Origin of the sequence: Paenibacillus glycanilyticus NBRC 16618, from assembly GCF_004000805.1 — a bacterium.
Lineage (GTDB): Bacteria > Bacillota > Bacilli > Paenibacillales > Paenibacillaceae > Pristimantibacillus > Pristimantibacillus glycanilyticus.
Genome location: NZ_BILY01000005.1, coordinates 1 through 115343, shown reverse-complemented (window position 1 = coordinate 115343; position 115343 = coordinate 1). Strand labels below are relative to the sequence as shown.

At 49.5% G+C, this 115343-nt stretch carries 104 protein-coding genes, 1 pseudogene and 3 riboswitches (1 of these 108 running past the window's edge); of the genes and pseudogenes, 29 read left to right on the top strand and 76 right to left on the bottom strand.

Annotated elements, in window-relative coordinates; translation table 11 throughout:
- On the bottom strand, window positions 1–93 hold the 5' end (the start) of the coding sequence (locus tag PGL01S_RS05225) for a Gfo/Idh/MocA family protein (protein WP_127492139.1). It extends 1203 nt beyond the left edge of the window; the window shows 93 of its 1296 coding nt (coding positions 1–93); it begins with the start codon at window positions 91–93; its stop codon lies beyond the left edge, outside the window.
- A 137-nt stretch (window positions 94–230) separates the two neighbouring features.
- Here PGL01S_RS05225 and PGL01S_RS05220 point away from each other — a divergent pair, with 137 nt between their 5' ends.
- The 4 genes from PGL01S_RS05220 (at window position 231) to PGL01S_RS05205 (ending at window position 10995) form a co-directional block, all read left to right on the top strand.
- Window positions 231–1100: an AraC family transcriptional regulator gene (locus PGL01S_RS05220; RefSeq protein WP_127492137.1), complete on the top strand. Its 870-nt coding sequence runs from the start codon at window positions 231–233 to the stop codon at window positions 1098–1100.
- 98 nt (window positions 1101–1198) lie between these two features.
- Window positions 1199–2446 carry an MFS transporter gene (locus PGL01S_RS05215; protein ID WP_127492135.1) on the top strand — a complete coding sequence of 416 codons (1248 nt, stop codon included), beginning with the start codon at window positions 1199–1201 and terminating at the stop codon, window positions 2444–2446.
- A 165-nt stretch (window positions 2447–2611) separates the two neighbouring features.
- Window positions 2612–9325 (top strand): CLIPPER-2 domain-containing protein, encoded by a 6714-nt coding sequence (locus tag PGL01S_RS05210; RefSeq protein ID WP_127492132.1) that lies wholly within the window; start codon window positions 2612–2614, stop codon window positions 9323–9325.
- Window positions 9322–10995, top strand: coding sequence for a DUF11 domain-containing protein (locus PGL01S_RS05205; protein ID WP_127492131.1), 1674 nt, complete (start codon window positions 9322–9324; stop codon window positions 10993–10995). The genes PGL01S_RS05210 and PGL01S_RS05205 overlap by 4 nt, the downstream gene beginning before the upstream one ends.
- A gap of 39 nt (window positions 10996–11034) precedes the next feature.
- On the opposite strand, the gene PGL01S_RS05200 is transcribed toward PGL01S_RS05205, so the two are convergent.
- Both PGL01S_RS05200 and PGL01S_RS05195 read right to left on the bottom strand, forming a co-directional pair.
- Complete coding sequence (locus PGL01S_RS05200; RefSeq protein ID WP_244935520.1) at window positions 11035–12426, bottom strand: amino acid permease; 1392 nt, start codon at window positions 12424–12426, stop codon at window positions 11035–11037.
- Between the two features lie 168 nt (window positions 12427–12594).
- Window positions 12595–12785, bottom strand: a riboswitch (Lysine riboswitch).
- Window positions 12786–12998: 213 nt separating this feature from the next.
- The gene (locus PGL01S_RS05195) at window positions 12999–13982 is read right to left on the bottom strand and encodes an SLAC1 anion channel family protein (RefSeq protein ID WP_127492129.1); all 984 of its coding nucleotides are present in this window, start codon (window positions 13980–13982) and stop codon (window positions 12999–13001) included.
- A gap of 209 nt (window positions 13983–14191) precedes the next feature.
- On the opposite strand from PGL01S_RS05195, the gene PGL01S_RS05190 reads away from it, so the two are divergent.
- A complete protein-coding gene (locus tag PGL01S_RS05190; protein WP_127492128.1) occupies window positions 14192–15295 on the top strand; it encodes a GerAB/ArcD/ProY family transporter in 1104 nt (367 codons plus the stop codon).
- Here the strand turns inward: PGL01S_RS05190 and PGL01S_RS05185 are convergent.
- The 17 genes from PGL01S_RS05185 to PGL01S_RS05105 all read right to left on the bottom strand — a co-directional run bounded on the left by PGL01S_RS05185 (window position 15281) and on the right by PGL01S_RS05105 (window position 31092).
- Window positions 15281–15511 carry a hypothetical protein gene (locus PGL01S_RS05185; protein ID WP_127492127.1) on the bottom strand — a complete coding sequence of 77 codons (231 nt, stop codon included), beginning with the start codon at window positions 15509–15511 and terminating at the stop codon, window positions 15281–15283. The two genes, PGL01S_RS05190 and PGL01S_RS05185, sit on opposite strands and share 15 nt — an antisense overlap.
- Complete coding sequence (locus tag PGL01S_RS05180; protein WP_127492126.1) at window positions 15508–16674, bottom strand: Ger(x)C family spore germination protein; 1167 nt, start codon at window positions 16672–16674, stop codon at window positions 15508–15510. Before PGL01S_RS05180 ends, PGL01S_RS05185 begins: the two co-directional genes overlap by 4 nt.
- A gap of 37 nt (window positions 16675–16711) precedes the next feature.
- A complete protein-coding gene (locus PGL01S_RS05175; protein WP_127492125.1) occupies window positions 16712–18292 on the bottom strand; it encodes a spore germination protein in 1581 nt (526 codons plus the stop codon).
- Between the two features lie 174 nt (window positions 18293–18466).
- The gene (locus tag PGL01S_RS05170) at window positions 18467–19228 is read right to left on the bottom strand and encodes a glycerophosphodiester phosphodiesterase (RefSeq protein ID WP_127492123.1); all 762 of its coding nucleotides are present in this window, start codon (window positions 19226–19228) and stop codon (window positions 18467–18469) included.
- Window positions 19229–19270: 42 nt separating this feature from the next.
- Complete coding sequence (locus PGL01S_RS05165) at window positions 19271–20266, bottom strand: CehA/McbA family metallohydrolase (protein WP_127492121.1); 996 nt, start codon at window positions 20264–20266, stop codon at window positions 19271–19273.
- 4 nt (window positions 20267–20270) lie between these two features.
- On the bottom strand, window positions 20271–20735 hold the full coding sequence (locus PGL01S_RS05160) for a hypothetical protein (protein WP_127492119.1): 465 nt from the start codon (window positions 20733–20735) through the stop codon (window positions 20271–20273).
- Complete coding sequence (locus PGL01S_RS05155; RefSeq protein ID WP_127492389.1) at window positions 20735–21577, bottom strand: ABC transporter permease; 843 nt, start codon at window positions 21575–21577, stop codon at window positions 20735–20737. Before PGL01S_RS05155 ends, PGL01S_RS05160 begins: the two co-directional genes overlap by 1 nt.
- On the bottom strand, window positions 21577–22767 hold the full coding sequence (locus PGL01S_RS05150; RefSeq protein ID WP_127492117.1) for an extracellular solute-binding protein: 1191 nt from the start codon (window positions 22765–22767) through the stop codon (window positions 21577–21579). The genes PGL01S_RS05155 and PGL01S_RS05150 overlap by 1 nt, the downstream gene beginning before the upstream one ends.
- Before the next feature lie 57 nt (window positions 22768–22824).
- The gene (locus tag PGL01S_RS05145; protein ID WP_127492386.1) at window positions 22825–23850 is read right to left on the bottom strand and encodes an ABC transporter ATP-binding protein; all 1026 of its coding nucleotides are present in this window, start codon (window positions 23848–23850) and stop codon (window positions 22825–22827) included.
- Between the two features lie 132 nt (window positions 23851–23982).
- Window positions 23983–24807: an ABC transporter permease gene (locus PGL01S_RS05140; protein WP_127492115.1), complete on the bottom strand. Its 825-nt coding sequence runs from the start codon at window positions 24805–24807 to the stop codon at window positions 23983–23985.
- Between the two features lie 29 nt (window positions 24808–24836).
- Complete coding sequence (locus PGL01S_RS05135; RefSeq protein WP_127492113.1) at window positions 24837–25853, bottom strand: LacI family DNA-binding transcriptional regulator; 1017 nt, start codon at window positions 25851–25853, stop codon at window positions 24837–24839.
- A 233-nt stretch (window positions 25854–26086) separates the two neighbouring features.
- Window positions 26087–26866, bottom strand: a complete 780-nt coding sequence (locus PGL01S_RS05130; protein ID WP_127492111.1) for a class I SAM-dependent methyltransferase — start codon at window positions 26864–26866, stop codon at window positions 26087–26089.
- Between the two features lie 104 nt (window positions 26867–26970).
- Window positions 26971–27375: a DUF5071 domain-containing protein gene (locus PGL01S_RS05125; RefSeq protein ID WP_127492109.1), complete on the bottom strand. Its 405-nt coding sequence runs from the start codon at window positions 27373–27375 to the stop codon at window positions 26971–26973.
- A 63-nt stretch (window positions 27376–27438) separates the two neighbouring features.
- Window positions 27439–27879 (bottom strand): DUF5412 family protein, encoded by a 441-nt coding sequence (locus PGL01S_RS05120; protein WP_127492107.1) that lies wholly within the window; start codon window positions 27877–27879, stop codon window positions 27439–27441.
- A gap of 36 nt (window positions 27880–27915) precedes the next feature.
- Complete coding sequence (locus PGL01S_RS05115; RefSeq protein WP_164775384.1) at window positions 27916–28341, bottom strand: macro domain-containing protein; 426 nt, start codon at window positions 28339–28341, stop codon at window positions 27916–27918.
- Between the two features lie 177 nt (window positions 28342–28518).
- The gene (abc-f, locus tag PGL01S_RS05110) at window positions 28519–30270 is read right to left on the bottom strand and encodes a ribosomal protection-like ABC-F family protein (RefSeq protein WP_127492104.1); all 1752 of its coding nucleotides are present in this window, start codon (window positions 30268–30270) and stop codon (window positions 28519–28521) included.
- Window positions 30271–30681: 411 nt separating this feature from the next.
- Window positions 30682–31092, bottom strand: coding sequence for a MarR family winged helix-turn-helix transcriptional regulator (locus tag PGL01S_RS05105; protein ID WP_127492102.1), 411 nt, complete (start codon window positions 31090–31092; stop codon window positions 30682–30684).
- Between the two features lie 110 nt (window positions 31093–31202).
- On the opposite strand from PGL01S_RS05105, the gene PGL01S_RS05100 reads away from it, so the two are divergent.
- The 3 genes from PGL01S_RS05100 (at window position 31203) to PGL01S_RS05090 (ending at window position 34136) form a co-directional block, all read left to right on the top strand.
- Window positions 31203–31394, top strand: a complete 192-nt coding sequence (locus tag PGL01S_RS05100) for a hypothetical protein (protein ID WP_127492100.1) — start codon at window positions 31203–31205, stop codon at window positions 31392–31394.
- A 160-nt stretch (window positions 31395–31554) separates the two neighbouring features.
- Window positions 31555–32904: a hypothetical protein gene (locus tag PGL01S_RS05095; RefSeq protein ID WP_127492098.1), complete on the top strand. Its 1350-nt coding sequence runs from the start codon at window positions 31555–31557 to the stop codon at window positions 32902–32904.
- 140 nt (window positions 32905–33044) lie between these two features.
- A complete protein-coding gene (locus PGL01S_RS05090; protein WP_127492095.1) occupies window positions 33045–34136 on the top strand; it encodes a PRK06851 family protein in 1092 nt (363 codons plus the stop codon).
- 66 nt (window positions 34137–34202) lie between these two features.
- Here PGL01S_RS05090 and PGL01S_RS05085 read toward each other — a convergent pair whose 3' ends face one another.
- Window positions 34203–34580: an NUDIX domain-containing protein gene (locus tag PGL01S_RS05085; RefSeq protein ID WP_127492093.1), complete on the bottom strand. Its 378-nt coding sequence runs from the start codon at window positions 34578–34580 to the stop codon at window positions 34203–34205.
- 581 nt (window positions 34581–35161) lie between these two features.
- On the opposite strand from PGL01S_RS05085, the gene PGL01S_RS05080 reads away from it, so the two are divergent.
- Genes PGL01S_RS05080 through PGL01S_RS05070 form a run of 3 tightly spaced genes read left to right on the top strand, consistent with a single transcriptional unit; the run spans window position 35162 to window position 38259 of the window.
- Window positions 35162–36421 (top strand): ABC transporter substrate-binding protein, encoded by a 1260-nt coding sequence (locus PGL01S_RS05080; RefSeq protein ID WP_127492091.1) that lies wholly within the window; start codon window positions 35162–35164, stop codon window positions 36419–36421.
- A gap of 36 nt (window positions 36422–36457) precedes the next feature.
- Window positions 36458–37420 (top strand): carbohydrate ABC transporter permease, encoded by a 963-nt coding sequence (locus PGL01S_RS05075; RefSeq protein ID WP_373864147.1) that lies wholly within the window; start codon window positions 36458–36460, stop codon window positions 37418–37420.
- 14 nt (window positions 37421–37434) lie between these two features.
- Window positions 37435–38259 (top strand): carbohydrate ABC transporter permease, encoded by an 825-nt coding sequence (locus PGL01S_RS05070; RefSeq protein WP_127492089.1) that lies wholly within the window; start codon window positions 37435–37437, stop codon window positions 38257–38259.
- An 88-nt stretch (window positions 38260–38347) separates the two neighbouring features.
- Here the strand turns inward: PGL01S_RS05070 and PGL01S_RS05065 are convergent, their stop codons facing one another.
- The 10 genes from PGL01S_RS05065 to PGL01S_RS31060 form a co-directional block, all read right to left on the bottom strand.
- Window positions 38348–40387, bottom strand: coding sequence for a hypothetical protein (locus tag PGL01S_RS05065; RefSeq protein ID WP_127492087.1), 2040 nt, complete (start codon window positions 40385–40387; stop codon window positions 38348–38350).
- 323 nt (window positions 40388–40710) lie between these two features.
- Window positions 40711–41610: a response regulator gene (locus PGL01S_RS05060; RefSeq protein ID WP_127492085.1), complete on the bottom strand. Its 900-nt coding sequence runs from the start codon at window positions 41608–41610 to the stop codon at window positions 40711–40713.
- 5 nt (window positions 41611–41615) lie between these two features.
- The gene (locus PGL01S_RS05055; protein WP_244935513.1) at window positions 41616–42869 is read right to left on the bottom strand and encodes an ATP-binding protein; all 1254 of its coding nucleotides are present in this window, start codon (window positions 42867–42869) and stop codon (window positions 41616–41618) included.
- A gap of 77 nt (window positions 42870–42946) precedes the next feature.
- Window positions 42947–43597 (bottom strand): amino acid ABC transporter permease, encoded by a 651-nt coding sequence (locus tag PGL01S_RS05050; RefSeq protein ID WP_127492081.1) that lies wholly within the window; start codon window positions 43595–43597, stop codon window positions 42947–42949.
- Between the two features lie 69 nt (window positions 43598–43666).
- Window positions 43667–44320, bottom strand: coding sequence for an amino acid ABC transporter permease (locus tag PGL01S_RS05045; protein ID WP_127492079.1), 654 nt, complete (start codon window positions 44318–44320; stop codon window positions 43667–43669).
- A 75-nt stretch (window positions 44321–44395) separates the two neighbouring features.
- Entirely contained in the window at window positions 44396–45244 is an 849-nt protein-coding gene (locus tag PGL01S_RS05040; protein ID WP_127492077.1) for a transporter substrate-binding domain-containing protein, read from the bottom strand.
- Window positions 45245–45309: 65 nt separating this feature from the next.
- Window positions 45310–46038, bottom strand: coding sequence for an amino acid ABC transporter ATP-binding protein (locus PGL01S_RS05035; protein ID WP_127492074.1), 729 nt, complete (start codon window positions 46036–46038; stop codon window positions 45310–45312).
- Window positions 46039–46325: 287 nt separating this feature from the next.
- Window positions 46326–46721 carry a VOC family protein gene (locus PGL01S_RS05030; RefSeq protein ID WP_127492072.1) on the bottom strand — a complete coding sequence of 132 codons (396 nt, stop codon included), beginning with the start codon at window positions 46719–46721 and terminating at the stop codon, window positions 46326–46328.
- Window positions 46722–46905: 184 nt separating this feature from the next.
- Window positions 46906–47415 carry a hypothetical protein gene (locus PGL01S_RS05025; protein WP_127492070.1) on the bottom strand — a complete coding sequence of 170 codons (510 nt, stop codon included), beginning with the start codon at window positions 47413–47415 and terminating at the stop codon, window positions 46906–46908.
- Window positions 47416–47436: 21 nt separating this feature from the next.
- The gene (locus PGL01S_RS31060) at window positions 47437–47808 is read right to left on the bottom strand and encodes an LSm family protein (RefSeq protein ID WP_127492068.1); all 372 of its coding nucleotides are present in this window, start codon (window positions 47806–47808) and stop codon (window positions 47437–47439) included.
- 225 nt (window positions 47809–48033) lie between these two features.
- On the opposite strand from PGL01S_RS31060, the gene PGL01S_RS05015 reads away from it, so the two are divergent.
- On the top strand, window positions 48034–48744 hold the full coding sequence (locus PGL01S_RS05015; protein ID WP_127492066.1) for a class I SAM-dependent methyltransferase: 711 nt from the start codon (window positions 48034–48036) through the stop codon (window positions 48742–48744).
- A gap of 63 nt (window positions 48745–48807) precedes the next feature.
- Here the strand turns inward: PGL01S_RS05015 and PGL01S_RS05010 are convergent, their stop codons facing one another.
- The 13 genes from PGL01S_RS05010 to PGL01S_RS04955 all read right to left on the bottom strand — a co-directional run bounded on the left by PGL01S_RS05010 (window position 48808) and on the right by PGL01S_RS04955 (window position 60666).
- The gene (locus tag PGL01S_RS05010) at window positions 48808–49002 is read right to left on the bottom strand and encodes a hypothetical protein (protein ID WP_127492064.1); all 195 of its coding nucleotides are present in this window, start codon (window positions 49000–49002) and stop codon (window positions 48808–48810) included.
- Window positions 49003–49040: 38 nt separating this feature from the next.
- Entirely contained in the window at window positions 49041–49274 is a 234-nt protein-coding gene (locus PGL01S_RS05005; protein WP_127492062.1) for a hypothetical protein, read from the bottom strand.
- 195 nt (window positions 49275–49469) lie between these two features.
- Window positions 49470–49721 (bottom strand): DUF7667 family protein, encoded by a 252-nt coding sequence (locus PGL01S_RS05000; RefSeq protein WP_174806528.1) that lies wholly within the window; start codon window positions 49719–49721, stop codon window positions 49470–49472.
- A gap of 140 nt (window positions 49722–49861) precedes the next feature.
- Window positions 49862–51340 (bottom strand): CehA/McbA family metallohydrolase, encoded by a 1479-nt coding sequence (locus PGL01S_RS04995; protein WP_127492060.1) that lies wholly within the window; start codon window positions 51338–51340, stop codon window positions 49862–49864.
- A gap of 11 nt (window positions 51341–51351) precedes the next feature.
- Window positions 51352–52221 carry a carbohydrate ABC transporter permease gene (locus PGL01S_RS04990; RefSeq protein ID WP_127492058.1) on the bottom strand — a complete coding sequence of 290 codons (870 nt, stop codon included), beginning with the start codon at window positions 52219–52221 and terminating at the stop codon, window positions 51352–51354.
- A 5-nt stretch (window positions 52222–52226) separates the two neighbouring features.
- Window positions 52227–53102, bottom strand: a complete 876-nt coding sequence (locus PGL01S_RS04985) for an ABC transporter permease subunit (RefSeq protein WP_127492056.1) — start codon at window positions 53100–53102, stop codon at window positions 52227–52229.
- Between the two features lie 114 nt (window positions 53103–53216).
- A complete protein-coding gene (locus PGL01S_RS04980) occupies window positions 53217–54674 on the bottom strand; it encodes an extracellular solute-binding protein (protein ID WP_127492054.1) in 1458 nt (485 codons plus the stop codon).
- A 77-nt stretch (window positions 54675–54751) separates the two neighbouring features.
- Complete coding sequence (locus PGL01S_RS04975; RefSeq protein WP_127492052.1) at window positions 54752–55786, bottom strand: LacI family DNA-binding transcriptional regulator; 1035 nt, start codon at window positions 55784–55786, stop codon at window positions 54752–54754.
- 404 nt (window positions 55787–56190) lie between these two features.
- Complete coding sequence (locus PGL01S_RS04970; protein ID WP_127492050.1) at window positions 56191–56625, bottom strand: hypothetical protein; 435 nt, start codon at window positions 56623–56625, stop codon at window positions 56191–56193.
- A 274-nt stretch (window positions 56626–56899) separates the two neighbouring features.
- Window positions 56900–57022 carry a hypothetical protein gene (locus tag PGL01S_RS31430; RefSeq protein ID WP_280525701.1) on the bottom strand — a complete coding sequence of 41 codons (123 nt, stop codon included), beginning with the start codon at window positions 57020–57022 and terminating at the stop codon, window positions 56900–56902.
- Between the two features lie 89 nt (window positions 57023–57111).
- The gene (locus PGL01S_RS04965) at window positions 57112–59190 is read right to left on the bottom strand and encodes a serine hydrolase domain-containing protein (protein ID WP_127492048.1); all 2079 of its coding nucleotides are present in this window, start codon (window positions 59188–59190) and stop codon (window positions 57112–57114) included.
- 321 nt (window positions 59191–59511) lie between these two features.
- Entirely contained in the window at window positions 59512–59946 is a 435-nt protein-coding gene (locus PGL01S_RS04960) for a GNAT family N-acetyltransferase (protein ID WP_127492046.1), read from the bottom strand.
- Window positions 59947–60168: 222 nt separating this feature from the next.
- Complete coding sequence (locus PGL01S_RS04955) at window positions 60169–60666, bottom strand: arsinothricin resistance N-acetyltransferase ArsN1 family A (RefSeq protein WP_127492044.1); 498 nt, start codon at window positions 60664–60666, stop codon at window positions 60169–60171.
- A gap of 293 nt (window positions 60667–60959) precedes the next feature.
- Here PGL01S_RS04955 and PGL01S_RS04950 point away from each other — a divergent pair, with 293 nt between their 5' ends.
- The 8 genes from PGL01S_RS04950 to PGL01S_RS04915 all read left to right on the top strand — a co-directional run bounded on the left by PGL01S_RS04950 (window position 60960) and on the right by PGL01S_RS04915 (window position 67097).
- Window positions 60960–61409, top strand: a complete 450-nt coding sequence (locus PGL01S_RS04950) for a MarR family winged helix-turn-helix transcriptional regulator (RefSeq protein ID WP_127492042.1) — start codon at window positions 60960–60962, stop codon at window positions 61407–61409.
- Between the two features lie 65 nt (window positions 61410–61474).
- Window positions 61475–62875: an NAD(P)-binding domain-containing protein gene (locus PGL01S_RS04945; RefSeq protein WP_127492040.1), complete on the top strand. Its 1401-nt coding sequence runs from the start codon at window positions 61475–61477 to the stop codon at window positions 62873–62875.
- Between the two features lie 187 nt (window positions 62876–63062).
- Window positions 63063–63371, top strand: a complete 309-nt coding sequence (locus PGL01S_RS04940; RefSeq protein WP_127492038.1) for an ArsR/SmtB family transcription factor — start codon at window positions 63063–63065, stop codon at window positions 63369–63371.
- A 13-nt stretch (window positions 63372–63384) separates the two neighbouring features.
- Entirely contained in the window at window positions 63385–64677 is a 1293-nt protein-coding gene (locus tag PGL01S_RS04935) for an arsenic transporter (RefSeq protein WP_127492035.1), read from the top strand.
- A gap of 36 nt (window positions 64678–64713) precedes the next feature.
- A complete protein-coding gene (gene arsC, locus PGL01S_RS04930; protein WP_127492033.1) occupies window positions 64714–65139 on the top strand; it encodes an arsenate reductase (thioredoxin) in 426 nt (141 codons plus the stop codon).
- On the top strand, window positions 65140–65358 hold the full coding sequence (locus PGL01S_RS04925; protein WP_127492030.1) for a hypothetical protein: 219 nt from the start codon (window positions 65140–65142) through the stop codon (window positions 65356–65358).
- A gap of 173 nt (window positions 65359–65531) precedes the next feature.
- The gene (locus PGL01S_RS04920) at window positions 65532–65813 is read left to right on the top strand and encodes an ArsR/SmtB family transcription factor (RefSeq protein ID WP_127492028.1); all 282 of its coding nucleotides are present in this window, start codon (window positions 65532–65534) and stop codon (window positions 65811–65813) included.
- A gap of 81 nt (window positions 65814–65894) precedes the next feature.
- Window positions 65895–67097, top strand: a complete 1203-nt coding sequence (locus PGL01S_RS04915) for an MFS transporter (RefSeq protein ID WP_127492026.1) — start codon at window positions 65895–65897, stop codon at window positions 67095–67097.
- A 111-nt stretch (window positions 67098–67208) separates the two neighbouring features.
- Here PGL01S_RS04915 and PGL01S_RS04910 read toward each other — a convergent pair whose 3' ends face one another.
- Both PGL01S_RS04910 and PGL01S_RS04905 read right to left on the bottom strand, forming a co-directional pair.
- Window positions 67209–71348 (bottom strand): carbohydrate-binding protein, encoded by a 4140-nt coding sequence (locus PGL01S_RS04910; RefSeq protein ID WP_127492024.1) that lies wholly within the window; start codon window positions 71346–71348, stop codon window positions 67209–67211.
- 343 nt (window positions 71349–71691) lie between these two features.
- Window positions 71692–72237, bottom strand: coding sequence for a hypothetical protein (locus PGL01S_RS04905; protein WP_127492022.1), 546 nt, complete (start codon window positions 72235–72237; stop codon window positions 71692–71694).
- Window positions 72238–72615: 378 nt separating this feature from the next.
- On the opposite strand from PGL01S_RS04905, the gene PGL01S_RS04900 reads away from it, so the two are divergent.
- The 5 genes from PGL01S_RS04900 to PGL01S_RS04880 all read left to right on the top strand — a co-directional run bounded on the left by PGL01S_RS04900 (window position 72616) and on the right by PGL01S_RS04880 (window position 78402).
- On the top strand, window positions 72616–73818 hold the full coding sequence (locus PGL01S_RS04900; protein ID WP_164775383.1) for an RNA polymerase sigma factor: 1203 nt from the start codon (window positions 72616–72618) through the stop codon (window positions 73816–73818).
- 130 nt (window positions 73819–73948) lie between these two features.
- Window positions 73949–74506, top strand: a complete 558-nt coding sequence (locus PGL01S_RS04895; RefSeq protein ID WP_127492018.1) for a DUF420 domain-containing protein — start codon at window positions 73949–73951, stop codon at window positions 74504–74506.
- A gap of 265 nt (window positions 74507–74771) precedes the next feature.
- Window positions 74772–76205 carry a spore germination protein gene (locus tag PGL01S_RS04890; protein ID WP_127492016.1) on the top strand — a complete coding sequence of 478 codons (1434 nt, stop codon included), beginning with the start codon at window positions 74772–74774 and terminating at the stop codon, window positions 76203–76205.
- The gene (locus PGL01S_RS04885) at window positions 76202–77302 is read left to right on the top strand and encodes a GerAB/ArcD/ProY family transporter (RefSeq protein ID WP_127492014.1); all 1101 of its coding nucleotides are present in this window, start codon (window positions 76202–76204) and stop codon (window positions 77300–77302) included. The genes PGL01S_RS04890 and PGL01S_RS04885 overlap by 4 nt, the downstream gene beginning before the upstream one ends.
- Window positions 77299–78402 carry a Ger(x)C family spore germination protein gene (locus PGL01S_RS04880; protein WP_127492012.1) on the top strand — a complete coding sequence of 368 codons (1104 nt, stop codon included), beginning with the start codon at window positions 77299–77301 and terminating at the stop codon, window positions 78400–78402. Before PGL01S_RS04885 ends, PGL01S_RS04880 begins: the two co-directional genes overlap by 4 nt.
- 111 nt (window positions 78403–78513) lie before the next feature.
- Here the strand turns inward: PGL01S_RS04880 and PGL01S_RS04875 are convergent, their stop codons facing one another.
- From PGL01S_RS04875 to PGL01S_RS04825, 11 genes are all read right to left on the bottom strand, one after another.
- Window positions 78514–79398, bottom strand: a complete 885-nt coding sequence (locus PGL01S_RS04875) for an ABC transporter permease subunit (RefSeq protein WP_244935519.1) — start codon at window positions 79396–79398, stop codon at window positions 78514–78516.
- 5 nt (window positions 79399–79403) lie between these two features.
- The gene (locus PGL01S_RS04870) at window positions 79404–80366 is read right to left on the bottom strand and encodes an ABC transporter ATP-binding protein (RefSeq protein WP_127492008.1); all 963 of its coding nucleotides are present in this window, start codon (window positions 80364–80366) and stop codon (window positions 79404–79406) included.
- A complete protein-coding gene (locus PGL01S_RS04865; protein ID WP_127492006.1) occupies window positions 80363–81523 on the bottom strand; it encodes a hypothetical protein in 1161 nt (386 codons plus the stop codon). The genes PGL01S_RS04870 and PGL01S_RS04865 overlap by 4 nt, the downstream gene beginning before the upstream one ends.
- A gap of 13 nt (window positions 81524–81536) precedes the next feature.
- The gene (locus tag PGL01S_RS04860; protein WP_127492003.1) at window positions 81537–82070 is read right to left on the bottom strand and encodes a sigma-70 family RNA polymerase sigma factor; all 534 of its coding nucleotides are present in this window, start codon (window positions 82068–82070) and stop codon (window positions 81537–81539) included.
- 178 nt (window positions 82071–82248) lie between these two features.
- Window positions 82249–84537 (bottom strand): 5-methyltetrahydropteroyltriglutamate--homocysteine S-methyltransferase, encoded by a 2289-nt coding sequence (gene metE, locus PGL01S_RS04855; protein ID WP_127492001.1) that lies wholly within the window; start codon window positions 84535–84537, stop codon window positions 82249–82251.
- Window positions 84538–84638: 101 nt separating this feature from the next.
- The gene (locus tag PGL01S_RS04850; RefSeq protein WP_127491999.1) at window positions 84639–85547 is read right to left on the bottom strand and encodes a LysR family transcriptional regulator; all 909 of its coding nucleotides are present in this window, start codon (window positions 85545–85547) and stop codon (window positions 84639–84641) included.
- A gap of 13 nt (window positions 85548–85560) precedes the next feature.
- On the bottom strand, window positions 85561–86106 hold the full coding sequence (locus PGL01S_RS04845; protein ID WP_127491996.1) for a GrpB family protein: 546 nt from the start codon (window positions 86104–86106) through the stop codon (window positions 85561–85563).
- A gap of 25 nt (window positions 86107–86131) precedes the next feature.
- Window positions 86132–86845, bottom strand: coding sequence for an AAA family ATPase (locus PGL01S_RS04840; RefSeq protein WP_127491994.1), 714 nt, complete (start codon window positions 86843–86845; stop codon window positions 86132–86134).
- Between the two features lie 12 nt (window positions 86846–86857).
- On the bottom strand, window positions 86858–87445 hold the full coding sequence (locus PGL01S_RS04835) for a hypothetical protein (RefSeq protein ID WP_127491991.1): 588 nt from the start codon (window positions 87443–87445) through the stop codon (window positions 86858–86860).
- A gap of 120 nt (window positions 87446–87565) precedes the next feature.
- Complete coding sequence (locus PGL01S_RS04830; RefSeq protein ID WP_127491988.1) at window positions 87566–88363, bottom strand: DUF2935 domain-containing protein; 798 nt, start codon at window positions 88361–88363, stop codon at window positions 87566–87568.
- A 66-nt stretch (window positions 88364–88429) separates the two neighbouring features.
- Window positions 88430–89626, bottom strand: a complete 1197-nt coding sequence (locus tag PGL01S_RS04825) for an MFS transporter (RefSeq protein WP_127491986.1) — start codon at window positions 89624–89626, stop codon at window positions 88430–88432.
- Between the two features lie 156 nt (window positions 89627–89782).
- Between PGL01S_RS04825 and PGL01S_RS04820 the strand changes: the two genes are divergently transcribed.
- Entirely contained in the window at window positions 89783–90208 is a 426-nt protein-coding gene (locus tag PGL01S_RS04820; protein WP_127491984.1) for a hypothetical protein, read from the top strand.
- Between the two features lie 100 nt (window positions 90209–90308).
- On the opposite strand, the gene PGL01S_RS04815 is transcribed toward PGL01S_RS04820, so the two are convergent.
- The 5 genes from PGL01S_RS04815 to modA form a co-directional block, all read right to left on the bottom strand.
- On the bottom strand, window positions 90309–91415 hold the full coding sequence (locus tag PGL01S_RS04815) for a Ger(x)C family spore germination protein (RefSeq protein WP_127491982.1): 1107 nt from the start codon (window positions 91413–91415) through the stop codon (window positions 90309–90311).
- A complete protein-coding gene (locus PGL01S_RS04810) occupies window positions 91408–92505 on the bottom strand; it encodes a GerAB/ArcD/ProY family transporter (RefSeq protein ID WP_127491980.1) in 1098 nt (365 codons plus the stop codon). The genes PGL01S_RS04815 and PGL01S_RS04810 overlap by 8 nt, the downstream gene beginning before the upstream one ends.
- A 5-nt stretch (window positions 92506–92510) precedes the next feature.
- Window positions 92511–94007 (bottom strand): spore germination protein, encoded by a 1497-nt coding sequence (locus PGL01S_RS04805; protein WP_244935512.1) that lies wholly within the window; start codon window positions 94005–94007, stop codon window positions 92511–92513.
- A gap of 114 nt (window positions 94008–94121) precedes the next feature.
- Complete coding sequence (locus PGL01S_RS04800; RefSeq protein ID WP_127491978.1) at window positions 94122–94502, bottom strand: hypothetical protein; 381 nt, start codon at window positions 94500–94502, stop codon at window positions 94122–94124.
- A 106-nt stretch (window positions 94503–94608) separates the two neighbouring features.
- Complete coding sequence (gene modA / locus PGL01S_RS04795; protein WP_127491976.1) at window positions 94609–95400, bottom strand: molybdate ABC transporter substrate-binding protein; 792 nt, start codon at window positions 95398–95400, stop codon at window positions 94609–94611.
- Window positions 95401–95565: 165 nt separating this feature from the next.
- Here modA and PGL01S_RS04790 point away from each other — a divergent pair, with 165 nt between their 5' ends.
- The gene (locus PGL01S_RS04790) at window positions 95566–96519 is read left to right on the top strand and encodes a substrate-binding domain-containing protein (protein ID WP_127491974.1); all 954 of its coding nucleotides are present in this window, start codon (window positions 95566–95568) and stop codon (window positions 96517–96519) included.
- Window positions 96520–96632: 113 nt separating this feature from the next.
- Here the strand turns inward: PGL01S_RS04790 and PGL01S_RS04785 are convergent, their stop codons facing one another.
- The 4 genes and pseudogenes from PGL01S_RS04785 to PGL01S_RS04770 form a co-directional block, all read right to left on the bottom strand.
- On the bottom strand, window positions 96633–97172 hold the full coding sequence (locus PGL01S_RS04785; RefSeq protein ID WP_127491972.1) for a GNAT family N-acetyltransferase: 540 nt from the start codon (window positions 97170–97172) through the stop codon (window positions 96633–96635).
- 4 nt (window positions 97173–97176) lie between these two features.
- Window positions 97177–97734 (bottom strand): NADPH-dependent FMN reductase, encoded by a 558-nt coding sequence (locus tag PGL01S_RS04780; protein ID WP_127491970.1) that lies wholly within the window; start codon window positions 97732–97734, stop codon window positions 97177–97179.
- A 59-nt stretch (window positions 97735–97793) separates the two neighbouring features.
- Window positions 97794–99806 (bottom strand): Na+/H+ antiporter, encoded by a 2013-nt coding sequence (locus tag PGL01S_RS04775; RefSeq protein WP_127491968.1) that lies wholly within the window; start codon window positions 99804–99806, stop codon window positions 97794–97796.
- Window positions 99807–99880: 74 nt separating this feature from the next.
- A pseudogene (locus PGL01S_RS04770) lies at window positions 99881–100141 on the bottom strand (hypothetical protein); the annotation flags it as partial.
- 211 nt (window positions 100142–100352) lie between these two features.
- Here PGL01S_RS04770 and PGL01S_RS04765 point away from each other — a divergent pair.
- Window positions 100353–101186 (top strand): MBL fold metallo-hydrolase, encoded by an 834-nt coding sequence (locus PGL01S_RS04765; RefSeq protein ID WP_127492373.1) that lies wholly within the window; start codon window positions 100353–100355, stop codon window positions 101184–101186.
- A 50-nt stretch (window positions 101187–101236) separates the two neighbouring features.
- Here the strand turns inward: PGL01S_RS04765 and PGL01S_RS04760 are convergent, their stop codons facing one another.
- From PGL01S_RS04760 to PGL01S_RS04715, 10 genes are all read right to left on the bottom strand, one after another.
- Window positions 101237–101944 carry an MOSC domain-containing protein gene (locus PGL01S_RS04760; protein WP_127491966.1) on the bottom strand — a complete coding sequence of 236 codons (708 nt, stop codon included), beginning with the start codon at window positions 101942–101944 and terminating at the stop codon, window positions 101237–101239.
- A gap of 49 nt (window positions 101945–101993) precedes the next feature.
- Window positions 101994–102452: a putative immunity protein gene (locus tag PGL01S_RS04755; RefSeq protein ID WP_127491964.1), complete on the bottom strand. Its 459-nt coding sequence runs from the start codon at window positions 102450–102452 to the stop codon at window positions 101994–101996.
- Window positions 102453–102459: 7 nt separating this feature from the next.
- Window positions 102460–102975, bottom strand: coding sequence for a DinB family protein (locus PGL01S_RS04750; protein WP_127491962.1), 516 nt, complete (start codon window positions 102973–102975; stop codon window positions 102460–102462).
- 26 nt (window positions 102976–103001) lie between these two features.
- On the bottom strand, window positions 103002–103514 hold the full coding sequence (locus PGL01S_RS04745) for an AAA family ATPase (RefSeq protein WP_127491959.1): 513 nt from the start codon (window positions 103512–103514) through the stop codon (window positions 103002–103004).
- Between the two features lie 94 nt (window positions 103515–103608).
- Window positions 103609–105381, bottom strand: coding sequence for an allophanate hydrolase (gene atzF, locus PGL01S_RS04740; protein WP_174806527.1), 1773 nt, complete (start codon window positions 105379–105381; stop codon window positions 103609–103611).
- Window positions 105378–109025: an urea carboxylase gene (uca, locus tag PGL01S_RS04735; RefSeq protein WP_127491957.1), complete on the bottom strand. Its 3648-nt coding sequence runs from the start codon at window positions 109023–109025 to the stop codon at window positions 105378–105380. The genes atzF and uca overlap by 4 nt, the downstream gene beginning before the upstream one ends.
- A gap of 28 nt (window positions 109026–109053) precedes the next feature.
- Window positions 109054–109704: an urea amidolyase associated protein UAAP2 gene (locus PGL01S_RS04730; RefSeq protein WP_127491955.1), complete on the bottom strand. Its 651-nt coding sequence runs from the start codon at window positions 109702–109704 to the stop codon at window positions 109054–109056.
- Window positions 109705–109743: 39 nt separating this feature from the next.
- Window positions 109744–110463, bottom strand: a complete 720-nt coding sequence (locus PGL01S_RS04725) for an urea amidolyase associated protein UAAP1 (protein ID WP_127491953.1) — start codon at window positions 110461–110463, stop codon at window positions 109744–109746.
- A 40-nt stretch (window positions 110464–110503) separates the two neighbouring features.
- Window positions 110504–110625: riboswitch (guanidine-I (ykkC/yxkD leader) on the bottom strand.
- Between the two features lie 98 nt (window positions 110626–110723).
- Window positions 110724–112076, bottom strand: coding sequence for an APC family permease (locus tag PGL01S_RS04720; RefSeq protein WP_127491951.1), 1353 nt, complete (start codon window positions 112074–112076; stop codon window positions 110724–110726).
- Window positions 112077–112192: 116 nt separating this feature from the next.
- A riboswitch (guanidine-I (ykkC/yxkD leader) is annotated at window positions 112193–112298 on the bottom strand.
- A 208-nt stretch (window positions 112299–112506) separates the two neighbouring features.
- A complete protein-coding gene (locus PGL01S_RS04715; protein ID WP_127491949.1) occupies window positions 112507–114084 on the bottom strand; it encodes a bifunctional metallophosphatase/5'-nucleotidase in 1578 nt (525 codons plus the stop codon).
- Window positions 114085–114256: 172 nt separating this feature from the next.
- On the opposite strand from PGL01S_RS04715, the gene PGL01S_RS04710 reads away from it, so the two are divergent.
- Window positions 114257–115264, top strand: coding sequence for a phosphate/phosphite/phosphonate ABC transporter substrate-binding protein (locus PGL01S_RS04710; protein ID WP_127491947.1), 1008 nt, complete (start codon window positions 114257–114259; stop codon window positions 115262–115264).
- Window positions 115265–115343 lie beyond the last annotated feature (79 nt).

The following is a 115343-nucleotide window of genomic DNA, read 5'->3' as shown; positions in this document are numbered from 1 at the left end:
GGATGTTTCACGGTAGGTTGTGGCAATTGCCCCATAGAAAAATTCCGCGCGCCCCCCGGTTCCGACTTGCACGTACGTTTTCTTGTTAGACATTGGTTTGTACATCTCCTTACTGGCTGGTATTGGATTTCCTATATTCAAAATGTACAGCAATATCTGCTCAATCTCTCCGCAATCTATGCTAGAATTAATTCTATACCGCATATTTTGTCATTCGGGGGTCTTTGATCATGCATTTAAGCAATGAACTATTCTATGGGGATTCGGAAGATCTTTTCTTTCTGGAATATAACAAACGCAAGGGCCATTTCACGATGTCCGTCGAGCATATCCACGGGCAGTACGAGCTCTATTACTTGTTCAGCGGGGAACGGCAATATTTCATTAAAGACCGCAAATATCCGATTGCCGCAGGGGATCTGGTGCTTATTCCGGCCAATGAGCTGCACAAAACCTCGGATACCGGCGTTCCAAACCATGCGAGAGTCGTTCTCTATTACAACGAAAAATATTTCGAGCAATACGGCAAGGAAGAAGCCGCGCTGCTTCTCTCCCCCTTCCTTGGCTCGCGCCGGGTTTTCCGGCTTGCCCATCAGGAGCGCCTTCGCTTTGAGCAGCTGCTGTACGGTCTTCTCCAGGAGGTGCAGGAGCGTCCTCCTGGACATGAAATGCCGATTCGCCATGCCGTTGCCGAAGCCCTGCTGTTCGCTGCTCGCCACGCGATTCAGACCGAACCGGAGCCAAGCGACGGCTCCGTCCCTCCTTCCCCCGCGGCTGCCAAAGCGATGGAGATCGCAAGCTACGTGGCCGACCATTTCCGGGAACCGCTGACGCTTGACGGTTTAAGCAGGCAGTTCCATCTCAGCGCCAGTTATTTGAGCCGCACGTTCAAGAAGTACACCGGCTTCGGACTGACGGAATATATCGGCATTACCCGGGTGAAGGAAGCGCAGCAGCAGCTTCGCGAAACGGATGAACGAATTACCGAAATCGCGGCGGATGTCGGTTTTGAAAGCCTGTCTCAGTTCGAGCGCGTATTCAAGACCCATATCCGGCTCTCGCCCCGCGACTACCGGAACCAATACGGGCAAAAGGGATAATTGCTTTAGCACAAAAATATCCTTCGGCTTTTTGGCTTGCCTTAAGGTATAATAGAAGCCTTGCATCACGATTTAACATCCGGGAGTTTATAACATCGATGAAATCACTATCGCAATACCCGAAAGAAATTAAAGTGTTCCTGCTCGCCAGTCTTATTAATGCCATTGGCAGCGCGCTGATGTGGCCGCTTGTTACGATGTTCGTCTTCGACCAGCTTGGGCGATCCATGTCCGACGCCGGGCTCGTCATTCTCGTGCAGTCTATCGGCGGGATTGCGGGACAACTGCTCGGGGGCGCGCTTTACCACCGGGTTGGCGTAAAAAAGCTGATTATCGGCGCACTCGCCTTAAATGCCGCAGGACTGCTGCTTCTGCCGGCTTTAAGTCATGCCTGGACCGTATTTATCGTCATGATGGGCCTTATCGGGCTGTTTAATGCCTTATCGATGCCTGCTATCCAGGCCTTTATCGGCTTCCGATTTGCCAAGCAGCGCGGAGAGCTCTTCAATATCGTCTATATCGCCAACAATATCGGCGTGGCGGTAGGCACGGCGCTAAGCGGATTTTTGGCCGACGTCTCCTATTCGCTCAGCTTTGTGCTTAACGGCGTTACATCCGGCGTATTCGCCTTGTTCTTCCTCTTCTATCTGCAGCGGGTTGGGACAGGCGGCGGGGATCGTTCAGCGGAGCTGATGAGGAAAAAACGCGACGCCGGCGGCGCAACCTTATGGCGGCTTGTCACCGACGTCCGGCTCTATTTGTTTATGGCGCTCGGAGGAATGCTGATCAACCTCGGCAACAGCATCTGGAATACCGGCGTATCTCCGTTTATTATCGAGCACGGCATGTCGAAGCAAATGTTTGGCTATCTTTGGACGCTTAACGGCATTCTGATTTTCGTTGCCCAGCCGGTGACCAATCTGATTAAGCGAGTGGCTGCCAGCTCGGTCAAAGCCCAGCTGACGGCAAGCGCCGTTTTGTACATGAGCGGTTATGTCGTCATACTGATCATGCACAGCTTCCCCGGCATGGTGCTTGGCATGATTCTGACTACGCTAGGCGAGATGCTGATCGCGCCCGCCATACCGGCCTTTCTAACCGAGAATAGCGGCAAAAACGCCCCATTCTATTTAGGCTTGACCGGCGGAATCGGGTCGACTGGACGGGTTATCGGTCCTTATATGATGGGCGGGCTTTACGACGGCGGCGGATTAACGCCGGTCGCTTGGCTTGCCGTAATTACGGCCGCTGTCTCGGTAGGCTCCTTCCTGATTCATTCCTTGGTCAACAAGGAGAATCGGAAGCTTTTAAGTGCCGCGCAACCAGGAAGCATAAGCGCGTCCTGAGAAAAAGGCTTGAACCTGCAAAGGTTCAAGCCTTTTTAATTACTAATGTATATTTATGAAAGAAACGTGGTTAACCGGCAACATCGTTCATATGTATGATATGTGCAATAATAAAATCCGTTGTTTCTGCCCTCATTAAAACTATAATGATGCGATCTCGAGGGGGTGATACCAATTCCTCTTGTCACTCGTGCGACCTTTAACGCAACCGGAGCGATTACCTTTACCGGGAATACGCTTGGGTTAAGCCGTTCCGATACGGCTGGCGTTCCGGGAACGCTGGATAGCATAGGCGCTTTTTCAACGATAAATACCGCATCTGTTTTCGGTACATATCCTGCAGGTACAACAAGCGCTTTTGCCAGTAACAGCGCCTCTGCCGTTTTGACTTTGCCGGCGGGCAGTACCATCCTATATGCCGAGTTGATCTGGGGCGGCTCTTATATTAACGGCACGACGGATCTAAGCGCGTTCATTAATAACCCGGTTACCTTCACAACGCCGGCCGGAACGTTTACCGTCTCGCCGGATGCCGCAACAAGCAATCAGGTCAACCTGGGCAACGGCGCCTCTGCTTACGTCCGGTCAAATAATGTAACTTCGCTTATCTCGCAAGGCGGCTCGGGAACTTATACGACCGGCAATGTGGTTGGTACCATTGTGATTACTAACGATTCTACCGCCAATCATTGCGGCTGGACGTTAGGCGTTATTTATCAGAATCCGTCTCTGCCTTTCCGCAACATGTCGCTGCGCGCCGGCGCGGTGCTTGTGCAGGCCGATTCCGGGCCGGTGTCCACCACTTTGACGGGATTCGCAACCCCAATCTCCGGAACGCTGGGCGGAAGAGCTTTATTCAGCGCCCAGGAAGGAGACGCCAACCGGACCGGAGACCAGGCATTATTCGGCCCAACCTCTGCAACTACCGTCGCCTTATCCGGCCCGAACAACTTTGCGAACAACTTTTTTGCATCCCAGATCAACAACGATTCGGGCAACCTGAACACAACGGGCACCTTCGGCAGCCGCAACCAGACAAACGGCGCTCCGGGCACGAATATTATCGGCGGCCGGCAAGGGTGGGATATCACCAACGTCGACGTATCCGCGCGTCTCGTCAATAACCAATCATCCGCCGTCCTGACATTGACTACCTCCGGCGATGCTTATGTCGTTAATGCCAATGCCATCCAGATCAATATCAACTCGCCTACCATAAACGTTGTAAAAAGCGCAAGCGTCGCAGGCGCAGTGGTCGGCGATACCATTACGTACACCGTTACGGTCAGCAACACGGGGACCGCCAATGCGGCAAGCGTTGTTCTAACGGATGCCCTTCCGAGCGGGCTTACTTTCGTAAGCGGGAGCGTAACGGTCGGAGGGGTAGCGCGTCCTACCTACGATATCATTGCCGGCGCCCCGCTGGGAGCTTTGAACATCAACGGCTCCGTTGTCGTTACTTACCGGGCCGTCGTCAGCTCGCTGCCGAGCACCTTCTTGCTTCCGAACAGCGCGAAAGCAGCTTTTACATTCCAGATGGTGGCGGGCGGCGACAATATTACGGGAGTTATTCCTTCCAATACGGTATCCGTTCCCGTCTATTCGCCGATTATCGGCATTACCAAAAGCTCGAACCGGACGACCGCTACCGTGGGCAGTACGGTTACTTATACCTTGCTTGTTGCAAACACCGGCAATAGAGCCGCTACTGTAACGCTAACGGATAACATTCCGACGGGAAGCTCCTTTATCACCGGGACTTTCCGGGTTAACGGCGTGGTCGTTGTTGGCGCGAACCCTGCCGCCGGCGTCGCGATCGGATCCGTTGCCGCAGGCGCCACGTCTACCGTTACCTTTGACGTGCAGGTCAATTCCTTGCCGTCTCCGCCGCAATTCGTGGACCAAGGCACGGCGGCTTATACGTTTACGCCGCCGGACGGGCGGACCATTTCCGGCTCTGCCGCATCCAACACGCTAACGCTTCCCGTATCGCTTCCGAGCATAACTCTAACCAAATCCGTGAATGTAACGGATGTTGCCGTAGGAGAAACGCTCACTTATACTTCGGTCATTACGAATAACGGAACGGAAGCCGTTACGAATGTGACGCTGACGGATGTGCTCCCTGCGGGAGCAACCTTTGTTGCGGGCAGCGTAACGATCGGCGGCTCGCCGAATACAACGGCGAATCCGGCAACCGGCATTGCGGTCGGAACCGTGGCGGCCAACAGTTCAACCACGGTTACCCTGCAAGCATTAGTCAGCTCCTTGCCGGCAAGCGCGCAGCTGGTCAATCGTTCAAACGTTTCATACAGCGTCGGTACCTTCTCGGGGACTGCCGCTTCCAACAATACAACAACGCCGGTTTACCAGCCTGTTATTCCGCTGACCAAGTCAGCCGGTACCACTGCTGCTACGGTTGGCGATACCATTACGTACACCATCCTTGCCCGGAATACCGGAAATCTGGCCGCAACCGTAACCTTGTTTGACAATATCCCTGCCGGTTCAAGCTTTATCCCGGGCTCCGTGACGATTAACGGCGTTGCCAGCCCCGCATCCTCGCCGTTAACGGGCATCGCAATCGGCAGTCTGGCGCCTAATGCCCAGACGACCGTTACATTCCAGACGCTTCTGAACACTTTACCGTCACCGCCCGTTTTGAATGACCAGGCAACATCAACCTACTCCTATACCTTGCCAAGCGGCAGGACGTTAAATGGCAGCAGCAGCTCCAATACCGTGTCCATAACCGCTTCCTCGCCAAATGTCACCGTATCCAAATCGGTCAGCGATACCGCTGCGGCCGTTCAGGACGTACTCACTTATACCGTGCTTGTCACGAATAACGGGATTGCACCGGTAACGAGCGTTGTATTGTCCGACCCCATACCGCAAGGAGCAGCCTTTGTTTCAGGCAGCGTTACAATTAACGGAACGCCTTCGTCACTCGCTAATCCAAACGCCGGTATTTCGCTAGGCTCAATTAGTGCCGGGGCAACCGTTACGGTGGCCTTTCAGATTCGCGTCACATCGCTGCCTTCGTCCGGCAGTTTAAGCAATGCCGCAAGCGCAGCTTTTACTTCCGGCGCCTTTACCCGCAGCTCCACGTCGAATACCGTTACGACGCCGGTCTCGCAAGCCGTTGTTGCGGTAAGCAAATCGGCTAGTACCTCCAATGCAACCGTTGGAGATACGTTCTCTTACAACTTCACCTTAGCCAATACGGGAAATACTGCCGCAAACGCAACATTGACGGATACCGTTCCGAGTGGAGCCGTATTTATCGATAACAGCGTTCTTATTAACGGAGTACCTACTCCTAACGTCAGTCCGGCGACCGGCATTCCGGTTGGCCTTATCCCTGCCGGAGGATCAGCAACGGTAAGTTACGTCGTAAACATTGTTTCTTATCCTGCCAGCAGGCAGCTGGTCAATCAGGCAAGCGCGGCTTATTCGTTCACGCTAGCGAACGGACGCGTCATTAACCGCTCCGCCTTATCCAATACGGTTACAGTTCAAGTTGCGCTGCCGAATGTTGCCCTGGCGAAAAGCGCCAGCCGAACCGTTGTCGTAACCGGCGATACCATGCTCTTCACGTCCGTTCTGACCAATAACGGCATCGCTGCGGTGAACAACATTGTTTTGCGTGACCCGCTTCAATCAAATGCGGCTTTTGTACCCGGAAGCGTGTTGGTTCAAAATGTTTCCCAGCCGGCAGCCTCACCCGAAGCCGGCATATCACTCGGTAGCCTGGCGCCAGGAGCATCGGTTACCGTATCATTCGAGGTGATGATAACGATGGCAATTCCTTCACAGATTACGAACCAATCGACCGCCAGCTTTACTTCCGGCACCTTCTCGGCAACATCCGCATCCAACACGACGGTTACACCGGTCACACAGCCGCAAATCGCGGTCGTCAAAAGCGCCAGCACCAGCAATGCCACCCTGGGCGACTCCATTATTTATACTTTAGTCGTCTCCAATACGGGCAATCTGGCAGCGGCGACAATTGTAACGGACACCATTCCCACGGGCACTACCTTTACCGAGAACAGCGTTATCGTAAACGGAATGCCGATGCCGGGCATTTCCCCCGTTACCGGCATTGACATCGGTTCTCTGGCTCCGGGCACAACCGCTACCGTTACCTTTGGCGTAGTGGTTACCTCCCTTCCGTCGCCGCAAACGTTAAGCAATACGGGAACGGCTTCCTATTCGTATACGCCTGCGGATGGCCGGACATTAACGGGCTCCGTCAACTCCAATACGGTCACCTTCCCGGTATCGGCTCCGAATGTCGGAGTAGCCTTAAGCGCGAATTATACCGTCGTAACCGTCGGCGATACCATCACTTATACGGCCGTTATTACGAATAGCGGGATTGAAACGGTAAACAACGTTCAGTTTACCGATCCTCCCCCTGCGGGAACGTCATTTATACCCGGAACCGTTACGATTAATGGCACGCTGGCCCCTGGAGCAAGCCCTATAGGCGGTATTCCGGTTGCCTCTATACCGCCGGGAGGTACGGTCACGATTACGTTTAACAATAGCGTTAACAGTGTTCCAGATCCTGCAATCCTTAACAATACGGCTTCGGTTACCTTTACTTCGGGAGCGTTCTCCGGTACGGCCTTCTCGAATACGGTATCGACGCCGGTTGATCTGCCTGTTATTTCTCTTGCAAAAAGCTCCAGCACGTCGAATGCTTCCGTCGGCCAGACGGTCACTTATACGTTAATTGTAACGAATACGGGGAATTATCCGGCTAACGTAACCGTAACCGATAATATTCCCGCCGGTACCTCCTTTGTGCCAAACAGCGCCCTGGTGGGAGGCAATCCCGTGCCCGGTGCCGACCCGGTAACAGGAATTCCGGCTGGCTCCGTAGCGGCTGGAGCATCGGTCAACGTGATGTTCTCGGTCGTTATCAATTCCCTGCCGACGCCTCAACAACTATCCAATACCGGCTCGGCCGGCATTGCTTATACGCTTCCGGACGGCAGGGTCTTTAACCAGACAGCCGTGTCCAATACGGTTACTTTCCCGGTCTCCGCGCCGAATGCCACGGTTGTCAAAAGCACGCCGTCTACCGCCGTTTCGGTTGGAGATACGGTCACTTATACGACAACCGTCACGAACAGCGGCATCGCGACGATATCGAACGTCCTGTTCACCGACCCGATCCCAGCCGGCTCCAGTTTTGTTCCGAGCTCCCTTACCGTTGACGGCGTTACGAGACCGGCGGCTAATCCGGCAACGGGCGTCATAATCGATGCTATCAGTCCTGGAGCTACAACAACCATTGTATTCAACGTGCTTGTGACCTCTCTGCCTACGCCGGCTGTGCTGAACAATCAATCTTCCGTTACGTTCACATCCGGTACGTTCTCGGGAGTTACCTTCTCTAATATCGTGTCAACGCCCGTCTACCAGCCGATTCTTAGCGCGGTCAAATCGGGCAATACCTCCAATGCCACGGTTGGCGATACGGTTGCGTATACGGTAGCAATCGCCAATACCGGCAACTATGGCGCGAATATAGTTCTGACCGATACGATACCAGCCGGCACGGTCTTTGTTCCCAATAGCGTCATTGTAAACAATCAGCCAGTACCGGGCGCCGATCCGTCTACCGGCATTCCGCTCGGCAATGTAACGACTTCGTCAACCGTCACCTTCTCTGTTCTAATCCAGTCGTTACCGCCGGGACAACAGCTTACGAACCAAGCTTCCGCGACATACTCTTATACGCTGCCGGACGGCCGTACGTTAAATGGATCCTTCACTTCCAATACGCTGGTTATACAAGTATCCGCACCAAACGTTGCGGTAGTTAAATCGGTTCCGGTTACAACAGCCGTGGTAGGCGATACCGTTACCTATACAATCGGGGTAACTAATAACGGTATTGCACCAATCAATAACGTTATTGTTGTTGACGCGATCCCAGCAGGTGCGGTATTTGTAGCCAATAGCGTAACCGTAGACGGCCTTCCGCGTCCCGGCGCGTCGCCGGCCGCAGGTATTTCGCTTAACACCATTGCTCCGGGCGCAACGTCAACCGTCACGTTTAATCTGACGATCACATCGCTGCCTACGCCGGCTCAGCTTAGCAACCAAGCGAGCGCAACCTTCACTTCCGGCGCTTTCTCCGGCTCGGCGTTCTCCAATACCGTAGTTCTGCCGGTGTATCAAGCGATTATCGGAATTCAAAAAACAGCCAATACGTCCAACGCTACGGTTGGAGATACCGTTACCTATAGCCTGGTTGTAAGCAATACCGGAAATCTTCCGGCACAGGTTACGATTACGGACCCGTCTCCAACCGGCGGCGCTTTTGTGCCAAACAGCGTGCTTGTTAACGGCGTACCGCAGCCTGGCGCCAATCCTTCTTCCGGCTTCTCCATCGGTACCGTTAACCCCGGTCAGTCCGTTGTGGTAACCGTTTCGTATGAGGTGGTTATCCAGACGCTGCCGCCTTCCCAGCAGCTCGTCAATACGGCTAGCGGCGACTATTCGTATGCGGCGCCGGACGGCAGAACGATAACCGGTTCGGTCAATTCAAACACGCTGTCGATTCCGGTATCTTCACCGGATGTATCCGTCGTGAAGAGCACTAATGCAATCGATGCCGTTGTTGGCGACGTTATTACGTATACGATTCTCGTTTCTAACCTTGGCATAAGCCCTGTCAATAACGTCATTCTGGTTGACCCCGTTCCGACAGGCACCGTATTTGTACCGGGCAGCGTAACGGTGAATGGCAATCCGGTGCCTTCGGGCAACCCGAATACCGGCATCTCCATCGGAACGATTGCAAACGGCGCTACGGCAACCGTTACCTTTAATGTACAGGTGGTCACGATATGACCCCGCCCAATGACTTCAAGCTGCTGAACCAGACTCATGTCCGGTTCAGCAGCGGCATTTACGATGGAGTCGCCTATTCCAATACGGTGCAAACGCCGCTTGTCGGACCCATTATTACGGCGAGTAAGTCCGCTTTCCCGCAGAAGTTAAACCGGGATCAATCCGTCACCTTTACCATTCTTATTTCGAATACCGGTAACCGTCCTGCGTCCATGCAGCTGCAGGACTTGCTGCCTGCCGGGTTATCGTTTATTCCGAACAGCGTTCTGCTGGATGGCTCCCCTTTGCCGGGAGCCTCGCCGCAGACTGGCATTCCGCTTGGAACGATTCAGGTTGGCAGCACCATCCAGGTTAATTTTCAAGCTATTGTAATCTTCATACCCGATTCGCATGTATTCCACAATGAAGCGGCAGTACTCTACTCCTTCTCTACTCCTGATGGCAGAGTCGTATCGGATTCCGTATTATCCAATAAAGTTACACTTGAAGTAGTGCCGTTTCAACTGGATGCGCACGCCAGCTTGAGTACGCCGGTCACCTTCCTCGGCGATGTCGTCTTCTATGATTTGATCGTTCGAAACGACGGTTTGCTTCCGATGGAAAACGTAATCGTATATCTGCCGCTGCCCGAAGGATTTGAATTCGTACAGGGCAGCGTTGTTATCGATGGCGTGCTTGTACCTTGGATTGATCCGGCCTCCGGCATCTATATCGGATACCTGGCACCGGGCGCGGTTGTATCCATCCGGGTAGCTATCCGGCTTGCCGCAATGCCTGCCGAGACGCGTGTGCCGTTCCAAGCGACTATCGAGTATACCGTTAATGGAACGGTGTACCGCGGGCTGGCCAATCTGCTTATCTTGAATATTACAGACCCTTCCTTATCCGTTAGCTTAGCAGTAGATCCTGCAAAGGCGCCTGCTTGCTCCAGTCTGACTTATACGGTTACCGTTAACAACGAGAACAGCTTTGCCGTTGACGTCTTTCTGATCCGCCTTATTCCGCAAGGAACGGTTTTTCTTCCCGATAGCATAATGGTCGACGGCGTGCCCCGCAAAGGAACGAATCCGTCTTCGGGTCTCCCGTTAGGTACCTTATTAGCCGGATCAACCGCCGTCATTACTTATCAGGTCACCATCCGGACGGCAAATTCTCAAATTCCGAATCAAGTAGAGGCTATCTACACTTATAGACTGACCGACGGACGGTTAGTCAGGCAAAATGCCGTGTCCAACCCTGTAGTTACCGACATCTTTGCGGCGGTTATTTCCGTTCAGGCAAAAGCAGAGCCCTTGTATTACGAAGCGGAGCGCTCGGTCCATTTTACCGCCTACGTGCAAAATACAGGGAATCTCGCAGCGGGAGTCACCTTATATCGCACGGATTATCCGAAGGGCTTCTATCTGCTTGATCCTCAAATCAACGATAATCAGATTCCCTCCTTTACGGTTTCGGAAGGCGCGAGTCTAGGCTTAATCGTACCTGGTCAAACGGTTAAGGTCAGCTACTGGATTTACGTGTCCGACTCGGAGGAAATAGAGAACGAATCCCTTTCCCAAGTAGCTACGCGATACACCGCCCGTTTCAACTATACCTATGATGACAGTACCTGCAGCGGCGAAAGCCAATCCAATGAACTGATCTTGCCGGTTGATCATGATATCGAATAAAAAAAGCAGAGGCTGCGGCAGCCTCTGCTTTTCCTTTTGTTATTCCGCTGTAGGATCAATATTGCATTCTTCAAGCTTTAATACTTTGGTTTTGTACTTCCATTTGTATCCGAGCCAAATCGCAAGGAAGAACGGAATTCCGATATAAGAAGCAAGCATAAACGTCCAGTCCACCTTGCCGTCCGTAAAGGCGCTGAAGCTTTGACCGATAATGACGATCATGCACATGACGCCTGCCAGAATCGGACCAAACGGATACCAGAGCGAACGGTACGGCAGATCCTCCACTTTCCGGCCTTGCGCCACATAAGCTTTGCGGAACCGGTAATGGCTGATGGCAATGCCGAGCCATGCGATAAAGCCCGACATACCGGATGCGTTAAGCAGCCAGATATACACTTGTCCATCGCCGAAGAAGGAGGCCAGGAAGGCCAGCATGCCAATCGCTGCCGTAGCAAGCAGCGCATAAACCGGAATGCCGCGTTTGTTCAGCCTCGCGAAGATTTTCGGAGCTTTTCCTTCTTTCGCGAGTACCCATAACATACGGGTCGAAGCATACATACCCGAGTTGCCTGCCGACAATACCGAACTCAGAATGACCGCGTTCATGACGGAAGCGGCGATGCTGAGGCCGGCCTTTTCAAAAATGATAGTGAAAGGACTAGCCGCTACGCTGTCATCCGCAAGCGTGTCTGTCGAGTATGGAATCAACATGCCTACAATAAAGATAGCCAGGATGTAGAACAAGAGAATTCTCCAGAATACGCTGCGGATTGCGCGCGGAACGTTCTCGCGGGGATTCTCGGATTCCCCTGCCGCAATTCCTACAAGCTCCGTTCCTTGGAACGAGAAACCTGCAGCCATACAGATTCCCAGAACCGCAAGCCATCCTCCCGAGATCGGAGCGTCGCCCGCCGTAAAGTTGCTGAAGCCAACCGCGTCGCCTTTCCAGATCCCAACGATCATTAATAAGCCGATACCTATAAATACAATGACGGTAACGATCTTAATCATGGCGAACCAGTATTCGGATTCCCCGTAGCCTTTGACGGACAACAGGTTAAGACCAACCATTAAAGCTAGGAACAGCGCACTCCATAAGAAGGAAGGACTGTTCGGCAGCCAGAATTTGATAATCAAGGTTGCGGCGGACAGCTCTGCCGCAATCGTAATAGCCCAGTTATACCAGTAGTTCCAGCCAAGCGCAAAGCCAAGGGATGGATCTACGAATCTAGTTGCATACGTACTGAACGTACCGGATACCGGCATGTAGGTCGCCATTTCGCCAAGGCTGGTAACAAGGAAGTATACCATAATGCCAATGATGAAATAACCAAGCAATGCGCCGCCCGGACCCGCGTCATGAATCGCTCCGCCGCTCGCCAGGAATAACCCCGTCCCGATAGAACCTCCCAGGGAAATCATCGCCATATGCCTGGACTTTAGGCCTCTGCGTAATTTGTTCTCTTCTTTCACGAACTCATACTCCCCTTATCTACGTTTCCAATAATGTCCCATAAATAGCAGCGATATAAACGCAAAAAAAGCCGCCTCTCTTCGCAAAAACAAGAAAGACCGCTTCATCTTCCCCATTTCCAATATCAAGATAGCACAACATATTGCCGTTGATTACAAGCAATATGACAGTTCCGTTCCTCTTCGGAAACGGCCCCAGCCTGCCACGGTCAGTATACCGGACGGCTTCGGCGATGCTGCCTTTCAATCGGGATCGGCGGTCTTACTGGACCTCCCCTGATCTACTCATCAACTACGCGACCTCTACCTCATCGAATTGGATGAGGATTTACTATTTAGTTGGACTGACATTGTCTTATAATAATGACCTCCTTCCAAGAAAGCAATGGATAAACGAACCAATTTCCCGCTTTGAACAAACGTTTAAGGTTTACGTGAGAGGAGTTGGCAGACCGTTTACATAATTTCACTTTACGATACCCAAACCTGCGAAAAAGGCAGCCTGGATTGGCTGCCTTTCGTTTCCCTTATCCTTTAAGAAGTTTTCCGTTAAACAAAATATTCAACGTGCGAACAAAGAGCACCAGCAATACGATGCTCAGCAAAGCGAGTACGATTACGGCAATCACGGTTAACGGCCATGCATCCGTATATAGCGCGTATTTTAAAGCCGCATTGCTAAGCGCCGCCATCGGGAAGCTTACCCCCCACCAAGAAGCGCCAAACGGTATCGTTTTTTTGAACACTTTAAAGAACAACACAAGGAATAAAAACAGACCGAAGTAAAACAAGACGGACGCAAAGGAATCAATCCGCTGCTCGAAATTCGTGTAGCCTAGAAATCCGACTTCGAAAGGCGCAATCATAATAATCATGGAAGGCGTTAAACCGGCCGGCAGCGGGGCTTGAAAGATCAGCCTGGATAGTATCAAGGTGAAGTAGACCAATGCCACAAACCCACCGATGGCAAGGGATAACAAGTTAATCTCGTGTGCCCAAGGAAATGGCATCTGCCCGCCGGCAACTGAAATATCCAAGGTTCCCACCACGGGAACCAGCAAGGCTGGAACCATATTTTCTGGGTTATAATTTCCTTTCAGCAAGCGCGCAACGAAAACTAAACTTAGAACTAATGCCAATACCGCCCCTATCACCCAGATCACTTGCCCAGCGGCTTGGCTGTAGCTTCCAATAACCGAGGAAAGCAGCAGAATGGCAATCGAAATCGTACCGAAGAAATTTCCCATTACGGGATGGAGAAATTCATTTTTTACTTTCTGCGGATACAAGACCCACTTTACCAAGTAGCTTATACCTAACACGATAAACATTGCTATGGCCAGAATCCCGCAAACGTCAGCGATTACAGTGGAGGTACCCAGTAGCTTGTTGGCTTCTCTCCAGGCAAGAGACAAACCCGATATCCCCATAACCGATGCAAATAGGTTAACGGGCAAAAACTGTATGGAACCAATGCTTCTCTGTTTCTCAACGGCAGTCATGGATTGCATGAAACGGACACCACTTTCTGTTTATTTAATGCGGAGTGTAATCTGCTGCGCCGATCTACGATCTCCTATTGGCCCATTTTATGAAAATCGCAATGATTGATCAATATCGTTGTTTCTATCGTAACGATAGATAAATTAAATGATCGGTATAAATCCTTTATGCACCGTCAATACTTGGAACACCTTTGCCAGGAAACGGAGAACACAACATGCAAGCAACCGAAAAAATTACGGGAAATCAGCTGGGCTTCTTAATCTTTACGTTCATCATCTCCACGAACTTATTAACCGTTCCTTCCTTTATGGTTATGTTTGGCAAGCAAGACGCATGGTTGTCTGCCCTAATCGCGCCTATTACGGGAGTTGTTTGCATCCTCGTGATGATTGAGCTCGCGAAACGATATCCGGGACAGACCATCACTCAATACAGTTCGAAGATTCTAGGTAATGGCTTAGGAAAGTTGGTAGCGGCCAACTACGCTTATTATTGGTTTGTATCTATTACTACTGTTACGATGCAGCACACGGGATTTATCAGCACGTTACTGCTTCCGACAAGCCCTACCCTTATCATTAGTCTAACGTTTCTCGTCATGTGCGGACTGGCCGCTCGCCTTGGCATAGAAGTTATCGCCAGAAGCACCGAATTCCTCACCTTATTACTTCTCGTTTTTTTCATACCGCTTTTAATTCTAACGCTAAGAGAAGCTAATTTTAACGAAATTAAGCCGATTCTAAGCGGTGGCATCTATCCGGTCCTTCAAGGAGCAGTCAACCCGGCAGGAGGATTTATGAATCAGCTCTTTATAATGGGATGGCTCCTTCCCTATTTAAATCAGCCTAAGGCTGCCCGCAAGGTTTCCTTTATAGCGCTCTCCGGCATCACTCTGCTCTCCGTAAGCATCGTATCTCTTACGATTATGATCTTTGGTCCGCTTACGAGCAAACTGACCTATTCCTTTTTGAGCGTTGTCCAATATATCGGAGTCGAAGGCTCTTTCGAGCGGCTGGAGGCAATTGCGGTTTCCACGTGGGTAATTGGTTGTTTCGTAAAGGTTTCGGTATCCATGTTTATTTTAAGCCTCTGCGTGAGCCAGTTATTTGGGCTGCGTACTTACCGAAGCTTGATTTATCCGCTTACGCTGCTATCTTTGGTCGGATCCGTCTGGATTTTCAAAAATAGCGCCGAGCTTCTCAATTATCTCGCTTTCACTTTTCCTTTGTTGGCTTTCATTAATCAAAGTCTGATCCCTATATTGCTGCTGTTGATTGACTCGATACGAAAAAAAGGAGCGCGCTCAATGGTTCAATAAACGCATACCGATTGGTTCAAGCCAGATTTGAAAAGCGAGGATAAAGCTCGGCACCTTTACATGAGCCATCAGCAAGGAGCCGATCAGCATGGAGACGCCCAAAATCCCCCCGCAAACGATGACTTCCCTTGTCTCTTCCTTTGCCCGCAAGGACTTAAAATGATAAATAAAGCAAACGATCACAAAAAGCACATAGACAATGATATGGGCAGTCAATGTTTAATCTCCTTCTCGCTTAATTGCAACGGAGGTCCAGCCATTCCGGCTCCGCCAATCGAAAGCTTCACGTCAACGGTGATGTCTGCTTCGGAAAACTTGCTGTCCCATTGCGTTTGAATAGCTTTCCATTCCTTCGGCTTATTCCGGTAAAGCTCCCGCCCTAATCCTATGGCATCCGCGGAAAAGCGCTTCTGAAGCTTCATAACCGCATCCTGAATTTGTTTTTCCGCTGCCTTCTCCAATGTTTGTTGTACCAGAATTAGATTTTGCGGTCGTGTAACATCCAGAGTCGAATTATTCTCGACAAGAGAACCTTTCGCTTGCAATAGGATCTTGAATTTTATTTTATCTTCTGTAATTTCCGATTTGATGGAGCGGTTGGCATGAGAAACAATTATTCCCACATTCCCTTTGCCATCCGGCAGCTCCGAATTGATTCTGCCATCCTCCATATGATCTCTCGCCCAATTTAATCCATCCGTCTCGTAACTATTCAACAGACCGACTAATTTCATGTTTTTAAACACGGCAGTCCCCGACAGCTTGAACACGCTGGTTTTACTTTTTCCGGTGCCTTCCGTATCCGTCTCTATAACCCCCATGATCGGATGAATCCCCTGACTGGAAGAAGCCATGAAGAAATCCCGCAAGGTTACGGCGATTTCGCTTTGCTCGATTTCCATTTCTTTAACTGCTTCCATTGGCACTTGGTCAAAAGGATACTGCGCTTCCAGAACCTGTCTTGCTTCTCCTCCTTTTACAGCCATAATGTACGTTCTCAGACGTTGGCGCGGATCATGCGCGAATACGTCAAGGACATCGTTAATCCCTTGCCGACCCAGCGATTCGCCAATAAATATCACGCTGCGGTGAGAGGTGAACAGCCTTCGCGAGCTCTTCTTTTGTATCTTCACAAACGCATCGCTGACATTTTTTCCAGTGGCAGACAAGACAAAGAACTTTTTGGGCTGCTCGCCAATTCCCCCGGACTGTGAAGCGGAGGGGATCGCAAATTGCAGAGTCAGCAGACTTTCCCCGTTCTCCGTCAAATCAAACGCAGTCCCCGTTATAAAAGCAAGATCGTTGATTTCCGTACGGTCCCAACAACCGCTAGTTAGAAGGATGGGCAAGATCAAGCAAATTCGCAGCAATCGTTTCATGTCGGATCCTTTCTCTTTCTTCGCGACTTGCTAGCAGCTACTTGCGCTTATTACGCTCGGGACTTGGCTTTTGTCCGGCTGGTTCTCGAACCGGATTGCTCATTCCTGTCGCCTGAGGCCTGATTCTTCTCGCCCAGATCGGTGCTCGAGTAAGGATATCCTTCAGATTGGTCATCGTTATCGGACCAAGCGGCGTCATATACGGAACGCCAAACGAACGGAGCGAGGCGACATGCAATACGATGCATAGAAATCCGAGCACAATCCCGTAAAGACCAAGCGTTCCCGCTAAAAACAAGATCGGAAATCGCAGCAGCCGGATACCGCTCGAGAAATGAAAACGAGGGATGGCAAACGTGGCGATACCCGTAATGGACACGATAATAACGACAGGAGCGGATATAATCCCCGCCTGCACGGCAGCCTGTCCGATAACTAATGCTCCTACGATACTGAGCGCTTGTCCAATCTGCTTGGGCATACGAATGCCCGCTTCCAGCAGCGCTTCAAATACAATCTCCATGGAGAGCGCCTCGAACATGGCTGGGAAAGGCACGGCCTCCCTGGAGGACGCAATACTCAGCACCAAATTTGTCGGAATCATTTCTTGATGAAAGGTTGTTATCGCCACGTATAAGGAAGGAGCAAAGATAGCGATGAAAATGAACAAGAAGCGAATCCAGCGGACAAAGGTTGCAATTGGCCATCGAATGTAATAATCCTCGCTTGCTTGGAGTCCTGTCCAGAATGTCATGGGAACGATTAATACAAATGGGGTGTTATCCACAAGTATGGCTGCTTTTCCTTCCAGAAGCTCGGCAACAACGACGTCCGGGCGTTCCGTGCTATGGACTTGCGGGAAAGGCGAGTACGGCAAATCCTCGATAAATTCTTCAATGTAACCGGAATCGAGAACGCCGTCTATCTGAATTCGGGTTACCCTGCTGCGAACTTCTTCAATGAGCGAATCCTCGGCAATTCCAACGATATAGGTTATGACAACTTGCGTTTGCGTTAATTCACCGATTACGACGGACTCCATCTTTAGCCTTGCCGTTTTCAGTCTACCCCGTATCAAGCCGATGTTCGTTGCTATATTTTCAATAAATCCATCCCTAGGACCGCGGATAACCTGCTCCGAGGATGGCTCTTCGAGACTGCGATGTTTGACTCCGTTTGCCTTGACCAGCAAGGCCTGGCTGTCCGAATCCGTTAAAACGGCCGCGTAACCGTCCAATAGTTGACGAACAATCTCCTTCACATCAGAAGACAGCTTTGTCATTCCCGCGGAGATGATCGATTTTCCCAGAGCCTCAGCTCCGGAAGAATTACGACCTTGCTCTTGCTCAATATCGCTCTCGAACAAAGCTTTCAGGATATGATCGTCAATCAGCTGTTCGTCGGCAAGACTCGCGAGATAGATAACAAGAGATTCTTGTCCGGAGTAACATACTTTGCGGAAAACCATATCGGAGCAGTTCTTGAATATGGCTTGGAACATCGCCTCGTTTTGATCCAAAGCAGAGGACAGATCGACATACTCGATATCCTCCGGAGATCCTTCAGCTATGAATGGATGCTTTGGTCTAGCCTTCATCCATTTCTTGAACCGTTTCACTCCAATGCCCCCTTCGCAGAACCTTCGTTTCGTTTTATCTTTCCAATTATTGCCTCATTTTATTCGAAGAAAAAGACAAGAAACCATAAAGCACTACTTCCAGATAGAATTAATCATTATTTCGTTGAACAACAAAAAACCGCCCCTGAACAAGGACGGTTCGATATAAATAGATTAGAAGGAAGGCTGCTGATCCCGGAACGCCTGCTTCACTTGGATTAAGGACGCCACATTACGCGTGGTAATGGAGTGCACGCCCCATTCGGCGTATTGGCGCATGAGCGCTTCATCCTCAACGGTCCATGCGTATACCGGCATGCCAAGTCCCGCGGCATACTCCACAAACTCCTGCCGCAAGATTCCGTGATAAATATTCACTCCGGTGCAGGAAGCTTCGCGGGCATCCGCGCAGGTTTGAATCATTGCTTCCCGGTAAGGCAGGGTCTTAAACAATTCGACGTTGGTGTTAAGCAGCTTGCTCATTTCCGGCTGCAGCCGCTGCGCGAGAAGCGCCCGCTCCCGCTCGCAGCCGGAGAAGAAAGCTTGCTGCGACAGGCCGAATTTGCGGACCAGCGCCGCAACGGGCTCGATCGCCGCATCAACCTTCAAGTCCAAATTCACGATTTTACCGGAAGCTTGTACGAGGGGCAGAATATCTTCCAGCTTAAGGAGCGGCGGCACGGTACCTTTCTCCGACTCGGCATGCCATTCGGTCAGCTCCGCGTAACTTCTGTCCGCTATATTCACATTAAACCGTTCAACGGTAAGCCATTCTTCATCATGCGCCAGCACGGGAATCCCGTCCCTGGTCACCCGGATATCCTCTTCCACCACGTCGGCGCCAAGCTCAAGCCCGATTTGGACCGATCGAAGCGTATGCGCTTCCGTGTTCATGCTGCCTGCATGAGCCGTAATCAGCGGAAAGCTTTGCGTCATTCCCGTCACACTCCTAATAACCGTCTTTCGTTCATCATAAGCTTATTCGGATTCCGCGTAAATCGCATTCGTAAAAGCAATCATCGTACGCATACCCCGTACGTTTCCTTTTAGCTCTGCCCGAACCCATTTTAATCCCTTACCGGTAATGACGAAGCGATATTGCTCCTGCTCCGGACTCGCCGGCTGCTCGCCAATAACGCCGAGGTTGCTCATCAGCGTGATCGAATATCGAGCTTCGGGAAATGCCCAATGGCCTGCCCTAACCTGAAAATCAATGTTCACGAGAGCTTCGTAGCTAAGGCTTCGCTCCTGCACCGGTACGTTGTCGCCGATCGTATAAACGATCTTGCCGGAATGCAGCTCCAGCGTCACTAACGGTCCCATGGTCACCGAAGCTCTCCCTGCGGCAAGCGCGCGTACGGCTTGTTCCGTTAAGCTGCCTTCGGTTTCGTCGAGCTGCAAATACGTCACCGGCAAGGGTTCATCCGTCAGTTCCTGCGCATGCCAATCGCGTCCTGAAGTTGCCGCAATCCGGAATCCGTCGTTCAACCTCTCGGTCCATAGACGAAACGCGCGGGCATTGTCCGTCTTAATCGACGGGAACGTACCCGACCATACCTCGATATAATCCAGCTGGTTCCAGTCTCGAATTTCAAACTCCCAGAAGCAGCCCGTGCACATCGGATTACCGATGCGATAAGGATGCGCCATGCCGGCAATCCCGCCAAACGCATGAACCTGTTCGATCCCCTCGTGAATATCGCCAGGACCTGCGGGACGCCAGTCCACAAATTCCGTTAGACCAATCGTCACCATATGTCCGTAGAACGTCGTCCATTCCATGCCTGAAATAATGGTCAAGCCGGTCTCCTGCTCCACACTTTCCCTATCCTTCAAGCCCGTCATCGTATTATGGTCGGTCAGCGCCACTGAGTCAAAGCCAAGCGCCTTTGCTCCTTGCGCAAGCTCCAGCAAAGATTGCCTGCCGTCGCTGTGGTTCGTATGACTGTGCAGCTCGCATGCCATCCAGCGCATTCTATTAAGCCTCCTCATGATGAATTCGCAGGCGGTATCGGCAATGATCCGTTACAATTTCATGAAGACTTAACGTAACGCGCCACAGCCCTTCGCTCAATTCGCCGCTGACGAAACCCGGAGAAGCATCCTCGCCTGCGATTAACAGCAACTGCTCCGGATCATGCCGATGACCGGCTCCGCGGTGCCGCTTGGGGTCGTCGACCGAAACGGTAATCAGGTTTTTAAGAGGAAGAAACGATTCCCACTTTTCCAATAATCGAGCGCGCTGCGCCTGCTCCGTATACTTGTTGATGCCGGCCGCGATTAACGGATGAGCTTGCTCGCGGTCCTCGAGATTTTTAGGCTCGTAAGAGAAGCCGATCCAAAGCTTGCCTCCCTGCCGATCCAGATGAAAGCTGTAGGCAATATGCGTTTTGGAGCATACCGGAGTCACCTGTCCCTCCGCTTCCAGAACAAGACGTTTCATTATGAACGCGCCCCCTCTTCCTTAATCATGCTGCGAATGTAGAAGTAGCCCATAAACGAGCAGAGCAGGAAGGTGAAGAATGCGAGTGCGGAAGCCTGCTCTTTTTCCTGAAACACGCCGAATATTTGCTCCATGGACACGCCAAGCATTTGCGGTGCATTAGGTCCAAGCAGGAACGGCGCGGTGAACGAACCGATTACGCCCATAAAGACGAAGGTTACCGCCACAAGCAGCGTTTTGTAAGTGAGCGGCACGATAAAACGGATGAAAATGCGAAGCTTCCCCGCACCTACGTCTTTCGCGCTTTCCATCACCGAGTCCGGAATTCCCGCCAAGGCAGAGCCAAGCAGCATCGTTGTGAACGGAATGTTGAACCACAAATTAGCGATAATAATGCCTTTCATATCGAAAATAAGGAGCGGAATTCCGCTTCCGCCAAACAACAGCACCCACCGGGCTACCCAGCCGTGGTTGCCTAACAGCTGAATCAAGCCGTACGTCGCAATGACCGACGGAATAAACATCGGGATCATGTACATATTCCGAATCCACTTGACTAACTTGCCTTTGTTGAAACGCATGTAAGCTGCCAGCGCATAACTAACGATCAGCACGATGACGACCGATATAACCGTTACTTCCAGCGAAAATACGATATTGGAGCGCATCAGCTTGTCGGTGAACAAGAACTTGTAATTCGACAGGTCCATGCCGCCCTCTTTGTTGGTCAAGCTTTCTTTGAACGAGACCGCGATTGGGATGACGACCGTGAGGAACAGCAGCAGAAAAGAGGGGATGACCAGAAGCAATCCCAGTATCCCCATTTTCACTTGTTTGTTCATCATTGCGCCGCTACGTCGCTTTGCCAGCGTTTGTTGATTTCATTGCCCAAATCGCCGATGTTGAAGGTCCGGAAGCCTTCAGCCACGCCTTTGAAGGAATCCTGAATGTCCTGCGGCATGTTCGATAGCTGGATGCCAGGGAACCCGTGCATCTTGGTCACCACAACCGCTTGCGCTTCCGGCGACAAGACGAAGTTCAGAAACTCGTTAACCGCGTCTTTCTTTTCGGACAGCTTCGGTACCATCAAGTAGGTCGGGCCGCCGTTGAAGCCCGGGGTAATTTGCGCGATATTCGTCGAAGCCGGAAGCTGGCCGTTACCGATTTGCTCAAGCGCCATGTCCGACCATGCCGGGATCATGTCTACTTCGCCGCTGATGAGCAGATCCAGCGTGCCTTGGTTTTTCTTCGGATAAATGCCTTTACCGTAAACGTATTTGCCGAGGTCCTTCAGCGTATCGAATCCTTTGTCCCATTCCTTCTCAATGCTTGGGTCGGAATTATGAATCGCATCCTCTGGAAGCTTGTCGTACAGCGTTGTCGTCACAAACGAGCTGCCAGCTCCGCCCGTGGAAGGATCGTTGTAAGCGAAGCGTTCCGGATTCGCTTTAATCCAAGCGAACAACTCATCGAGCGTCTTCGGAGGCGTTGGCACCTTCTCGCTGTTGTATGCGAGCACCACGGCGGACGAACGATACGGAATTGCCAGGTTGGATACGTCCTTCATCGTATTCGCGTCAACGGAAGCAAGGTTGCCGATTTTAGCCGGATCAAGCGTTTCCCACAGATCGTCCTTTTGCCCTTGGGTTACGTTGCTTAGCCCGTCCTCGTACAGATCGATTCCGCCGGAGCCTTTGCCTGCCTGCTTCGCAGCAAGAATGCGGTCATACGTCGGCTGCGCGCCTGTGCCGGATGGAATATACACCTCTTTAACCTTAATGTTCGGATGATCCTTTTCGAACATCGGTATAATCGTATCCCATAGATTTTTTACGTTCTCGGAGCCTGTAAAGTAAAAGCTGAATTCGACTTGCTGGGCAGACGGATCCGCCGAGGCCGTATTCGTCGCTCCGGCGTTTGTTCCGCCGGCATTGGCAGTATCCGAATTATTGGAGTTCCCGCAACCCGCGAGAAGAGCAGCGGTAACGGTTGTTACAGTCAGTAAAGTAAGGGTGGATTTTTTGCTTAACATGCTTATTTGCCTCCTTGGCATTGAGGAATTTTTGTTCTCGTTCGAGATGCGATTTGCTTAAACTTCCGGATACGTAATGACTTTCTTGAAGCTGATGTAAACCTGGTCGCCTGAATTTAGCTCCTTCACGGCATCCCGCGGCTGAAACGCCCGAATGACGCCATATTCCGGTAATTGGATCGATACTTCGGCATAATGGCCTAGAACCATAATCTGCTTGACGATACCGGGCAAACCATCTTGGCCATGACTTGACAGCATGACATCTTCAGGCCGGATTGCCAGCCACACCGCGCCGGACAACGATTTCGAATTTGGAAACCTCAGCTTTCCTACCATTACTTGACCTTCCGAAACCACCCCTTTCAAAAAGTTCATTTTGCCGATAAATTGGGCGACATACAGCGTGTTCGGATGATCGTAAATTTCTTGCGGTGATGCGATTTGCTCAATGTTGCCGTGATTCATAACGACGATCCGGTCGGAAATCGACAGCGCTTCTTCCTGATCATGCGTAACGAATACCATCGTAAGGCCCGTCTCCGCCTGAATCTCCCGCAGCTCTTCACGCATCTCATGCCGAAGCTTCGCGTCCAGCGCCGAGAAAGGCTCATCTAGCAATAGAACGGCGGGTTTCAAAAGCAGCGATCTGGCAAGAGCAATACGCTGCTGCTGACCGCCCGAAAGCTGGCCCGGGAATTTGTTTTCGGCATCCGGCAAACGTACGAGCTTCAACACTTCCGTAACTTGTTTGCGGATATCGGCTTTTTTCACCTTGCGTATTTTAAGACCAAATGCCAGGTTATCGAACACGGTCATATGCGGCCATAGATTGTAGCCTTGGAATACCATTGAGGTCGGACGTTTCTCCGGCGGTGATTTAAGCACGCTCTCCCCTTCGATGAGAATATCGCCGGAATCCGGCTCTAGAAATCCGCCGATGCTGCGCAGCACCGTCGTTTTGCCGCAGCCGGAAGGACCAAGCAGCGTAACGAGCTCACCTTTATGCACATCAAGCGAGATCGAAGTAACCCCTTCGCCGGTGCGGTATCGTTTCGAAAGCTGCTGCACGGATAGCTGGATTTCCCGGCTGTCCCGAACCTGGTGATTTTCTTGCCTGCCCTGCTTACCTTGAATGCCTTGATTTTCTTGAACACCTTGAATGCCTTGAACCATACCCGTAATAGCCTCCCTTGTCTTGCGATAATTGCCTTGTTACTTCAATGTGAACCCGCTGGACATGACATCCGCGCTAACGAAACGTTTGGCTGCGAGCAGCAGAATAATCGTTGGTGCCGTCAAAATGATGGAAAACACCGCGCCAGCAAAAGCGGGATAATCGCTGATAATCGAATACATGACGATCGGCATCGTTTTGTAATTCGGGATGCCAACCAGGAACGTGCCCTGCGCTTCGTCAAGCGAGTTAAGGAAAGTGAAGATGGAAGCGACGATGATGCCTGGCAGTGCCATCGGCAAGGTGATTTTAAGAAATACGCGGAACGGACCCGCTCCCACGTCTCTAGCCGATTCCTCCTGTGCTTGATGCACATTCCGGAAAGCGGCCGTCGGAATCCAAGTCATAAACATAAGCACGTTGATCATATGGATCAAGACAACGCCAAGCAGCGTATTCATGAGTCCAAGCTTGTAGAAAAGCACCGCGATCGAGACATACAGCCCCATCTTAGGGAACGCATGGGTCAGCAGAAATGAGAACAGGAAGAATCGGCTGAACGGAAACCGGATGCGGGCGAACGCATAGGCTGCCGGGATGCACAATACAATTGACAACCCGGTTACAATCGCCGCGATCATAAAGGACAAGCCGATTGACTGTGGGATGTCCTCCTGCTTGAAGACGAAAGCCCACCATTTCATAGACCACTCCGTTGGCATAACGTCCGGATAACTCCATTTTCCGGTGAAAGCTAGAATAGCCAAGTTCAGAAGCGGTCCTAAAAAGAAGATGACAAAGATGACAAGCACGATAAATTCAATGATTTTCCTTGTTCCAAGTGCCTTGAAATACCAGCGCATGAAGAGTTATCGCTCCTTTCGGTATGGATCTATAGTGATCTGGTAGACTGTCTGACGATCAGCCGGGGCACCAGTTGGTTGGGATGCGCAACATTCTGTTCCTGACGGATCAATTGATCGAGGAGCCGAACGGATTGCGTGCCCATATCCCCGGTATCCACCTTGACCGTCGTCAAGGATGGCGAGAACATTGCCGCGAAATCAACGTCATCGAATCCTACCACCGACATTTGCTCGGGAATCCGGACCGATTGCTCCAGCAAAAATTTCATAACGCCCATGGCAAGCATGTCATTGGTGGCGAAGAGCGCCGTATACCCACCCTCCCGGAATTGCTCCCACTCCCGGCTCATAATCTCGTATCCTTCTGCAAAGGTCGAAGTAGCCGCTGATTGGATTGCCGCATCGGCTTCTTGGATACCAGCCTGCCTGATAGAAGTCATAAATCCCTTTAGGCGCAAATGATGACTACGATGACTTTGCGGCCCCGCGACAACAAATATTCGCTCATGCCCGGTCTGCGTCAAGAACTCGGCGACCATTCTGCCGCCTTCCTCATCCTGATTGACGATATGGATAACGCCATCCACATCCGTCGAACCGTTCACCATAACGAATGGGATGCCGAAGCTCGTTATGTGATCAATCACGTTCTGTTGTAGCCGGCTGATGAGAATAAGCCCGTCCACCCGCTTCTCGATCATGAAGTCGGCCGAACGATACGACATATCGTGATCCGTTGTAACGAATATCGAATAATTCAACCGTGCCGCTTCCAACAAGACGGCATCGACGATTTTCCCGTAGAAGGGATGCGAGGCAATCGGAAGTTCACTTCTATATAAGAGCACCCCGATGTTATGTGTTCTTTGCGATACCATAGCCCTAGCGACCGCATTGGGTTTATATTGCAATTCCTCGACTAACCCAAGAACCTTATCGCGCGCTTCCGGACTGGAATATCCATTCCCGGAAATAATCCGCGAAACGGTAGATTTGGATACCCCGGCGCGCCGGGCGATTTCTTTGATGGTCGGATTGTCCACGGTGCACTCCCTTTCATAGCTGTGAGACCGTTCCCATATGGGATCGTTCCCATACGTATAGATTAAAGAGCGGATGTTTCTTCTGCGTTAAACCGAGCCTAAGGAATTGTAAATCCAGCGCTAAAAAGTTCCAGAAAAATGGAAAACCACCGAATCATGTCATGATTTCGGTGGTTTTGTGTAAAATGTAAATTTATCAACAAGCCAAATGTCCATCCCTTGGACAAATCGTTTTAAATTTTCGTAGCTTGATAAACAAACTTCTGATTGCTGTTTGAAGGTTTTGTTCCATCCACAAAATCAGTGCAAACCGTTACGTCAGAGAAACCAATACCCTCTAGAATCAATTTGAACTCTTCTACCCCATACCAGCGCATGGCAAAACGTTGTAATTCCGTTTGGATCAATACCCCTTTTCGCCACTTTTCATATTTCAAATAGCTGACACGGTATTGATTGAAGAACAAATCAACTTCCACATTCTTGCCTTCCATCGTAATGAGATCACCATTTGGCAAGTGATAAGTTGCCGTACCGTCCCATCGCCCTAATTCCGAACTGTTGTAATTGTTGTCAGGCAAAAACAGATCAAGGATCAACCTTCCGCCGGGTTCCAAATGTTCATATAGCCGTTTTAATACCTGTATCGACTCCTCCCGTTGTTCAATCAACAAAAACGAGCCCCCAGGTATAATGATCGCTTCATATTTATGCGGCAAAGAAAGCTCCTGCAAATTTGCTTGATACAAGTCCGGAGCTAATCCACGTGCTTCGCAGCGATAACGGCAAGAAGCAAGCATTTGCGCGGAATAATCAACCCCGTCGACGATTAATCCTGATTCAAGGAGAGGAATGATCACTCGTCCAGAGCCTACCATGGCCTCTAGAATACGTCCTTTGCAGTGCTTAAGTTTTTCGCGATAATACTCTATATCTCCGCTGAAGGATTGCCCGACTTTTTTAGTAAGGTCATAGACCTCTGTGCAAAGTTCACCATAATAACTGAAAGACATATGTGCTTTTCCTCCGAAGATATGGATTTTTCAAAAACAAGTGCATCATCAATAACATATTAGTCGGGAGGAAAATTCTGGACAATGGATTTTTTTCTTTTAACTCAACTGTCCATATAACCTTCGTATATTTTTCTGGCCAACTCGTCAACTTCACAGAGTTTTTCGTTTTCAGTAGGGGCTATAGCTATTCTTAGTAAATCTGGAGCGATTGCTTTTTTTACTTCAGACGATAAATGCGGTATAAGAAATTGAATACATGCAAACTGCCAAGTATCATCACCACTGTTAAGTATCATTCTTATTGGAGGAATGATGTCCTCTGGTTTAAAACCAGCTAAAATGATGCAAAGTTCTTCTGCAATAGGCCAGTTAATGTCTTGTATCCACTCAAACAGCTCACCGATTATCGGCTTCAGATTGATTATTAACGGATCAATTGCTTTTAACTTTACTATGGCTTCCTCGTCGAATTTATCTTTTGGTACCAGTTCATTTATGGAGTACACGTTTCCACTCCTCTATCCGATTTCTCTATAGATGATTTCTACTGCTGTTTTATTATAAGGAACTTAAAAACCAAGCAGCTTAAAAATAAAAGGCTCCTTAATGTCCTCCGCTTTATAGCAGTTTTTAAAATTTTCTTTAAGCAAAAGACTTCGACATGCAGCTCCTGACTCTTCATATATATCCGTACTTACATTTAGATCAATATTCCTGTATTCATTATATTTAGGGCTTTCGTTTTTTATAGACAGGATGTCTGATGCTTTCCAAGACATCGAAAAATCATTCTTATGATTACTCGAATATACCTTTTTCTTCTCGCCGGTCTGGGTTTGTTCAACCTCAACGATATACATTACTCCGCCAGCTGCACCGCCATAATTTAAATAATACGAGCTAGCTTCATATTTACCATCCGGTGATTCTATTGGACCCAGAAATAATGTTGCGTATATCTTTTTTTCATGCAGTCCCTCCGTCAACAAACAGTTCGAAGTACGCGCCAAAGTGATTGGTTTCCTTCTTTACCCCTTACCACCTTGCTATCGATAGTGACATACTATAATTTCAACTTCCGTATCTTCAAAAACTTGCGTTATAATTTCTCTTACTTTTCCCCATTGAAGCTTATCAAGCCCGCATCCTATCTGCGGCATAGCAAGCTTGGTTATTCCTTCAGCTAAGCACAGCTCTTTCATTGATACAACAGCCTGGGTAAGAGATTCGTATGTGGGTTTATGCCAGTATTTCGATTTGGTAATTAGATTCAAAGCTCCTCCCACTCTATAGCATTTCCCTATTTCTAATGGACTCTTGTTTGCCATATCTAGAAGAAATTTAAGCTTAAACCGTTTTCTGAACTCAACTGCAATTCCTGCACCCATTTTTGCATCCGCAGAAATGCAATGCGCTAAGTAATAATCCTCCGTCATAGTGAACAGGTCTTTCTTTATTTCTTTAAAATCCACAATATGCCTTCTTCCTTAAAATGAATTCAACTCGGAAACTCAATCATAAACCTCTGGCTTATTTCCCAATCCATGTTACCACATATTGGAACAACACTTAGTTTGATTTCAATAAAAATGGCAGCTGATCCTCTGATGTGATGATTAACTGCCATTTCCACTCTATTTCCTAGCTTTTCAAGTACCTAGCTGCTTCTTTAATACGAGCAGTTGCTTATACTCTTCATCAAGCTGCGCATACCGGATGTCGGTTGGCTTCAGCATGCTTAATTCCGCAAGTACAAAAACGATTCGATTCGCAATAACCAGCTTTTCCTCTTCCAATTGCTGTTCGTTCTTGTCTCCTGAAGCAAGGATACTCAATGTCCGCTCGCGAAACGCTTCGTAGCCGGATTCAATCCGCTTTATATTGCCATCTTCAAAAACAAGCAGCTTCGTGCAGATTTTATCCATCAGATATCTGTCATGCGAGACTACGATAAGAGTTCCGCGATACTCCGATAATGTCTCTTCAAGCTGCTCGCGGCTTGCCAGATCGAGATGGTTCGTTGGCTCATCCAATATGAGCAAATCTTGCTCGCGCATCATTAGCAGCGACAGCTTGATCCGCGTGCGTTCACCAAGACTTAGCTGAGCGATCGGCTTTTCCAGCATTGACGCATCAAACCCCATATTGGCCAGCAAGGTCCGTGCTTTCCCAATATCGCTCCGGATTTCATGGCTCTCCTGCAAAAGCTCGAGAACGGTTTGCTGCTGATTAAGATCCGATACATCCTGCGTTAAATACGCGACCTTTGCAGTTGGACTAATCCATAGCTGACCGGAGTCTACCGATTTATTGCCTAACAGCATCTGAATAAGCGTCGTTTTCCCGCAGCCGTTAGGACCAAGCAAACCGATTTTCTCCCCGCGTTGCAAATAAAAGGAGCTATCTTTAAACAAGGAGCGCCTGCCATACGACTTGCTAATCTGCTGTGCTTCCACGATTCGCCGGCCGCGTTTGTCTGGGTGATCCCAGCCGAAGAATACCTTTGCTTCCTCATTAGGCTTCTTCACGCCTTCTATCTCAATCTTTTCCAGGCGATGAATGCGGGATTTGATTTGCTTATCCATGCTTTTGGCTTTACTGCGATAGAATTCCTTCACGCCTGCACGCATCTCAGCCATTTTCCCAACTTTACCGGCTTCGCGATGCGCTTTCTCGGACCAGCTTTTCAACCGCTTGATTTCCGCTTCAATCTTCTGCTCGTATTTCTGCTGTTCTTCATACTGATGCAGTTGACTCTGAAAACGGCGGGACTTTTCCTCCCGATAGAACGTGTAATTGCCAGGGAATGACGTAGAGACGCCATCTTGCAGCTCGATAATCCGGTCCACCGTTTGATCGAGAAAATAACGGTCATGCGATATTACAATTGTTGTGCCGTTATACCGTCGTAGCTCTTGAACGAGACAATCGACGCCTTCAAAATCCAAATGATTCGTCGGTTCGTCGAGCAGCAGAATATCCGGTTTGGAGGACAAAATATGGGCAATCGCCAATTTCGTCTTCTCTCCCCCGCTTAATCCCGCTAAACGCGCTCCGTCCCACTCTTTCACCTTTTGCAAGCCGAAATGGCTCGTAGTCTTTAGAAACTGCTCGGTTTCATGGGACTCATCGGAATGGTCCATCATGTTGCTGAAGGTATTAACGGTATACGAAGTCGATTGCAGCAAATAACCGATTCGAAGTTGATCCTTGTGGAAAGTGATCTTACCGTTGTCAGGTAGAATCGTACCAAATATCAGATTGGCGAGCGTTGTTTTGCCTGCCCCGTTCATCCCGACCAAGCCAATCCGCTCTCGGGATGCCAGATCGGCGTCTACGTTCACGAGCACATTCGTGTCGCCAAAGCTTTTTGTAATTCCACGTAAGGTTAATATTGTCATTCCAATCACCGCTTCTAGTTTAGTTGAACAACTGACAAGGGGTTATGATTGTCGAAGACAAAAAAACCGCAGGGCGCGCCTGCGGCTAAGGATATGCGGATATAGAAATAGCGTGAAAACACCCTAAATAGACGCCAATAAATGGCATTCACCAAGGTGGTAGGAGTCCTCTCCAATAGACACACGTATCCTAATCCGCTCCGCGCATAGGCTGAGCTCTTATCGCTTATCGTCATTTTCGAAAATCATGATCGACAGGAAATTAGGTCCACATGATGTCTAATTAGATACCTCCAATAACTTTCAAGTTAACCCATTATAGCATGATAACCTCTCACTCGCATGCCTTTATTTGGAAAATAAAAAAAAGGGTCCTGAATCCGACATGGGATTATGAAAAGCAATATGCAATTATGGAATGGTCGTTTCAAAAAATGCAAGGTCAATCTTTAGATCTTGAAGCTGTTTTAGGTGAACTTCGGATATATGCTCCAAGAGTTTGAGACCTTTGTCCGTTAGAGAAATTAGAGTACTTCTCGCATCATCCGGATTTCGCCGGCGCTTTATAAGTCCGGACTTCTGGCAGCGGGATACTAATCCGACGCAAGCATGATGCGTTATTTGCAATTTCTCTGCCGCCTCCGAAATAGTCGCATAATCACGACCTGGATAACCTTGTATGGCTAGAAGCAGTTGGTGTTGCTGAGGAGTTAAACCCACTTCCTTTGCAACGCTTTCACTAAACTGCATAAATACCCGTAACTTGTATCTGAAGCTAGCCAATCGCTCGTACAAGGATTTTGTAACAACCGGATTTGACATTAATACATGCTCCTCTACATATTTATATCGTAATACGATACATTTTCTAAAAGGATAAGCCTGTAGCCAATGAAGGCATTTGGATTCCATTTTAGATTGGGGATGAGTTTATGAAAGCAATGGAAATTATCAAATCCATTTCCATCGGAATATTGATTGCTGTATTTGCTCTTGGTCTTTTACCATTCTTAGTCGTATTTAGTTTAGCAGATATGTACGGTATCACGGAGAATTACGAATGGCTGGAGACATCGTCACTATTGTTCATGTTTCCGAGAAAGAAAAAAGAGGAGGAAGAATAGTTGTTAAGCCTTATTTAAAGAAAGCCTTCTCTCTATATATAATATGCCTGACGTTATTTCAGTAATATAGATTTATAAGGCGCATACGCCACCAGCCTTGGTATTGGTAGTTTTTACATCTTAATCTACATTCCCGTCTTTGTTAAAGTGGATAGGACATGTGAAGACGAAGACAGGAGCTTACTTAAATATGAACCTTCTTTCCAAAGCCATTATCGGTTTGCTTGGAGCAACAACGATTGCGGGCGCGATTTATGGCTATAAAGAACATCAGCACTCTAGGCAATGGGAACAGCAACAGTATCGTAACATCTTGTATTTGGTTCAAATGCAATCCATGTACTTGAACGGTTTTGACTATTCACTTGCGGAAGCACTTGCAGCCAACTCTCCTGGCAAGCGTCAAGAGGCAATCGATGAAGCCATTCAGGACTCAGACCTCATCAAAAGCGTACTTACCAACGGATCTGCAATGATCAACTTCCAAGGGTTATATTGGCCAGCCTACGAATCATTTGCAATCGATAGCAGTCGATACCTGCCCTATCCTGCCAGCGAGAAAGGACCGGCGCTCCTTTCGGATCAATTGGAACAAATTAGTCGGATGCGTAAATATGCCCGCACTGCGATGCCTTACATAGATCGAATGAAAGCAAATGGCATCTCTCTCGCCGAAATTCAACGTATCTCGTTAGAGATGGAGACGGCACTCAGCCAACTCAATGGGATTTCAATTTACGGCAATAAAGATTTCAATGACTTCCAGTACAATCTGAATCCTTACACGCCGTCGAAGAAAGGGACTGTGTTTGCAGGCGAGCCTATCTATAAAGCAACGGAACTGGCGGCTAAAGCCAAAATCTTCATGGGCGATAGCTGGAACAAGGGCCCCGGCAAACAATTCGTTCATATGATCTCAGGCGGTAGCAGCCCCGATTTAGGAGAGGTCATGGACTTTACATTATCGGATGCCAACGGAAAAAGGACTAGCCCGTATATCGTTACGCTAAGCAAAAGCGGACACGTCATTCGGGTGACGCGCAGCGACATGCAGAAAGAAATTTCTCAGCAGACGGTAGACATGAAACAAGCCGTTGCGCTCGCAGACGAATGGATGAAACGTTGGTCCGATGACCACCTGACCCTCATAACGAAAGAGAAATCGACTACCTCGATTCAACTCGTGTATATTCCAGTCCGAGAGCAAGTCCCTATTACGCAAATGAAGGTTGTATGGAAATTCGATGCGCAAACGGGCGATCTGATGAATTTTGATGCATCCAACTATTTTAAAGATTACAATAAAAGTTTTCCTCTTCATCCCAAGCTTACAGCGGAGCAAGCTGCCGCGGCAATCAGTCCGAACTTGCGAGTGACCGGCTCGCCTATACTCGAAATTCACGAGAGCAAGCTCGTGTATAAAATACCCGTGTCTGGCGTAGAGGGCATTGCGCTTGTATACATCAATTCACTTACTGGCGGCACGGAAAATATCGCTTATACTCCGTAAATCAATCATTCATAAAACTGTAGTCTATTCTCAATCAACATTATAAACACCTCTGTGCGCCAACCGGAATAAGCTTAACGATAGGCATCTATCCCATATGCGCTTATATCACAGGATAGGCGCACAAAGGAGTGTTCAGGTTGGTTGAAAAGGCATCTCACTATTTTGCCCGCGGCAATACGGCACACGGAGCTCATATTCTGTACAAATCAGCTTTCCAAGGGCTTGATCGAATTCTCGTCCTAATGGGTCCCCGTGGTACAGGTAAATCCACAATCATTCGTAAATTAGCCGATAGTCTGTTGGACAGCGGGCAGCAGGTGCAATGCTTTCATTCCCCGCTTCGACCTGATGAGCTGGACGGTATTATTGCAACCGAATTAAAGGTTGGCATTGTTGACGGGCAAGCTTGCGACTGGAACATAGAGGGCGGAGCAGGTGCAGTGATTGAGATCGATTTCGGCGTGGCACTCGATAGCAGAAATTTTTCCATGAATGCTATTGGTATAATCGAAGAGCTTAAAGAAAAGCTTAGCGCTGCTTATTCCAAAGCCTATGAATCTTTTGCAATCGCCCTGCGAATTCATGATGAATGGGAAAAATTTTATATCGAAAGCATGGAATTCGATAAGGCGGATGAAGTCACGCAGGAATTGATTGAGGAATTGTACGCTGGTCATGAAATCGGAACGCCAACCATTGGACGCCATTTGTTTTTCGGCGCAGCGACTCCGAAGGGTGCTTTTGATTTTATTCAAAGCTTGACGGCTCCATTAAACAGGAGAATCTTTATCAAGGGAAGACCGGGTTCCGGTAAATCCACGCTTCTGAAAAAACTTGCGGCAACGGCCGAGAAGAATGGCATCGAAGTTCAACTGTTTCATTGCGGTTTTGATCCAAACAGTCTGGATATGCTGATCTTCCCGAAACTTAGCACAGCTATATTCGACAGTACCGCTCCTCATGAATACTTTCCGGACCGGGACGGGGATGAGATCTTGGATATGTATGAACGTACGATGATCCCAGGAACGGATGAAACGTATGCAGTGGAAATAGCGGAAATTAAAGAACGTTATTCGGCGAAAATGAAGGAAGCCACCTCCCATTTGGCGGCAGCGGAATCCATAGATTCACAGATTAAACGCTTTTACACAGCTGCGACGAATTTTTCAATTATTGAGAAACTACGCCTTCAGCTGCAGTCGGAACTAATGAACCACAGCCTATAGCAACAGGTGAAAATCGTTTAGGCCATCCTTTCGGAATGGCCTATTGCGTCGTTATGCTGGCTTTCCTCAATCGTATACATTCAAATGCGCTTTTGCTAGCTCAAGCATCGGTGAGGTTATGGAATCAAATTTTTCACGTTCAATTAACGGAATCCATGCAATTTCTATGATATCAAGGTTATCTTGGTTATCATTATCGAGATACAATTCTCCCCCAACAACTTCTCCTATGAAGCTAAACTTCTCGTTTCCCTCGTGTAACAATGCCTTCAATTGAATATCGAATCCCGTCTCTTCATGAACTTCCCGTATACATGCTTGTTCGGGACTCTCTCCTTCTTCCATTCCGCCCCCAGGAAAATTCCAAACGATATCTCCCCGTTCAACGTATTGTTTAACCATAAGCACAGAGTCATTTTGTATAATAATGGCTTCGGCAATCAATAAAATAACACCCTCTTCTCGTTCAACTTCATAGTAGGCGTTCCTGTAGGCAAAAACTCATAGAGCTTAGGCTTATCGGCCATTCGAATGATATTGCCATATGTAAATTCACTCATATTTGCACCTCTCTTAACTGTTCGTCAATCCCAAACTTTAAGGCGCTTTACCCCGGCTGTTCTTAAATAGCTGCCTCCTTTCGAGTTAATATCGTTACATTATACCAGAACTTACGTTCGCAACACATCTAAAAATAGTAGAATTACATGGAATTTTCTTATCGTAACTAAAAACAGACAGACTATTTTCGAGCTTTTACTTGTGAAAGCCTGCTAATTCAAGACGGAATTAAGCCTATCGTCAGGATGCAATAACAGTCGAGACAATCCCTTAAGACTATAAACCCATGCCTCATAAAATGGCACCCGGGCGATGTCCTACCATCGCCTCAATTCATGAAAGCGTGTTCAAAATCGATTTGGATACGTCTATAATGTTTCGTAAGACGAACGCGTCTCAAGCATTCAAAGAGTGGTGGTGATGCTGCCGCAGTACCAAAATGCCGCAATGGGAGGCCGAAAACGATGGCTAAATACCGAGCATTAGTAACGTGTTTATTGCTTCTGGTTTTCATGATTAGCGGATGTTCGAGCGGGACCTCATCTAACAGCAGTACGAAAACGCTTACCCTTTGGTACTGGAACCGGAGTCTGGACGATAACCTGATCCACGAGGTCCAGAAGCAGTTTCCGGGAATTCGCATCAACGCCCAGAAAATCGGGGGCGACTTCAAATCCAAGCTGAAAACGACTCTCGCCGCCGGCAAAGGCGGCCCGGATATCGTCGCCTTTAACGACTGGGTCACCGAGCTGTTCCCAAGCGCCGACCGCTTCTACAATTTGTACGAGCTCGGAGCGAAGGACATCGAGGGGGACTATCTCGACTGGAAATGGCAGCTTGGGGTTACGCCGAAGGGCGAAATGATCGCCATGCCGATTGACACTGGTCCAACAGCTTTATTTTACCGAGAGGACTTGTTCGAACAAGCGGGGCTGCCAACCGACCCGGAAGAGGTTCATCGGATGATGGGCACTTGGGATGACTACTTCGCCGCAGGCGAAAAGCTTCAGAAGGCGCTTGGCGGCAAGGTGAAGCTGCTTGACAATATCGGACAGGTGTATAACCAAGTCAACGCGCAGTCGGATAAAATTTATTTTGATAAAAACGAAAACTTTATTGGCGAGGATCCCTCCTCTTCCATGAAAAAGGCGTGGGATCTCGCGGTAAAAGCCTCGCAGATGGACTTGCTTGCCAATACAGGCACCTTCTCCACCGAGTGGAACGCGGCGATGAACAACGGCAAGATTGCCTCCTTCGTGGGAGCCGTATGGAGTAAACAAATTCTGATGGACGCGGCTCCGGATACGGCGGGCAAGTGGCGCGTCGCGAGAGCTCCGGGCGGAGACGGCAATAACGGCGGCTCTTTCCTTGCCATTATGAAAACGAGCAAATACCCGAAGGAGTCCTTCGAGGTGATGAAATGGCTGCTGAATTCAGAGAATCAGGTGACAAGCTTCAAGGAGCTCAACCTGTTCCCTTCCGCCTCCAAGGCGCTCGATTCGGATGCCATGAAGATGAAAGAGGAGTTTTTCGGCGGTCAAGCTACGGGTGAGATTTTTACGGAGTCCGCCCGCAACGTGAAACCCTCGTATTTCGGAACGAAATACTCCAACCTAAACGGAATCGTTAACCGAGAGCTGTCATCGGTTGCCCTTGAAGGCAAAAGCCCGGATAAGGCTTGGAATGACGCGCTTTCCAGAGTAAAAAAGGAGCTGCTGCGTTAAAGAATCATACCATCCCGGCAATGGAGGTAGAATCTGATGGCTCAACCCTTACAGAACCGAACTCAATTCGATAGCGGAAGCTCCATGCAGCTCTCGGAGCGGAAGCGAGGTTTAGCGTCTGAAATATGGAAGCACCGGAAACAATATCTGGCCATTTCTCCCTTTTACATCTTGTTTGCCGTCTTTGGCTTATTCCCCATACTATTCTCGATGTATCTTTCTTTCCAGAGATGGGACGGCATCGGCGTGATGACCTATAACGGTCTCAACAATTATCAATTTATGGTCACCGATCCCGAGTTCTGGAAAGCGGTAGGCAATACGATCCTGATCTGGATCTATTCGTCCATTCCAATGCTGTTTTTCGCGCTTATTATCGCGTTTTTGCTGAATGCGTCGTTCACGAGGTTCCGCACCTTCTTCCGCATCGGTTATTTCTTGCCGAACGTCACATCGCTTGTAGCGGTTGCCATTGTGTTCAGCACGGTATTCTCCAATAATTACGGGCTGCTGAACTATTTCCTGTCCCTCTTCGGACTTTCCCCCGTGGAATGGCTGAACAAAACCTGGGGCATTCAGCTGGCCGTATCCGTCATGGTCATCTGGCGATGGGTCGGATACAATGCCATCATTTATTTGGCGGGACTCCAGAGCATTCCTACCGTTCTCTATGAGGCGGCCAAAATTGACGGAGCCACGGGCATCCAGTCCTTCTTCCGCATTACGATCCCGAACTTGCGGCCGATTATTCTTTTCACCGTCATTACTTCCACCATCGGAGGCATGCAGATCTTCACCGAATCGCAAGTGCTCGTCGGTAACGACGGCGGCGTCAGCGGCGGGGGGCTGACCATCGTTCTCTACCTGTACCGGGAGGCATTTGTGAACAATTACTTCGGCTACGGTTCCGCCGTAGGCTGGGGCATGTTCATATTGATAGCCCTCTTCTCGGTCTTCAACTGGCGGATCGTTCAGGGCGGCGGTGCCAAAGATGAATAAACGGGGTGATACGCATGGTTAAAAGGAAATCTGCCCTCCTGCTCTATCTCGGGCTTATTATTGGACTTGTCGTTTCCGTCTTTCCTTTTTACTGGCTGGCCGTGATGGCCACGCGTACGACAGCGGAAATATACAGCTTCCCTCCAAAGTTTTGGTTCGGGACGCATTTTATAAGCAACATAACGCGGGTGTTCGATAACGTTGATTTCTTTGGCGCGTTTCTCAACTCGCTTTTCGTGGCCTCCTGCAGCACCTTGCTGGTGTTGTTCTTCGATTCCTTGGCCGGCTTTACGTTCGCTAAATTCAGTTTCCCGGGCAAAAAGTGGCTGTTTGTCCTTCTGCTCGCAACGATGATGGCGCCGTCGCAGCTCTCGCTCGTTCCTTCCTTCGTCATTATGGCGAAGTTCGGGTGGGTAGGCTCCTTCAAGGCGCTGATTATTCCCGGTATGGCCAATGCGTTCGGCATTTTCTGGATTCGCCAATACGCGCAGGAAGCCGTTCCATCCGAGCTGCTGGATGCCGGACGGATCGACGGCTGCGGTTATTTTCGTCTCTACTGGAACGTCGCCATACCTATCCTTCGCCCGGCGTTGTCTTTCCTGGGGGCATTTACTTTCATCGGTTCCTGGAACGATTATCTCTGGCCGCTGATCATCCTTAATGATGAAAGCAAATTTACGCTGCAGGTGGCGCTCTCCTCTCTGAACGGAATTTACGTGACCGATTATGCGATGGTCGTCGCGGGCACGCTGCTGGCGGTAATCCCGCTCATCGTCTTGTTCCTGTTTGTCAGCAAGCAGTTTATTTCCGACATCGCTGCCGGCGCGATCAAAAGCTGAACATACCCGTCTGGAGAACACAAAGAGCTATCCAAGAAGCAGACGCTTCGAGGATAGCTCTTTTTCGTTCCTTCGCGTAAACCTGCTGCTACCGGTGAATAATCGAAGTCCGGTGGCTTCCGCCCGCGATTTCGGTTATCAACTTATGCAGGGCGGCGTTCAAGTTGGCGCCAAAATGTCCCTCTCTCAAGAAAATGATCAGATCCGCCTTCCCAATAACGCCGTCCGCGTCAAAATCGGCTCTGGGATCATAATGAAGCTGCCCTCGCTCCGTTCCGTACGTGCGCAGGAATTCAATCGCATCCAGCCAGTCGACCTGGCCATTGCCGTCGAGGTCAGCCGTTGGCACAGGATCCGTGCCTGGGTCTGTGCCTGGATCCGTACCAGGGTCCGTTCCTGGATCGGTGCCTGGGTCCGTGCCTGGATCCGTGCCTGGGTCCGTGCCTGGATCCGTACCCGGCACCTCGTACCAAGCGGTGCCGAGATAGACCTGCCACCCGTGCTTCCATTGCATCTTCGCTTTATCTGTGACGATCCGCTCGGATGGCAGCCTGCCATCCTCTTGCAGACGACTCAGCCAAATACCGCCGTCATAGGTGTAAGCGGCTTCGCCAGTAACCGAAAGAGCAACGAAATGGCTGTCGGCCGTGCTGGTCGGCGTCAACCGCTCATTCTCTCCGGCAGGCGACCGCAGCCATAGCTGCTTCTGACCGGCCTCCGTATATACCGTATAGGCAATCCAGCCGCCTGCCGTCAGGTAATCCCCCGTCACGGTAGATGCGCCAACAAGCTCCTCCGTAACGCCATCCCGATCGATAATAAGCTTGGAGCCGTTCGTCGATTGGTCATCCCGTGCATAGAGCAGCACGCCGCCGTCCATGACCGGTGAGCGGTAGGTGAACCCGTCGTTTGGCGTAATTTGCGCAGCCGCGCCCTCCGCGTGCCGGAATAGCTTGCCCTCTCGCGCAAACACAAGCGTGCCCTGATCGTCAAGCGCATAATCGAATCGGTCGGTGAAGCCGACGGAGACCGTTTCACCGGATGCGGTGTTCGCAAGCATCAGCTCGCGAAGTCCTCCTCCCGGAGCATGGTAGGCAGCCCAATCTCCACTCACGCGAATATCATCCCCTGCAAGGGATTGCAGCTGGCTGTTGCACCATACGAAACGCGAATAGGAACCCAGCGGGTCGAGACCTTTCCGATAATAGCCGTCGGGCAAGTCTAAGCCGGTTGCATCAAACGCGCTGCCCATAGCGCCTCCGGGGATTAGCCGTACGTTCATCTGCGTCTGTTCCGCTACGAGCAGCGGCAGCGTCTCCACTTCGTTCGTATCCCTGTGGTGAATGCGCAGACGATGATCGTAGGCATTCCATAGCAGCGTGCGCGACGCGTCCGTATCCAGCACAAGGCCCGCTTCCTTCGAGACAGTCGTCAGGTTCGAGACGTTCTCGACGTAGATCGGATACGACTGCGTGCTGGTCAACCCGCTGGAGTCGGTAGCGCTGAGCTGTACGGTAGCCGGCTGACCGAGCCATTGCTCCGCGGAAATCGTCTCGGCAAGCGTATTCGTGCCGGACAGCAACAGCTTTCCGTTGATGCTAAGCTTCAGGCTGCTGCAGCCCGATCCGGGATTATCGTCGGTACAAGAAACGTTGACCGCCAGATTCGGGTCAGCGACTTCGAACGGAAGCGGCGCAGCAGGATGAATCACGGGATTTTGGTTGTGCTTGAGCGCGATGGCGGTCGGAGCGCTGGAAATGCCATCAACGTCAACCGCGGAAAGCGTCAAGGTGAAATTCCCCCAAGGAAGCGAAGAGACATCGACCCAGCCGGTGTATTCGCAGGACGATCCGCAGACGCTAGCCTGCTTCGTTAAGCTGACCGCCGGCAGGCTTGCCGCCGTGGCCTTTGTTTCGGCAATGGGCACCTGAGAATTGACCGTAACGCGGACAAAGATGCGATCTTGCACGAAGGAATCGGCCACCGGACTCGTTACCACAAGTCGCGGTACCGAAGCGGCGCGGGCGGGCTGGACATGAATATAGACGAGGCCGAGAAGCAGCAGGACGGCCATCGCCGCTTTCGCGAGCTGCCGTCTATAATTGATCCTGGTGTTCGAATTCATCATTTTTTGACTTTTCCTCCTTATCGTTCGGAACATCGTCCCGTATGCAAAGCGGCGCAAACGAAGGCTCGAAAACAGGTAAACATTTCCTTTTGCTTGCGCAAGATTATTATGCCTGTCCGATCATGGCCCGTACATAGGGAGATGCCCCTATATAGAAGGACTATTTTAAAGGGCTAAATCGTCACGGCAGCGGGACTATTCGGATGCACGAGATAACGACATAATTCGACAGTTGGTTAAAATAATGAAAAACTGCCCGGAAATCATTTATGTATCTAACTTCCTATAAAAATAAAAAAGCCGCAGTATATGCGACTTATCTATTACTGGTTTTTCATTTTATCCAGCGTTTCCAGGTACAGCACTTGAAGAAATTTCTTGATGTTGACTTTGCGCTTCTCCTGCGGGCATTTCTCGTCGATTTCTCTCATCTTGAGACGCACGTCTTCGAAATCGAAATAAAGCGGTGCGTAATGCTCGAACTTTGGATGGCTGTAATCCGTCAGCCCAATGCTTGCCAAGTTGGATAAAGCGGCAATGACAGTCCGGCGGACGCGCTGTTCGACCGCCTTCCCCTCCTTTTCCATATCGCAGCCCTCCGGCTTGCTCGCCCGGGCTCCAACCTCGTACAATAATTTCAGTGACGGGAAGCCGCCGCCTTGCTGCCGCCCAATCAACCATGACGTCATCTCGATGATGTCGTGACTTCCGCTCTCCCCGACGATACCCATGTCCATTAAGATCATCCGCAAGGTCTCTTTGGCATCATGCTTCTTCCGGGTCCCCGCGGGCTCCGAATTCAGGTCATCCAGCTTTGCGATCGACTGTTTGATTTCCTTCAGATAACGGGCCATTCGCCATTGCTCGCTTACTTTGCCAAGCACAGCTTTTACTTCCACCCGGTTAATCGGCTTCTGGATATAAAATTCAATGCCCGCTTGGTACGCTTTGCTGATCATTTCTTTGTTCTCGATCTGCGAGATCATGACGTACTTGCCCCCGTAACCTTCCTGCTTCAGCCGCGCAATCGTTTCGATTCCGTCCTGGTCCGGCATCAATAGATCAATGACCACAACATCGGGGTTCTCGTCCAGTACAAGCCGCTTCCCTTCAACGCCGCCCGACGCCATTCCCAGCACCTCCCCTACGCCGCCTTTCTCGATAATGGTCTGCAGCATACGCCTGCTGACCGCATCGTCGTCGACAATACAGAATGATAGCATTGCGCCTACACTCCCTTCTTCAACTTAACGGTCGGAAAGGCCGCGACAAACGTGGTTTCAGCTTCCCGCCCCGGTTCCATAAGGAGGAGTCTGCCCCTGAACGAGCCCACGATATCGCGAACATGCGAAAGGCCGATGCCCGTCGCAGCGACGCCTTCCTGATTGAATTTGGTCGTAAATCCGGGCTCAAACACCATTTCTTTATCCTGTTCGGCGATTCCCGTTCCCGTATCGCTGACGATAAACATGGTTTCTCCTTCGCGTTCGCTTACGCGGATGCGAATCGTTCCTAGCCGCTCAATTGCTTCGACCGAGTTGGCGGCCAAATTGTTGAGTACGGTGATTAGCGGTATGTAGTGCGCGGTCAGGTAATCGATCCCGACTTCTTTCTCGATCCTCACCTCTTTTTTCAGCATCCGGCTGTATTCGCCGTTCGACTTCATCACAAGCTCAACAATCTCCGCCAAGGTCATTTCCGGAGCGCTCTCCAAGTCTGCCAGCTTCATCAGTCCCGCAAGAATTCGCTGTGAATCCTTCTTCACCTCGTGAATCTGCTGGGTAATCTCGAGAACGGACCGGCCGTAGTCGTTCAGCCCTTCTTTGTTCAGTAGACCGTACAGATCATGGCTCTTTGCGGTAATCCGTTCGATTACATCCATCGATTTGCGCAAATAGAATACCTCGCCATAGAGCCCGCTGCCGACATTGATCATTTGTTCGATCCGTTTTTGCTGTTCGGCGTGAACGCTCCGCATTTGGTGCACGGCGATGCTGCTGTAGATGCCCGTCGTAAAATAGCTGCGCACCACGGCGATGACCGGAATCAACAGCCACTGATTGGTTTGAAAATACGGCAGTCCGAAAGCGAAGCTTCGCATCAGCAGCTCCGCTTCATTGGAGACAAAGTCGATGAGGGACACGCACGCGCCGAGAATAAGAGGATTTAATTGATGCAATCTGCGTTGAATGAGAGCCATTCCGGCCGCGAAGACGATGTAATAGAGCATGGCGGAGAAGTGCGTCTTCAAGCTGCCCAGAAGATAGAAAGCGCCGGGAGAGGCTGCTCCGTCAAAAGATACCCGAAACAGCAGTACCGTCGCGCCAGCGGCAAGTCCCGTCCGCAAATAAGGCAGATGGCTCATCAACAGAAGCAAGAACAGAAAGGCGCTGCTGCCAAGACCGATGCGGAAGACCTCTCCGCTGAACGGGTTGATTTTGAATTCCCCGGCAACCGCTACGACGATGGCGACGACGGTCATTTGCATGCTTTCGGATTTGTACCAATTTGTAATGGTTATAGGAATGACCCCCATCGGGATCTAAAGTCCGAGGATGCTTAGCCCCATTTATTTTCCAGGCGCCTAGCCGCAAGCGACAGCGCATAGTTAATTGCGAAATATAAGACGGCCACGAGTGCGAGAATGGGAAGGGTATAATTGAAATTTTGCGCGATGACGATCTTGGAATTATGCATCAGCTCAGGCAGGGATATGACGATGGCTAGCGACGTGTCCTTGAGAAGGGAGATGAACTGGCTTACGATTGGCGGAACCATGCGCCTCAATCCCTGAGGGAGCACGATATGCCACACCGTTTGCGTATAGGTGAGACCCGACGAACGGGCTGCTTCGACCTGGCCTTTCGGGATGGAGCTTAGTCCGCTGCGCACGATTTCCGAGATCATGGCAGCTTCGAATACCGCCAGACCAACAATGGCCGAGCTCATGACCCCCAGCTTGAGACCGACGTCCGGCATCGCGAAATAAGTGAAAAACAAGATCAGCAGCAGCGGCAAATTGCGGATAAACTCGACGATTACGCCGAGGATGCGGGATACGACCGGAATTCTCATATAACGAAGCGTTCCGGTGATGCTGCCCAGCACGAAGCTCAGCACAATCGCGATGAAGGCAACCCAGAGCGTGATGCCGAAGCCTTTTATGATGAAGATGAGATTATGGTATGAAAAAGCGCCAGCAATGTCCATCCGCCGATCCTCCTAAAAGTTATTCGCGAATTTTGCGGTTCACGGTGTTCAGTGGCGTAAAAACGAACTCTAACCGTTCTTGGCTAACCTTCGCTCTAGCTGCAGCGCCGCTAAGCTCAAAGGAATGGTAAGAACGAGATACAGCGCCGCAACAAAGAGGTAAGTATCGAAGGTCGCGTACGTCTTGCTCGCCACCTGATCGCCGTAATACATCAAGTCGAATCCTGCGAAGACGCCAAGAACAGACGAGTTTTTCACGAGGTTTATGAATTGATTGCTGAGCGGCGGAATGACGATTTTAATGGCTTGCGGAAGCACGACATGCCGCATCGTCTGCATGTATGTCAATCCCGAAGCTCTGGCCGCCTCCGTCTGTCCGGCCGGAATGCTCATAATGCCCGCCCGGATCGCTTCGGCAACGAAGGAAGCCGTATATACCGTTAGTCCGACCGTGCCGCATATAAATCCGCTTAATGTCACGCCGACCGATGGCAAGCCGTAATAAAACACGAAGACGACTAGCAAAAGCGGTATATTCCGAACAAACTCGACGTAAGCCGTCCCGATCCACCTGAGCGGCTTGACGGACGAAATACGGAATACGGCGATGATCGTCCCAAGAGCGAAGCTGCCGAGTAATGCAATGACGCTCGCCCAGACCGTGTTGCCAAACCCTTTCATGTAAATTTCGAGATTGTCTGTGAAAATCGCTATGTCCGGCATGCTACTCCCTCCCTCTATTCTTGATATGCAGAGGATGGGTGGCGATTGGCCACCCATCCTCTTGTTCGCAGACTTCTATTCCCCGGACGGCGCTTTGCCGATCCATTTCTCGTAAATCTTGTCGTATTCGCCGCTGTCATGGAGCTTCTTCAATCCAGCGTTTACGCTATTCAGAAGATCGGTTGCGCCTTTCTTGATCGCAATGCCGTACGGCTCATCGGTGAACGGCTCGCCGACAACCTCGAAGTTAGGATCCTGAACCGCCATGCCGTACAAAATCGCGTTATCGGTCGTCAGCGTGTCGCCTTGACCGGCTTTAAGCGCGCTGAACGCGTCCTGGTAATTATCGAACTCCAGGATGGTGGCATCCGGCGCTTTCGCTTTAATGTTGTCGACCGAGGTGGAGCCTTTCACGGCCAATACTTTCGTACCCTTCTTGATGTCGTCGATGCTCTTTATCGGACTTCCTTTCTTCACCAGAAGGGACTGGCCAGCTTTAAAGTACACGTCGGAGAAATCGACTTCCTTCTTGCGCTCTTCCGTAATCGTCATCGTGGCGACGATTATATCGATATCGTTGTTGTTCAACATCGGAATGCGCGTTTTGGAAGTAACCTCCTTCAGCTCGATCTTGGTCTCGTCGCCAAGAAGCTCCTTGGCGAGCGCCTTGGCGATGTCGACGTCAAAGCCTTCGACGTTGCCGCTCGCCGGATCCTTCAGGCCGAACAGCTTCGTGTCGTACTTAACGCCGACAACGAGTTTCCCTCGGCTTTTGATGCTCTCCAGCGCCGAAGCCGTTCCGGACGCTGGCTCCCCGCTTGCGCCGTTGCCGTTCCCTCCTTCTTTGCTGCTGCATCCGGCCAACCATACAGTGGCAAGAAACGTCAGTGCGACGCCAAGCGTCATCCAGCTTCTTTTCTTCATAGCTTGAAACCCCTCTCCATTATAGGATTGCATGATTTGGCAACATGGCTCCCTAACCCTAAACGTTAGTGGCGCAGCACGCGATTAAGAAACAACCGCGCCCTTTCTTCCCTAGGCTGCTCGAAGAACTCCTCCGGCGGAGAGATTTCGACGATTTGCCCTTTGTCCATAAAAACGACGCGGTCAGCCACTTCCCGCGCGAAACCCATCTCGTGCGTAACGACGACCATCGTCATCCCTTCTTGCGCCAAGGTCTTCATGACGTCCAGCACCTCTCCTACCATTTCCGGATCAAGCGCGGAGGTAGGCTCATCGAAGAGCATGATCTTAGGCTTCATGGCCAGTGCCCTGGCGATTGCCACACGCTGCTGTTGCCCCCCGGACAGCTGCGACGGAAACGCGCTAGCTTTGTCCGAGATGCCGACTTTCTCCAAATACATCTCGGCCGTTTCCACCGCCTGCGGCTTCGGCACGCCGAGCGACTTCATTGGAGCGAGTGTAATATTGTCGACCACTTTCATATGAGGATAAAGATTGAAGTGCTGGAACACCATGCCGATTTCCCGCCGCAGCTTATTGATGTCGGCTTTTTTGTCGGCGACATTGACTTCATTGACGGTCAAAGTGCCGCTCGTAATTCCCTCCAACCGGTTGATGCAGCGGAGGAGTGTACTCTTTCCCGAGCCGGAAGGCCCCACCACAACGACGACTTCACCCTGCGCGATGCTAAGATCGATGCCTTTTAGCACATGAAAATCGCCATAGTGCTTCTCCACTTGCCGGAATTCAATCAATGCAATCCCCCTTTCCGTTGCTTGCAACGCTTTGATGGACAGGCCGTGTTAAGTTAGATAACATACTGTGTAGACAACTATATGGAAAACCTACGCAATCCTAACGAATCCGACATCAAAATCATGATTTTTTTACAAACGAGTGCGATTACAACCATGTGAATGGCGATAACCATCGCGCTTTATTACTCAATAAAAACGGCAGCAGATCTAAGATCTGCTGCCGTTTCGTTCACTATAACCCCTCAAATACATTAACGTTGGCTCTTACCTTTAATACCTATTTATCACAGCACCTGTGCAATCTCCCATACATGCCCGTCCGGATCGGCAAAACAAGCCGTCCGCCGCCCCCAGGGGCGCGTTATCGGACCGTTCAGCAACTTAATTCCCAGCATGTCCAGCTCTTCGCATACCTTGTCAACGTCCGACACTTGGATCGTGAACTGAAACCGCGCTCCAGCTTCGCCGCTGCCAACCCGCGCGGGTTCAATCAACTCGTGGGCATTCGATTGTTTCAACAAATTGATACTTGTATTGCCAAAATCGAACACCGCGCAGCTTTCATCCTCATATAGGATTGCAAGCTTGAATGTCTCTTGATAGAATGCCCTCGACCGATGCAAATCTTCTACAAACAATGTGATTTCGGTAATTTTTTTCGTCCAGTCAGCTATCGCCATCCTCCTCCGATCCCATTTGCAATTTTTTACAGTTCTAGTTTGATCATACGAACCGCCTGTACCATTGTCAATGTAAATATGGAGGCTGTATTCCGCCGTTCAAAAAAGCTTGTCTTCCCCGTAGCGCAAATGACACTCAGCCCACCGGGTATTCCCGGCAGGCTGAGCTAAACGGATTAAAGCATCAAATTTTAAACATGTTCATTAAAGGCATAATCGTCTTCACCATATTAAGTCCAACTTGAATAGTCGGCAGCATTTGTTTAAAAGATCCGAAAAAACTGCTCTGCTGCTCTCCAGCTGCTTGCCCTGAAGCAGGGCTCTTCGTATCTTCTTGTTTGGTTTGTACTCCCGCTCCTGATTGACCCGAAGGTCCCGATAACATTGGCTTAAATAAGCCTGTCGCCATTGAACCAAAAGAATTGATCGCGCCGATTCCGCCTATCAAGGAATCTAGCAGTCCGGATACTTGGATTTCCGGTGTTCTCGAATGATCAGAAAGATTTACAATCCCGCAGCTTCTGGTTTCGGAAAGGATCAGCTGATGGTCATGAATGGCTTGAACCGTTCCGACATAACAGTTACCGTCATTTAACAGCACGCAAACGGGCTGCCCGATACAACGGCTTGCTTTTTTGACCGCAAGAATTCTTCCCTCGGGTTTTCTTTTTTTAGGAGCTTTCCTGGATGCCATCGTAAGTCCTCTTTTCCGCAATCAAATAAAGAAGAAAGGCAAAATGAAAAGCGAAGCAAGTATGGCAAACGGAAAAAAGAAACAATCGCCGCCAAAACCGCAGCCTCCGCCGTAACCGCCATAACCCCCGCCGTAATCGTCATAACCGTAACCATAATTGGACAGTCTGGCTTTATGCTTGGAGCGCGTTTGTTTTTTTGAAGGTTTTCCGTTCCGAACGGACGACAAAGTCAAAGGCTTTCTATCAAAAGTACAATCCTCCACGATTAACTTTCCGTCTTCTACTCCCTTAATCGTTCCGATAAAATGCCTTCCGTCATGCGTAACCGCACTAACCCTCCGTCCGATGTACGGATATACCGTATGATGGCTAATCGGATAAATTTCCTGCATAACTTCATTCCTCCTAACCTGATGCTCGTATATCTTAGACTATGAAAAAATCTGCTATAAGGTCTGTACGATTGTCTTCTATTTAGAAAAAAATCGAATTTTACTCCATTCTCTCTAGCAATGAGATTATAAAAAGATGAGGGAGCGAGCATTCAAAAAGCAGCGAAGAATGGGTGCAGTCATAACGGAGGATATGCATAGAATATCGGAAGAGGTGAGAAGGCGTTGGATTACCATTCATTATTAGCCCGGCTCGGCGAAGGCAGCGCGCATCCGGGAGGCTTTCAAGCAACCAAAGAATTAATCGGACAGATCCATTTTCCGCGCGGCACGAAAGTGCTGGAGGTAGGATGCGGAACAGGCCGGACGGCCTGTTATTTAGCGAGCTTAGGCTGCAGCGTGACTGCCATTGACCGGAACGAGAATATGATTCACAAAGCGGCCTACCGCGCGAAGATAAGCGAACTCCCCGTCCGAATCTTACAGGCAGATGCCGCTTCAATGCCTTTTTCGGATGAAACGTTTGATGCCGTTTTTACAGAGTCGGTAACGGCTTTTACCAAAGGAAGCTCCGCTATAAGCGAATATTGGCGAGTCCTGAAGCCAAAAGGAGTCCTCTACGATCGAGAGCTGGCTTTTGCCGTAAAATTAACTACGGTGCAAAAGAAAAAGCTGCAGTCGTTTTACGGACTTCATCATCTGCGAACCGTTCCGGAATGGATGAAGCTGATGAGCAAATCAAGGTTTAATAAGCACTCCGCGTCTCCTTTTTTGCAAATGAAGCAGCTGGCGGGCGATGATGACCCCTTACGGGTAATCGATCACGAACTATTCACGAAACCGGATGTAATTGCCATGATGATGACAAACGAGCGCCTGTTGAGCAACTTCTCCAATGTAATGGGCAGTGTTGTAATTACGGCTTGGAAAGATTGAATGCATATAAAACGACAAGGCAGACGATCACGCTGATCGTCTGCCTTGTCTCCATGCAACTTGTCATTCGTCAGAATGATCACTGGATGCAGTTCGTTTATTGCTAATGTTCGTTATTTCAAAATCTTCCTTGGAAATCCCCAAATTTAAAGCCAGCTTTTTCTTAATGACCATTGCCTGCTGTAAACTGGTGGCTCGAAACTCAATCGTAGTTCCGGATGGATCTTCGAAGGAATAGTAGTTTTTTTTATTGGACATAAATGTTGATCCTCACTTTCGCTGTCAGCACGCTTTTTTTATTCTTGTTCGCGATCCATATGGGCTGCGTCATCAAACACATTGGACTCGGGAGCTTGCGTCAATTCTAACTTTTGTTCTTCCCAATGCCCGATAGTCCGGTACCATTCTTCAAAAGAAGCATCCAATTGCAACTCACGCCCACGGTCCTCATTGACATCTGAATCTAGTTCGATATTTTTATGGAACCTGCTTTCGCTCTCGGTCGGTTCATTCTGTGATTTTGATCCCATTGCTGTTCACCATCCTGCCTATTAGGCTGGATTAATGCATCCATAATTATGTATGAAGATTTGATTTTACCAGGCGAACGAAATCGGATTCACTCCGTTTGCATTAATGACTGGTACAAGTAAAAAAACCGCGATTTTCGCGGCTTTTAGCAAGATTGGAATAGGCTAGGCCGGTTGGCTAGCGACGGGCATTCGTTATAATTGGGGCGAGCCCGGCAGCCTGCCGCCCAGCTTCTCCAGCCTTTGGCAAATCTCGTGCTGCCATTCCACATCCCCCGCCATGGACGCGGCCAGCGATAGATTATACAAATTGGCGATTTGTCTGATATGCATAGCATTTACCGCTAGACAGTGCTCGAAGTCTGCTTGCTCTTCCCCGGTCAGATGCCGGCTGCCGCGTATGGTCCACAACTCCGCAAGCCGTTCATGTATCGGCAAAATGGTCATGCTTTATGCGCCTCCTTCTGTCGTCTTACCTTACTAACCAGTATGACCCAAAAAGAAAGCTTCCAAGCGCAGTCTGGACGGCAACTCCGACAAAAGAGAACCATTTTCTCCCGGGAAAAGTCGTTCGATTCCGGCGGAGGCTAGTCTTGATCGATGTAAATCGGATTTGTCAGACAAGTCACCGCCGACTGCTTAAGCCCCTCCACGCTGCGTCGTGCTTCCAGCCGGTAGAATAATCTGTCGCTCGAGCCTTCGAATGGCAAACGGACCTGACCGTTCTCCGTTTCTATCCATTGAGGCGCGGCTTCGACTGCAAGAAACGCTGCTTCCGGCGCCCACAAAGCGCAGTCTTTATTATCCGCCGCATCGAATTCGAGCATCGCGGCGATTTCCCGCTGTACGGTCCGGCCGCTCGATTCCATGCCATCCGATTCCCACTCCTTCGCTTCGACGAATGCCGGCACAACGGTAATGTCCCATGCCGCTTCAATACCGCGGTCAGACCATAAGAGCACGCGGTCACCTTTGGCGCCGCAAACGTAGATTGTCAACGGGATGCCATCCTTCCCTTTGATAGCCGTACGCGGAATGGTCTCGCCAATGCCGTATTCGCCGGCTGTAAGGGAAAGGCAGGTCTCGTCAGGATCGAACTGCAGTACGACGCGGCCTTGGCGGATGCCGGCCAACACGCCATGCACCGTGTCGGTTTCCGTCCACACAGAAGCTGTCGGACGCCCATGTTTAACAAACCTTTCTTCCCGGTGGGCATCGCTTCCTCCGATGGCGATCACGCGGCGTCCTTTTGCAAGCTGCCCTTGCCACCAGGCAAGCGCGCGCTCATTAAGCCCGCGCCACGGGCCGTTCCACACCTCGATTGCATCATATGGCACGTCAAAACCGAGCTCCCATGGACAAGATGGACAGAATGGATGGTTCAGCGACACGAAGCCGCCTCTCTCTCGTGCATCCCCAAGCACAACGTCCGCTTGTGCCGGCGTCGTCACGCGAAAATCTTGAAGCGCGTCCGATGCGCCAAGGACATTGGCATGGCCAAAATAACTGGTCATCTCAACGCCGGGAATAAGCAGCAACTCTTCGTCGGGAACAAGTGCCGCATAATTTTGTGAGGACGTATTATGATCCGTCAGCGCCATGAATTCCAGACCGCGGGCTTTGCACGATTCCATCGCCTGACCGATCGTGTAGCTCCCGTCGCTATGCACGCTGTGCATATGAAGGTCACCCTTCATCCAGCGGCCGTGCGGCCGGGTCAGCTCCACTTCAACGATAACCTCCGCGCCGCCCTCGGGGATCTTGTAAGCACCAAGCAGCACGGCCCATTCACCTTGGGCGATCGGTCCAGCCAGATAGCCCGGGGTTGCTTTCTCCGTGCCGACGAAGAATGCTTCGCGAGCGCCGCCGCTCCAGCCGACGATCCGCTTCGGCGAGCGAAGGCCGATATCGACAACCGTCCCGCCGTTTTCACCGCGGTTGTAACGGTAGGCGATATCGATACGCTCCACAGCTCCTTCCACCGCGAAAGGAACCTCCAAATAGGAACGCTGCTCGTCTTTGTTGATCCATCTCCGCAGCACGAGCCGTTGTTTCTTAACCTGCATTTTACTTCCTCCTATTCTTTGCTGGCACCAAGCAGGATGCCCTTCATGAAATATTTCTGCACAAAAGGATATATCGCGAGCAGCGGAAGAATGCTGATGACGATACCTGCCATCCGCACGTTCGTCGTGACCATATAGGTCCCGGAATTGCTGCTCGTATCGATGATCATCGCTTTTAGCGCAACCTGAAGCGTGTACTTCATGGAATCGTTAATAAACATGACCGGAGCGGTGAACATGTTCCACCGTCCAACGAACTCGAACAGTATAACGGTCGCAAGACCCGCAGCCGCAAGACGCATATACATCGTCAGGAAGATACGGAACTCTCCGGCGCCGTCGATCTTGGCCGATTCCGACATCTCGTAAGGAACGTTCAGGAAGAAGCTGCGCATAAGCAGGATCGAAAAGCCAGAGACGAGACCCGACAGCACAAGCGAGCTCAGCGTATTGATCAGATGCAGGTCTTTGTTAACCACATAAAGCGGAATCATGATCGCTTCCTGCGGCAGCATCATCGTAATCAGAATGAACGTCAGCATCACCTTCCTGCCGGGAAGACGAGGATAGATAAATACATAGCCGGCCAAGCTGGACAGCAATACGTGCAGTACGGTGCCGGCCACGGTCACGATGACGCTGTTCATCAGGGGGCGCCAGATGTCTAGGCTTTTCCATACAATGGAGTAGCCTTCCGCGCTGAACTGCTTCGGCCACAGCACGATTTCCGGCCTCATGGAGGCGATACCCGAAGAGAAGGACAACGCCAGTACGTTAATAAACGGAATGATCATGGTCAGCATGAGCCCGAACAGAAACAAGACGTTTAGCATATCGAACGCTTTATTCTTCCACCCGAGACGTTCAAATCGATCGGACATTGTATTTACACCTCATCAAATCGCGTGATTCGCCGTACGACGAGTGTCATCGCAAGAGTTAGTAGCAGTACGAAGAAGCTGGCGGCAGCCGCAGGGCCAAGCTGGATTTCGAGAATCCCCTTCTGGAACGTGTACATCATGAGCACGTCCACTTTCGCGGCGATTGTAGGGTTGCGCAAAATAAAAACTTCGTCGAAGATTCTCAGAATGCCGAGCGTATTCAGCAGGAAAACAACCTTCATCGTGTTGCTGAGCTGCGGAATCGTGACGTAGATTAATTGCTTCCAGCGCGTCGCGCCATCCATGCGCGCCGCCTCGTAGAGCGACGGATTAATCGATACGATCCCTGCCAGGAACAGGATACAGGTATAGCCCATTTCCTTCCATGTTGCAAGTAGAATCAAGATCCAGCGCGCCCATCCGGAGTCTGCCATGAAATTAATCGGCTTCATGTGGAACACATGAACAAGGATCATATTAATGATCCCGCTGTCGGGCGATAGCATGAAGATCCAGATTCCTCCGACAACGACCCACGAGAGCAGATGCGGTACGTACAAAATCATCTGCGCGGCCTTCTTGAACCAGGTCCTGAGCACTTCGTTAAGCGACAGCGCGATCACGAGAGGCGCAACGAAGCTGAAGCAGAGAATGCCTCCTCCAATGACGAGCGTGTTTATCACCGCTTCCCAGAATAATGAGTCATGAAGCACCGCGGAGTAGTTCGCGAATCCGACGTATGGTCTGTCCCCCATCAGTTTGTAATCCTGAAAGCTGGTCTGAAGCCCTTTGACGAGCGGGTAATAGGCAAAAACAAGAAAATAAGCGATCACCGGCACCATCATGACGTAGAGGGCGCTGTATTTCTTCAATAATCTCATCCTTTTATTCACGTCCTTATCTGGTAAAGGGAACCATTATCGGGATGAAAAGCACGCAAGCAGGGGAATTCAAACTCCCCTGCCTGCTTATATTCCATTTCATTCGGATCGGGTTTACTCGTCGATCAGTTTCTTCCCAAGCAGCTCTTCGTGCATCTTCTTTACGGCTTCCGCAGCGTCCATTTGACCGGACATCGCTTTAAGCGCGTAATTCTTGACGATCTTCTCCGCGTCAGGCCAGCCCGGCAACGACAATTCAAGCGTCGCGTCCTTGTTCACGAGATCCTGCGCTTCTTGTACGCCCGGCAGTTTGCCGAAAGGATACTTCACGTTTTGGTTGTACCAGAACGGCACCCCGTGGTCCATGTTATGCTCGGTGCCGGTCTGGGTCAGCTTATACGCATCGCCTTCCTTGGTGTAATCCTCGTTCTCGATGCCCAGGCTTCCAAGCATAATGCCTGGCTCCGTATGCCAGAATTCGAGGAATTTCTGCGCGGCTTCCGGATGCTCAGCATTGGACGGAATGATCCAGAAATCCGGATCTCCTCGTCTCATTAGTTTAGTGCCGTCAGCTCCAGGGATACTTTCAAGAGCTTCTGCGTTAAACGTCGTATTCGGATCCTCTTGTTTGCGCGTGTTGTTGAACATGCCAACCCAAGCATCCCAATAGGTAACCATTCCGACGCGGTCGGTGAGGAATAGATTGCGCATTTTGCCCGTGTCGTTCGTTACGAAATTCGGATCCATGATTCCTTCCTTCACCAGCTTGGCGAACCATTCATAAATCGGAATGGCTGCTTCCGTCGCATACGGAATGGTGCGCTTGCCATCCTTCATTACATAATGCGCCTTAACGCCGGCGGCGCTCATGAAGGCTTGTATGTCGTAAATATCGGCCGTGCTGAGACCGTACGTATCATTCTTGCCGTTACCGTCAGGATCCTTCTCCTTGAAAGCCTTAAGCACGTTATAGTACTCGTCAAGCGTCTTCGGTTCCTTCAGACCAAGCTTGTCCAGCCAATCCTTGCGTACAATCGGCATCGTGCCGCCTTGGAATTTGTTAAACACGGCAACAATTCTGCCGTCCTTATCCTTCAGCTGCTCCCATTCGCTTGTTGGGACGACTGTCGGGTCCGAGAGCACTTTGGAGCCGGTGACGAAATCCGTCAGGTCCGTCACGACACCTTGGTCAACGAAGGTGGCCAGCTTGCCGAGATCGCTGAGCTCGATCAGATCATATTTCTCGCCGGAGCCGAGTGCCGTCAACACCTTCTGATCGTAATCGCTAGCCGGCTTCTCAATCGTCGTATCAATGCCGGTCAGTCGCGTGATTTCGGCTGCGAACTTCGTAGTCTCCTCCGGTGTCTTGCCGCCGACGTTACCGTCCAGAATCCGAAGCTTCATATCTGCCGCCGGTGTATTGGCCGGCGTGTTCGCGCCATTGCCGGTTTGCGTATTATCAGCTGCCGGCGTATTGGCGGTGTTGTTCGTTCCATTCTCCGAACCGCAGCCGGACAGAAGCAGCGTTCCGAGAGCTGCAACGGTCGACATCGTTAACCATACTTTTTTCATGGGTTGTTAACCTCCTACATGCACAAGCGTATTGGTACTAAATCAGAGCAATTAAGGTACAACACAACAGGCTGCCTCTACTTACTTCGTGCGCCAGGCGCAGCGCAAGAGCCGCGAATCGCAAGCTCCGTCGGAACAAGCACCCGTTTGGCGCTCTTCTGGGTCGCGTTCAACTGCTCAAGCAAGAGCCGCAGTGCTTCAATCCCAAGCCGGTCGGCATGGAGCCGAACGCCTGTGAGCGGCGGCGACAATTCAGGGGAGAGCACGGTATCGTCGCTAAACGCGAACACCGACAACTGCTCCGGAATGCGCAGTCCTAGCTGCTCCGCGGCCTTGTATACGCCAAGCGCCATCATGTCCGTATCGGCGATGACCGCCGTAATACAAGGCGAAGCCGTTAGCTTCGCCAACGCCGCCTCATAGCCAAAGGCATGTGCGGTCTCGCCTTTAAGCGGCTTGTGCAGGATCAGCTCAGGCTTTGGCTGCATGCCGGCATGCTTGAAGGCAGCTTTGTATCCGACACTTCGATCCTCCGATACCGTTCTTGATATCGGCGCATTCAGAAACAGAATTTCCGTATGCCCAAGACCGATCAAGTAGTTTGTGGCCTTTGCAGCCATGCCGATATTATCGTTATCGACATAGCTGACCTGCGCCTCGTAGGGCTCAGGCGGGCGGCCGATAATGACGATGGGCATGCCGCTCTGAAGCCGCTCTTCAATCCTGGCATCCGATTCTATGGGGTCCAATAAGATTTCGCCGTCCACCGGATCCGAAGAGATGTTCTCGACTTGACTGAGATAGGCAGGCGACAGCGCATTAACCAGCAGACGGTAGCCATTCTCGTAACAGACGCGAAGAACGCCGTTAAGAAGAGAATGGTGGAACTGGCCGAATTCGAGCGATTCCCCCCTGATATTCAATCCGAGTATGCGCGTGGAGCGGTTCACAAGGCTCCTCGCCCAATAATTCGGCTTGTAGTTCAGCGATTTAGCCGCAGCAAGAACGCGCTCTGTGACCTCTTTGCTGATTGGGCGTTTCTTGCTGAACACGCTTGAAACCGTTCCTTTGGAAACGCCTGACGCCTTGGCGACGTCATCAATAGTTGCCAAAATCGTTAAACCTCGCTTTCTTCCGTGATTCCGGACACGAGGTTAAGCTTAAACCGGTTTTGTAAAATCTATTTCAGAATGATAATTAGTTATTGTAAAAATAGAAAATTCGTCTTAAAGTCACGTATAATCGCAGAAATTCAGGTGAAATCTCATGGAGTTAGGAAAAAAGCAGCATTAAACCGTTTTAATAGGGGAATGATTTTCAACGCGGAATAAAAAAAACGACAGCCGTCAGCTGCCGTTTTAAAGTTTCCAGAATCTCCTCATATACTCCCCCTCAAATTATTAACCGTCTTCATAATTAAAAGGGGTTATTGTACCTATTTCAGAATGAATTCTGGAGCATATTTTTCAGGATAATTGAGCATCGATGCGACATCGCCATTAAAATACAGGTTTCCTTATAGGGGGCTATTACTATCCATCGTTAGCCTGCACCACGTTATCGGCTTTTGACCAACGGATATCCCGTCCTTCATGGGATCATCACTAATCTTGAATCCAAGATTTTTATAGATCTCTTCCACTGCTGCTTTCCACGTTTTATTGTTTTCCAGTAAATCGTCTTGCCAGGTTACATCGGTTTTCTCGTTTTTACCATTATATTTATAAATTCCTGTTCCACGCTCTTTCGTTATCGCTTTTTCTACGTATTCAACATCCTCCGGTTTAAAATGTGCTGTAAGTCCAATTAAGATGTGATAGGAGAAGGTAAAGCTGACCTCAGCAGAGCGGTCATATAATTTAATTGAATGATTCAAATGAATTAGATCATTGTGAGCAAGCCCTGTATCTATTTTTTTAATATCTTTTTCAGATAGTTTTAGAGCATTCATTACCTCCTCCTCATTCATACCCCATTTCAATTTCTGGATAGGCGCGGGCGTACCATAGATCGATGTCTGACTGCAACTGGCAAGAAGAAAAGCAAGTATCCCAATTAGCATTAAACAAAGACTATATTTACGCATATTACCTCCTAAACAAGGTTATTTGTTGTATCATTTTTCAACTCCATAAACGATTATTCCCTATAGATTATGCGTTTTCTTGCAAATTGAGTTTCCTTCATTTTATACGCAACTAAAATTAACGGTGATGCTCAATCGGTCAGGGATTTAATGGATCTGGAGCATCGACCATATTAAATAACAACCAAAATAAAAATAAGAGGATACAACAAGTTATTATTATTAAAATAACAGCAACTTTACCTTTTAATTGATTCTTCATTAAATGCCTCCTCCTCGAATAGCGTTTTAGGCTCAAAAAAAGTGGCGCAGGCATAGCTGCCTGCACCGCTTTTATATTTTAGGCTATGCTTATTTCAATTTAATTTCAAACTTTGCTCCCGCCTCGCCCGCGAACATAATGGTGCCATTCTTAGGAAGTACAGTTGCTTTGTCCGGTTTGACGATACCGAGACCGACGCATGCTCCGTTCTCGTCATACACGGCATATGAGCCCTTGGATGATGATGATACCGTCATGGTCTTGCCGGCGGCACGATCTGGAATCGAGTACCACTTGGCATAACCGGTTGCTTGAATGGTCGTTGAAGAGTGTTTGCCCGTGTAGATCGGTTTCAAGGCATCTTCGCTTACTAACAGGCTTCCCCCATAACGAAGGTACTCAACGCCATCCTCCTTGTAGAAATCAAGCGGCGTAACGTCTCTGCTGCCCGTTGTAGGAATCTGATGGTCTGCGACAGCAGTATTCAGACCCGTAATTTTTTGGTCTATAACGTAACCAGGTGCTTCCTTGAACAATCGCACTTGTAAGGAGCCAAGGCTCAATAAGGTGACGGAAGTATATTTTTCGTTAATGACATAATAACGTTTGCCGTCCCGTTCCTTCCATGCATGAAGCACCTCTTCAGAGACATCGTTAGGTTCGAGTTTCTCGGCAGCATACTCCGATAAGGCTAATTGTCCGAGTCCCGGTAACGATAAATATTGCCGAGTCCACAAGTAGGTACGGCCGTTGTTCTCCTTGACGAAATTAATTTTTACGTTTCCGTCCGCGCTCAAAAATGAACCATCTGCAGAATACGCGTATTTCTCGGCTGGATAATTCGGAACTTGAGGCGTCGCAATCGACAACTCCCCGTTCTTGGCAATGTTAACCGTAAGTAATTGATTCGTTGCACCATACATCCCTGCAGAATTCAGCAATTCCGCGGGCATGTCGGCTTTAACAGGTGCTCCGTATGACTTCTCGACCTTAATTTCATCTATGGTTCCTTTTTCCTTCAAGGCATGGAGCAGAATCTGGTTAGCCAGCAGTTGATTGGTTGTGCTGGAGCCTCCCGATGACAGCACGGCCGCTGCCATGTTTTCTCCGGGAAGAACGACTAGCGACGCGTGATACAGAATCGTATCTCCGCCCTTGGTCAATGCCTGAATGCCATAGTCGCCGAACGGAAACGTGTTGACACTGTCCCAGCCCAATCCGTAATTGACTACGGTATCCGCCTCCTCAGGCCAGAAGCCCTTCTTATACTCGGCTTGCGCCATCGCATCTACCGAGCCGGATGATAGAATGCCAGCAGCTTGCCCGGTAAAAATCTGAGAGAATCGAGCCAGATCTTCCGCCGTGGAGTAGATTCCTCCCGTTCCAATAGCGTTTACCGTTTCTCTTGGCAGTTGAGTTTGGGAATTAGGGAAATAAAGTACAGCAAACTGGGATGTATTTAGCTGATCCTGGGGTGTTTTCGTATTCATCATCCCTAGTGGTTGGGTAAAATTCTGATGGATATAGGAAGTAAAATCGGTACCGCTTACTCTTTCAACTAAAATTTCTGCTAGAGAAAAACAGTCATTACAATAGACCGAATAGGCGCCAGGCACCGCTTTTAATTGCTGTTCGGCCAATTGCTTAAGAAGCGTATCATGCGCGTAAGTATCGTTATCCGAGAATAAGAATGCATTCGTCAGTGATGAACCGTTAAAACCCGCGGAGTGATTGAGCAGCATGCGGGGAGTAATTTGCTTGTATCGGTCGTCCTTCATTGTAAAATCAGGGACGTATTCCGTAACAGGATGATCCAGATTAATCTTGCCTGCATCCACCAGCTTCATAACTGCTGCCGCCGTGAACATTTTGCTTGTCGACCCGATACCGTACATCGTGCCTGCCGTTAATGGCTTTTTCCCAGCAGTATCGTTAATTCCGGCTTGCCCGGAAACAACGATTTTCCCTTGATCGATAAGCGCGTATTGAACGCTTGTCGTACCGTATTGGCTCGTGAGGAGCGAGGCTTTCTCGTTTGCGGCCTTCTGGGTATCCTTGTAAGCAAGTGAACCCTCGCCCGTGGCGGCTGCCACTACGCCAATCGGTGCCAGCATCGACAACATCAATGTCATCATTGCCAGCATTAGAAACAATCTTTTCGTTTTCATAATACCTCCTAAAAAGAATTATCACACAAATGGCTATGTTCAGGTCATTTGTGATGATTCTTACTACGTAAGCATGAGCTTAAGATCGTAGTCACAGGTATTACGTTAAATATCTCCCAAAGTTCCTTTAATTTGGAATAAATTCTGGTTTAGCTCGATTTTGCTAACATCGCCAGTACGGATGTTCTTCCAATTAAGCATGCGGGCATGTTAAAGAACCGCAGCGGCATTTCGCTGAGGCTTTTGCGCTGTCACTATAGCCGGCCAACACGATAAAAGGCTGTCGATTTCTCGACAGCCTGGATAAAACAATTACTTCTGCTATTCATTATATTTCAAATGTAAAATGGGATATGGGCGGCCTGCTCCATCTGTCAAATCTTCACCGGTTATTCCGAAACCGCTTTTTAAGTAAAACCTTGTCGCATTCTCATTTTGTTTATTCACATCGACGGAAATGATCCCCAAATCATTGATGCATGAATGCATAATTTGTTTCCCATACCCTTTGCCAATTTTTGCGGGATCGAGAAACAATGCTTCCAAGTGATGTCCATTGATAGCGGTAAAACCAATGATGGAGTCTTCGGTAAACCAGAGACGTACATCAAGATGAGGAAAATACAGGGGTAGTTCTTTTTTGATTTCCTCTTTATCTTTGAAACTCAAAAAGTGATGAGTGGCCATTACCGATCTTTCCCAAAGATTTATGATCATATCATAGTCATTAACGGTTGCTTTTCTGTTTTGTATCATTTCATTCTGCTCCTTTTTTTAATTTATCACGCTCCTTCCATGCTTTTTTTGTAGATGGTGATCGTATATCTCCAATTGATATATGGCTTCATTCTTACCTCTCTTTTCAGAACGTTATGAGTAGCAATGCTAACAATAAGCAAAAATGCCCTTTACTTCAACAAAAGCTGCAGTACATCCTCCGATATGCTGCAGTTTTATTCGTTGAAATAATGTCCCCCTTTAATTCAAAATCTTTTCCATCGCCATAACATCTACAAAGTTGCCGTCTATAATCCCCTGCTTATTAAAGATTCCGACTTCACGGTATCCATGTTTACGATATAGTCCTTGGCCCAAGGCATTAAATGGGAAAGTAAAAAGAACGATCTTATAAAAACCATGCTGTACGGCAGCTACTTCAAGTGCAGCAAGCAATATACTTCCAACCCCCTGACCTCTGTGATCTCTTCCTATGTAGATCGACAGATCAGCCACGCCATCATAAGCGGATCGTGGAGAATACTTGTTTAAGGATGCCCAGCCTACGATGACATCACCTTTAACTGCAACAAGAACAGAATATCGCTCACAGCGCCCGTTGTACCAGTTTTGCATATAGTCGATATCTTTTAGTTCAACTTCAAGCGTGGCAATACGATCTTCAATTCCTTGATTATAGATGGATAGTACATTATTTAGATCCATGGATGTTGCATGTCTCACTAGAATCTCCGGCATTAGCTCTCCTCCTGTTTTGTTATCGTGTGGATAATCGTTCTTGAAGCCTTGTCTAGTCCAAGTATAAATCGAAATGCAGGACCATGACTATGCGCTGATAAATGTCCTGCGGAGAACAGCCCTTTAACATGACTTTCTTCTCCCAACAACGAAATCCATGGGATATCCAAACAGCTTATAGACATCCAACATCCCAATTCCCCTCCTGTTTATGGTGATTTTAAAATCGATTATACATAATTACTTGCAAACTACAAATAAAAATGCTATAACTTTCTCAGGAGGTCATTCAAATGGAAAATGTGAGGAATATGTTTCAGATTCTGTCCCGAAATTTCGGTTTATTAAGTGAACAATGCTGTGATTCTTGTTGCGGTCAAGAGGTATCACTTGTACAGAGCCATATCCTATATGAAATAAATCGTCAGCATAACCCCTCTATGCAGGATATTGCAGGAGCACTTGGAATGGACATCACCACGTTCAGCAGACAGGTTAAAACCTTAACAGACAAGGGATTCATAAAGAAAACGCCTCATCCATCTGATCAACGAATCAATATTTTATCACTAACACCCGAAGGGCTAACTATTGAGAATGCGATTAATCTTACCGTAAATGCCCAACTAAATGACGTCCTTTCAACCATGAGTGAATTTGAAAGAGAAACGGTGCTTCGCTCTATTCAATTGTTTAATAATGCTATGACAAAATCAGCAACATGTTGTGTGCCTCCAAAATAAATTGGAGGCCTACCCTTTATCATATACTTGCAATTTGCAAATAAAATTCGAGGAGGACGTAAAAAATGAATACACAATTACCAACAGCTATTATCGGTGGCGGTCCTGTAGCCTTAGCTGCTGCTGCACAACTTGTAAAGAGAAACATGCCTTTTATTTTATTTGAAAGAGGTGCTTATATCGCATCCTCTATACTTAGTTGGAAACATGTAAGGATGTTCTCCCCTTGGGAATTTAATATGGATACAGCTGCCAAGGAGCTCCTGATGGAAACTGGATGGACTGCTCCAGCAAAAGACCACATGCCTACAGGGCTAGAATTAGTTAATGAGTATCTGCTGCCACTATCTCAGTTAGATCAATTACAGCCCTTTATTCAACTTCAATCGTCCGTTAAAGCCATCTATCGAAAAGGATTCGATAAAATGAAAACAGCCGGTCGGGATACGGCTTCCTTTATTATTGAATATGAGCAGCACGGTAAACTATTGCGCGAAGAAGCTGCTTCTGTCATTGACGCCACTGGGACATGGCTCAAACCAAATCCGATGAGCACAAGTAGTCATCCTGCTGAAGGCGAGCTACAAAATAAAAATCATATTCAGTACGGAATTCCGGATATTTTAGGTGCTGATAAACAACGTTATGCGGGGAAAAACATAGTTGTTGTAGGCAGTGGTCACTCAGCGATTCAATCACTCACCCTGTTAAATGAGTTGAAATTGGAAAACCCGGAAACAACAATCCATTGGGTGCTTAGAAAGAAAAAGGTTTCGGAAGCTTTTGGAGGCGGAGAAAATGACGGGTTACCGGCAAGAGGAGCACTTGGTACCCGAGCTAACCAATATGTACAACAAGGCAATGTACAGGTTCATACCCCATTTCTTATTGATCGAATCAAGAAAGAATCCGAGACCATAACTCTATATGGCACTAAATTAGATAAGGCATACTCTATTGATAAGATCGATGAGGTTATTGTAGCAACGGGAGCAAGACCGGATTTCTCGTTCCTATCTGAATTGAGATACGCAGCTGATACCTCTGTGGAGTCTGTCCCACAGCTTGCCGACTTGATTGACCCCAATATTCACAGCTGCGGCACCGTACGCCCTCACGGTGAAGCCGAATTGCGTCAGCCGGAAAAGGACTTTTATATCGTGGGATCAAAAAGTTACGGTCGCGCTCCGACGTTCCTGCTGGCTACGGGCTACGAACAAGTTCGTAGTGTTGTTGCTGCATTAGCAGGTGATTTTAAAGCAGCGCGTGAAGTGCAGCTTCATCTACCGGAAACTGGCGTTTGCTCCGTGTCCAGGTCAACAGAAATAAGTGATAACAGTAACAGTTGCTGCACAACTACCCCTAAGAAGATGTCTATCAGGCCAATCGCCGTAACGAGTATGAGTAGTGGTTGCTGCAGTTCAAATAATGCGTCTACATCATGTGAAACGGATACAGGATGTTAATAAAATGAGAAGCTTCTGCAAAAATGCAGAAGCTTTTTATTATATCCTACTTTTGTTTTCCGTGCGTTAATCTTTGTTAACTCAATATTAAATAAGTACTTACTAATATAATCATTTACTTATATAATTGATCGCGTATATAATGGCCCTGTAGTTAGCAATCTAATTACAGAAAGGAGGCAAGAAATTGCAATCCATTGAGGAAATGTCCGATGAACTTAAGCTTCTCTCCGATAAAACCAGATTAACAATTATGGCGCTTTTACGACACCAAGAGATGTGTGTCTGTGATATCGTTGAAATTTTAGAAACAACACAACCAAACATTAGTCAACATCTAAAAAAACTAAGAATGGGCGGTCTCATTAACGAGGAGCGCCGTAGCCAATGGATTTACTATTCATTGAACTTACATGACAAGGGTTATTTGAAGCAACTAATCGATCAGCTTCCATCCATGGAAGAGAACATCAATTCAGTCAAAGGCTGTACGTAATCCAGGAGGCACTATGCTGGCACTTGCATCAATCATTTTTTTAGTTACGTTAGTATTTGTCATTTGGCAGCCAAAAGGTCTTAACATCGGTTGGTCCGCTTGTGGCGGTGCTGTAATCGCACTCATCTTTGGAGTTGTAAATTTTCATGATGTGTGGGATGTAACCCAAATCGTTTGGAACGCTACTCTTGCGTTCGTTGCGGTAATTCTAATTACACTCATTCTAGATGAGATTGGTTTCTTTGAATGGGCAGCGCTTCACATGGCTAGAGCTGCCAAAGGAAAAGGCCTTATGATGTTCGTGTACGTCATTTTATTAGGTGCGGCAGTAGCTGCATTTTTCGCAAATGACGGCGCGGCTCTTATCTTAACGCCTATTGTTCTAGCTATGGTCCGGGCGTTGAAATTTGATGAACGTATGATTATTCCCTTTATTATGGCGAGTGGATTCATATCCGATACGGCTTCACTCCCGCTAGTCGTTAGTAACTTGGTGAATATCGTGTCATCGGACTTTTTCGGTGTTGGATTCGCTGAATACGCTAGCCGCATGATTGTTCCGACTCTCTTCTCTGTTTCCGCAAGCTTACTAGTGCTCTTTCTCTTCTACAGGAAAAGCATACCTAAGCAATACGACCTGGCACAACTGAAGAAGCCGGTAGATGCAATTAAAGATATGCGGTTATTTAAGATCTCCTGGATTATCCTTGCCGTTCTTCTAATCGCCTATTTATCAAGTGAGTTTATCAACGTACCAGTATCAATCATCGCTGGCGTGGCAGCTATTATCTTCTTGGTGCTTGCCCGTCAGAGCAGGGAAATTCATACCTGGAAGCTCGTAAAAGGCGCGCCATGGGCAGTTGTCACCTTCTCCATTGGCATGTATGTCGTGGTCTATGGACTTAGAAATGTTGCACTGACAGATGAACTTGGCGGTGTATTTAAATGGGTCGGTGATCAAGGCTTATTTATAGCCACAGTAGGTTCCGGATTCACCTCTGCGATCCTCTCTTTGATTATGAATAACATGCCGACAGTTATGATTAATGCGCTTGCCATTCATAATACGAATTCTACGGGAATCATTCATGAAGCTTTCGTATATGCCAATGTGATCGGATCTGATTTAGGTCCGAAAATCACCCCTATCGGTTCACTCGCTACTTTGCTTTGGCTGCACGTGTTATCGACTAAGGGAGTTAAGATTTCCTGGGGAGCTTACTTTAAAACGGGTATCATCCTAACGGTACCTGTTTTGTTTATTACCTTATGCGGGCTTTATCTATGGCTAAAAGTTGTAGGCTGATGATCAATAAAATTACATTTCAAAGGAGTTTCTAATATGTCTAATAAACCACTTGTTTATTTTCTATGCACAGGGAATTCATGCCGCAGCCAAATCGCCGATGGTTTTTTGAACGCAATCGGTGGAGAAAAGTACGAAGTGAAAAGTGCCGGTCTAGAGGCGCATGGTTTGAATCCTAGAGCTGTTCAAGTCATGAAAGAAGCCGGAGTAGACATAAGCGGTAATAGCTCTGATGTAATTAATCCCGAGATCTTGAATCGCGCTACTTATGTGATTACCCTTTGTGGACATGCTGACGAGCACTGCCCTGTCATTATGAATCCTAATGTTATCAAATGGCATTGGGGTTTTGATGACCCAGCTAAAGCGACAGGTACAGAAGAAGAAATCATGGAGCAATTCCGTACGGTCAGAGACTCCATTAAGTCTCGTATTGAACAGTTTGTTAGAGATGGCGAATAAATGGGCGGAGCTGCTGACGTAGAAGCACTGGAGAAAAACGAAAATATTGATGTGATTGTCGACTTGCGCGGTGAGGCAGATGGTCGTGCCTATCCAGAATCCAAGGCACAGTATGTGCCCATCTCGCTTGGCGATAATTCTTCAGAAAACCAGCATATTGCGTTCAAGCAAGCAATAGACGAGGTAGTAAAAGCTTATCGCAATGGTCTCAATTATTGATGTTAAGCCAATACAGAAAGAAGCTTTGGTAAATATATTTGGATAATGGGGAAGTGTTCCAATGGGACATTCCCTTTATACTCGCCCGAATTGCCCATTTACAACGGCTGCTGAGATGTGCTATTGTTATTTCCATAGTTTTCGAAATACATTTGCAAAGGCGGTGAGAACCCATGGTCGAGGATAACGAGGAAGTTAAACAGGCAGTGAAAGTATACAAAGCACTCGGAGAACCGACCCGGATCAAAATAGCGATGCTTCTTACGGAAGAGCAGAATCTCTGCTGCTCCGCCATCGGCAGCAAGCTGGAGTCCGTTGCCGGTTCAACGCTGTCTCATCACTTGAAGCAGCTTACGGAATGCGGCCTGCTCACGCTGCGCAAGGACGGCACGTACATTTATTACAGTGTCAATAAAGAAGTCGCGTTGAAATACGCCCCGTATCTTTTGGGGTAGCCTTTTATTTGGTCTATATTTCGATAGATTTAGAAATATAAAAATATAATACAGAGAGATACGGATAAGGAGCTGGAACATTTGTCTTACAATTTAAAAATATATATGCTGGCTTTAGTCAGCTTTCTCGTCGGCACTTCCGAATTCATCATTGCCGGCATTCTGGATAAAGTGTCCGACGACATTGGCGTCTCGGTGGCAGCGGCAGGCCAGCTGATTACCGTGTTCTCTCTTGCTTACGGATTCGGGACGCCATTCCTGATGGCGGCCGCTGCCAAAGTCGACCGCAAAAGGCTGATGCTGTACGCTCTTTCGATATTTATCGTTGGCAACGTCGCCGCTTACTTCTTCTCCGGCTTTACTGCCCTCATCGTTTCCCGCGTTATCGTTGCACTCAGCAGCGGCGTATTCGTCGTCACGGCACTCACGGTCGCCGCAAAGCTCGCGCCTGCGGAGAAGCAGGGCAGTGCTATCGCCACGCTCGTTATGGGCTTTAGTACGGCACTGATCGTCGGCGTACCGCTCGGCAGACTTGTCGCTTCCGCCTATGACTGGAAATTGGTCTTCGGTGGTATCGGACTGCTCGGATTGCTGGCGCTATTGCTCATTGCCTTAGCGATTCCAAAGACGGATGGCGAGCAGCCGGTACCGCTGCGCGATCAATTAAAACTGCTCAAGAATCCTAAAATTCTCGTCGCGCTTGGCATTACGTTTTTCTGGCTTGGCGGCTATTCCATAACGTACACGTATATTTCCCCCTTCCTGCTTGATATTACCGGCATGAGCGAGAAATTCGTCAGCATCGCGCTGCTTGCGTTTGGCATCGCTAGTCTAATCGGCTCCAAACTGGGCGGCTTCAGTACCGACCGATGGGGATTCAAGCGAACTTTGGTGAACGGCATGCTGCTTCACGCGGTCTGGCTAGTCGTGATTTCGTTCGCCGCACATTCGCCGGCGCTCATGTTCCCGCTGCTCATGCTCTGGTCCTTCTCCGCATGGTCGTCCGGCCCTACGCAGCAATACCATCTGATCTCACTCGCTCCCGAAGCAACCAGCATCATGCTTAGCCTTAACAGCTCTGTTATACAGCTGGCCATGGCTGCAGGCGCGGGTATCGGAGGCGTCGTCGTAGAAGGGGCATCCCTTGCTGCCATCACTTGGATCGGCGCTGCCGGCGTCGCCATAGCCGCACTCATATCAGCCGCTGCATTCGGTTACCTTCGCGTCGGTGCAGCTTCCCGAGCAGCGGATAAGGAGGCTCGCGCAAGGAAGTTCAGCGCGTAAAGTCATTCCATTCATGCCGATAACCGAATACAATGATGCAAAACGACCCTGTACCGAAGAAGCTTCAGTACAGGGTCGTTTTTATTTGTAAGTTGGACTTGGCATTGTCGCCTATTTGCCCAGATTCGCATTCCACGCTTCAATGAGTGCGTTAATGCTCCGATTGAGCGTCGTCCTGGCTTGTTCGGATATCTCTTCCTGCTTCTTCTCTTTGTTCAGCTGCTTCAGTAAATTCTCCAAATGCTTAATACCCTGCTTCCAGTCCGGCTTCTTCGTGCTAACCGCATCGGCTGCATGCTCAAGCTCCTTATCCAGCTGCTTCCGAGTCTTCTCGCCCAGCTGTCCGGCTGAGCTAAACCAATCGAGCAGCTTTCCGACGGCAGGAGCGTTTATGGGAGCTGGTAGAACCGTGAAATTATCATAGCTCGTTTCATTCATGAACGTCCGCATGCCGACCTTGCCGTGCGTGAACGGATTTCCGCTGCGGTCCGTATAGTCGATAACCGGCTTGCTCATATCATCCACATACACCAGGATACGTGCTCCCTGCGCGACGACTTTCACATGCTTCCATTCGCCTGTCTTTATCTCGAGCGGCACTCCCGTCAGATAGGTCCAGTTGTAATTCAGCTTGCCGAGATGAACGCCCTGTTTATTCAGATACGCGACATATCCTTGCACGAAGTTCGCGTTGTTCTGATTCAGCTCCTTGCCGTGAGCCGGGTTATTTGCCCGGAACAGAATACCTCCGTCACCCGAATCGTTAATCAGCTTGATATCGGACTCCACGCTGTAATCCGACCAGTTGGCATCGCCGATCGTCGTCTTTGCGAAGCTGCCAACCGCCGCCTGGTATTCGCCGGTATGAGCAACCTTCGGCTCGACCGGGTTCTGATGAATCCGGATTCCTTGGAAGTCGAATTCACCTTTCACGGTTTCGACCTTCAAGGTATGTTTCCCAGCCGGGAGATAGATGCCTTGCTTCGTTGTTGTTGCCCAGTTCTCCCAGGTAACGGAATTCGGAATATCGACCTCACCGGTTAGATCGGTTGCATCGTCCAGCCACAGCCGGACTTTCGCACCGTCCATCGATGTAGCTGTCACGAAATCGACGTTGTACACGCCGGCATCGGTTATATCTACGTTGTAGGCCAGCCATTCTCCGGTTGCGTTCCAACCCACATTGTAGCTGCCCCCCGCATTCTGGCGAATATCAACCGCTTCATTCCGGTATTCCGTGCCGATGTTAGCGGGAGTCAGATCATGGTAGCCCGTGCCTTCGCCGCCTGCCTTGTAATCAACAGCCTGGATAAATCCGGGCAGCACGTGCGGCTTATCGAATTGGGTAAGCGACAATCTTGTCATATCGAACTCGCCTTTGACAATCTCGACCTTCAGTTCATGATCGCCGGCCGGCAGCTGAACACCGGACTCCTTAACCGATTTCCACTTATTCCAGTCTCTGGAAGCAGGAACATTCAATACGCCTGTTAAATCAGTTGTGTCATCCAGCCATAACCGGACTTGCGCATCCGTGAATGTCGTAGCTGCCCATAAGTCTAGATCGTACAACCCCTCTTCCGCGACGTGGATGTTGTACTTCAACCATTCGCCTGTTTGATTCCAGCCTACGATCTGATCGCCGGATGCAGCGGTACGAATATCTACCTGATCGCTGCGGTATTTGCCTCCAATGTTCGCCGGAGTTAAATCATGATAGCCTACGCCTTCACCGCCGGGCTTGTAATGCTCGGCCTCAATGACTCCGGGTACGGGGATTGGCTGCTCCATCCTCGTCAGCGCTATACCCGCAAAATCAAATTCTCCGCGTACCGTTTCGGCTTTCAGCGTATGCTTGCCTGCCGGCAGCGTAACGCCGGATTTACGCACCACATTCCAGATGTTCCAGTCACCGGTCTTCGGAATGTCCACGATGCCGGTCAGATCCGTCGTATCGTCCAGCCAAAGCCGGATCTGACCTCCGTCCAGCGTAGTAGCTACTTTGAATTCCGCGTTATAGGATCCGGCTTCCGCCACATCAATGTTAAACTTCAGCCATTCGCCTGTCTGGTTCCAACCGACGTTATACCCGCCTCCAACCGTATTGGAGCGAATGTCGACCGAATCTCCCCGGTACTGGCCGCCGATGTTCTCGAGCGTATTCTCATGATATCCGACACCCTCGCCGCCGGAGATATAATGGACCGTTCCAATCGAACCCGGGATCGAATGATAAGCATCGTAAGCCTGCTCTTCTTCGGCAATGTCGCTCTTTACGCTCCAGAAGCCTTCATATCGTTTCCAGCCGTCATCCTGGCCATCATCGAAATTATCATAGAGAACCGGAACGTCCACGTGCTTGTGGAACGTCAGCTTATCCAGAGACACAGTGCCTGATGAGGCAGCGACCTTCAAGTCATGTACACCTGCCGGCAATTCTACCCCATTCAGCTGTGCGGTTTGCCATCCTTTATCAGCAGTATCAGCGTCTCTTGTCAATTCGAACTCGCCCAGCGGTTGTCCACCATCCAGAGTGAGCTGTACCTTGCTGCCGATGGCTGCATCCGCATAAGAAAGATCGATATCGTATTTTCCTGCTTCCGAAATGTTTAACCGGTACCGCAGCCATTCGCCTTTTTCGAAAGCGGTGATATGCGAGGTGCCATTCTCTGCTTTGCCCGTATCCATCCCTTCTCCTCGGTAATCACCGATTGTATCAGGCGTCTGGTCGTGATACCCGGCTCCTTCGCCGCCGGACAGGTAATGAACGGCCTCGACTTGACCCGGAACCGGTTTCGCAGCGTCACAATCGCTGCTGCCGTTCACGTCGTTGCTGAAAGCAGCATACCCGAAATTAGCCTTCGCGTTCTCCGTGACGTAGCCGATGCTGCCGCCGCCAAGCGTCACGCTGCGTGTCTGTTTTAACATGCCGTCGACATAGATCTTGAACGTGTCTCCCGCTTTCTCAACCCGGATATTGTGCAGTTTTGTATAATCGTATCCTTCCGGCAGCGTGCTCGACACCCATCCCAGATCGGACCCATTTACCCGGAACTGCGTCTTCACCGAATTGCTCGCCGGATCTAACAATGCTGTTCCGAAATCATTATCGCCCTTGTAGGAAAATACGACTCCAAGCTGCGAACTGCCGGTATCGCTAGACTCAGCAAGCTGCAGATTGAATTCTGCCGTATAACTGTTTTCCGTCGCAGCTGCAGTTACCAGTCTGCTTGTACCGGCGGTCTGCTGCCTCAGAATACCGGAATCAACGCTCCAGCTGCCACCGTCCGCATTCGTCCACGCCGTGCCGAGTTCCGCGCCATTGAACCGGTCCTCGAAATCCGGCATCTGCGGATCCGGCTGCTCGGATGTCGTTGGTCCAAGCACCGACATTTTATCCCCGTTGAATACGATCCGGTCCATACCCATATGACGAAGAGGTCCAACAATGCCCGGTCCTTCGAGATTGTGGTAGATGATATAGCGGGCATCCAAGTTCGGTCCAACGACTACCGTATTATGGCCGAGGCCAACTGTCGGGCCTTCCGTACTGATCAGAATCGGGTTATCCGTATCAGCCACGAAACCCGTGAGCGGATTTGAGCTGACCGCGTAGTCGACCCGGTAACCTTTGCTGAATACATGGTTGCCGGTATACGTCATATAGTATTTTCCGTTCCGCTTGAACAACGTAGAGCCTTCCGTCCAACCGTTCATGTTCGCGCCTGTGTTTACGCTGTTGCCGATCGTTGTTGGCGTAGGCATCGCAGCCGCGAGAATTCCCGCTCCGTTCGCATGATAGAAATACCACTTGCCGTCATCGTCAATAAAGACATTTCCATCGATTGAATGGCCCAAATTACCCGTCTGCACGGTAAATGGGCCGGTCGGGCTCTCGCTGCGCAGCACGTAATGGCCATTGCCGGCAGGTGAGGTATACATGTAGAAATATCCGTTCCAATACACGACTTCAGGAGCGTAGGCTCCTTTTGTAACCGGATCGGTTGCGGCCAATCCTCCATAGCTCCAATGGACAAGGTCTGGCGAGCTCCACACCTTAACCCCGATATCGGTATCCCTCGTGCTCACGTACAAATAATAATTACCGTTAAACTTCAGCACGTAAGGGTCGCCAAGCCCATATTGTCCCCATTCGTCCGGCAGCGATGCCGGATTCTTGTAAGCGAATGCCGCCTGAGGGGCAAACAATAGCAGTACGCACAACAGAGTCACTATACTTCGTTTCAACATCAAACCTATCACCTCATCGATTTATTTAAAGCGCTTTCATCAATGACTGACTATGATGATCTTCCCTTTACACCATCGTCCCAATCACCTCATTTCATTACTTTAATCCAATATATCGAGAGTATATCGGCAATTTCTAGAAATTGTCAACGCTTTATTACAGTTTATATGAATCATTCAGTGAAATTTTTTGTTTTTTACTTTTCATTACAATTTTATTGTATCAATTGTTTTAACTATAAGATATTGAATCGCTAGGTGAAAAACTGCAGTAAATATAAAAAAAGAGCTGTCCGCGACAGCTCCTCCACAATCTTAGTTAGCAAATAGAAAGAAACGACGTTTATCTCACCAAAACGATCTGCGTTTTTACGCTTTGACGTTGTTCTATTGGAACAGAATGATTATTTTCAGTCGATCTGATATCTTCCGGTGGCAAAGCTACCTCGATATCGTATTTTCCGAGAGGTGCAAGCTCCTGAATAGATTTTCCGTAAACCTTCGTAATATAAATATCCGTATCTTCGACCGTTTGACCTGGCTTCAATTTCGATTTGCCTAAATCAGCCGTGCAAGGCCCGTAAGGTTTTATTTCCAATCTCTTATTTGTTTCAACATGTACGATATTCACGACTGCATGTTTAGGACAACTAGAACTGCCTGAAACATAGGTTAGCGTATCTTCCCCCTGGTTTGTTAGTTTTGTCTTCACTACGATATCATCATTTATTCCATACCTGTTTTTGTCCAGTATGATTTCATAAGCCAAATCTCCCACCGTTTCCTTATATAATACTGGCTTTATTTCTTTAGCTTCTTGGTCAAAGGAACAGCCCGTTATACAAATCATACTTAATAAGATGACAGCTGCAGTTATTATTTGTTTCAATATTATCCTCTCCAAAAACATCTGTTTATGTTGTTTCACAGGTCAAGGTTCATCCATATAGACGCTAAAAGTCAACTCCTTGTTGCTTATATCAGTAAAGATGAAGGGTTTAATCCTTCAAGACTATTAATAATAAAATAACCATCTTCCCGAACGAGAACATCATCAAACCATATCTGCCCCCCACCGTATTCTCCAATAAATCTTGATCCCTCATCTATCTCCAATATCGCCAAGAGCTTTGCTGTGTCATTATCCGAGGCTTCCGTAATTCTGCCATCTCCAAAAACGAATGCGATAGGATATAAATTTATCGTTTATGTGGCTATTTTCAATTTGGTGGTGTCTAATGTAAGTGAAAGCAAAGGAGGTTCGCTAGTGTCTGGGCCCAACGACGAATTCGATCAAATCTTTGAGCAATATTATAAAAAAATTTTTCGATTCCTCTCCCTTAAAGTGGATCACCAAACCGCAGAGGACGCAACTCAGTTAGCATTCATTAAAGCCTTTGAAAATTGGCACACCTTTCGAGGAGATTCCAGCGTATTCACTTGGATAAGCCAAATAGCCTACAACCTATTAAAAAATGAGTTTAGAAAAAGAGATCGAAGCTTAGAAACCTCGGTAAATTTTCAAGAAATGGAAAATCGCTTTATCACGGTTGAGTTCACTAAAAATGTTGAACTACGAATAGACGTAACTACGGCGCTGCTTAAACTTAACCCGCTTGACCGCGAAATTATCTCGCTTCATTTTGACGTAGGCTGCACATTTAAAGAAATATCGGAGCTTGTCGAGATGAGGATGAGTGCGGTAAAAAACAGACTATATAGAGCACTGGTAAAGTTAAGAAACGAACTTGATGATTGGGAGGCTCAAAAAATGATGTCCATCCTGGATACCATATCGATTGTGAGCAAAGATGTCGGGTCAACCCGCACGACCACACCGGATCATAAGATTTACCGGGATATTATCGAACATCTAAGAGTTAACGTTGATCATATTTGTTTAAAATTAAAGCATCATCCTTCAAAAAGAATAACCATTGAGATCTATCCGGATCTTAACTCTTTCCACCAAGCCGTTAACGAACCCGAGGCTCCGAATTGGTTTATGGGCATGATTGAAGCGGATACGATAAAAATCACATCCCCTTTAAACCCCGGCCCGGAGCACACTTATCAATCCATACTAAAGTCAACCGTGCACCTCTTTACAATATGGTTAGTTAAAGATATAAATCCATTGGCACCAAAGTGGCTATACCAAGGAATAGGCGGTTATGAAGCCGGACTAATGACAAGAGATTATATAAATGAATCCATAATGGAATTGGTTGCACGAGGTGAAATCCCCACGTTTTCAGAACTGGAGAATGACACTTGGGATTTCGAGAGTATGAAAGGCTTTCAATTCTCCCTTCTCCTTTGCGAGTTCATTCTGCAAAAGTACGGTTCAGAAGGTCTAAATAAGGTCATTAGAACACCAAACGATTTTGAAACTGTTTTCTCTTCCCATTCGTCGGAAGTACATCAACAGTGGGCAACACATTTAAGAACACGGTTAAACATTGGATAGTTTTAAAACTCCGCCTCGAAATAGTCAATAAGAATTCGCTATTTTGACATCAAAGCTTGATTAATGTTCGGCAAAACCCGTCTATAATGAAGCCATTACCATGTAGTTGGAAAGGAGTTCTTCGGTTTTAATGAGCAAAAAACAGAATGTAACGCAGCAAGCCAGCAACAAAAACTATACGGCTGCTATCGTCACGATCTCGCTGATCGCAAATATCGTTATTTTACTCTTGTTCTTCTCGCCGATTGGCTACAAGGGAAATATCGATTTCGACCTTACCATCTTCCCCAGAATCAATGGGTTGTTGAACAGCTTCACCTTCATCTTCCTGCTAGCGGCGTTAATCGCGATCCTGCGGAAGAACGTTAGGCTCCACAAAGGGTTCATTCTCGCTGCCTTTTCTTCAACGCTGCTGTTCCTTGTCTCCTATTTAACGTTTCATTACATGTCTTCGGAGACAGCGAGTTTCGGTGGTGAAGGCATAGTCCGGCCGATTTATTTCTTCATCTTGATCACTCACAGCTTCCTAGCTGCCGTCATCGTGCCTTTAGCTTTGTTCACTCTCGTATGGGGATGGACAAACCAACTGCACAAACACCGCAGAATCGCCCGCTGGACGATGCCGATCTGGCTTTACGTCAGCTTAACCGGGGTTGTTGTGTTCCTAATGATGGAACCCTATTATTAAGGTGATCTTAACGAATAGAGGGTTATCGAAGATCGACTCTTCAATAACCCTCTTTGTTTTATCTAGGCGTTCCAGTTTTTCCTTAACTAAGAAAACATCCCCCCCAGCTCTCCTTTATATGCAACCGCTTTCAAATATAGTTTTAGAAGGTGCTGCGTCTCCTGTTATACTCTTCATTCTTACCTTCGCCGAATCACTGTTTGCTACATAATCTTCCCATCCGATGGCTATAGTAAGGAAATCAATGGCATAGGAGGAGATCCATGTGAACCCGTCCGTCGCGGCATCAGAGCAATTTTTCTACGAGCAATTCTCCGGTCAAAGCGATTTTCAATCAAAAAAGCTGCTGATTGGCGGAATCGAATACAGACTATTTTATTTGAACACTTTGATTGATTCCTCCCATGTCCAGGAATTCATCTTGAAACCCCTGCTTTCTAAGCCTTTGAATGACGTACGCGAGGTTATATCGATACTCGACTATGAGGAAACGGATCACGTCGAAGAAGCGGTTCAAGCGGTTGTATGCGGCAAGACGGTGCTGCATCGCGACGGAGAGAGCAAATTGTATTTGCTTGGCGCGGATTTGAAGAAGGAGCGCACCATTAACATTCCGTCAAATGAGCGTATTCTTCGCGGAGCAAATGAAGCGTTCATTGAGAATCTGGATACCAATTTGAATTTGATGCGCAAGCTGATTCCTTCAACCGAGCTTGTCGTCAAAACGTATACGATAGGCCGTTTATCCAAGACTAAGGTAGCAGTCATGTACATAAAGTCGGTCGCGGATCCGTCATTATTTGAGGAGCTGGACCGGCGTCTCTTGAGCATCGATAGCGATTATACGGAATCGCCCGGTTTTATTGACGAACTGATCCGGGACAAAAAATTCAGCCTGTTCCCGCAGCTCTTAATTACCGAACGCCCAGACCGTGCACGCGCCTATTTAATGGAAGGCAAAATGGTCATTGCAACCTCAGGTTCACCGGATGCGATTATATTGCCTGTAACGTTTTGGTCCTTTTTTCAAAGCCCTGACGATTACCATATTAGCTGGCTGCTTGGAACCTTCTTCCGGCTTCTTCGTCTTGCCTGCTTTCTGCTGACCATTGGGCTGCCCGCCTTTTATGTGTCTGTCAGTTCCTTTAACCCCCAGCTGCTGCCGATTAATTTCGTGAATACGCTGCAAAGCTCGCTGAAATACGTGACTTTCCCACCGTTAATCGAGACGATTGCCATGATGCTTTTGCTTGAAATCTTAAGAGAAGCTACCATACGGCTTGCCAGTCCAGCCGGCCAAACCATAGGCGTAGTAGGCGGTATCGTTATCGGAACCGTCATTGTGCAGTCGAACCTGGCTTCCAACACGATGGTTATCGTAGCTGCCTTAACAGGCTTGGCTTCTTTTATTATTCCATCCTACGAGATGAGCAGCGCGGTAAGACTACTCGGTTATCCGGCGATTCTATTGTCCTCTGTCTTTGGGCTGCTGGGTCTGGCGTTTTTCTTCATGATCATCTTTATTTACTTGTGTCAAATGAGCACAATGGGACAGCCTTATTTTTCTCCTCCCTTCTCTTTGAGCGGGATAAGAGATACGCTGATCCGTTCACCTATTTGGAATCTGAAAAAAAGACCGGCAGGAACCTCGCCATATAATCAAACTAGGCTGAGGCATCCGAGGAGTTGGAAAAGATGATGAGGGAAGAGTCTATCAACGGAAGACAGTTGATCACGCTAACCGTAATGGCACAGCTCGGTACCGAGGTTCTATCCCTTCCCCACGTAGGAGCAGAAAATGCCCGGCAAGATACGTGGCTTGCTGTGCTGATTAGCGGTGTAGCCGCGCAAATCGGAATTTTGTTAATCTGGTGGCTCGGCAGCCGGTATCCGAATCGGAACTTCTACGCGTATACCCGGGAAGTTGTCGGCAGACCGATTGGTTTTGTCCTCAACCTGCTGTATGGATGCTACTATTCCTTCTCCGGACTGCTCATTACCGCGCTGTACACTGATATTTTAAAACGTTGGATGTTCTTGCTTACGCCAAGGTGGCTAATCTTCCTTATGCTTATGATCATCTGCGGATATGCAGCCACTTCTTCACTTAAGAGAATGGCCTTCATCTCGCAGTCCTTTATAATCTTTCCCGTTATCTGTTTCCTGCTAATTGCGTTTAGCGGGATATACGGATTGGATGCTAGAAATCTTCTGCCAGTGTTGTCGCATGGCTGGGCCCCCGTCATAAAAGGCGTGTATGTCGCCTATAGCGCTTATATCGGATACGATCTGCTGCTATATGCTTACCCCTATGTGCAAGCCGGCAGCAAAAAGAAACTGCTGATTGCGATGTCGGTTGCCAACGCTCTCACCATCGTTTTTTATGTAACCGTCTGCCTCGTCTGTACAACGATGTTTGGCCAGAAGCAGCTGATTATCGTGCCGGAGCCGATTGTTTTTATTTTGAAAAACTACCGCATTCAGGTCTTGCAAAGCCTGGATATTCTGTTTCTTGTCTTTTATGTCTTTGTCGTCTCCGCCACGATCTACGTGTACTTCTTTCTGGCTTCCAAAGCCTTTGTGCATTTGCGCACATCGGGGCTCGGCAATTCTTATCACTGGGTCTGGGCTATTGTAACGATTTGCTTTGCCGCAAGCTTCTTTCTAACAAAGCGCAATGATATTTTGAGAATCGCCGCCTTTCAGGATCAGCTCTCGATTCTCGCCGTTGTGGCGTTCCCCCTTCTCCTGCTCCTTATTTCCGGAATTCGGAGTGCCGGGAGGCATCGGGTATGAAGAGAACAAGAACGGTTGTAGCCCTGGTGCTTTGTCTTTTTATGACGGGCTGCTGGGATCAGCTTCAATTAAAAAAGCTGCTTTTTGTCGATATTATCGGGATTGATTACGAGGGAAACAGCAAGCAGCTTAAAGTGGACTACGTCATCTCTTCCCTTCGGGAAGCAAGTCAGGGCGGCGGAAGACAAACCTCCTTGCATATGAAGACAACCGGGACCAACCTCTATGATGCTGTTTCCAATACAAACAAGGAAATGCCCGGTATCCTTTCGGTTCTAGAGACGAGACTGTATCTGATAAGCTCCCGCTTCGCCAAGGATGAACCATTGCGGCATCTGGATATCGCCAGTCAATTTGCTTCCAACCCGTTATACGCTTATTTAGCCGTGTATGACGGTGATCTCTCGGAGCTGCTCAGCAAAAAAAGCATGAATGATCAGACCGTATCCAATTTCCTAATTGGTCTTCTTGATGATGAAATCCGCAGGGGAGAGATTCCTTCCAATAAATTGCTTCATTACATCCTCGGGGGTAACCAGTTCATGAACGATTTCGCCTTAAACCGGTTCGAGCCCTATCGGGACGAAGCACGTCTGGCCGGTACAGCTTTATTCAGCGATGGGCGGTATACCGGGAAAAATTTGAATAATGAGGAGACTCAGCTTGCCACCTTGATCGAAAGTCCGTCTGGAAAGAACCAATTGCTATCCAGCCAACGGGATGGAAAGCAGTATTCGGTACTTATTCAATCTGCCAAACGCCGTTTTCATGTGTTGACGAATGCGGATAAGCTCCATGAGATCGAAATCTCGATGCAGCTGCAGGTTAAATTGGTTGAGGACGGCTCCGAGTTCAAAAGGCATACGGATAAAATGCTTAAGGATATGGAGACGTTTATCGCAGCGGATCTTACAACTAGAACAACTAAAGTCATGGCAGCTCTCCAGCAGGCGAACTGCGATTTCTTGCAGCTGGGCCATGAGGTGGCCGTCTTTCATCCGAGCCTATACAAAAATCTCAACTGGCGTGAGCAATATCCCACACTCCGCATTAAGCCGAAAGTAACCGTAAAAATCCTGAACACGGCGATTCTGGAGTAACTGGAGCAACTCTCGACAACCGGGTTCGCTACACCCGTTCCAAAGCAGGCCTAAAGACAAAAGGTCCCCATTACGGGGACCGGGAAATTCTAATATTTTAAACATGCTGGATCAAAAGTCCTTCCGTCGAATGGCAAACAAACCTGCCGCAAGGAAAAACACGAAATAAACGGCCGTGTAATATAAGAAAGCGTCTGATGGCGGATTTACGATTGAAAAGTAGCCTAAGGAATCCCTGGAGGTGAACGACTGTCCCAGGTCCTTAACCTGGAATAAGTCCGATAACATCCGCTGCTGCAGGGCATCGGTTGGAATAAGAAGCCGGATCAGACCCGACACCATTTCCATCGTATCGGATGTTTTCGTCGAATCGTTGGATGCGAACATGCCGGCTGCAATAACCCGATCGAGCATGGTACCAACCCAGCCCATCCCAAAGAGCAGCACCATTGCAACCCCGTTGCCAAGCGGCGCAAGCCAGCAGGACGCAAGCATCGTCAGCGTAACCATCAGCAGCACCGGGCTGACGAACAACACAAGTGCCGGCCCTATGGAGGACCAATCCGGGTGAACACCCGTCGCGTAAGCTACGATGCCAATGATGGATACGAATAATAGTAGCGCATAAGCGAGACAAAACGTGACAAAACCGAGCCAACGGCCCAAATACCAATGTGTGCGTTTAATCGGCCTTGCGAATACCGATTGCAGCACCCCATGCTCCGCTTCTCCGGTAACGGCAGCCACGGAGCTGAATATAGCCAGAAATCCTGTCGCAAAGGAGGCGAAGAAAAAACCGATCCATAGCAAAATAGCGCTTCCCCTGAAGCGGTCAATTAAATTATCCAAGCTTATGATGCCGGATTCGTAATGCGATACCGACGCTCCCGCGCTTCGCGCGATAAAATAAAAAGCGATCCAAAACAAAACCGTAAGCAGCAAAGTCATCAAGGTGACTTTTTTGCGTATCAGCTCTTTCCAGGTTAACATCCACACGGCAATCAACGGTTTTCCCCCCTATGCTCCAAACCCGATACTGCCTGCAGAAACCATTCATCCAGGCTTGACTTCACTTTGCGCGTCTCGTATAAAGTCAGTCCCTGTTCCATCAGCAGACGGTTAAAATAGCCGACTTGCTCGTCCTCGGCAAGCTCCGCCTCCAGCCAATGCTCTCCCCATGCAGGCGTGTCGCCGCCTTCCCAAGGAATGATATCTACCGGTACAATCATCGCTTCGCGAAGCCAGTCCAGCAGCTCCGGAGTCATGCCGCCTACCCGGAAGCGCCATCGGGTCGAAGCCCGAAGTACATCCGATACGCGTCCGTCGGCCAGAATTCTGCCGTTGTTCAGCAACGCCACATGATCGCATAAAAGCTCCACATCCTCTAATAGATGGGAGTTCAAGAAAATCGTTTTGCCTTCCTTGCGCAGACGCTGGAGCAGCTCCCTTACTTCATGCCGGCCAACAGGGTCGAGGGCCGATGCCGGCTCGTCCAGAAATACGATGTCCGGATCGGCCAACAACGCGCAGGCGAGACCCAGCCGCTGCTGCATCCCTTTGGAATAGCCTTTTATCCGATCCTTCCCTCGCTGCCCGATCCCTACCTCATCCAGCAAGCGGTTAATCCGGCGTTTGAGTTCCGCCCCTTTCATTCCGCAAAGCTTGGCATGGAAAACCATCGCTTCTTCTCCGCTTAACCATCCAGGATAACGGAATAATTCCGGCAAATAGCCGATTCGCCTGCGCGCTTCCACTGACCCGGCAGGCTGGCCGAACAATAACGCTTTCCCTTCTGTTGGCGCGGTTAGCCCTACCAGCATTTTAACGATGGTACTCTTGCCGGCCCCGTTAGGGCCAAGGAAGCCAAAGGCTTCCCCGGCAGGAATGCGGAGCGTGACATCGTGACAGCCACGCCCGTTCCCGTAGTTTTTCGTTAAACCGAATGTTTCGATGGCATAACTCATTGCGCAATCAATTCCTTCACTATCTGTTCGGCCTCTTCGCGCGAATCGGCATCATACATTTGAACTTGCGTGACTTTTCCGTTCTTCAGCCAAGTGGCGTTCCAGCCATTCCAAACGTTCTTGCTGTTCTCGAAATAGACGTCCGTACCGTTCACTGCCGATTTCGTCACATTGCCGTTCGTAATAATCGGGAAAGGAACCTCTCCTTCGGAAATCCGGGTACTTTGCATCAAGACGTTTTTCAGGTTAGCCGGCAGTACAGGGAAACGGATCAAAGCTTCATAAGCGTCCTCTGCCTCAATAGACGGATCCATCTCGACTACCGGAACCGGAATGACGTTAACCGCGACGTAATGCGACTTCTCGTTGGAGTCCATGAAGTGGTAATCGGCGTTTACTCCTTGACCCGTGCGGAGCGTGATCGATTTGCCGTCAACGGAAGCCGGCAGCAATTGCTTTGCTCCAAGCTTCTTCATGACATCGTTAATCTCATCCACATCTAAGCGAAGAGTAATAGCCTCTCCTTGCTGTCCGTAAATTTGAAGCTCGGTCTGCTTGCCGTATGGCAGATCCAGCTTCTCCTTAAGCTCGATCCCGTACTTCTCGCGGACTTGCTCCACCGTTAAATCAGAAGCGTCATCACCGGTGAAGGTACGCTCGAATTGACCAAACTTATTGCTCGACTCCGCCGACACATTCGAACCGAAGATGCCTTCCAATGCCGTTTTGAAATCATCCTCCTGCACAACCGCAACCTGATTCATCTTAAACTTGCCCAAAATGGATGCCAGCGCTTCATTCGTAGACGGGATTGCGATTGCCGCGCAGATCAGTACGGCGGCAGCGGCAACGCCGGTCTTTATGCCATGCTTCTTCAACCAGCTGCGATATGGGGAAGGTATCGGCTTCGCTCCGAGGCGTTCCTTCTCCTCGGCTTTCCCGGCATAAGCGTCTTGTTCCTCTCCGAGCATGGGAGCTGGACCCGCGGCTTTATGCTCCGTATCCCCCGCTGTAACGCCTTCCTTCATCCATGCTTCCCACACCGGAGAACCTTCTTGTTCTTTTAATTTAAGCTCAAGCTTGGCCCAAGCATTGTTCGTCTCTTCCGAAGTGGGCAAGGCTGCTTGCTTCCGTTCATCCATTGGATAATTTGTCATTTGCTCTCTCTCCTTACTCTTGCGACCATTGATTTTCATGCTTTAACGCTTGCTTTCTTAATCGTTCTCCCGCCCGCTTCAGAAGCATGCCTACTTGAGGCTGCTGCACGTTTAATTCCTGCGCGATTTCCGAATAGCTGTATCCCGAGTAACGGAGCAGCAGCAAATCTCTGTCCCTTTCGGGCAATGAGTTCAGCCAGCCTTGAACCTGCTCTTCCTCGTCCTGCTTGATTACGGCCTGCTCCCCGGATTGAAAGGTTTGCGGCTCCGTCATCAGCTGTTTTTCCTGCCGCTGCACCAGCATTCGTTCTCTTGCCTTCTGATCCAAGTAATCGTAGGCGCTTCTCGTTAGAACCTGATGCAGCCAAGCTCCAACGGCCTCCGGCCTTGACGGCGGATTTTTGTAAAGTTTCAGGAATACCTCCTGGGCCAAATCCTCTGCAGCCGATTGATCACGCAGAAGTGCTATTAATTTTCGAAGTACGGACGGATAATGCTTATGAAAGATATCTTTAAACAAATCCGGCGCCGGATTGGATAGATTCATTCTCCATTGCCTCCTTGATATTCAATTGCCTTAACGCTTGCCCCGGGCTTAACGTTGACATGTATAAGACGGCTATCAACTCTATTTTGTAACACCTTGAGCCCAAATATGAAAAAAAAGATAAAATGACTCAAAAAGAGACTCTACCAATCGATCTGGTAGAGTCTCCGGAATCATCTTATGCCTTAACGGTAAACTTGTCGCGCGCCAGCTTGGTGGCTTCGACCATGTTGCGCAGCGAAGCGATGGTTTCTTCCTTGCCGCGTGTCTTTAATCCGCAGTCCGGGTTAATCCAGAATAGCTTAGGATCAAGAACTTGAAGCGCGCGGTCAATCATATTGGTCATTTCCTGAACATCCGGTACGCGAGGGCTGTGAATATCGTAAACGCCAAGGCCGATGCCATGCTTGTACGTATTCACTTCAAAGCTGTGGATCAGCTCGCCGTGACTGCGGGAAGTCTCGATGGAGATGACGTCCGCATCCATCTCTTCGATCGAATCAATCATGTCATGGAATTCGCAGTAGCACATATGAGTGTGAATTTGCGTCGTGTCCGAAACGGTGCAGGTTGTCATGCGGAACGCTTTAACCGCCCAATCCAGATAAGGCTTCTGCTCTTCTTCCTTCAGAGGAAGGCCTTCTCGCACGGCCGGCTCATCCACCTGAATCATGCCGATGCCGGCATTCTCAAGCGCTTCCACCTCCTGACGGAGAGCATAAGCAAGCTGATAAGCAATTTGCTCGCGCTCGATATCGTCGCGGACGAAGGACCAGTTCATAATCGTGATAGGCCCCGTAAGCATGCCTTTTACCGGACGGTCTGTTTTGGATTGCGCATACACGGTTTCTTCGACCGTCATCGCTTCCTTGAAAGCAACGTCTCCGAAAATAACAGGAGGTTTCACGCAGCGGGAGCCGTAGGATTGCACCCATCCGTTTTGAGTAAACGCAAAGCCTTCAAGCTTCTCGCCGAAAAATTCAACCATGTCCGTCCGTTCAAACTCGCCGTGTACCAGTACGTCAAGACCGATTTCCTCCTGATAGCTGATCCAAGCATCAATCTGGTCCTGAATAAAGCTCGAATACTGCTCGTTGTTCCATTCGCCTTTGCGCCAAGACTGGCGCGCCTTGCGTACATCCGTCGATTGCGGGAAGCTTCCGATCGTTGTGGTCGGGAACAACGGCAGCTGCCATTTCTCCTGCTGAGCCGAGTTACGTTCCGCAAACGGTGATTTTCTTGCCGGTACTTGCGATTCAATGCGCGCTACCGCGGATTGAACATCCGAACGGTTCCGGGAAGCGGACTGCTCCAATGCCCCAACATCCGACTGGTTCGACGCAAGCGCTTCGGCAACGGATGCTTCGCCATTGTTCAAGGCTTGGGTAAGCAGAACGACCTCGTCCAGCTTTTCATCCGCGAAGGCAAGCGCATTCTTCAGCTCAGGCTGAAGCTTGGTCTCCGGCTTTGTCGTAACAGGGACATGCAGCAGGCTGCAGGAAGTTTGAACAAGCAGCTTATCAGCCGGTACAAGACCTTGCAGTTCCTTCAAGAGCTCCAGCTTTTTCCCAAGCGATGCCTTCCAAATGCCGCGGCCGTCAATCACGCCGGCGCCAAGCACTTTGTCTGCCGGGAAGCCGTTTTGGCGAATCGCGGACAAGTTGCCTTTTAATCCGTGCACGAAGTCTAAGCCAACGCCCTGTACAGGCAGGTTAACGATTTCCTTGTATTGATCAACCGATTCGAAGTAAGTCTGCAGCATAATGTTCAGACCGGGTACCGCTTCGGCGATTTTGCCGTATACCGTTCTCAGGCGGGCCACGTCGTCATTGCTCAGCTTCGTCACAAGCACCGGCTCATCGATCTGTACCCATTGAACGCCTTCGGCCGCAAGCTCTTGAAGAACCTGTACATACAGCTTTAGAAGGATCGAGAGCCAGGAGTCCACCTCGGAGCGGCCATATCCCTTCGACAGCTTGAGGAAGGAGAACGGTCCAAGAATAACCGGCTTCCCTTCGATGCCGAGCTTTTCTTTCGCTTCGCGGTAAGCGATAAGCGGTTTATTTTCCGTAAGAGCCGGCTGAGCGCCATAGAACTCCGGAACAATGTAATGGTAGTTCGTGTTGAACCATTTCGTCATTTCGCTTGCAGCAGCGTCTTTCGTGCCGCGAGCGATACCGTAATAGACGGAAATCGGAACCGGACCGCCGTTATAGGAAAACCGCTTCGGAACGATTCCGAACATGGCGGCCGTATCCAATACTTGATCGTAGTAGCTGAAGTCATTCACCGGAATGAAGTCGATGCCTTTGTCCTGTTGTTTGCGCAGATGGTTCAAGCGAATTTCCTGCAGCTGTTTGTGAAGCTCGGATTCCTCCAGCTTGCCTGCCCAGAATGCTTCCAGCGCTTTTTTCCATTCACGGTTTTCACCGATTCGAGGGTACCCCAATACACTGCTCTTTGCCATCTTGCAACAACTCCTCAATATTTGTTACAAGAAAGATATCATGGATTTCGAGTTATAGTGTAACTGTAAAATGCTATATCTAGTTATAGCCAATAGCTATATCATGGAGCCGGTGGTATCGCCTGATGCAAGGCTTCGATATAGGCGGTTCCCAGCTTGGACAACGCGGTGCTCCTGTGAGCAATCCAGCCCACATTAATCGTCTCGTCGGTATCAAGCGGCACCGGAATAATCTCGTTCCCGTTCAGATCCGCGCTAAGAACTCCGGTCGAAATCGTATAACCGTTCAGCCCGATCAGAAGGTTAAACAACGTCGCGCGGTCGTTGACCCGGATGCTTTTCTTATGCGATAACGTACTGAGAATCTCCTCCGCGAAATGGAAGGAGTTGTACTCCCCTTGGTCAAAGGACAGATACGGATACTCGTCCAGCTGGTCAATCGTTACCTTGGCTTGCTTCGCCAAAGGGTTCTTGATGCTGATGAAAATATGCGGCTTGGCCGTAAACAAGCTCGTAAAATGAAGGTTCGAGTCTTTCAGCAGCTTATTGATGACTTTGCCATTGAATTCGTTCAGATAAAGGATGCCGATCTCGCTCCGCAGGCTTCTTACGTCCTCGATAATTTCGTAGGTCTTCGTCTCCCGTAGCGACAGCTCGTATTCCTCTTGTCCGTATTCCTGCACCAAACTTACAAAGGCATTTACGGCAAAAGCATAATGCTGCGTGGACACCGAAAAATGCTGCGGAGAAGGCTTTTTGTTCAAATAACGGCCCTCCAGCAGCTCTGCTTGCTCCACTACCTGACGGGCATAGCCGAGAAACTCCACTCCCTCCTTGGAAAGGGAAATCCCTTTATTCGAACGCTCGAATATCGCTAGCTGCAGCTCTTCCTCCAGATCCTTAATCGCGTTCGACAGCGTTGGCTGCGAAATAAACAGCCTCTTCGCCGCTTCGTTAATCGAACCGCGGTTCGCGACTTCGATAATGTATTTTAGTTGAGTTAACGTCAACGTTGTCCCTCCTCTACTTATCTGTCTCGCCCGGCTGCCAGCCGATGTCTTGCGACCAGAGATGCGCTTTATGCAGAATGTCCCATACGATAGGACCTTTGCCTTCCACATATTTCATCCGTTCATGCTTGTACTGCTCCATTAACCTGTGCTTTTCTTGCCCGTAACGCAGGCAATCCTTCGGGTGCTGCCGCAAGTAATCACGGAATAACAGGTTCATCTGCTCCGAAAAGCTCCCTGATTGCCTTACGTGAATATGCATTCTGCAATTGCCGGGAGCTTCTCTGAAGTATCGCTTTGACAAGTCGGGATTGTCTTCCCTATAAACGAATCCGAGCTGTTCAAGCCTGGATTTATAACCAACCAGCTCGCCCAATCGGGAAACGGAGATTTGAATATCGATAATAGGCTTCGCATCCAAACCGCTGATGGAGGTTGATCCGATATGATCAATTCTTAATGCAATGTCGCCTAGGGCTGCTCTCAGTTTTGCGGCTGTTTCCCGGAACATGTCATACCACAGCGGATTATGCGCAGCAATTCTCCATTGGTCCTCCACGCTTGCAATCTCCCCTTACTGTCCATTAGTCTTCAAACAATTCCTTGAGCACCGTCTTCCGGTTCTCGAGAAATCTGCGAGTCACAATGTAATGCAGCGTATCTTCATAAGCGATTTCCTCAATGGGCTGCTCATCGAAATTATAGATTTGCGCATCGGGATACCCCAGCAGAATCGGGGAATGCGTCGCGATTATAAACTGGGCATCCTCCGATAAATCTTTAATAACGCGCATAAGGGCCAGCTGTCTAGCCGGGGATAACGCCGCCTCGGGCTCGTCAAGGAGATAGATGGCTTTTTTGCCGAACCGGTGCTTGAACAGCGACAGGAAAGCTTCCCCATGCGATTGCTTGTGCAAGGAGCGGCCTCCGTAATTGCTTAGTACATCGGGATCAAGCGTGTCGATATAAGACGCAAAATGATAAAAGGTTTCCGCGCGCAGGAAGAACCCGTTCGTCACCTTTGGCATCCAAGCCAGCCTGATGGCGTTGCCCAGTATCGCCGATGAAGCATCCACCTCATAAGCGTTGTTCCTTCCTCCGCCAGCCGTATGGAAACCGCATTGATAAGCAATGGCCTCAAGCAAGGTCGATTTGCCCGAGCCATTCTCGCCAACGAGAAACGTTACGTTTGAACGGAAATGCAGCCTGTCCATTGACTTGATCGCCGGAATCGTGAACGGATATTCCCGTTCATTGATAGATTCATCCCGCCTGATCTCTACGCTTCTAAGAAACACAAGCCTCAGCTCCTACTGCTCTATTATCGTTGATCCGGCTACCTTAAGATCCTTCCCGTATTCGAGCTTAATCGTGAACGGATATTCTGCAGGGGATAGATTTCCGGGTACCAACGCTACCAGCTTGTTATCCATCACTGCGTAATTCAAGACGTTACCAAACCATATTTTATCATTCCAGGTGCCGGCGGCAGATTTCGCGTAGTCCTTGTTATAGGTTTGACCGTCAACGTCAACCGTGACCTTCACCTTGTCGCCTATGCTCTGAATACTGGAATGAGAATGCTTGATTAAGACAATTATAATTTCATTATCGCCGTCCTCATTCAGATCAGCAACCTCTATTGCCGGATAATACGCTGGGTTGGTTACATTGGACCAAGGAAATGACTTGGACCCGGCCAATGTCGTGACCGAGATCTCCTTGAATAAACCGTTTTCTTCTTTCTGCCCGAATAACTTGATATCCTGCAGTCCTTTGAGCATAACCTCTTGATCGCCTATGGAATATCGAACTTGCTGTGCCTGCTCCCCGATATTCGAACCACAACCGCTTAACAACGTAACAAACGCCGCAGCAAGCATCATTTGTTTCATCATAGCCCTTCAGACTCCTTTTAATGGAAAATAAAAACATATACCTTGAACGGTTCATGGTTTCCCTATGTTTCATTCTCCATAAAAAAATGACTATCTCATCACGAGATAGTCATTCCAGCGTCAGGGTTGAACCCTCGGTTTATCCGCCTGGCAGTTCGGGTTCGGCACCAGTCCAAGCTGGGCCAGCTTCGTAAGGTAATAACACTCTTCCCGCATCATATGATCGGGCATTAACGGGCTGATCCGGTCAAGCACCTCATCGGTTACCTCAAGCTCCTCGAGCTCTTTGAGAAAAGCCACAAATAGCTTCATCTCCACATCCACTTCTTTATGGAGCCTGCGGAATGCGGGAAAATCCTTCAATTCCGTTCTCATGTAACCCGCCATTTCGATACTTTTTAAGTATAGCTGATTAAAGCGTTCTTCGAATAGTTGAGTCTGCTTGATCAGCGGCTTCTCAACAAAATCAAGGTCACTGCCTATGGCAGCCGCATGACCGGCCGCATCCGGCAGCCACAAGAAATCATGATGAAGGGCATCGAATACGGGAACCGGCTTGCCTGCAACAAGCTCCTTCAATATACGAAGATATTCCTCCAGCTCATTGACCATATGGTTGAGAAAAGTCGGAGTCAGCATGATTTTCACTTTTCCTAACAAGGCTCTGTCCAGCAGACTCAGCTTGAACGACCGCAATTCGATTGTCAATTCGAGTGCCTGTCTGCTGATGGACAAGCAATCCGTCTCCGATGAGGACTGCCTTGCATACTCCAGTAACTGGTCGAAGGCCGTTATAAAATAATTGGCAAGCTTGATATCATTGACCTCAACAGGCGATAAGGTATTTAAAATAAACCTCCCGTGATCACCCAAAATCTGCAGCCAAAAGCGATGCTCATACCATTCAGACTTGGCCAAAACGCTGATCCCTCCTCCGGTACCGTTCCTTTAGAGGGTATGAAGGGATCTGCCCGGATATAACGTTTAAGCCTGCTTTGGCTTAATCGTAAAAAGTGCGATAAGAGCGGCGGCAACGCAGCAAGCGGTTAGCAGCCAGAATAAGGAAGATTTCGAATGCGCGATCAGCAACGCGGATAAGGGAGGCCCCGCCGCAACACCAAGGAATCGAATACTGCTGTAAATGGACGTGATCGTGCCGCGTTGATCCTTCTCGATTCCTTCCGTCAACAAAGCATCGAGGCTCGGCAATGCGGCCCCAAGGCCAATAGAGCCAACGAAAAGGAGGATAATAATGAACCAAATAGAGTCCCTTCCCCCAAATGCCAAAAATATTAGGCTGCCTGCAGCCTCAATAAAGCCAATTACGCTGATCCATTTCATCAATTTCTTGTTCTGTCCGATCCATTTGCCAATCGCCCATGAGGTGGAACACAAGGCTGCGAGCGGGATAGCAACGAGACAGCCCTTCAATATACCGTGACTTCCCCGTTCCTCCAGAATCTCCGACAAATAAAACAAGGAGGCAAAAATAGCGAACATATTGATTCCACCCGCTACGTACACGCCCCAAATCCACCTTCCCTTTTCCCGAAACAAAGAGATGACATCCCTAACAAATTGGCCAAACGGAATAGCCGGCTTTTTGTCTTTGGGAGCCTTAACCCATACGGCTACAAGAATAAACGATATCAAGCTGAATACCGGAATAAACCAAAACGGCATGTACCAGGTCCACATGGCTAAAGCAGAACCAATGATTGGGGCAAGCACTTTGCCGAACGTATTTGCCGTTTCGACAAGGCCAAGTCCGTTGCTTACATCCTCTTCCTTCTTGAATAAGTCACCCACAAGAGGAAGCACGACCGGGAAGCAGCCTGCCGCGCCTAATCCCTGAAACAACCTCCCCGTCATAACAAGAGCATAAGGTTTATCGAACGATATAGCGGCAAAGCCGCAAAAGGCGCCTGCCGCCGCAACCAGCAGCAGCCCTGGCAAAATCACTTTTTTCCTGCCGATGCGGTCAGAGAGGTATCCGGCAATGGGAATAAACAAGATTGCGACAGCGGCATAAGCCGTAATTAACAAACTGGATTGCAACGCGGTTATTCCCATCGCTTTCTGCATGGAAGGAAGGACAGGAATCAATATCGAGTTCGCTAAAGTCATCGTTAAAGGAATTGTTGCGATGGAAGCCAGATCTAATTGCTTCTTCTTCTCCATTACTTCCTCCAAGTAAACAAGTCGGGATTAAGTCGAGCACCGCTTATTAGAGTGACCCTTTCCCGATCGATTTATGTCGGACAAAAAATTTGAATAGTAATGGCCGCGAAAGGGATTATATACGTGTTCGTCAAACCAAAGGAGGAATTTCAGAACATGCAATTCTCAAACAACAATCAAGCAAGCCAATCCCTTCATCAATGTGAGCAAGTGATTCAACAGCTGGTTAACCAAACGCAGCAAGCCAGCCAAAATTATCAAATGCTGCTTCAGCAAGAGCAGCAAAATGCGCAACGTCTTGAAGAACTCGCGGCACGCGAGCAAAAAGCAGCCCAAATCATCCAAACCGCTCTTCAAGGCCACCAAACGGCTATTCAACAGCTTCAGCAAGTATCGCAAATTTGCAGACAAGTGGAGAGCATGATTCATACGCAATTCAACTCCTCGGTTTCGCAATCCTTTAATACCCATACTCCGTCCTACAACACGGGATATGCATCGCAACAGCCGCAACATTCTTATTCGAATTTCAACTCCCATAACGATGGCATGCATTCGACGCCATACCGCTCGATGCAATAAGACACAAAAAAGCCCGCTGCAGGCTGGTGCCTGCAGCGGGTTTACTGTTTGTTTCAGCATTTCCTTTGGCATTGCGTATTGTAACGTTCCTTGCTTGATTCTACCTTATCTTCCCATAATCTTTTGCTTTAAAATGCAGCTTGCATTCGATTTCTACCTTCTGATATTCCTCGCGCCAATTCAGCTTCTTCCACGCCTCGTAAGACATGCTGTTGCGGACATGGATGCCTATGCCCAGGCTGTCCACCTTGTGCAGCTGCAGCTGCTTTACAAGTCGATTCGCGCTTTCGGTCATGATCTCGGATACTTTACTCTCCACCTCATGCCTTTGCGCGTCAACGCTAAGTTTTTTATTCCCGATGTATTCGTGTACAGAGCCTTTGAAATTGGCATTGATCGTAACATGTATGGTGCCGCCGGCTCTGCGTTCCACATGCACCTTGCGGTTGCTGAGTACGGAAGTGAACATGATATATTCCGATGAACTCCCGTCTTCCCCTCTGCTCAAGACCAAGCTCATGTCACCTTTCTTGAATTTCCCCCGCAATATGGAGAACAACAAGGCATCGCGATTAGAGATTTTGGCGATATATTTATAATCCTGAAATAAAGCGATGCCATCAACCGCAATATCTTCACCCGCTTCTTTAAGAATGGGTGCAATCGGGTCAATCCCGTCATCATAATAATCCCGCTCGAACTCGTATAGAGTTGTTCTCGGAATACGGTGGTTGCTGCTCGATTTCTCGAGAAGGCGGTTGATGTATTTGTCGGTAGACAAATGCTGCTTGTAGTTTTTGGACAGGAGTTCCTTCGCGTTCCCGTTTACTAAAGTGATCTTGACGAGCGGTGAAATCGAGGTGTCCCTCAAAATGCTGTTTATTTCATTAGACAGGTCTTTACGGGCAAGCGCCTCGGAATACAGCAGCACCCGGATTTGTCCATTAACAAGCAGGAGATCGGTCTCATTAGCAAATTTAATTCTCGCATCCTTTGAGCTTTGCCCGATGGCGGAATGGAGCTCCCTTTTCACTTTTATCGTCGGCTCGGCTCTTGGTATACTGACCGTAATTTCAACCTGATTCTGCGGAGCCGCATCATAGCTGGCCGCGTAGGTAAAACCTATGCGCTCCAATATCCGGTAGTCGCATCCGGGAAGCACGACAAGCATCAATATCGCCAGCAAGCTAATCGGTAATCTATTCATGAGCAGGACTTCTCCCCATTTTCTGAAACATAAGCACGACCAATAGCAAAATAGGCAGACCAAATGCAATCCCCGATTCGATCATGCTTAGCGTACTAAGCCAATCCCCAACCTCGTTTAAAGTCTTCGGAATATAAGCGATCAGAAAGCATGTCAACATAACGATAAAAGCGAGGAAATTCGCTTTCAGCTTGGGAAAAATTTGCTTCAGCACCTCCAAAGCGCACCACTCGTACATCAGGATCGAGAATAAGACGGTAAACAAAACAAAACCGTACAGCAGATTTTCCATCCTCTCCATAAAAGGAAAACGGATATAGGCTAACATTTCAAGCACGGGAAATGCCTTGTTCTTTAATTGCTCGAGACTAAAGACCCCAAACGTAACGATCGAGAGATAGGAATAAGTCAGAGTCGTCATACCGTTGCCAATCAGGACCGATTTTACGAACTTTGTCTTCTTATTTGTATACGCAAACATGAGAAGAACAACCTCGTAACCAAGTAGCGACGAATAAATATCCATGCTTTCAAGATAAGTGAAATGTCCTCCCTTGAATAAGAATGGCGTAAGTCTAGACCAGCTGAAATCCGTATAGAAAAAGAACAGCAGTAAGAACATCCAAACAAACAGCCCAAAAAATACGGTAGATGCTTTCGTAATATTGTACAAGCCTTTAGTCAGCAGCCAGAAAACGAGGAGATCCATGATGAATTTGAATTCCATCGGATCCGTGGTCGGGAAAGCGTACATCTGGAAAATAAGAATATATTCCTTCCCCGCCATGCAGCCAAGCATGCTCCATACGATAGCTAAAGCTAAATAAACGGGTACCAGCATAAACTTGGGGATCGACTGCTCCAGAATTTGAAAGATCGACCGCCCTTTCCCCAGCTTATATACCGCCCCAATCAAAAGAATATTTATAGTTGCTATAAGACCAAACCCCAGCACCGTAATCCATCCGTTTGTGCCGAAGGTCTCCGCGAGCAGCTGCGGAAGAATTAAAGCCATGACACCCGTTTGAATCATATGGACGAGGATGGTGGTATGGAATGGAGAGAGCTTTTCCTTCGTCTCCGTATTCATAAGGGTCACTCCTTGGTTTTATTTCGCATCACATTTGGGGAAGAGCTTTGCGAAGGTCTTTCCCGCAAGGCTGTGAAGGGAGCTCGAATAAAGATGTCCTTCCAATCTTTTGGCTTGAATGGGGCAACCGGGTTGAGATACGACGTTCCCATGCTGGTCAGACCGGACAAGTGAATGACGATAGCCGCAATACCGAACACCAGTCCGAGATTACCCAAGAAGCCGGCCAACATGATCAGTCCAAACCGGATTAACCGGATCGACGCACTCATCACGTAACTCGGAATGACGAATGAAGCAATGGCAGATGAAGCAACGGCAATGATCAGAATGTTGCTGGTCAACCCCGCCTGCACGGCTGCCTGTCCGATCACGATACCGCCAACGATACCAATCGTCTGTCCGATTTTGGTTGGAAGCCGGGCTCCCGCTTCGCGAAGCAGCTCAATGGTAACTTCCATTAATAAAGCTTCATATAAAGGAGGGAAAGGCACCCTGCTCCGTGATTCCGTTAACGTCATGAGCAGATTTTCCGGAATCATCTCGTAATGAAACGTCGTAACGGAAACGTACAAGGCGGTAAAGCTAATCGTTATCACAAACGCAATGAAGCGAAGCAGTCTGATGGCGCTGCCCAGAATCCATCGCTGATAGTAATCGTCCGATGAAGAGAAAAACTCGAAAAACGATGTGGGCAAGGATAGTACCGAGGGGCTGCCGTCCACGATTCCCGCCACGCGTCCGGCTACCAGCTTCGAGACAATCGCGTCCGGCCGCTCGGAAGTCAGATACTGCGGGAAGATGGAATATTTATTGTCATCCATGTACTGGATAAGCATGTTCGTATCGAGTATGGCATCAACCTCGATTTGCTGAATGCGCTTTTTGGCTTCTTCAACGAACTTCATGTTGACGATATCCTTTATATAGAGCAGGTACACGTCCGTTTTGGAAACCTCGCCAACCGAGAGCTTAATGACCTTCAAATGGGAGCTCTTTAGCCTGGCGCGAATCATCGCGAGACTTGTATTGATTTGCTCGGTGAAAGCATCATGCGGGCCTGTAATGACCGTTTCCGTCTCGGATTGGCTAATTGCCCTGGCTTCCGGGCTGTAGACATCGAATACGTAAGCATCCGGACCGTGAAACACCGCTATGCCGCCTGATAAAACATCCAGAATCAGCGTTTTGCTGCTGGTTGTTTTAAAAGGCTGCAGATGCTTCACCATCTTGGCGACATCCTCGTCGCTGCCACTCAACAGCGGGGACAAAATATGCCGGCTGAGCTTATCCTTATCCGTCAATTGATCGAAATACACGAGATCGATTTGATGATCCGGAAACGTACGGTGCGTAATATCGCTGCAGTCAACGAACTCCTCCAACGTGTGGGCGAGCGTCGGCGGCTTGGAGTCTTGTTCGGGCGGAGACTGATCATCTTGATTGGTTTGGCTCGCCGATTCCTTAACGATCATGTTTCGCAACGCTTTAGAAAATGTCATCCGCACTCACCTGCCAAGGATAGAATAAATCTTAGTTTGCATAATCTTCCTGAAAATTAACCAAAAAAAACCGCGATCGAAAGATCGCGGCTTCTAAACTATAATATATGCAGCTTAATAAAGATGGTCTTCTGTTTCTACCGTAGCCTGAAGCTCACCATTGTCCGCTATCGAATCAATCGTGACATCAGCCTTTCCCCTATAATTATTTTCGATATAGCCAAAAATCGTAATTTCCTGTTTCGTCAGCTTATCCTCATACTGCAGGGTGATGGAGCCTTCTCCAAAGTTTTGGGGATAAACGTGAAGCTTTTGGTCCGAATGAGCCTTCATTTCGAATGTTTGCGAACCGTTGGGATAGACGAGAGTCAACTGGATAATCTCCTGATCCAATTGATTATGGACCGTAATCCGAAACCCTTCCTCACTCTTACGGGATACAATCATAACAGCCAGAACAAATAAAATAACCGCGGCAACAAAAACTTTACGCATGAATACCTCCCCTTCTCGCTAATTTCCAGTTTAATCCGATTGACTGCCCGTGTAAAACAAACCAAATAAAAAAGAACGGGAGCTGCCCGTTCTTTTGTTAATTCTATTATTTTGCAGGTACAGAGAAGCCGTATTTCACGAACACGTCAAGCGCTTCCTGCGATTGCAAATACGCGTAGAAATCTTCCGCTTCCTTGCTGTGCTTCGACGCTTTCACGATTCCGATCGGATACTGGATAGCCGTGTAGGTCGCCGGATCTACGTTAAACGCGATTTTCACTTTATCCGAAGTCAAGGCATCCGTCTTGTACACAAAGCCCGCATCCGCGTTACCCGTCTCGACGTATTGGAGGACTTGTCTAACGTCCTTGCCTTGCACGGACTTGGCTACCAGGGAATCCCACAGCTTCGCATTCGTCAACGATTCTTTCGCGTAATTGCCTGCCGGAACGCTTTCCGGAATGCCAATCGCTAGATGCTTCACTTCCGCTTTGGTCAGATCGTTTTCCGTTGCAAGCGCAATGCCGCCATCAGCCGGAACGACTACAACAAGCTCATTGCTGAGCAGATTCGTTTGTTTATCCGTATCGATAAGCTGCTTATCCACCAGTGCCTTCAAATTTTTCGCGGCAGCGGACAGGAACAGATCGGCCGGAGCTCCTTGTTCAATTTGCTGCTGCAGAGCGCCCGAAGCGCCAAAGTTGAAATTCAGCTTCACATTCGGATTTTTTTCCTCGTACATGTTCTGAATGTCGTTAAGAGCATCCGTCAAGCTGGCCGCCGCGGATATGGTCAGCTCAACCTTCGTTTGAGGCTCTTCTTTTGCACAAGCTGCCATAACCAGAATGATAATGACCAGACCTAATAAAACCAAACTGCTTTTAAGCTTTCTTCTCATCCGTTCTCCTCCATATATATCTGTTTATATCTATTTATAACTAGTTTATATCATACATCACTAATCCAATCCAATAAATACTGACTTTTTGTTGCCGGGGCACAATAGAGTTGTTTGTTATGTTACAATATGGCCAAACCGTTGAATTGAAGGTGAAGACTTTTAATGGCCGATGATATTTCCTATACAACCGAAGAAATCGCCCAGATTCTTAAAGTATCCAAGCTTACCGTTTATGATCTGATCAAAAAAGGCGAGCTGCCCTCCTACCGTGTCGGCAAGCAGATGCGGGTAGACGCATCCGATCTTGAAGCTTATAAACTGAAAACAAAAAACGCGGGAAAAGGCACGGAATATGCTGCACCCGCACATCCTGCCACACAGTCCGTGCCTAGCTTCCCCGTTGGCGGAAGCCGCCCAATCGTCATTACCGGTCAAGATGTCAGTCTTGATCTTCTAGCGAAGCATATGGAGAAACAGATACCCGGCATCCGTCCCTTGCGCTCGTATGTAGGCAGTCTGGATAGCTTGATTTCCATGTATAAAGGAGAATCGGACATTGTCAGCACCCATCTGCTGGATGGCGATTCGGGAGAGTACAACCTCCCTTACATCCGGAGATTACTGATTGGCTCCTCCTATAAAGTGGTTCATTTGCTTAAACGCCGGGCCGGCTTGTATGTCGCTAAGGGAAATCCGCTTCAGCTTGGCGGGTGGGCCGATCTTGGACGACCGGGCATCCGGTTCGCAAACCGGGAGAAGGGCGCCGGCGCCCGGGTTCTGCTCGACGAACAGCTGCGGCTTCACGGAATTAAGGCAGATCAGCTTTCCGGCTATGAACATGAGGAAAGCAATCATATCGGGGTTGCAGGGAAGGTAGCTTCGGGGGAAGCCGATGTTGGGGTTGGCATCGAGAAAGCCGCTACTATAGTGGGCAATGTAGACTTTGTTCCGCTCATTCAAGAGCAATATGATTTGGTGCTGCTGAAGAAGCCGGAGAATATGGCATGGATCGCAGCCGTGCTCGGCATCCTCAACTCCCCTGCTTTTCAGAACGAGCTTCGGTCCATATCCGGTTATGATTTGTCTTTGACGGGCCAGGTTTTGTTTGAAACTTAAGGGTGGAGGTTAGAAGGCAAATTACACATTCATGAAATGCTCCATTTGCTTTTAACCTTTTAGAGGAAATAAGAAGAAGAGGCTGTGCAGGATAACTGCACAGCCTCTTTTTCTTAAAGCAAGTCTTCTTTCGTGATGGCAAATAAGAGATGGTCTTCCCATTGCCCGTTTATTTTCAGATAACGCCGGGCTAGTCCTTCTTGCCGGAAGCCGGCTTTTTCGAGGACTCGGAGGGAACTCCCGTTTTTTGGCATTACGCTTGCCTGAATGCGATGAAGATGAAGATCGTGGAAGGCTTTGCCAACCATTTCCGCTACGGCAGCGGTGGCATAACCGCGACCATTATGAGCTTGATCGATAAAGTAGCCCATATATGCATTCTGAAACACGCCGCGGGTCACGCTCGTGAGGGCAATCCGGCCAATCAGCTCATCCGTTTCCGTCAGAAATACGCCGTAAATATAAGCCGTTCCCTGCTGCGCCGCCGAAATTCCGTTGCCAATATCCTTCATCTGCTCCTCGAGCGTATAATGCTCATCCCCTCTGATCGGTTCGAATGGCTGGGAGAAAGCTCGGTTCCTCAGCTTCAAATCGAGCATAGGCTTGGCATCTTCGGGCTCAAGCATACGCAAATAAATCCCGCTCTTATTCATGCCGCTATTCCTTCGAACGCTCGATTTTATGGATGAATTTATCCATTAATTGCTGCAGCACCTGCAAGATGGCAAAGTCCGTTAACCGGCCGTCATCGTCGAATTTCATATGCGCCTGGGCAAGCTTCAGCTCGGGACGGTTCACCGGATCCATATCCAGGGCGAAAATGAGCTGGCGCAGGTTTGTTTGCGCGCGTGCCGTGCCGCTCGGGCCTGGTGTAGCACCCATAACCGCAACCGGCTTTGTCGCAAGCGGGGCACCGATATTTTTCCGGGATACCCAATCGAGTGCGTTCTTGAGCACGCCCGTGATAAGACCGTTATATTCTGGAGTACTGATCAGAAAACCATCTGCGGAGCTGCACAGCTCGGCGAACTGCTTGACGGATTCCGGCAAATCCTCCTCGAGATCCTGGTTATAGAGCGGCAGGTCGCCAAGCTCGGCGTAGGTGTATGTATAATTTTCCGGTAGAAACACCGCCGCGTTTTTTAACAACGTTTTGTTCAGGGAAGCCTTGCGCAAGCTGCCGGTCAGGCCAACAATATGATAGGATTGCGTCATGGTGTGCATCTCTCCTTCAATCTTAAGTATACTGTGCAAAATAGAGCACAACTTTAAGATTAACCGATTTCATCCTCCTCGTACATAGCCGCCTCGCGGTCCCGGATATGCCGACGCAGATTCGAAGCCAGCTCCCGGTCGATAGTTCCTTTCTCGTACAAGGATTGAACCTCATCCCTTTCGGCTTGAATCGCAATCCAGTGCAGCTCCTTCCGCGCTTCGTTGAAGTCCTGAGTCTTGTTCTTCGTATGAACGGGCATCGCCTTCATTCGCTTGATGATCTGATGATAATAAGCCGTTACGCATTCAGTCGGATCGTCTTTCGTATCGGGCTGGCATCTGGCATCCATCTCTTCAAGGACCGCCTCGGAGCATTGAAGCCTTAGACCGCGGAGCGTTGCAATATCCGCTTCGGAGAACGCTAATTTTCGGCCTGCGCTTGTAAAATTCGCTTTTACTTTGCTCCATAGCCCCTTCAGCACCATTCGCCATAGATGCAGCCGGTTGGCCAAAATCAGCTCGATCTGATCCAGCATCTTATAGTAGAAATCCGCATGCTTCTCGCTAATCGAACCGTTCTCAAGCTGCTCGTTTACGTATTTCCGCTCGATATCGAGCGCCACAATCCGCATTTCCAGCTCCTGCTGACGGCGTCGCGGCAGCGGTCTGTTCTGGTTCTCGCGAATCTCCAGCTCCAGGATCATCCTGCGGTACTCGGCAATAACGGACTCGATCGCCTCTTCATTCGCTTCATGGGTGACGCGTTCCAAATGCCGGATCGCTGCCCCCATCACTTTCATTTGCCATTCCCTCTCCTCATGGGCCTTCTCGGATTCGTCCGCTACTATCCGTTTTTTCGCAATAAGCGGCAGCAGAATGCTGGCCGACAGAAGCGACAACAGAATAATAAAAGCGGCGAGAAAAATAATTAAGTCTCTTTGAGGGAACGGATCGTTGTTGTTCAGCACAAGCGGAATCGAGAAAGCACCGGCAAGCGTAACGGCTCCCCGCACACCGGAAACCGTCGTAAGAACGATGACTTTAAGACTAAGCTTATCTTTTCCAATCCAGGTGAACAGAAAAGTCCAGACGAACCGCAGTACCAGCAGCAGCACAAAAATAACGATCGCGTAACCAATGACGACCCCGTTATTAAAGGCCGGATCCTTAAAGATTACCGAGGTGACCTGCGGGATTTGAAGACCCAAAATAACAAAAACAAGCCCGTTCAAAATAAACAGGATTACCGACCAGGTATTGACGGATACCGCCTTCAACCTTGGCATGCTGTGATCCACCCGGTCATCCTCGATGGCATGGACAATTCCGCCGGCAACCGCAGCAAGGATACCGGACACGCCCAGCTCTTCCGCGATAAGATAGAGCAGAAACGGCGTAACGAGCTGCAGCAGCATATGCATCGTCTCGTCCTCCAGTCCCGCCCTTCTGAGCAGCTGCCGGATTCCGATAATGAGAAATGCAAGCAATGCGCCGACCAGAAGCCCGCCAACGGCAATAACAATAAAGCTGAACGTTGCTTTGTGCAACGAGAATACCCCTGTCATCGCTGCTGCGATTGCGAATTTGAAGGCAACGAGACCGGAGGCGTCATTCATCAGAGCCTCGCCTTCCAATAAGCGCATCAAGCTTTTGGGCAGCTGGATCCGGCCGGCCAAGGCTCCTACGGCAACCGCGTCCGTAGGAGACAGAATGGCCGCAAGACCAAAAGCCGCGGCAATAGGAATCGTTGGTATCATCCAGTGAATCGTGTAACCAACAACTACAACCGTTGCGAACACCAGCCCTACGGACAGCAGCAAAATAGGAGCACGCAACCTCCACAGTTCATCGCGCGGCGTGTTTCTTCCGTCGTTGTACAAGAGCGGAGCGATGAACAGGATAAAGAATAATTCCGGCTCCAGATGCAGATGGAACCCAATCGGAATAACGGCAATAACGGCTCCGAGGGCGATCTGGATAAGCGGAACCGGTACGAATGGAATATAGCGATAAAGGACATTGGACACGCCAATCAAGACAAGCATGACGAGTACGATAATAAAAATTTCCAAGCGGGCTCCCCCTTCCTTTTGTATTACAAAAGGGACCAGCCGCATATTGCGATCGATCCCTTCCGTTCATTTTGCTACCTGCCCATGTCCGTCAGTCCGGGAGCGTGCTCGTTAGGCAGCTCGGGATTATAGGAATTCTCGTATCGTCCAGTCGGAAGTTGAATTGGGCGTTATGAAGGCTCTTTTCGACGTATTACCGGAATTCCGGATATTTGTTAATATCGTAATTCGGTACGGGGAACCGGCAACGTACCTTGTGCGCCAACTATATAGTGATGCGGGTTTGCACGCTTCACCGCTTCATCAAGCGGAGCGTGATCTATACCAGCATTACCCGGAATTTATTCCCCTGAACCAGTCCGGTACGATCATGTTAATCAAATCTTGTTTGTAGAAATACAAGGTGAAACCTCTTTTAGTTGGCTTAATCGCTAATAGGATGTGTATCAGGAGAGTATTTCATTCGATGGTAATGATATGCCGGGGAATGGGACAAATTACGGGCAATCAGGAAAGAGAGGGATACCCATGCACGAGCATGAAGATATGTCCTACGGCGAGGATTATCATTACCTCCCGGTTACTTCAATTAAAAGCGGCAAGGGCCTGGAGGTTCTGCCCGACTTGCATTGTCTGACCGTCCAAATCGTGAATGTCTGTTTTATAGGGATGCCCGGGCAAAAAAACTGGGTCCTCGTCGATGCCGGCATGCCGCACGCGGCCGATACCATTATCGGGGAAGCAGAAGAGCGCTTTGGTTCCGGGGCAAGACCTGAAGCGATTTTTCTTACTCACGGTCACTTCGATCATGTCGGATCGATTGTGGAACTGGTCGAACATTGGAATGTGCCTGTTTATGCCCATCCGGATGAGCTGCCCTACCTCACGGGTCAACGCAATTACCCGGAGCCTGACCCTTCCGTGGATAGCGGACTGGTAGCGAAGCTCTCCTCACTGTTTCCCGTCGATGCGATCAACCTGGGCCATCATCTAACGACCCTGCCGGAGGACGGCTCGGTTCCCCATCTGGCGGGGTGGCGTTGGCTTCATACCCCTGGACATTCACCAGGACATGTGTCTTTCTTCCGGGACAGCGACCGAACCTTACTCGCCGGAGATGCTTTCGTGACCGTCAAGCAAGAATCGATGTGGAGCGTTATCACGCAAGAGCTTGAATTAAACGGTCCACCGCGTTATTTAACGACGGATTGGAAGGCGGCTTCCGAATCGGTCCGCAAGCTAGAGGCTTTAAAGCCAGCCGTTGCCGTCACCGGGCACGGGATGCCGATGAAGGGGGACTTGCTCTCTAGCAGCTTGGATAATTTGGCTCGCAATTTCGATATCCTTGCGCTTCCGGAGCATGGGAAGTATGTTCAATAACAGAAAGAAACCGTGGGCTGAAGCCCACGGTTTCTTTCTGTTATTGACGTTTAATCCAGCAACACCTTATCCCCTTGCTTGATTGTTCCGGTCTTGACGACGGAAGCGTATACGCCAAAGTTCAAATTAAACTCTTCATTCACTTTTCGAAGCAAAGACGGGTCTTTGACCTGGGTGTCCGGATTCATCGTAATAAGCACGCATCGCTGGCAGAAGCTGTCCACCTGCAGCTGCGCATCTCCAATCGTCAGCCTGCGGCCGATCCAATCTCCTTCGGTAAACGAATCATCTGCGACCTTAACTACGAAGTTGGCACGGAAACGGCGCTCGTCAAGCTCCTTGCCCCAAGTCTGCTGAAGCTTGTTCAAGGAGCTGTCCGTAATGATCAGAATACTCGCTCCGTCCACGGACAGCAGCTGCGGATGCTCGGGATGCGCTTCTTTCATGGCCGACATGGTCAGCCTTGTCTTCGTCTGGCTCTGGACTTCTTTCAGCAGCCTTTCATCCCAGCTATACTTTTGTCCGTCTGGTCCCGTAATCCGAATTTCCCCGTTCCGGAATGTCGCCCGATAATTCAATAGATTGGGTATATTCCTTGCGGTTATGTATTTATACCATTCCTTCTTCGTCTCATCATAAAAGGCGACAAACCTGTCTCCGAGCATGCCATACTCTTCGATTACGCAATCCTCAAGCTTCTCGCCTGCAAACGATTTCACCGGATAACGGTATATTTCTTGAATTTGGCCGATCTGCACGTTCGAATACCCCTTTGTCTAAACATTGTAAATTAATATATAGAAGTCTTTATCTTAATTGCTCAAGCAATTCAACAAGCCGCATATATTGCCATTCCCGCTCCTGATCGGCGATCAGCTTTGCCTGCGCTTTATCCGCCAGATCCCGGATAGCCGTAGCCGCATAAGAAGCGGCATGCACCGCGTGACTGGCAACATGAGCAGTTGCGGCCGCATGTCCGGCGGCACGGGCGGCGCGTGATGCCGCGCTGCTCGCGGCAATGACATCGCGTGCTGCGGTATGCGCGGCAGAAGCCGCTTTGCGCGCGGAGGACATCGGAAGCTCGCCGCGCGACCAGGCGCGGGCTGCAAGAATAGCCTCCTGCATCCGACTATCCTCCGAGAGGACGATCTCGAAGCATGGACGGGCCCGATCGGCACAATCCGCCGCCCATAAAGCCAGGACGCGATGATCGACTTGTTTGACTAGGTCTGCTATACGTCTGTCCGGACTAATTAGCCCCTTCATATTTTGCTCACCTGTCGACTGTCACTTTGTTCCATCGTTCTTCGATCTCCTTTATTTGTCGTAAATGATGACGGGTATGCATCTCAATCAGATCATGCCACTCTCTGGCATTCAACCAGCCGAATCCGCCATGCCTCACCTTATATAGGGGATGAATGCCTGCAATCCGCAAATCCCAAGCTCTCATGTTATCTATTAACTGATTCAAATCATGAAGATGATCTTCTTTATTATTCGCATCGTTTGGACTGTATTCCATGCCTACCGGCAATTTGATCTTGACCGGCGGAAAAGCGCCCTCTCCGAACAATCTCTCGCCTGCTTCCGTTTTGCCAAGCGGCTGCTCGACGCCGGACTCCTCGCATTGCCTGATATTGTCCAGATATTCGAGAGCAACATCAACGATATGCGAGTAGACCTGGCCAATCGACCAGGTTCCGGGCTCGATCCGATAACGTAATTGTTCTATTGTATACTGATCAAGCCTTTCCGTATAAGTATAAATAACTTCCAGACCTCTCATTGGTCACCTCTTTATGCATGCCCTACCTACATTATATACCGTTCGCCTGAGATAATCATCTCTACGACCTGTTCAATAGAGCGGCTGTTGTTATTTACAATATGCCGTTTCTCCACACCCGATTCAAGGAATTCGTTCATTAAAATAAGGCAGCGTTCTCCCATCCGATGTTCAGGAATCCGTGATTGATCCCGGGCAAGCAGCGTTTCCCGATCCGTCCATAGAACAACATAGGATACGTTCGCAAAAGTCTCTCTCAGCTGTTCCTTCAACCATAACGCTTCATTCGGAAAAGTCACATAGTCGATAACGACATCAATGCCTTGAGCAAGAAAGTTACGGGTCAAAGCCAATAGGTTTGTCCAAATAAGCGCAAGTTCTTCTTTGCTCTCCCAGGGCTTCTGCCTGCCTTTTACATGCATATGGCTAATATAGTCACCGGAAATATAAGCAGAATTCGAGAAGCGCTGCACAAGCTGCTTCGATGTCGTGGACTTCCCTACACCAGCCGGACCGGAAATAATATAAACATGATTCATGACGATTCTCCCCTCCTAGAAAAAGAAAACGCACTTTCCATTAAGGAGAAGTGCGTCTGTCTTTTTAAATTATAATCGTTGGCTATTCTTGGAGTCAATCGAGCTGCAGCGCAGCTTCAGCCTTCGCTTCGGCTATGGCGGCAAGCGCTTTTCTCCAGCCTCCATAGGAGGTAATGTCCTCGGCATCAACCGTTCCGTAAGCCTCGCATATAAAGCCTGGCACAATGCTTCCGTCCGAGAGCTCGACTTTGCCAATCCCAAGCGGCGCCGGTATAGCAGCCGTAAAAGCACCAAATGTCGCAATCGGCATCTCCCATACTTCTACTTCAATGGATGCTCCGCCCTGCGGGAGCTTCAGAAGCCCCGGCTTGGGCGGTACCGTCTGCAGTTTCATCAGCTTATAGGATGGCGACGTCCGGTCCTCGCGGACAAAAACGGCTCCATGCTCCAGCATCTGGCGTTCTAGCGGCAGACCTCTCATATGCAGGCCGCAGACAGCCACAAGCGTAGTTGGCTGTGGTTCTTGCGCCGCACGAATCGCCTCGGCCAATTGGAACAGCCTGCCTTCTTCACCAGATGCGGCAAACAGAGTAATACCAAACGGCAAATCCGTAGCCGCAGCGCCGGAAGGAACGGCAAGCGCGCTCAAATCGAGCAGGTTGCAGTGGTTTGTATACAGCCCCATCGCGCTATTCGTGCTGATCGGGTCAGCCGCCACTTGTTCGCGCGTCCACGTACCGCCTGCTGTCGGCATGACGAGCGCAGCGTCTTGCAGCAGCTTTTTGGCCGCCAGTTTGTAGCCTTGCAGCTTGTGAAAGGCGGTGAACACGGATGCCGCGTCAAATTCCGGCTTGGTCGCGCCGCGGAGTACCTTTTCCGTTACCGGGAACGTAACACCCGGATGGGCTTCAATAAAGCTCCCCAGCGCCGACCAGCGCTCGGCCACCCACGGACCCTCATATAATAAGGCGGCCGCAGTTTGGAACAGTTGAATATCTACATATTCAACGGGAAGCTTAAGAGCCTTCAGGTTGTTTACGGATTTTTCCCAAGCCACCCGGTAGGAATCGGCAAACGGACCATAGAAGGTCAGGGGACCATCCGGAAGAAGCAGCTTCGCAGGAAGCTTGCGTTCGCCAACCGTTATCTCCTTCGACCAAGGATCATCCGGCTGAATACCGCGGACGACCTGGTCTACCAGCTCCGCATCTTCGAGAGTATGGGCAAATACCGTCACGCAGTCCAGACTCTCGCAAGCCGGAACAACTCCTTTGCTCGGCCATGCGCCAACGCTTGGTTTTAAACCAACCAGATTGTTCAGCGCAGCAGGCACTCTGCCGGAGCCGGCCGTATCCGTGCCTAGGGAAAATACCGCTTGCCCCAAAGCGACGGCTACGGCCGAGCCGGAGCTGGAGCCGCCGCTGATGAGCTCCGGACGCAGCGCGTTATGCGTATCGCCGTAAGGGCTTCTGGTTCCGACCAGTCCGGTTGCGAATTGGTCGAGATTGGTTTTGCCGACAGGGATTGCGCCTGCATGGATAAGACGTTCCACGACTGCCGCATGCTCCGAAGGCAGATACGAGTATTCCTCGCAGCCGGCCGTTGTGGGCATGCCGGCAACGTCGATGTTGTCTTTTACCGCAAACGGGATCCCCCACAGCGGCAGCAACGCACGGTCCAGCTCATTCAACCGGTCCAGATAGCGCTGGATGTATGCCAGCGACGGCGGCGTGATCCAAATATGCTTCTCTCGATCGGCTTCGGCACGATCAATAATAGATTGAATGACTTGCAAAGGCGTAAGCGTACCGTTCGTATATTGCTCGCGCAGCCATGAAATGGTCATTACCGATTGGAATTCGCTCATATGCGGGTCAGCTCTCTTTCCGCTAGTTTCGAAATGCCAACAATCAATTGGCCGGCATTAACGCCGTCACCCGGCTTGACGTGAACGGAATGAATGATGCCGTCAAACGGAGCATTTTGGGAGAACTCCATTTTCATCGATTCTACGATAATAAGGGTATCGCCTTTCTTGATGGAATCGCCCGGGTTTACAAGCACTTTCCATACGCTGCCCGGCATGGAGCATTTCATCGCATCCACGTCAGAAGGCAGCTCTTCGTCGCTAACCGGCTTCGCCGAATCCTGCTCCGACACGTACTCGGCAAGTCCAAGCTCCTTCCAGCGATCTCTTTCTTCATTAAAAGCTGATTGCTGCTGGCTTCGGAACTTATCCGCGCTCTCCTCGATGGAATCCAGGAATTGCAGGTATTCGCCAAGGTCAAACGTTGTTTCCGTAATATCCGCTTCGAATCTGCCGCGCGGGAAATCCTCCCTCAGCTGCAGCAGCTCCTCGGCCGTAACCGGGTAGAATTGAATCTGGTCGAAGAAGCGGAGCAGCCAAGGCTTGCCGGGTTTGAAGCTTTCCGTCGAGCGCAGCTTATTCCACATTTGGATTGTACGGCCAACAAACTGGTAGCCGCCTGGCCCTTCCATGCCGTATACGCACATATAAGCTCCGCCGATGCCAACGGCATTCTCCGGTGTCCAGGTGCGGGCCGGATTGTACTTCGTTGTAACAAGCCGGTGACGCGGGTCGATTGGCGTAGCCAGCGGAGCGCCGAGATAGACGTCGCCAAGACCAAGCACCAAGTAACTGGCGTCAAATACAATGCGCTGAACATCGTCAATGCTGTCAAGGCCGTTCACGCGGCGGATAAACTCCAGGTTGCTCGGGCACCAAGGCGCATCCGGGCGAACGTTCTGCTGGTAACGGTCAATCGCGAGCTGCGTAGCCGGATCATCCCAAGACAACGGAAGACGGACAATACGGGACGGAACGCGGATCGATTCGAGCGGCGGCAGGCTGCTGTCAATAGCAAGCAGCTGTTTGGCCGCTTCGCGGACGCTCATCCGCGCGGCGTCAATATGCACCTGCACCGAACGGACGCCCGGCGTCAGATCTAGCACCGGAATAACGCCGCTCTCCCGGATAGCTTCTACAAGGGCATGCACCTGGAAACGAAGCAGAAGATCCAGCTCCAGGGAACCATACTCGACAAGCAGATTCTCGTCGCCGCTGCAACGGATGGTAATCGGGAATTTGCGCCCTGCTTCCTCGCGGTACAGAACCGGATACTCCGGCGAGAAGGCCGCATGCACCGCCGGCAATCCGCCAGCTTGAAGCTCGTTGGCATGACCCTTCTCAATCGCATCCAGCAGTTCCTCCTGCTGCTTGCGAAGCTCTTCGGCTTCTTCCAGCGTAACGAGCTGGAATCGTACTTTGTCGCCAGGATGGAGCTGACCCAGCTTCCAGAACTCGGCGGATGCCGTCGTTACCGGGCAGACGAAGCCGCCAAGGCTGGGACCGTCCGGGCCAAGCAGGATCGGCATGTCGCCGGTCAAGTCAAGGGTTCCGACCGCATAGGCATTATCGTGTATGTTGGACGGGTGAAGCCCCGCTTCCCCTCCGTCTTCTCTCTCCCACAGCGGAGCAGGACCAATTAAGCGCACCCCGGTTCTCGAGCTGTTGAAGTGAACCTCAAAGCTTGTATTCGCAAGCTGCTCCAGATATTCCGGCTTCAAAAACTCGCTTGTGCAATGCGGCCCCGGAATAACGCCGATCGTCCACTCGCGGGAAATAGCCGGCTGCAGCTTCGCAGGAAGCGGCTCCTTGACTATGTTCACAGACGTTCCTTGTTTACGGTTCACGCCAAGAACGTCCCCGGTTCGCAGCGCGCGTCCGCCATGACCGCCAAAGCCGCCAAGCGTAAAGGTTGCCGCACTGCCCAGAATAAGCGGCATATCTAATCCGCCTTCGATCAGCAGGTACGTGCGCAGACCTTCCTCCGACTCTCCGAAGCTAAGCACTTGTCCGCGTTCCGCTCTTACCGGCGTGTACATCGGAATAACCTCATCATCCAGGGCCGGCTTCATATCGGCGCCGGTAACGCAGAACAGCATGCTCTCGCGGAATTTATAGGAACCGCCGCGCAGCGTCAGTTCAAGACCGCTCGCCTCATCGGCATTGCCAAGCAGCTTGTTGCCAATCCGGAAAGCGAGCGGATCCATCGGTCCGCATGGCGGAACGCCTACATCCCAGTGGCCAACCCTGCCCGGGTAGTCCTGAACCGTCGTCTGAACGCCGCCGTCCAGCACTTCAAGCGCGGACTCCGCCGGGGCAAAACCGTTTAACAGCTGGGTATATACATCGCCTGAAACGAATTGCTTCTCGTCAAGCAGCGCCTGAACATACTGCAGATTTGTCGTAATGCCATAGAAGCGCGTTTCGTTTAATGCCTGCTTCAGCTTGGCAATGGCATCCTCGCGGTTCTCGCCATGCACGATTACTTTAGCGAGCATCGGATCGTACAGCGTTGTTACTGTAATGCCATCGCGAACCCAAGTTTCCGTACGCGCTTCGCCGGAAAATAACGCCTGATCCAGCTGGCCCGCGCTTGGACGGAATCCTTGCAGGCAATCCTCCGCGTAGATACGGGCCTGAATGCTATGACCCTTGGACACCGGAACAAGAGCTTCCAAGCCGTTCAGCTCTCCCGCTGCTTCCTTCACCATCCACTCTACGAGATCAATACCAAGCACTTCCTCGGTAACGCCATGCTCAACCTGCAGGCGGGTATTTACTTCAAGGAAGTAGAATTTGCAGCTCGAAGGATCGTACAGGAACTCAACCGTTCCTGCGCTGCGGTAACCGGCCACGGCCGCAAGGCGCTTCGCGCAGGCAAGAATTTCTGCCCGCACCTCCTCCGGGAATTGCGGAGCCGGGCTTTCTTCGACAACCTTCTGGTTGCGGCGCTGCACCGAGCAATCCCGTTCGCCGAGGGCTGCAACTTCGCCGTTGCCGTTACCGAAGATCTGCACTTCCACATGGCGCGCTTTCGCAATATATTTCTCGAGGAACATGCCGCCGTTCTTGAAGTTTGCTTCCGCTAGGTGACGCACGCTATCGAAGGCAGCGCGCAGCGCTTCTTCATCGTCGCACACCCGCATGCCGATTCCGCCGCCGCCGGCCGTGCTTTTCAGAATAACGGGATAGCCGATCTCGGCTGCATGAGCAACCGCTTCATCCAGCTCGGACAGAAGAGGAGTACCCGGCAGGAGCGGAACATGGGCTTGCTCGGCCAGCTCGCGCGCGGAATGCTTCAGGCCGAAGGCTTCCATCTGCTCGGGAGTAGGTCCGATAAAGGCAATGCCGTTCTCGCGGCATGCGCGGGCAAAATCCGCGTTTTCGCTCAGGAAGCCGTAACCGGGATGGATCGCTTGCGCTCCGGTGTCTTTTGCAATTTGCAGAATGAGATCCGCGTTCAGGTAGCTTTCCTTCGCAGGCCCTTCACCCAGAAGCACCGCTTCATCCGCCATATCCACATGCAGGCTGTCTTGGTCGGCTTTCGTATATACAGCAACGGAGGCAATACCCATTTTGCGAAGGGTTCTTTCAATTCGAACCGCAATAGCTCCCCGGTTGGCAATCAGTACTTTTGTAAACATCGTAATCTCTCCCCTTCTCCCAAGATGGCTAGTCGTTCCAGATCAAGACGCGAATCGGCGTCGGATTATAGGCATTGCACGGATTATTAAGCTGTGGACAATTGCTGATCAGCACGGCAGTCCGTCCGACGGATTGCATTTCCACGTAAGCTCCCGGCGAGGATACGCCGTCATCGAATTTCAAGCCGCCTTCCGGCGTGACCGGCACATTCATGAAAAAGTTGACGTTTGGCGCCAAATCGCGCTTATTGTACGGCTCGCCGCGCTGTGCAAGCTGCAGCATAAACGTATCCCGGCAGTTATGCATGTGCAGCTTCTCATGAGCGTAACGGACCGTATTGCTCTGCGCGGAGCAGGAGCCCCCAACCGTGTCATGCCGGCCGCATGTATCGGCAACAATCTTCACCAGCTCTTTGCCCGATTCGGCAAGCAGGACAGAACCCGTTGTCAGGTAAATGTTCTGCTGATTCGTAATCGTAGCAACCGCGCTGTAATGATCCTCCGGATTATCCGCATCGAAGAACAACGTATCCGCCGCTTGATTGCCTTCCAGATCCACAATGCGGAGCACTTGACCAGGCTCCAGATCATGCATCCAGCCATCCCCTGCCAGTACTACTTCGTTATATATCGCCGCCTCAGGCAAGCGCGTGCTTTCTACCCGGTTAAAGCTTCCCATTGGTGTATCCTCCTCAAATGAATCGAAATATTCCGTCTATTATAGTTCCAGCAATTGATAGTAGCTCCATGTATTCTCGAACGCCCTGCGGTTCTCCGATCTGAAGTTCAAGCAATAATCATCCTCGGTCACCGGTTCGGCTGCCGACACTTCAATGCCAACCGGTACGGCCGGGTATTCCGTTCTTGGATCCAGCGGGTTAGGAGTATTCGATACGACAATCAGAACATCCATTTCCGTGCGGAGTACGACGGATGCACCGGCCTCGCAATGATCAAGCTCATAATGCATCTGCCCTTCGTCATCCACATAAACCTTGGAAAACAAATTCACAACAGGCGACATATCCCTTAAGCCAAGCCCGTTACGCGTCAGCTCTACAGCGAAGTTCTCTTGCCCGGACCGAAGCCATTCATTCCGGAGCTCCTGGTAGGTCGTCTTGCCGTACTTGCGGTCGGTAAGCGCTCTTGTCGTGTAGCCGCTGATCGTATCATGCCAGCCCAGGCTGTCTTCCACGATGCTCGCAAGCACTCTTCCGTTATCGCTCATAAGCGTATGGCCTTTCGTCAAATGCGCGGTGTATTGTGCCTTGAGCGAATCCGGCATGTTATAGCGCTCCGTCAGATCCTTCGCGTTAAAAAGCATAATCGACAGGTTCGCGCCTGCTTCCTCAGCCGTAAACCGAATCCGTCTGCCTTTGCTTACCGTCCCAGACCATTTCTCACCGGCGCGAATCGATGTTTTCCAAATGCTGCTCATCGTTATGTCCCCCTTTGAATAAAAAAAGCCCGGGAGAATGATCTCCCAGGCTTTTGTCCTTCCGTGTCATATGATCGGCTGCTTCGATAAGCTTCCGTCATACGCCGTCTCTCGGACCAGACTTGACGTTTACCCGTCAACGGAACCCTAGACAGCTTTTTCGCTCCGGCAATTCCGGAACTTATTCAGATGTAATGATTGCTAACATAGCCCAAGTATAAGTGGATTGATTTTCCGTGTCAATATACATTACATAAAAATTATTTGAATTCCGTTTCGATCGCTGCGGATGAAGGAAAGATTGGTGCTGAAGGCTTCATTTCCGCCGCGCGCAGCTTTCTTGTGCGGAACAGATAATAAGTAACGCCGAAAACGAGCCAAATGCAGCCAAGAAGCAGCGCTTGAGAATCGAGCAGCGTGATCAGCCAAATAATGAACGACGCTCCGATTAGAGGGAAAATCAAATATTGGAACGTTTGCTTGAGCGAACGCTGCTTGCGTTTGATGAAGCATTCCACAATGACAGAAAGGTTAACAAAGGCAAACGAGGTTAATGCGCCAAAGCTTACGAACTTAACGGCCATATCCAGACTGATAACTAAAGCAAGCAGAGAAATGACGGATACGAGCACGATATTGTTAACCGGCGTGCGGTATTTGGGATGCAGGGCGCCAAAAAACTTTTTCGGCAGAATCGAGTCGCGCCCGAGTACGTACATCAACCGGGATACGCTCGTCACGGAAGTCAGCCCTTGCGTGAAGATCGCAAAAATCAGAACGGTTGTAAAAATAGCTCCTAACGCTGCACCGCCGGCAAGCTTCATCAATTCAAAGCCTGCTGCATCCAGATTGTTAAAGGTCAGGTTAGGATATCTCATCTGAATCAGGACGGATGTCGTAATGTAGAGGATACTCGCAATCAGAATGATGAGCATAATCGCTCTTGGAATCGTCTTTTTCGCGTCGATCGTTTCCTCCGACAGCGTCGATACGGTATCGAAGCCAAGGAATGAGAAGCAGATCAGCGAAGCGCCGGCAAGCAGCGTCGACAATCCGGCATCCATGTGGGTGAACGGGAGCACAACGTCATGCACGCCATTCAAGCCTTTCATCAAATAGCCGCAGAACAAAGCGATAAATATGATCTGGAAGAGAACAAACAGCTTGCTTAAGCTGGCGGAGAATTTAATGCCCGCGATGTTGACGACCGCCAAAATGATGTTCAGCAGTATGATCCACACATAGGCCGGAACCGCAGGGAACTGTGCATTCAGGTAAATGCCGAAGGTCAGACAGGCAATAATCGGGGAGAACAAGTAATCGAGCAGAATCGCCCATCCTACCGTAAAGCCGGGAATAGGATGCATCGATTTTTTCACATAAGTATAAGAGGAACCGGAACCCGGGAAGATCTTGGCCATAATGCTGTAGCTGTACGCCGTGAAGAAGATCGCTACTATGGACAGCGAGTAGGCTTCCGTAATCATCCCTTTCGAAGCGTCATAAGCGATTCCGAATACCGAGAAGTAAATCATTGGCGTCATCCAGGCCAAGCCAAGCGCGACGACCTGAACAAGCGTAAGTGATTGGCGCAGCGTAATTTCTTGTTTCATCTCCATACTCCTCCCTTTCTCTGGACAAACGAGGTAAAACGGCTTTGCCGTCCTTAGGCGGCAGAACGCGTTTCAATCCGGAGAATAAAAAAAGCCGCGGGAAGATATTATTCATATCCTCCCGGGCTTTTCTCCCTCCGTGGACACAGCCTGTTGGCCGTGCGTCCTCTCTCGGACCAGACCAGCGGAATAGATCGCTGCGGAACCCTAGAGAACAATGGCTATTCAGTTGCTCGCGTAATGTAAGCTTACATTCTTCGTTTCAACTTGATGTTATTTAATATAACATGTAAATTTGGTTTTTCAAGCCCCTTTTTCAAATTTATTTGCGATGATGTTCGATTTGTTCACATATAAGCGTTTTCTCTTCGTTTTAATATAGAAAAAAGAGGACTACTCTTCGATAGAAGAGCGGCCCTCTTTCTGTTTCCTACCATGTTAATCGCCAATTCCTATCTTCCGAGGCCGTCAGCCGGCCTTTCGACCGAACATACCCAACCGCTAAATCGGCCATATCTTCCGCCCCTTCAAAGAGAACGGGCTTCCCTCGGAACATATCGAAGTTTCCTCCGCCCCCAGCGCGGTAACTGTTCATAACCACCGAGTATTCGGCCGTCATGCGGAGTTCCTCGCCATTCCGGGTAAGCTTAGTAATGCGTTTGCCAACAGGAAATGATAGATTAATGTCATATTCAATCCCCGACCACATGTCATAATTGTAATGCTGGGCTTTAGGCTGAAGATACGCATCGCTGATGCCTGGTTTCCCGTCCGCGCCCAGCTCGAAATAAGCGGCACATTGCTCTAGCGCCATGCGGATATCCTCTCCGGTTAAACGAAGAACCGTTAACGTGTTTGGATATACGAAAGCCGACAGCACATCCCTGACCGTAATGACAGCTCCAAAGCCCTTGGACTCTTCGCTAAGCAAAGCCGCAGCTGATATTTCCGCGTCTGTCGACTCAAGCTGTACCTGATGAATAAACTGCACAAAGGGATGCGGTGCCCTGCGGCATTCGAATGGATCGCGTACGGACAAGTCCCCTTCCGTCGTTCCAATGGGCTGGTCCAGCCATTCCTGCGTCTTTCTTTCCATCGCCCCGGTTAGGGCCTCTACCTCCCTATCCGCCGCAGTATCCGCTTCCGGCTTCAACAGCCGGGCCGTTTTTGAAACAATTCGCCAGCCGTCTTCGCTATGCTCAAACTCAATTGCAAGATGTCCAAGGGCTTGTCCATTGCTTCCCGTCTGTACGACGAGCACTCCGTTCAGCTCCTCCGCGATCAATCGGTGCTGATGCCCGGTAATCAATACATCAATGCCCGGGACCTCCGTGCACATCGCGTAAGCCTGGTTCTCGCCGGTTAACCGCTCGGTAGCTTGGCCATTAGCCAAATCGCGTTCGAAGCCTCCATGATAGCTGACAATAAGAAGATCCGGCTGCTCATGCTCCCGTATGTAGGTGACCCATGCTTTGACAGCTTCAAGACTATCCCGGAATTGCAGTCCGATAATATGACTTGCTTTCTCCCAATGAGGAATATAATGCGTCGTAGCCCCAAGGATGACCACCTTCAGCTTGTCCTCTACCCGCTTCACTATATATGGCCGTCCGAGAACCGGTTCTCCCGACTCCTTCGATAAAATATTGGATGATAACCATGGGAAACACGAGGCAAGAGCAGCATGCTTCAGCGTCTCGAATCCATAATTAAACTCATGATTCCCAGGTACGGCCGCATCGTATCGAAGACGGTTCATCACTTCAATGCACGGATGAATGCCGGAAGCATGCGCTGCCGCGTAAGCGGCGAATGGCGAGCCCTGCAGCATATCTCCGTTATCGATAAGCAGCAGATTCGGACACTTCGTCCTCTCTTCCTTAATAAGCGCAGCGAGCTTGGCAAGTCCCGAAGGAATCTCTTCCCTTGTCCGGTAATCCACCGGTTGAATATAGCCGTGAATATCGCTGGTAACCAGAATGACGCATCTCAATTTCTCTCTTTCCACTGTCAGGTCTTCCTCTCCTTTCAATAAGCGCTATTGTAACAGAGCCCTATTCGGCAAGATATGTCTTTATGCGTATTTACAAATACTTATATCCCCAATGACCTTCCGTTAATAGAGATTACCTATAGTGGACGAGTATTTAAAATATAGAAATTTTTGGAGGGTTTTGGAAGTGAAGAAACTGCACCTGATCGTCTTACCACTGTTATTGCTCGCATTATTGGTTAGCGCCTGCGGTAACAACAGCAACACGAATGCAAGCAACAACGCCGCGAACGCTGCAAGCCCATCGAACGAAGCATCAACCGAGCCGTCCGCTACTCAGTCGCCGGAAGCAAGCAAAGCTCCGGAAGGTTACGTGCCAACGGAATTGACTGTCCAATTCGTTCCTTCGCAAAACGCGGATACGCTTGAAGCGAAAGCAAAGCCGCTTGAAAAGCTGCTCGGCGATAAGCTTGGCATCCCGGTAAAAGTAAGCGTATCGACCGACTACAACACGATCATCGAGGCTATGGCTTCGAAAAAAGTAGACGTAGGCTTCCTGCCTCCTACCGCTTACGTGCTGGCGAAAGAAAAAGGCGCGGCTGAAGTTATGCTGCAAGCGCAGCGGTTTGGCGTAGACGACGCTACCGGCGCTCCTACTACGGAGCTGGTAGACAACTACAAATCCATGATTATCGTGAAGAAGGATTCGCCAATCAAAACGGTTGCGGATCTGAAAGGCAAAAAGATCGCTTACCAGAACGTGACTTCCTCCGCAGGTTATGTATGGCCGGCTGCCGCGCTGATGGACGCGGGCCTTGACCCGCTGAAGGACGTTCAACCCATTACGGTAAAAGGCCATGACCAAGGCGTTCTTGCCGTTCTGAACGGCGATGTGGATGCGGCTGCGATTTTCCAGGATGCGCGCACGCTCGTGTCGAAGGATTATCCGAAAGTATTCGAAGATACCCGCGTCCTTACTTTTACGGAGCCAATTCCTAACGATACCATCAGCGTCCGCTCGGATATGAATGCGGATTGGGTCGCAAAAATCCAACAAGCTTTCATCGACATCGGTACTGACCCGGAAGGTCACCAAATTATTTTCGACGTATACTCGCACCAAGGTTATGTAAAATCGGATGACAGCGTATTTGACATCGTACGCCAATACAACGAAAAAGTAAAAACCGAGTAGTCTTCCGGTCTTCGTCAACTGACGCCAACTAAGGCATCGGACAAGCCAGTACAACGCCGCCTGCGGCTTGTGCTGGCTT

Excerpts from the sequence above, each read along its gene's own strand:
- PGL01S_RS05220 (WP_127492137.1), top strand. The coding sequence starts at position 231 with ATGCATTTAAGCAATGAACTATTCTATGGGGATTCGGAAGATCTTTTC.
- PGL01S_RS05215 (WP_127492135.1), top strand. The coding sequence starts at position 1,199 with ATGAAATCACTATCGCAATACCCGAAAGAAATTAAAGTGTTCCTGCTC.
- PGL01S_RS05205 (WP_127492131.1), top strand. The coding sequence starts at position 9,322 with ATGACCCCGCCCAATGACTTCAAGCTGCTGAACCAGACTCATGTCCGG.
- PGL01S_RS05200 (WP_244935520.1), bottom strand. The coding sequence starts at position 12,426 with ATGGCGATGATTTCCCTGGGAGGTTCTATCGGGACGGGGTTATTCCTG.
- PGL01S_RS05195 (WP_127492129.1), bottom strand. The coding sequence starts at position 13,982 with ATGCAATCCATGACTGCCGTTGAGAAACAGAGAAGCATTGGTTCCATA.
- PGL01S_RS05190 (WP_127492128.1), top strand. The coding sequence starts at position 14,192 with ATGCAAGCAACCGAAAAAATTACGGGAAATCAGCTGGGCTTCTTAATC.
- PGL01S_RS05180 (WP_127492126.1), bottom strand. The coding sequence starts at position 16,674 with ATGAAACGATTGCTGCGAATTTGCTTGATCTTGCCCATCCTTCTAACT.
- PGL01S_RS05170 (WP_127492123.1), bottom strand. The coding sequence starts at position 19,228 with ATGACGCAAAGCTTTCCGCTGATTACGGCTCATGCAGGCAGCATGAAC.
- PGL01S_RS05165 (WP_127492121.1), bottom strand. The coding sequence starts at position 20,266 with ATGCGCTGGATGGCATGCGAGCTGCACAGTCATACGAACCACAGCGAC.
- PGL01S_RS05160 (WP_127492119.1), bottom strand. The coding sequence starts at position 20,735 with ATGAAACGTCTTGTTCTGGAAGCGGAGGGACAGGTGACTCCGGTATGC.
- PGL01S_RS05155 (WP_127492389.1), bottom strand. The coding sequence starts at position 21,577 with ATGAACAAACAAGTGAAAATGGGGATACTGGGATTGCTTCTGGTCATC.
- PGL01S_RS05150 (WP_127492117.1), bottom strand. The coding sequence starts at position 22,767 with ATGTTAAGCAAAAAATCCACCCTTACTTTACTGACTGTAACAACCGTT.
- PGL01S_RS05140 (WP_127492115.1), bottom strand. The coding sequence starts at position 24,807 with ATGCGCTGGTATTTCAAGGCACTTGGAACAAGGAAAATCATTGAATTT.
- PGL01S_RS05130 (WP_127492111.1), bottom strand. The coding sequence starts at position 26,866 with ATGTCTTTCAGTTATTATGGTGAACTTTGCACAGAGGTCTATGACCTT.
- abc-f (WP_127492104.1), bottom strand. The coding sequence starts at position 30,270 with ATGACAATATTAACCTTACGTGGAATTACAAAAAGCTTTGGCGACACG.
- PGL01S_RS05105 (WP_127492102.1), bottom strand. The coding sequence starts at position 31,092 with ATGTCAAATCCGGTTGTTACAAAATCCTTGTACGAGCGATTGGCTAGC.
- PGL01S_RS05100 (WP_127492100.1), top strand. The coding sequence starts at position 31,203 with ATGAAAGCAATGGAAATTATCAAATCCATTTCCATCGGAATATTGATT.
- PGL01S_RS05080 (WP_127492091.1), top strand. The coding sequence starts at position 35,162 with ATGGCTAAATACCGAGCATTAGTAACGTGTTTATTGCTTCTGGTTTTC.
- PGL01S_RS05075 (WP_373864147.1), top strand. The coding sequence starts at position 36,458 with ATGGCTCAACCCTTACAGAACCGAACTCAATTCGATAGCGGAAGCTCC.
- PGL01S_RS05070 (WP_127492089.1), top strand. The coding sequence starts at position 37,435 with ATGGTTAAAAGGAAATCTGCCCTCCTGCTCTATCTCGGGCTTATTATT.
- PGL01S_RS05065 (WP_127492087.1), bottom strand. The coding sequence starts at position 40,387 with ATGATGAATTCGAACACCAGGATCAATTATAGACGGCAGCTCGCGAAA.
- PGL01S_RS05060 (WP_127492085.1), bottom strand. The coding sequence starts at position 41,610 with ATGCTATCATTCTGTATTGTCGACGACGATGCGGTCAGCAGGCGTATG.
- PGL01S_RS05055 (WP_244935513.1), bottom strand. The coding sequence starts at position 42,869 with ATGACCGTCGTCGCCATCGTCGTAGCGGTTGCCGGGGAATTCAAAATC.
- PGL01S_RS05050 (WP_127492081.1), bottom strand. The coding sequence starts at position 43,597 with ATGGACATTGCTGGCGCTTTTTCATACCATAATCTCATCTTCATCATA.
- PGL01S_RS05045 (WP_127492079.1), bottom strand. The coding sequence starts at position 44,320 with ATGCCGGACATAGCGATTTTCACAGACAATCTCGAAATTTACATGAAA.
- PGL01S_RS05040 (WP_127492077.1), bottom strand. The coding sequence starts at position 45,244 with ATGAAGAAAAGAAGCTGGATGACGCTTGGCGTCGCACTGACGTTTCTT.
- PGL01S_RS05030 (WP_127492072.1), bottom strand. The coding sequence starts at position 46,721 with ATGGCGATAGCTGACTGGACGAAAAAAATTACCGAAATCACATTGTTT.
- PGL01S_RS05025 (WP_127492070.1), bottom strand. The coding sequence starts at position 47,415 with ATGGCATCCAGGAAAGCTCCTAAAAAAAGAAAACCCGAGGGAAGAATT.
- PGL01S_RS31060 (WP_127492068.1), bottom strand. The coding sequence starts at position 47,808 with ATGCAGGAAATTTATCCGATTAGCCATCATACGGTATATCCGTACATC.
- PGL01S_RS05010 (WP_127492064.1), bottom strand. The coding sequence starts at position 49,002 with ATGTCCAATAAAAAAAACTACTATTCCTTCGAAGATCCATCCGGAACT.
- PGL01S_RS05005 (WP_127492062.1), bottom strand. The coding sequence starts at position 49,274 with ATGGGATCAAAATCACAGAATGAACCGACCGAGAGCGAAAGCAGGTTC.
- PGL01S_RS05000 (WP_174806528.1), bottom strand. The coding sequence starts at position 49,721 with ATGACCATTTTGCCGATACATGAACGGCTTGCGGAGTTGTGGACCATA.
- PGL01S_RS04995 (WP_127492060.1), bottom strand. The coding sequence starts at position 51,340 with ATGCAGGTTAAGAAACAACGGCTCGTGCTGCGGAGATGGATCAACAAA.
- PGL01S_RS04990 (WP_127492058.1), bottom strand. The coding sequence starts at position 52,221 with ATGTCCGATCGATTTGAACGTCTCGGGTGGAAGAATAAAGCGTTCGAT.
- PGL01S_RS04985 (WP_127492056.1), bottom strand. The coding sequence starts at position 53,102 with ATGAGATTATTGAAGAAATACAGCGCCCTCTACGTCATGATGGTGCCG.
- PGL01S_RS04980 (WP_127492054.1), bottom strand. The coding sequence starts at position 54,674 with ATGAAAAAAGTATGGTTAACGATGTCGACCGTTGCAGCTCTCGGAACG.
- PGL01S_RS04970 (WP_127492050.1), bottom strand. The coding sequence starts at position 56,625 with ATGAATGCTCTAAAACTATCTGAAAAAGATATTAAAAAAATAGATACA.
- PGL01S_RS31430 (WP_280525701.1), bottom strand. The coding sequence starts at position 57,022 with ATGAAGAATCAATTAAAAGGTAAAGTTGCTGTTATTTTAATAATAATA.
- PGL01S_RS04965 (WP_127492048.1), bottom strand. The coding sequence starts at position 59,190 with ATGAAAACGAAAAGATTGTTTCTAATGCTGGCAATGATGACATTGATG.
- PGL01S_RS04960 (WP_127492046.1), bottom strand. The coding sequence starts at position 59,946 with ATGATACAAAACAGAAAAGCAACCGTTAATGACTATGATATGATCATA.
- PGL01S_RS04955 (WP_127492044.1), bottom strand. The coding sequence starts at position 60,666 with ATGCCGGAGATTCTAGTGAGACATGCAACATCCATGGATCTAAATAAT.
- PGL01S_RS04950 (WP_127492042.1), top strand. The coding sequence starts at position 60,960 with ATGGAAAATGTGAGGAATATGTTTCAGATTCTGTCCCGAAATTTCGGT.
- PGL01S_RS04945 (WP_127492040.1), top strand. The coding sequence starts at position 61,475 with ATGAATACACAATTACCAACAGCTATTATCGGTGGCGGTCCTGTAGCC.
- PGL01S_RS04935 (WP_127492035.1), top strand. The coding sequence starts at position 63,385 with ATGCTGGCACTTGCATCAATCATTTTTTTAGTTACGTTAGTATTTGTC.
- arsC (WP_127492033.1), top strand. The coding sequence starts at position 64,714 with ATGTCTAATAAACCACTTGTTTATTTTCTATGCACAGGGAATTCATGC.
- PGL01S_RS04925 (WP_127492030.1), top strand. The coding sequence starts at position 65,140 with ATGGGCGGAGCTGCTGACGTAGAAGCACTGGAGAAAAACGAAAATATT.
- PGL01S_RS04920 (WP_127492028.1), top strand. The coding sequence starts at position 65,532 with ATGGTCGAGGATAACGAGGAAGTTAAACAGGCAGTGAAAGTATACAAA.
- PGL01S_RS04910 (WP_127492024.1), bottom strand. The coding sequence starts at position 71,348 with ATGTTGAAACGAAGTATAGTGACTCTGTTGTGCGTACTGCTATTGTTT.
- PGL01S_RS04895 (WP_127492018.1), top strand. The coding sequence starts at position 73,949 with ATGAGCAAAAAACAGAATGTAACGCAGCAAGCCAGCAACAAAAACTAT.
- PGL01S_RS04885 (WP_127492014.1), top strand. The coding sequence starts at position 76,202 with ATGATGAGGGAAGAGTCTATCAACGGAAGACAGTTGATCACGCTAACC.
- PGL01S_RS04880 (WP_127492012.1), top strand. The coding sequence starts at position 77,299 with ATGAAGAGAACAAGAACGGTTGTAGCCCTGGTGCTTTGTCTTTTTATG.
- PGL01S_RS04870 (WP_127492008.1), bottom strand. The coding sequence starts at position 80,366 with ATGAGTTATGCCATCGAAACATTCGGTTTAACGAAAAACTACGGGAAC.
- PGL01S_RS04865 (WP_127492006.1), bottom strand. The coding sequence starts at position 81,523 with ATGACAAATTATCCAATGGATGAACGGAAGCAAGCAGCCTTGCCCACT.
- PGL01S_RS04860 (WP_127492003.1), bottom strand. The coding sequence starts at position 82,070 with ATGAATCTATCCAATCCGGCGCCGGATTTGTTTAAAGATATCTTTCAT.
- metE (WP_127492001.1), bottom strand. The coding sequence starts at position 84,537 with ATGGCAAAGAGCAGTGTATTGGGGTACCCTCGAATCGGTGAAAACCGT.
- PGL01S_RS04835 (WP_127491991.1), bottom strand. The coding sequence starts at position 87,445 with ATGATGAAACAAATGATGCTTGCTGCGGCGTTTGTTACGTTGTTAAGC.
- PGL01S_RS04825 (WP_127491986.1), bottom strand. The coding sequence starts at position 89,626 with ATGGAGAAGAAGAAGCAATTAGATCTGGCTTCCATCGCAACAATTCCT.
- PGL01S_RS04820 (WP_127491984.1), top strand. The coding sequence starts at position 89,783 with ATGCAATTCTCAAACAACAATCAAGCAAGCCAATCCCTTCATCAATGT.
- PGL01S_RS04815 (WP_127491982.1), bottom strand. The coding sequence starts at position 91,415 with ATGAATAGATTACCGATTAGCTTGCTGGCGATATTGATGCTTGTCGTG.
- PGL01S_RS04810 (WP_127491980.1), bottom strand. The coding sequence starts at position 92,505 with ATGAATACGGAGACGAAGGAAAAGCTCTCTCCATTCCATACCACCATC.
- PGL01S_RS04805 (WP_244935512.1), bottom strand. The coding sequence starts at position 94,007 with ATGACATTTTCTAAAGCGTTGCGAAACATGATCGTTAAGGAATCGGCG.
- PGL01S_RS04800 (WP_127491978.1), bottom strand. The coding sequence starts at position 94,502 with ATGCGTAAAGTTTTTGTTGCCGCGGTTATTTTATTTGTTCTGGCTGTT.
- modA (WP_127491976.1), bottom strand. The coding sequence starts at position 95,400 with ATGAGAAGAAAGCTTAAAAGCAGTTTGGTTTTATTAGGTCTGGTCATT.
- PGL01S_RS04790 (WP_127491974.1), top strand. The coding sequence starts at position 95,566 with ATGGCCGATGATATTTCCTATACAACCGAAGAAATCGCCCAGATTCTT.
- PGL01S_RS04785 (WP_127491972.1), bottom strand. The coding sequence starts at position 97,172 with ATGAATAAGAGCGGGATTTATTTGCGTATGCTTGAGCCCGAAGATGCC.
- PGL01S_RS04780 (WP_127491970.1), bottom strand. The coding sequence starts at position 97,734 with ATGACGCAATCCTATCATATTGTTGGCCTGACCGGCAGCTTGCGCAAG.
- PGL01S_RS04765 (WP_127492373.1), top strand. The coding sequence starts at position 100,353 with ATGTCCTACGGCGAGGATTATCATTACCTCCCGGTTACTTCAATTAAA.
- PGL01S_RS04755 (WP_127491964.1), bottom strand. The coding sequence starts at position 102,452 with ATGAAGGGGCTAATTAGTCCGGACAGACGTATAGCAGACCTAGTCAAA.
- PGL01S_RS04750 (WP_127491962.1), bottom strand. The coding sequence starts at position 102,975 with ATGAGAGGTCTGGAAGTTATTTATACTTATACGGAAAGGCTTGATCAG.
- PGL01S_RS04745 (WP_127491959.1), bottom strand. The coding sequence starts at position 103,514 with ATGAATCATGTTTATATTATTTCCGGTCCGGCTGGTGTAGGGAAGTCC.
- atzF (WP_174806527.1), bottom strand. The coding sequence starts at position 105,381 with ATGAGCGAATTCCAATCGGTAATGACCATTTCATGGCTGCGCGAGCAA.
- uca (WP_127491957.1), bottom strand. The coding sequence starts at position 109,025 with ATGTTTACAAAAGTACTGATTGCCAACCGGGGAGCTATTGCGGTTCGA.
- PGL01S_RS04730 (WP_127491955.1), bottom strand. The coding sequence starts at position 109,704 with ATGGGAAGCTTTAACCGGGTAGAAAGCACGCGCTTGCCTGAGGCGGCG.
- PGL01S_RS04725 (WP_127491953.1), bottom strand. The coding sequence starts at position 110,463 with ATGAGCAGCATTTGGAAAACATCGATTCGCGCCGGTGAGAAATGGTCT.
- PGL01S_RS04720 (WP_127491951.1), bottom strand. The coding sequence starts at position 112,076 with ATGAAACAAGAAATTACGCTGCGCCAATCACTTACGCTTGTTCAGGTC.